The following is a 115,343-nucleotide window of genomic DNA, read 5'->3' as shown; positions in this document are numbered from 1 at the left end:
CCTGCATCAGGTAGATGCCGGACCCGGGCTCGAGCAGGGTGTGCAGCAGCATGCCTTGCTGCATCGGGCTCAAGGGCAAGACGTCGTCGACCTCTGTCCAGTCGAGGGCGAGCTCGTCCAGCGCGGCACGGTCGAGGCGAGCGAGCGGGAAATCGCCGGGCTCGACCGCGCGGAGCGGCGCGACGGCCGCCTGGGCCGCGAGCTCTTCGAGCTCGGCGCGCAGGTCCCGCCCGAGCGCGGCGACGGTCTCCTCGCGGTACAGCGCGCGCTGGTAGACCCACGACAGGCTCAGACGGTCGTCGACGAGCGCAGCCTCGAGGCTCAGCCACGCGCCCGGGGCGCCGGCGCTCACCGGCCCCGCCGCGAGAGCGCTCGGCCGGAGCAGCCCTTCCGGGGCGGTGTCGTGCTGGCGGAACGAGAAGGCCGCGCGCGGCCATGCGGCGTCCGCGATCCCGTCCGCCACGTCGCGCGCGGCCAGGTACTTCGAGACGCCGTAGCCGAGCCCGCTGCCGGGCACGCTGGCGAGCTGTTGCTTCACCCTCGTGACGCTGGACAGCCCGGCGGCGACGCCGTGCATCTCGGGCCGCAGGCGCACCGGGAAATGGCTCGACAGCCAGCCCACGCTGCGCCCGAGCTCGACGCCCTCGAAGGGGCGCGACGCGCGTTGACGCTCGAGCGTGACCACGATCGAGCTCTTGCGACCGTGGCGGCAGAGCACGCGCGCAAAGGCGGCGAGCAGCACGTGCTCCAGGCTGACCCGGCGCGGCTGGCAGACACGATCGAGCAAGGCCGCGAGCAGCGCGGCGTCGAGCTCCACGCTCACGCCCGCGAGCTCCGCCGAGTAGTCGGTGCCGCCGTGGTCGCGGGGGAAGGTCTCCGAGCGCGCGTCGAAGAGCTGGGCCCGCCAGTGGTCGAGCTCCGCCGCGAGCTCCGGGCTGGCGGCCTTTCGCGTCAGCGCCTCGGTCCAGCTCGCGAGCGGGCTCGATCGGCCGATCGAGCCGCTCCGGTCTCCCTCGCCGTCTCGGTACAGCGCCCCGAGGTCGTCGGCGAGCGCCTGCCAGGAGACGGGATCGACGACGAGGCGGTGCACGACGAGCACCAGCCGCTGGGCGCCGTCGAGCTCGACCAGCAGCGCGCCGAGCAGGCGCCCCTCCTCGAGGCGCAGGCGAGCGCGGGCGGCGTCGATGCGGGCCGGCAACGCGCCCAGGTCGTCGAGCGCGCAGCGCTCGAGCAGCGGGGCTCGGGCCCAGCGCTCGTGCAGCACGTCGACCGGCACGTGCGCCTGGCGCACGCTGCCGTCCTCGGCCCTGGCGAAGGACAGGCGCAGGGCGTCGTGTTGCTCGACGAGCTGGCGCAGGCAGCGCTCGAGCCGCTCGGGGTCGAGCCGCTCGCGCGGCTCGAAGATGCGCCACTGGCTCTGGGCGTCCGGCGCCGCGCCGTGCTCCCCGAAGAACCAGCGCTGCGCGGGCGAGAGCGGCAGCTCGGCGTCGAGCGACCCGCCGGCGGGGCCCACGAGGCGCTCCGCGGCGACGAACGCGGCGAGCGTCGCGACGGTGGGGTGCCCGAAGATGTCGCGCGCGGTGAGCTGGAAGCCTCGCTGGCGCGCGAGCGCCACGACCTGCAGCAGGACGATGGAGTCGCCGCCGAGCTTGAAGAAGTTGTCGTGCACGCCGACGCGCTCGACCCTGAGGATCTGCTGCCAGACGTCGGCCAGCCGCTGCTCGAGGTCGTCCCGGGGCGCCACGTGCTCGCTCGTCGCCTCGCGCGCGGGCTCCGGCAGCGCGGCGCGGTCGATCTTGCCGTTCGGGGTCTGCGGAAAGGCCGCGAGCGCCACCCAGTGCGCCGGCTGCATGAACTCCGGCAAGCGGCTCGACAGGTGCTCGCGCAGCCGCTCCTCGAGGCCGCGCCAGGCGTCCGCGTCGCTCGCCACGGGACGCGCCGCGGGCACCACGTACGCCACGAGCCTCCCCTGCCCCGGCAAGATCTCGCGCACGGCCACCGCCGCCTCCGCGACCTCGGCGTGCTCCAGGATGCGGGACTCGATCTCGCCGAGCTCGATGCGGTAGCCGCGCAGCTTGACCTGCTGATCGACGCGCCCGAAGAACTCGAGGGCGCCGTCGGGCCGGAAGCGCACGCTGTCGCCGGTGCGGTACATGCGCTCGCCCGGCTGACCGTGGGGGTCGGGCAGGAAGCGCTCCGCCGTCAGCGACGGGCGCCCGAAGTAGCCGCGCGCAACGCCCTGGCCGGCGATGAAGAGCTCTCCCGTCGCGCCGATCGGCGCGAGCTCCAGCGCTGGATCCAGCACGTAGGCGCGCGTCGTCTCGATCGGCCCCCCGATCGGCACCGGGCCGGCGTCGCCGGCGCGCAGCCGCCACGCCGTGCTCCACACGGTGCCCTCGGTCGGACCGTACTCGTTGACAAGGCGCACCTCCGGCAGCGCGTCGAAATGGCGCCGCGCGAGCGCGGCCGGGCACGCCTCGCCCGCGACGATCACGCCGCGCACGCGGCTCGATCCGAGCTCACCGAGCAGCTGCTCGTAGAACGACGGCAGCGTGAGCAGGTGCGTCACGCCGCGCCGCCGGATGAGCTCGGCGATCAAGGTCGCGTCCTTGTGCTCGCCGTCCTCGGGCAGGCACAGGCGCCCCCCGGACGCGAGGGTCCAGAAGATGCCGGCGACGGAGCTGTCGAACGACACCGACGAGAGCAGGAGGAAGCACTCGAGGTCCCAGTCGTAGAACCCGAAGCGAGCGCGGGTCGACGCCACGGCGTTCTCGTGGCTGACCATCACGCCCTTGGGTCTGCCCGTCGACCCCGAGGTGTAGATCATGTACGCGAGCCGGCTCGGCGAGCCCTCGGCGCGCAGCGCGCCGCTCGGCGCCCGCCACACCGGTGAGCCCTCCGCGAGGGAGATCGACGCGACGTCGCCGAGCTCCGGCGCCGCGCCCTCGGGGGCGAGCACGAGCACGCGCCGCACGCGCGCGTCCTCGACCATCCTGCGCAAGCGCTCGGCGGGATAGCTCGGATCGAGCGGCAAATACGCCGCGCCGGCCTGCAGGATGCCGATCAGCGCCACGATGAGCTCGCACGAGCGCCCGGCGTACACGGCCACGACCTCTTCCGGGCCGACCCCCTGCGCGAGCAGGTGATGCGCCACCTGCTGCGCGCGCCGCTCGAGCTCGCCGTAGGTGAGCTCGACGTCGCGGTGGACGATCGCCGGTCGCTCGGGGTACTTGCGCGCGGCCGCCTCGAACAGCTGGTGCAGGAAGCACGGCTCGCTCGTCGGGCGCGCGGGCCGTCCAGCGAGCTGCTCGAGGAGCCGGCGCCGCTCGGCCTCGCCGAGCAAGGGCGCGCTCCGCAAGGGCCGATCGAGATCCGCCCCGACCCCGCCCGCGAAGGTCGCGAGCTGCTCGGCCCAGATCTCCACCGTGGCGCGATCGAGGGCGCCCTCCCGGTACAGCAGGCGCACGACGGTCCCTTCCGCGTCGGCCACGAGCTCGAGCCGCAGCCGCTCCAGCTCGGCCGGGTCGAGCTCCACGCGCGTGCGCCGCCGCCCCCCCGCCGCGCCCCCGAGCTCGCGGTAGCTGAAGCCGAGCGCGTAGGACGGCAGCCCCGCGGCGTGCCCCCAGAGCGAGGACTCGACGAACGCCTCGCGCCAGGCGAGGCACTCTGCGAGGCCCACGTGCGCCGCCGTGAAGCCCTGACGAAGGCTCGCCGCCGGGTCGAGCGCGCAGGACACGGGGATGCGGCGGGCGAAGCGCCCGAGCGCGCCGTCCAGCTCCGCCTCCTGCTTGTCGGCCACGACCGCGATCGCCACGTCGTTCCGGCCGAACGCGCGCGCGGCGAACGCGGCCCAGAGGCAGAACAACGCGTCCCGCTGCGTCACGTCCAGCGCGCGGCCGAGCTGCGAGAGCGCAGGGCGCAGACGCTCGAAATCGAGCTCGACCGCGCCGACAGAAGACCCTGCCGCCGCGCTCCTCTCGAACGGCAGCGCGGCGGCGAGCGCGTCGGCCCGCTGCCGGCTCGCCCAGAAGCTCTGCGCCTGGCGGCCCCAGTCGCTCTGCAAGAGCTCGTGCTGCCACTCGGAGTAGTCGACGTACTGGAGCGGATCGCCGTCCGCCTCCTGGCCCTTCAAGGCGGCCTCGAGCTCCTCCAGCAGCGCCTCCATCGAGCTCTCGTCGAGGCGCGAGCCCGGCGCGACAACGCACACGTCGCTCCCCCGCTCGGCGCGGCGCACGGAGACCGACAGCACGGCGCCTGCGCCCGAGCCGGACGGAGCGGGCGCAGGCGCGCGCTCGGCGTCCTCGTCGAGGGCACCCTCGGTGAGCCGGTACGCCGGGGCCGCGTCGATGACCTGCAGCGGATGGCCGAGCCCCGCGACGTCGCGGAAGGCCGTGCGCAAGACCTCGTGCCGAGCGCACACGCGCTCCAGCGCGGCGGCGAGCCGTGGCAGCTCGACCGCGCCATCGAAGCGACGGGTGCCGCGCACCATGAGCGGGCGGCCCAGCCGCCGCTCGGCGTCCACGGCGTCGGCCTGCTGGCGCGAGAGGCGAAAACCCTCCGTATGCTGCTCTAGCTCGTTCATGACATTGTCCTGGAGAAAGTGCCGAAGTAAAGGTCCGCGCCTCAGCGGGCAGGGCGCTCCAGCTCAGCGCTCTTCTGCGGGCGCGCCATCGCCGTCAGCACGCGGCGCGGCCCCGTGAAGGAATTGCGCGCGTGCAACACAAGCATGTTGTCGAGCAGCACCACGTCCCCGGCCTGCCAGGGGAACTCCGTCATCACGTCGCGGTAGAGGTCCTGCAGATAGCGGATGACGTCCGGCTCGATCGGGCTGCCGTCGCCGTAAAACGTGTTCTGCGGCAGGTCCTGCTCGGAGAACTCCGCGAGCAGCCGGTCGCGCGCGCTCTCGGGCAGCGTCAGCGCGTGAAAGAACGTCGCGTGATTGAACCAGACGTCCTCCCGGGTCTGCGGGTGCTTGACGACCGCGGGCCCCACCACGCGCGTGCGCAGCCGATCGCCGGGCTTCCACTCCGGGGTGATGCCCACCTCGCGGCAGTAACGCTCCACCTCGGCCCGGTCGTCGGTCTGGAACACCGTCTGCCAGGGCAAGCCCATGCCGTCGCCGTAGTTGCGGACATACATGATGCCGCGCGAGACGAAGCGCTCGCGGACGTCGGGTCGGAGACGGCGCAAGAGGGCGCGCGTGTCCCCCAGCGGCGTCTCGCCGCCGGTCGCCGCCGGCACCTCGCAGTAGAAGTACAGCTGCAGCGGGAACACCGGCGAATACGAGTGTTCGTTGTGCGGGAAGATGCGCTCGTTCGCTGGGTAGTCCGTCGACGTGTAGACGTGGAAGCGGTCGTCCACCTGCGTGCGCGGCGACGCGCGGAAATTGTAGCGCACGGCGCCCCCCGACATGGCCTGCACGCAGGCGTCGAAATCGGAGACCCCCTTGACGTCGAAGCCGCGAAACAGGATGGCGCCGTGCCGCAGCAAGGTCGCCTCGATCTCCTCGCGGCGCGCCGCGCCCCAGCTGGCGAGGTTGACGCCCGGCAACCGCGGCTCGCACAGGGCCGGCAGCTGCGGGGCGCCGTTCGTCCCCACGAACCCGGCCAGCGCCGCCACGTCTCCCGTGAAGCCGCGCCGCTGCTGGCGCTCGATCTTCGGCCTGTTGTTCACTGGCTCCGTCATCGATGACCCTCTCAGCTCGCCGCCCCGCTCGCCGATCGCGAGAGGAGCTCTTTGCGCCACACCTTGTCCGTCATCACCATCAGCACCTGGCGCGCGCCGCGGAACGTCGACCGCGCGTGCGAGCACAGCATGTTGTCAATCCCCTGCTCGGGGTGTCGCGCGAACGCAGCCGCACCCCGTGTATCGGCGGCATCGAAGACGCGTCGTCCTCGCCGCCGTCGCGCCCGCGACACCAGCGCGCCAGGGACTGGCCTTCCGTTCAGCTCACCCGGTGGCCCGTGGCCCTACGGCTCACAACGGCGACTATAATGACTTTCATTTTCATTTGCAACGACAGAAATTCCTCGCATTTCGGCGAACATCGAGCCGAATGATTTCAACGTGTGTGTAACTCCGGTTGAGGTCGAGCTCTCTCCGGAGGTCTTCAGCCCGTCGGCGCAAGGCTCGTCACGCCGAAGTGCTCGGCGAGCGCCTGCTTCTCGATCTCGGTGCCGTGGGTGAAAATGTCCTGGCAGCGCCAGAGCCGCCAGATGCGGCGCCACTGCGCGTCGAGCTGGGAGGGCGCTGCCTCCTTCACCCGACGCATGAACGCCTGCACGGCTGCGAGCGACCATTTCGTGTGACCATCGGCATAGTTGTCGATGCTGTTGTGGAGCCGCGCCGCGAGCGCCTTGTAGTGCGAGCCGGGGCCCTCGGCGCGGGCCACCTTCCAGTTGTCCAGGTACTCGCCGCCGACGCCGGTGGCCTCGATCCCGAGGTTCAGCCCCAGGATCTCCGGCAGGAAGCGCTGGGTGTTCAGCGACACCGCGAGCGTCGCCACCGAGCCAACGCCGATCGCGAACAGGTCATAGAGCCGGCGATCCGTCTTTGGCAACATCACGTCGGGACCGAGCTCGGTGAGCGCCCGGCGGAAGATCAGGTCGTGATTCCATTCGAGCTCTCCGTCCCCGTGTTCGGAGGCGTAGATGCGAAACAGCCAGCCGTACTCCTCGTGCTCCGAGCGCCGCACGTCCGCGAAGCCCTGCAGCCAGCAACCATCGAAGATGGCGGCGATGGGGTTCGTCGGGCCGCCGCTGCCCGGTTGCCGCTCGGCCTCGGGCGCGACCTTGCTGCGTGAGCGCACGTTCTTCTCGTGCTGCTCGGCCACCATCTCGGCCGCGGCGCGCTCCGAGTACCGGGGCGGGTTCATCGAACCGAGCCGCGGGTCGTTGTCGAGCGCCTGACACAGACGCTCCAGCGCTCCGGCGACGAAGATCCGGCCGAACACGATGATCGCGGGGTGGAGGTCGGCGTTGGCGAAGCAGTAGTAGAGGTCGTTGTTGGAGAGCTCCCCGTAACGCTCGAGGGCGAAGCGCTCGAGGTCGCCCGGGTCCTGCGGCGGGGTATAGCGCCCGGCGAGCGGGACCGGCGCTTGTCGGGCGGACGGCGTCGGCTCACCGAGGCGCTCGATCCACTCGCGCAGGTCGAGCTTCTCGGCGGCGGTGAAGGCGTCGAACATCGGGCCATCGATGGTGATCGAGTGGTTGATGAAGGGGCTGTTGTCCGGGTCGCCGGGCTTGACGAGCCTGGAGGCGGCGAGCTTGTCGAGGAAGAGCTCGTGCGCGTCGCCCCCCTGGGCGAGCAGCTCGGCGACGCTGCACCTGGCGAGCCGGACGTCGCGGTGGTGCTCGATCGCGAAGCGCGCCTTGCGCCGGATGCCCTCGAGGACGAAGTCCCGAGGCGACAAGGGGACGTTGCGGCCGAGCATCGCGTCCTGCCAGCGGAGGTAGGAGGCGCGCGCGGCGGCGAGGCCGCGGGCGATGCGGCGGCGGCGAAGCGGCGTGTCGGACTCGGCGAGCGCGTGGACGATGGCCTCTCGCGCGAGGTCGGCGAGGGTGGAGCGCTCCGTCTGCTCGAGGTAGCGCAGGTTGGCTCCGCGCTGGCGCAGGCTCGGGGCGAGGGCGTCGAGCAGAGGGCAAGGGCCGACGGCGGCCATCCACAGGTTGAAGCCGAGCGTCTCGAGCGAGAACGACGAGGGGAAGAGGCCGAGGCAGAGCCCGAGCAGCGCGCGCTCGTAGGAGATGTCGGCGCAGGGGGCGGACTCGTCCCACTCCCAGCGCGTGATGCTCTCGGGGGGCGTGCCGAGGCTCCTGAGCAAGGCGGCGAAGCGGGCCGCGTGGCCCTCGCTGGTGCCGGGGTCGCCCAGGCGCAGCATCATCTGCCGCAGCATGCGCATGCCCACCTCGCTCTCGACCATGTTCACCTGCACGAAGCCGCGCAGCCACGCGCCGTCCGACAGGCCCAGGGGCGCGAGCTCGCGCACCACCCGCGCCGGCCAGCTCGTCGCGGGGCGGCCATCGAGCGGCGCGGCCGGAACACGGCCCGAGCGCTCCAGCCGTTCGGTGAACGCGCCCGCCGGCACGGCATCGGGAGCCGACGTCGCCAGGGTGAGCTCGGCGTCGAGCGGCGCGTGCTCCGGTGAGAGCAGCGATCGCGCGAGCTCGAACGCCGGCGCAAGGAAATGCACGGAGCGCTCGAGGTCGGCGAACAGCGCGCAGAAGAGCTCACGCGGCGTGCACGCAGCGTCGCGCCGCGCGACGCCTTCCCCGAACTCCGGTGTCGGTGCGTCACGCTCGCTCATTCGTTCCTCGCTTCCTGCAGGGTGGGGGTCGTGGCCGACGCCCACGCCGCAGCGAGCTTTCCGCGCAGGAAGCCGGGAGCCCAGCGCGCGGCCTGGCGCCACGTCAGCCACCACAGGTTGAGCCCGATGGAGAACTCGAGGGTCCTCACGTGGTGCACCCATCCGACAGGCAAGAACAGCGTCTCTCCGGGCCCGATGTCGAACTCGATCGGCGTCGCGTCGCGGTAGCGCGGAAAGCGCTCGTGGTCGGGCCGATCGAAATCGATCGGGCTGAAATGGTCCTTCGGCAGCGTGGACGGCACGTAGAGGAGCGGCTGTTGCTCGCGCGGGAAGATGACCCACCTCTTCCTGCCGTACAGCTGGATGTTGAAGTTGTGGGCCTTGTCGAAATGCAGACCGGAGGCGCAGCCGCGCGAGCCGATCCAGAGCAGCTCGGACGTGCCGGCGGCGCGGCACAGCACGCGGGACAGGTACGGTATCGGCCGGATGTCGCGCACGGCGTCCGGCAGGAGCGTACGGAGCGGCTGCTGCGCGGCATAGATGCTGCCATCGTCCCGGCGGCCAGCAAGATCGATGTACTCGGCGATCGTCATCGACCGGGTGACCATCGACTCGAGGTAGCTCGAGTTCTCGCCGGGCCGGCCGTTCTGCAGGAGCTCCACATCGAGCGTCACGTCGCCGAAGCGCTCTTGAAAGTAGGCCGGCGTCCAGCGCCGCGACGCGGGCCAGTCGTCGATCATCCGGGTCAGGATCACCGGAATTTCGGGCGCGACGAAGCGCGCGTGGAACTCGCGGACGCCGATGGCGCCGACTCGCTCGATTCCTTTCATGACGAGGACCTACGGCCTCCGGGCCTGTTCGACGCCACACGTTGGATGCGCTGGAGACGGTTCATGAGGCTCGTTCCCGGTGAGCTCGCGCCTTCAGGTGGGCGCCAGGCTGGTCACGTCGAGCAGCTCCGCGAGCGCGGCGCGCTCCGCCTCGCTGCCGTGCATGAGGATGTCCTGGCAACGCCAGGGCCTCCAGATGCGGCGCCACTGCCGCTCGACCTCCAGGGGGGCGACCTCCTGGACGCGGCGCATGTACGCTTGCACAGCGGCCAGCGACCACTTCGTGTGGCCGTCGGCGTGGTTGTCGATGCTGTTGTGCAGCCGATGGGCGAGAGCCTTCCAGTGCTCGCCGTTCTTCCTCGCGTTCTTCCACTGGTCGAGGTACATGCCGCCGACGCCGGTGGCCTCGATCGCCAGGTTCAGGCCCAGGATCTCGGGCAGGAAGCGCTGGGTGTTCATCGAGATGGCGAACGTCGCCAGCGAGGCGTGGCCTATCTCGAACAGGTCGTAGAAGCGGCGGTCCGTCTTCGGCAGCATCATGTCCGGCCCCGCTTCGGAGAACGCGCGCCGGAAGATCTGGCAATGGTTCCAGGCCAGGTCGCCGTCCCCGTGCTCGGAGGCATAGATGCGGAACAGCCAGCCGTACTCCTCGAGCTCCGAGCGCCGCACGTCCGCGAAGCCCTGCAGCCAGGAGCCGTCGAACACCTGCGTGATGCGCGGCTCCTCGGGCTCGCCCGTGGGGTTCGGTTCGGGGGCGCTCGCGCGCGAGCGCACGTTCTTCTGGTACTGCGCGGCCACCATCTCCGCCGCGGCGCGCTCCGAGTACGGAGGGTTGGTCATGGAGTTGAGGCGCGGGTCGCCGTCGAGCGCCTCGCCCAGGCGCTCGAAGATCTGCGCGACATACGCCCTGCCGAAGAGGAGGATCGCGGGGTGGAGGTCGGCGTTGGCGAAGCGGTGGTAGAGGTCGTTGTTGGAGAGCTCCCCGTAACGCCCGAAGGCGAAGCGCTCGAGATCGTCCGGGTCCTGCGGCGGGGTATAGCGCCCGGCGAGGGGGACCGGCGCTTGTCGGGGAGAGGGGGCCGGCTCACCGAGGCGCTCGATCCACTCGCGCAGGTCGAGCTTCTCGGCGGGGGTGAAGGCGTCGAACATCGGGCCATCGATGGTGATCGAGTGGCTGATGAAGCGGCTGTTGTCCGGGTCGCCGGGCTTGACGAGCTTCGAGGCGGCGAGCCTGTCGAGCAAGAGCTCGTGCGCGTCGCCGCCCTGGGCGAGCAGCTCGGCGACGCTGCACCTGGCGAGCCGGATGTCGCGGTGGTGCTCGATCGCGAAGCGCGCCTTGCGCCGGATGCCATCGAGGACGAAGTCCCGAGGCGAAAAGGGGATGTTGCGGCCGAGCATCGCGTCCTGCCAGCGGAGGTAGGAGGCGCGCGCGGCGGCGAGGCCGCGGGCGACGCGGCGGCGGCGAAGCGGCGTGTCGGACTCGGCGAGCGCGTGCGCGATGGCCTGGCGCGCGAGGTCGGCGAGGGTGGCGCGCTCCGTCTGCTCGAGGTAGCGCAGGTCGGCGCCGCGCTGGCGCAGGCCGGTCGCGAGGGCGTCGAGCAGCGGGCAAGGGCCGACGGCGGCCATCCACAGGTTGAAGCCGAGCGTCTCGAGCGAGAACGACGAGGGGAAGAAGCCGAGGCAGAGGCCGAGCAGCGCGTGCTCGTAGGAGATGTCGGCGCAGGGGGCGGACTCGTCCCATTCCCAGCGCGTGATGCTCTCGGGGGGCGTGCCGAGGCTCCTGAGCAAGGCGGCGAAGCGGGCCGCGTGGCCCTCGCTGGTGCCGGGGTCGCCCAGGCGCAGCATCATCTGCCGCAGCATGCGCATGCCCACCTCGTCCTCGATCGCGTTCGCCTGCACGAAGCCGCGCAGCCACGCGCCGTCCGACAGGCCCAGGGGCGCGAGCTCGCGCACCACCCGCGCCGCCCAGCTCGTCGCCGGGCGCGCCTCGAGCTCGGGCACCTCCACCGCGCCCATCGCCGTCAGCGCGTCCACGAGCTCGCCCGGGCCCGCGGCGTCCGGCACCGCCACGTCCAGCGCCAGCGCCGCCGTCGCGAGCTCGAACGCCGGCTTCAGGTAGTGCGCGTGCTCCTCCGGGTCCACGAACAGCGCCCGAAACAGCTCGGGCGCCGAGCAGGGCTCGGCGCGCAGCGCGACGTGCTCACCGAAGTCTGGCAGCGGCGCCGTGTCGAGCGTCTCAGCCGCGGCGCTCACGACGAGGACCTCGGAAGGCAGCACGGTGTCACGCTCCGCTTCGGTGCCCCCAGGCTCAAGACAGGTGCTGTGCGCATTCTCCGGATCACCTCGGCTGCTGGGAGACGCTCGACTCGGTCTCGAGCTCACGGGCGTTGGAAGCCTCCGGCGCGCGGGAAGACCGCTTCCCCTGCGCCGCGAACGTCCAGGACTTGTTCAACACGTAGCCCACGACGAGCACCACCGCGGTGCAGGCGATCTGTGCCAGGAGGTAATGCACCCCGTGCCCCGACACCAGGTAGCTCATGCCGAACCCGCTCAACGCCGTCGTGAGGCAAGCGACCAGGAGGTAGGCTCGCAGCGTGGAGCGATGGGGCGCGACGCTCACGAAGGTCAGGTGATAGTTCAGCTGGTAGTTGACGAACGCGCCGACGAGCGCGCCAAGGACGGTTGAGAGCGTCGGGCTCGCGCCGAAGAGCTCGACGCTGAGCGTGAGCACGGCGTAGTGGAAGAGCGTTCCGACACCGCCCGCGCCGATGTAACGCAAGAACGGGGCGCTCACGAGCTGGAGGATGCCGCTCCCCCGGCGAAGGCGGTACTCTTGCGCGATCATCGCCATCTCACCGATCGCGCGGACGAAGTCGGTGAGCTTGACGCGCGACTCGCCGACGTCGGTCCAGCGCCGCAGCGGGAGCTCGTAGATGCCGTCCTTTCGTCGCGACGCGGCGAGGTGTCGAGCGAAGATCTCGACGTCGAAGATCCACCGAGACCTGAACGGCCGTCTGAACAGCTCGTTCGTCATCGCGTTGGCGCGAAACAGCTTCGCGCCGCACTGTGTGTCATAGACGGGCACCCCGAGCACGAGGCTCGCGGCCGTGGCGAACACACGCCCTGCGTAGTGACGCGTCGCTCTACGGGTGATCTGGCGGCCCAGGAGCGCGACGCGCGCCCCCACCGCGATGTCGATCTTCGGAGCGGTGTCCAGCACCTCCATGAGCTCTCCGATGGCGTCGAGCGGCGTCGCGAGGTCGGCGTCGAAGTAGCCGACATAGAGGGCTTCCCGCGAGAGCGCGCGCTGCATTCCTGCGCGCACGGCTTGCGCCTTGCCCTGGTTCGGGTGCAGGTCGACGACCTCGACCTGGGAGGGATACGCGCTCTCGATGGAAGCGAGCACGCCGAGCGTGCCGTCGGTGCTGCCGTCGTTGACGAAGATGAACTCTACGCCTGGGTGCGCGCGGAGGTACGCCCCGAAGGCCGCCACGTCCAGCCGATGGGCTTCGTTGAAGCACGGCACGACGATCGAGACGTCCGGGGGGTGAGCGAGGGCGTGGTTCCGCACCGAGGTCCGCACATGATAATGAAAACCAGAATCGATTTCAAGTAGCCGGACGCCTTTCCCGGGAAACGCTGGAACGCCGAGCCCGACACCACCCGACGGCGGCCCTTCGGCACGCTTAGACACAGGTTTTCCACAGATCGATCTGTAGCCAAGCGTGGTCAGATGTGTGCTGGCCTCGGCGTTCTAATGAAAATAAAAATCACTTACAACTAGCTGGACGGCGTTCCTGGAAACGGGGTAGAAGCTCCGCCCGACGCTGCCCGGCGACGAGAACCCCGGGGCGTAGCGAGCGAAGATTCGAATGGTTTCCAGAGCCATCACCCCAGCGCCCGCTCCCGGTGGCGGCTGGATGGGCGCCCTTGGTCGACCGCTGCCGTATGGGCTCTTGCTGGCGTTGCTGCTCGTGGCGGGGCTGGCTCGATCCTGGATCACCACCTCGCGCGACAGCTTCCAGATCGACGAGGCGTGGCACGCGGCTGCAGGCGCTTCCTATGCGCGCACGGGGGATTTTCGCCTCAACCCGGAGCACCCGCCGCTGCTCAAGCTCTGGGTCGGCATGGCGCTGCCCGAAGCGCGCTTTGCCATGCCCGCGTTTCGTCCGATGGAGGACAAGGAGGCGGAGCGCGCGTTCATCAACGAGGCGGTCTACCGGCTCAACGATCCCGACGTCGTCCAGCGACGCGTGCGGATCGCCGTGCTGGCGCTGAGCGCGCTCATGCTGCTCGGCATGGCGCTCTCGGTGAGGCGCGTGTTCGGCGCAGCCGTGAGCCTGGCGGCCCTCGCGTTCCTGGTGCTCGACCCGAGCATCGTCGCCCATATGCCCGTCGTGCTCACGGACCTGCCGCTCGCGCTCCTGTCCAGCATCGTGTTCTTGCAGGCCATGGTGGCGCTCCGCACGTGGCGCGCCGGCGATCTCGCGCTCCTGTCGCTGTGTCTCGGGCTCACGCTGGCCAGCAAGCACTCGGGTCTCGTGCCCGCGCTCGGGCTCGCGCTGCTCGCCATACCGGCCATCTGGCTCGCGGAGCCGCGCGGCGGCGGGGCGCGGCTCGGCCGAGCGGGGCGCGTCGCAGCCGTGTTCGCCGGCGCCTACGTGATCCTGTGGGCCTTCTACGGCTTTCGCTTCCTCGAGTCGCCGGGCGTCGATGCCTCGGTCGTCACCTTCAACCGCCCGCTGGCGAGCAAGATCGCCGACCTCTCATCGCCGACCCACCGAGCCCTGCTCGGGCTCGCCGCGGAGGGGCACCTCTTGCCGCGCGCCTATATCTGGGGACTGGCAGATATCCTGCGGGCCGGCATCGACGGTCGGCACGACTCGCTGTTCGTCCTCGGCAAGCTGTTTCAGGGCACCACGCCCTGGTACACGTTCCCCGCCGTCCTGCTGGTGAAGATCCCGCTCGGCGTGCTCGCGCTGGCGATCGCGGGCGTCGTGCTCCTCGCGCGCCGCGGCGGCACCCCGGCGTGGCGCGGCGCGGGCCTCGTGTGGCTCGGCTGGGGCGCCTTCTACCTGTGCTTCTTGATGCGCGGCAACTCGGGGTACGCCGGCATCCGCCACGCCCTGCCGGTCGTCATCGTGGCCAGCGTGCTGGCGGCGCTCGCGGTGGTCCACGCGGCGAGCGGGGGCCCGAAGTGGTGGCGGGCGGGGGCCGCGGTCGCGTTGCTCGGAGCGCTCGTCTCGGCGTGGCCGCGCATGCGGCCCTGGGAGTACTACAACGAGCTCGTCGGTGGGAGCAGCGAGGCCTGGCGCTATTTCGCGGATGACGGCCTCGACAACAGCCAGCGCGCGCGGGAGCTCGCCGCCTACTACGACGAGCACGTCCGCGGAACAGGGCAGCGCGCGTACGACTACTACGGCGTCGCCGGGGAGGAGGCCGAGGCGCGCGGCCTGGTCTTCGACTCGCTGGAGGATCCGAGCGACTCGGATCGCTTGAGCGGAACGGTGTTCATGGTCACGCGCGAGATGTCGCCACGGCCGAGCTACGACAAGGCGGTGTTTCGCGACAGGGAGCCCGTCGCGCGCTTCGGCAACCTGATGGTCTTCCAGGGCGAGTTCCAGATCCCGTGGCTGAGGGCCGACCGCCGCTGGGTGCGCATCTCGGAGGCGCAGGCGGCGAACCCGCCGGATCTCGACACGGTGGCCGCGCTGCTGGAGGAGATCGCGGCCATCTATCCGCAAGACACGCGCGCTTCGTTCGAGCTCGGCAACCTGCTGCTCGAGCGTGGCTCGCCAGAGAAAGCGAGAGCCGCCTACCAGCGCGCGCTCGACTACACCCCCGCTGGCGACGTCATCGCCGACACGCTCAAGCGGCAGATCGAGCAGCTGTCGCGCGGCGAGATCGCGAGCGTCCGCCCGCTTCGCAACCCGTGGCTGGAGTAAGACATGGCCGCTCTCGAACCGTCCCCCCGCGCCGATATCGAGCCCTCCACCGTGAGCGCGGTGCCGCCCCGGCTGCTGCTCGGCATCTCGTTCTGCGGTGGCCTGCAGATCATGGCGCTGGAGATCTGCGGGCTGCGGATGCTCACGACCTACCTGGGGTCGTCCGTGTTCATCACCGGCACCCTGCTCACCCTGTACATGGTGCTGCTCTCGGCCGGGTATTACCTCGGCGGCAGGCTCAGCGCGCGCTGGGGGCAGGAGCCGCGCGGCCTGTTCGGGCTGTTGCTCACCGCGGCGCTGTACGCCGCGGTCGGCCACGGCCCATGGCTCGAGTCGCTGGGGAACCTGGGGCTCGATGTGCGCAACGCGTTGGAGGCCCAGCCGTTCCTGCAGCCGATCGTGCCGGCCGCGCTGCTCACATTGGTGCTGTACGGCCCTCCCGTGCTCGTCACCAGCATGATCTCGCCGTTCTTGATCCGGCTGCGCGCGGCGCGCTCGCCCGCCGCCGCCTCGCGCGGCGCCGGCGCCCGCGACGCCGGCGTCGAGGCGGGCTTCTTCATGTCGCTCTCCACCATCGGCAGCATCGCCGGCACCATGCTCAGCTCGTACGTGGCGGTGCCGCTGGTGGGCGTGCGCTGGACCGTCCTCGTGACGAGCGTCGTGTCCTTCGGGCTCGCCTCCGCGGCCTGGATCGCCAGCGATGCGCGCTCGTCCGGGGCGCGCCGGATGCGCGCCGCCGGGGTGCTGGGCGCCACGGCGGTGGCGATGTTCGTCTCTGGCTTCCGCTCACCGCCGGCCGATCCGAGCCTCGTGTACCGCGCCGAGTCGCACTACGGCGAGCTCGAGGTGTACCAGACCGAGGACGCCGCGGGCCGCCGTATGCTCACGTATCATCCGTCGCGCGTGTACATGCACTCGATGCTGTTCCCGGAGCAGCCGCTCTGGGATCTCGAGGGTGACATGTACTTCATCTCCGGGCTCGTGAAGCCGCCGGAGAAGGTGCTCGTGCTGGGGTCCGCGGCCGGCGGCGCGCTGCGCGGCCTCGAGCTCGCGTTCCCCGGGGCAGCGCTGACGGGCGTCGACCTCGATCCGAAGGTGCACGAGGTGGCCACGCGGGTGTTCGGCGTGAACCCGGGCGTGGCGCGGCTCGTGACGGCGGACGCGCGCGTCTTTCTCATGGAATCGGTCGAGACCTTCGACCTGATCATCGTCGATCTGTTCGCCGGCGAGTTCATCCCGAGCCACTGCATCACCCAGCAGTTCTTCGAGCTCGTCCGCCGCCGGCTCAGCCCGCGCGGCAGCGTGTTCATCAACACGAACATGAACGACGTACCGTTCGAGACCGGCAGCGCCGGTGAGCCGTTCCGCGCGATCCGCCACCTGCAGGCCACCTTGCGCGCCGCCGGCTTCGAGCAGCTGTTCGAGAACACGTTCTTCAACGCCATCTACACGTTCGCCGAGGACATGACGATCGAGCGGTTCAGGACCGAGCTCGAGCGAGAATGGCGTCACGGCAGCAGTCCAGCGCCGCTCAAGGCGGCCGCTGGGCTGGCCCTGTACAGCACCTTCGCCGTCGACCCCGGGAACGGGCGGTATCGGCCGTTCACCGACGCCTGGACGCCGGACTTCCTGATCGAGCTCAAGGGCAACGAGCGCGCCATCTACTCCGCCGTCGAGGAGGCCGGCGCGCAGGCCGCGCTCCCGCCGTCGGCGCTCTCGCGCGCGCCGCGCCCCGTGCTCGAGCGCTTGCTGGCGCGGCACCTCGCCGAGTGGCGGGAGACGGGCGACAAGGGCTTCCTGCACATGGGCCCGCTGACGGCGCTGCTCAGCGAGGTGTCGGACCCGCTCGGACCCGGCACGCTGGACGCGGCCGCGCGCTATTTGCAGTCCGCGCGCGAGCCTGACCTCGCCGATGTGGCGCCGCGCTCGCCGTGGGCGGAGCTCGCCGCGCTCTACGCGCGCATGCGCGCGCTCGGCCACGCCAATCAGCACGAGCCGCTGCTGGAGGTGCTGGAGGCCGTCCACGAGCGTCTGCCGGCGCCGTGAAATGTCCAGCGCGGCTGGGCCAGCGCTCCATCAGCAACGGCGCATCGATGGTCGAGATGGCTGGCTGAAACCTTGGCTACCCGAAAGGGCTTGGAGCATGAACGTGGGAGAAGGGCGGCCCAGCGGACGCCCAGCGAGCGCGAGCGTCCCTCGCAAGGGCCGCTCGATGCTCTGGCGCGTCGCATACGTCGCGTGTTTCTGGATCGGGTGCTCGAGCGGCGTGCCGCCCGCGGCGCCGCCGGCGCCCGACGCGCAGGCGAGCGCCGCGCTGCCGGCCGAGCGCCCGGCGCGGGCGTTCGCCGCCGGCATGCGCGGCGCCGTGAGCAGCGCCGAGGCCCGCGCGAGCGCCGTCGGCGAGTCGGTGCTCAGGCGCGGCGGCAACGCCGTGGACGCGGCCATCGCCGTCGCGTTCGCGCTCGGCGTGACGTACCCGTCGGCGGCCAACGTCGGAGGCGGGGGCTTCATGCTGGTGCGCTTGCCCGACGGACGCAGCAGCGCCATCGACTACCGCGAGGTCGCGCCGGGCGCGTCGCATCGCGACATGTTCCTCGACGCGAAGGGCGAGGTCACCGATGCGGGGCAGGTGGGGCCGCGCTCGGCGGGCATTCCGGGCGTCGTGGCGGGGCTCGCGCTGGCGCACGAGCGCTGGGGATCGCTGCCGTGGTCGGAGCTCGTGGCGCCCGCGATCGCGCTGGCGCGCCACGGTGTCCGGTTGGATGCGTTTCAGGTCCGCGACCTCGGTCACGGCACCGGCTTGATGCACGAGTACGCAAACCACCTGAAGGAGCTCCCGAGCGACGGCGCCGAGGCGCGCGCCCTCCGCGCAGCGCTGACGTCGACCCTCGCCACGTTCGAGAAGGCGCCCGGGACGAGCCATGCCGTCGGGGAGGTGTGGCGGCAGCCGGAGCTCGCCGACACGCTCGCCGCGATCGCCGAGGGCGGCGCTCGGGCGTTCTACACGGGCCCGCTCGCCCAGCGCATGGCCGAGGGGGTGCGGGCGATGGGCGGCATCTGGACGGCGAAGGATCTGGCGGACTACCGCGCCGTCGAGCGCGAGCCCGTGAGGTTCACGTACCACGGGCACGAGATCATCAGCATGCCGCCGCCGTCGAGCGGCGGCGTCGTGCTCGCGCAGATCTTGACGGCCGCCGATCGGCTGAACATGGGGCAGCTCGACTACGACTCCCCGAAGCGCATCCACCTGTACATCGAGGTGTTGCGGCGCACGTTCGCCGAGCGCAATCGCTGGGTCGGCGATCCCGATTTCGTCAGCATCCCGCGGGCGGAGCTGCTCGATCCAGAGCGCACGGCCCGCCGCGTCGCGGACATCGATCCCGAGCGCGCGACGCCCTCGCTCGAGATCCGGGGCGGCGCGGCCGTCGCCGAGCCGCGGCACACGACGCATTTCTCGATCGTCGATGCCACGGGCATGGCCGTGGCCAACACCTTCACGCTCAACGGCGACTTCGGAGCGCTGGTGCAGATCCCTGGCACGGGGGTGACGCTGAACAACGAGATGGATGATTTCGCGGCCAAGCCCGGCGCGGCCAACATGGCGGGCCTGGTGCAGGGGACGCCGAACGCCATCGAGCCCGGCAAGCGCATGGCGAGCAGCATGTCGCCCACCATCGTCGTGCGCGACGGGCAGCTCCGCGCGGTGCTCGGATCACCCGGTGGCCCCACCATCACGACCACCGTCGCGCAGCTCCTGATGCAGATCATCGATCACGGCAGGAGCTTGAAAGACGCCGTGGCCGCGCCGCGCATCCACAACCAGTGGCTGCCGGACGAGAGCTTCCACGAGGCGGGTGTGCCCGAGAGCACGCTCGCGGCGCTGCGAAGCAAGGGGCACCGCATGACGGTGGAGCCGAGCATCGGTCACGCGAATTGCATCGAGCGCGATCCAGCGAGCGGCGAGCTGCGAGCGGTCGCCGACGTCCCACGGGGCGGCGGCGGAGCGGTGGCCTATTGACCAGCGCGGACGCGGCCCAGGGGGTATCCCCTGGAACGACGAACACGTCGAGCGAGCGAGAAATGAACCGCCAAGACGCCAAGGACGCCAAGGACGCCAAGAAGAAGATGATGTCCTGGCGTCCCTGGCGTCTTGGCGGTTCGAAGTCCTGCTCGTTTCAGGCGGGATCAACCCGTTTGTTGCTCTAGGCTTGAACGGCCAGCTGCCGGGGGGCGGGGGCGCACGTGAGGCGCCATCCGGCCAGCACGAGCAGCAGCAGCATCGCGTTGGTCGCGCTGGCCGCCGTGACGACGCCGAAGAACGGGATCAGGAGGTAGGAGCTCGCCATCGTGCCGACGATGCTGCCGACCGTGGAGAGCGCCATGAAGAAGCCCGACTGCTGGCCGGCGTCGGCCCCGTCCTGGCCGCTGGCGACCGTCTGGAGGTGGGTCCAGTACGGCGAGATCATGCTGGTCAAGAACACGGGGGGTCCGTAGAGCAGCACCGAAAGCACGGCCGCGGGCACGCCGCCCTGCAGGAACGGATGCGCCCCGAACCATGCGCGGAGCGCGAGCCCGAGCGCGCTGATCGGCTCGAGCAGCAGGGAGGTGACGATCGCGGTGTAGAGCGCACCGACCGCCAGGATCCGGAACAGACCGCGGGCGGTCCCGAGCTTGCGGCTGAGCAAGCCGCCCGCGTAGTAGCCGGCGGAGAGCACGATCATGAACACGGTCAGCAGGGTGCCCGTGACGATCACGGATGAGCCGAGGTGCGTCTGCAGCACGCGGAAGCCGCACATCTCCAGCACCATGATCTGAAAGCCGCCCCAGAAGGATACGGCGTAGAGAAGCCAGCGGGGCACGGCATCTGACGTCGGCAAACGCGCCGTTCCGTTCTCGTTGTCGATCATTCGTTCCTCACTTCACCTCAGGGTGGCCGGGTCCAGCGCCGCCGGCGCGCACGAACGCACGGAGAGCAGCGTTCAGCGCGCCATCGGCCGCCGCATCAGCCGTGCGTCGAGCCCGATGGAAAACTGGAGCGAGCTCGCGTCATGCGCCCGCTCTGCCACACGGACCCACCGTCGATCAGCCCGGTTGGCTTGCCGGATCCATCCGGCAACCAGCTCAACCAGAGCAAGCACTTCGGCCAGTACGCGAGCGTCATGGCGACGATGACCGCAGATACGCTCAACATCATCACCCAGACGAGCAGGGCCATCGACGGGTGATCCGCGCCGAGGCTGGCCGCGAGCGACAGCAGCAGCGCGACGGCCCCGGCGCCCCGCAGCCGGCGCGCGACCGCAGCGGTGTGCGACGTCGCGCTCCGCACCTGCGCCCAGTGCGGCTTCATGGCGAGCGCGAGCCACGCCATGCCGCACACGGCGCACACGAAAGCGGCCGTCAGGAGCGCGAGATCAGACATGCGCCACCTCCACCGCTCGCGTCCGGGGCTCGGTCGGCGTCTCCTCGACCTCGCTCGCCTCGCGGCGCCGCAGCCGGCGCGCTGCGAGCAGGGCCACGGCCGCAGCGCCGAGCAGCGCCAGGTCGAGCCCTGCGACCGGCCAGTAGCCTCGCGCGATGGTGCGTCCAAGGTGGTCGCCGGTCGTGATCCAGTTGAGCACCACGGCGGTCGGCGCGAGACCGGCGATGGCGTAACATTGCTCCCGCCAGGCAGGAGCGAGCTGCGCGCGCTGGACCGGCGCCGAGCGCAGCGCGGCGTGAACGAACGTGAAGAGCCACGTCAGCCAGAACATGCGTTCCTCCCAGGCGCCACGGTCCTCGAGCTCGACCGGCAAGACGCGGTTCGCGACCAGGATCGCGAGCGTGGCGACGACCATGCCGGTGATCGACGTGATGGCCAGGGCGTCCACGACGCGCGCGCCGTGGATGCCTTGAGCGGCGTGCTTGTGCTTGCGCTTACCGACGAAGAACAAGAGACCCGTGGCGATGCAGACGCAGCCAGAGAGCCCGCCGAACACGTAGAGCCAGCGCAGCAGCCAGTGCTCGAAGTGCTGCAGGTGGAGCCCCGTCAGGAACTCGGCGGCGCCGGACACGGCGCTCGGCGGCGGCTCCTCCCGGATCACCCGGCCCGTCGCCGCCTCGAAGTGGACGGCTTGACCCACGAGGGCGACACGGTCGCTTCCGGCGCGATGGATGCTGACGTAGCCGTTTCGATCACCGACATGGTGCAGCTCCAGGAGACCGACCTCGCCGGGCATGTCGCGCAGAGCCCAGCGCTGCTTGGCCTCCGCCACCATCGCGTCCACCGACGAAAGCGGAGCCTCCACGCCCGCGGGGTCGTGAGGCAGCCGCTTGGCGGCCGCCGTGATCGCTTCATGCTTCTCGGCGAGCGGCTTCAGCGTCGTCTGCGAGACCGGAAAGTAGATGCCCGCGAAGATGATGAGCCCGGTGAGCGGGAACATGAAGTGGAACGGCAACGCCACCACGCCCGTCAGGTTGTGCAGGTCGAGCGTGCTCCGCTGCCTGTTCTTCTCGGGCCGGAAGGTGAAGAACTCTCGAAAGAGCTTCCTGTGCATCACGACGCCGCTGACGAGCGCCGCCAGCATGATCAGCGCAGCGAGCCCGACGATCCAGTACCCGATGTCCAGCCAGTGGAGGTGAAGGCTGATGTGCATGGGGTAGAAGAAGTCGCTCCCGATCTTGAGCCGGTCGTCGGACAGGCGCCTGCCGCTGCGCGGGTCGATCGTGACATGGCCGTGGACGTGATCGTCCGGGTCCTCCGGGTTGTTCTTCACGGCGAACTCGGCGTACATCGAGAGCACCGGATCGCGGTGCGTCGTGTAAGCGCTCCAGTAGAAGGGCGGCAGCTCGGGCTCGAGCGGACCGCCGACCCGGGCGCGAGCCGCGTCGAGCTCGTCTTTCTCTGGCTCGATCTGCTCGAAGATGGGGCGCAGCACGCGGTCGAACGACGGCATCACCTGCGGCTCGAAGCGCGTCTCCGGGATCGCCCAGCGGTCGATCTCGCGGTCGAACACCGACAGCGAGCCGAAGAAGAACACGACCATCAGCACGAACCCGAGCACGAGCCCGAACCACGTGTGGACCCAAGTCATCGCCTGTCGGAACGAGCTGAACATCAGGAGCACCTCGCCTAGATCATCGCGCGCGATGTGAGCCAGCCGAGCACGGACATCGCGGCTGCACCGGCCGCGAAGACGAGCCAAACGAGCAGTACGCTCCGAGCGGTGAACGCCCAGCAGAAGCAGGCCAGAAAGACCGGGAAGGCGACGAGAACCACGAGGGTCTGCGCTTCTTCGAAGGGCATCCCTGCCGCAACGCCCAGCACCGTCCCGAGGGTCACGAGCCCCCAGACGAAGCCGTAGCTCCCGAGCAGGCTGGCGCCGGTTCGAGAGACGATCCGGAGCGCGGTCGGGGTGCGAGCCCGCTCCGTTGTCATCGTATCTCTCCCGTCACCTTCACATAGAAGGCTCGCCCGGGCCGCTGCACGCCGATGTTGTCGAACACCTTGGCGTCGGCGAGGTTGTCGACCTCGAAGGTCGAGGTCACGCGCGCGAAGTCGCGGCTCGTGGTCCACGAGACGCCGGCGTTCTGCGTCACCTGGGAGTCCACGGTCAGCTTGTACCGCGGGCTGCCATGGCACTCCCACCCACGGAAGAACTCGTGCACGTAGCGGCCACCATAGAAGGGCTCGATGACGTCCCGTGAGCTCGGCACGCCCGCGAAGCGAAGGCGCGCGCCCCAGCTCCCGAACAGGTAAGGACGGTTCGGGATGCGGTCGCCCCTGCAGGCGGCGAAGGGGCCTTCGTCCGAGTCGTTGCGCACGTCTTGCCAGGTGAGCATGCCGTCGAGCCTCACGTAGCGCCCGGGCGAGGCCCAGCTGCTCGCGCTCTCGAGGCCCATGCCGCGGGCCTTGTAGACGTTGTAGTGGGTGAAGGAGCGCTCGTTGCCGAGCAGCACGATCAGCCGATCGCTGTCCCGCAGGAACGCGTTGATATCGAGCGTGAAGTCGCCGAACCTCGTGCGCCGGAGCTCGACGCGGGGGCCGAGGTTTGCGTTGTGGCTGACCTCGGGTTCGAGCTCGAGGTTGTCGCGGATGAGCAAGCCGTTCCCGAACACCTCGTCGGGACGCGGCAGGCGCGTCGCGTACTCGTAGGAGGCCTTGGCGTAGAGCCAGGGCGTGAAGCGAAAGCGCAGCGCGCCGCCGGCGCCCAGCGCGTGGCGCTCGGTATCGCGCTTGCGATAGACGTCGCTGCCGGCCGGTCGCTCTTCGCTCTTCGCGCTGTAATAGTAGTCCTTGACGAAGGCGACGCTCGAGAGGCGCTCCTTGAACAGGTTGAGCTCGTACTCGACGCCGCTCACGAGCGTGAACAGGTCACGCTGGGCCGTGAGCGCATCGCGCTCGCTGGGATCGGCCTGGATGCGCTCGTCGCCGGTCCGCGTCGCGAACGACGGCGCGAGCGACGCGCGCAGGGTGTGCTCGGGCGCGAGCGCCCACTTCACCAGCCCGCGACCGAAGGCGCTGTCTTTCCAGACCGTCTGATCGTGCGGGCGGCCCGCCTCGATCTCGCCCCGCCTGGGTCGTTCGTGGGTGCGCTGGCCGTACCAGTCGTAGACCCACTTGCTCTGGTCGTCAAAGTCGACGATGCGGTGCGCGTAGCTGCCGACCAGCTCGAGATCGATCTGGGGTTGCAGCTCGACCTCGTAGCGGGCAGTCGCGCCGTAGACGGTCTCGCCGTACGTGACTTCGCCGTAGGGTACCGTCATCACCGTGTCGTGCTGCAGCTCCTTGTCGTACGTGGAGTAGAAGCCGCTCAGCAGCAAGCGACGCGCCCACGGGCGGCCCACGACGCCGGCGTCGAAGGTCCCGCCGTAGGCACGGTAGCCGTCGTGAAAGCGCGGGACCGTGGCGGGATGGAGGCGCCCGGCGTCGTCGTTCACCTCGACGTCGACCCGGTAGTTGTTGCTCGTGATGTCGAAGAAGCCCGCAGCGCCGAGGACGAGGCCCGTCGGCTCGTGGTGATAGCGGCCGTCGGCGGTCACCCGGACCGTGCCGAAGGAGCCGACCTGATAGCTCGCGGCCGCGCGCGTCTCGTAGCGCTGGTCAGTGACCAGGTTCACCGCGCCTCCGAGCGCATCGGCGCCCAGCCGGATCGGGACCACGCCGCGATACACGTCGACCCGGTCGACCAGGTTGACCGGCACGTTCTCGATGCCGAAGGGATAGCCCGCGAGGTCGAGCGGCACGCCGTCCAGGAAGAAGCGGATCTGGTCGTCGTAGAGGCCGTTCAGCGAGAAGCGCGTGGTCGATCCGAGCCCGCCGTTGCGCCGCACCGCGACGCCCTGCGTGCGCGCGAGCACCTCACCGAGGTCGGCGGTCTGCTCTTTCGCCTTCCGCGTGTCGATGACGTTCACGGCCTCTGCAGATTGCTGGAGCTGCTCTGCTTCCGTGCGGCCGCCGGTGACGAGCACCTCGATCGGCTGCGCCTCTGGGACGGGTGGAGGAAGCTCGAGCTGGACCGAGACCTCGCTGGCCGGGAGAACCTCGATGCGCGCCGTGGCCTCGCGGCCGTTCTGGGCGACCTGAGCCGCGTACGTCCCCGGCGCCAGTCCCTCCAGGCGGAACGCACCGCCGGCGCCGCTGGTGGTCCGATGGACGAGCGCCTCGGGCGGGGCGACCAGCCCCTCGGGACCGGTGAGCGTGATCTCCGCCGCGCCGACCGCCGCGCCGCCGGCCGTGATCGTACCGCGGACCGCGCCGGGTGCGGGTGGCGGCGGCTCCTCGGGCGGCAGCTCGAAGTCGTATCGAAACAGGATGCGGGCAGCGACGGGCTGGCCCTGGCGCTCGGCAGGCCGGAAGCGGAAACGAAGGGCGGCTTCGCGTGCGGCCTCGTCGAAGCCGTGTCCAGCCGGCTCGGTCACCTCTGCCTCCGTGACGTTGCCGGCTGCGTCGACGAGGAGCCGCAGCACGACGGAGGCCTGGATTCGTGCCGCCCTGGCCTGCTCGGGATACGTCGCTTCGGCCTGCTCCAGGAGCTCGGGCGGCCGCGCTTCGTCGGGTGACGGCGGCGCTTCTGGAACAGGCTGAGGAGGCGCACCCGGTTCCGCCTGGCCCAGCGCCTCACCCGGCACCAGCAGCACCAGCAGCACGGCGATGAACATGTTGCTGCTCGGCTGCCAACCGCCTGAATCCATGGACTGCTCGTGGCTAGAGTCGCTCGCGGCCTTGCTGTGGATCGCCTGGCATGGACGAAGGCTCGACCGTTCCGGCTGGCAGCGGTGCCCCGGACGCCCGAAATCGCAATTGATTTTCGCTTTCATCTCACGCGATGGTTGCAAAGTCAACGGCGTGGGGGCGTTTTTCGCCCGCTCAGCGGCCGCTTCTGCGGCAAGGGCCCGCCACCTGCCGGCGTGAATGAGGCGGCCTCTGGTGCGCCGACGTCGTCGACCTCCCTGACGGGCAGCTCCGTCGGGGTGGCTTTCGCGGCGGCAGACGTCCCGCGCGTGCGGCCCGCGGATTCAGCTCCGGGTCCGCTCCGCGGCGCCTCCGTCATGGAGCAACGCCCCCAGCCGAGGGGTCACGTGTCCGCCGCGCCCCACGCCTCCGCGAGCGCGAGGATGCGGGCATGCTCCGGCACGGCTTCGAGGAAGCTCCGGCGCAGCGCGGGGGACTCGATGGTGTCCGCCTCGGCGCGCAGGATCTCCCGCGCGGCGGCCAGCGCTGCCCGGGCGGCGTCGCCCTCGCCGCAGGCGTGGAGCGCCTCGGCCCAGGTGAGGCGCACGAGCGCGTCATCCTCGTCGAGACCTCCGAGGCGCTCCACGCTCTCGAACGCCGCGCGCGCCGCTGCGAGCGCCTCGACGGCGCGCCCTTTTCGGAGCAGGATGCGCGCGAGCGTCGCCTGCGCGATCGGCTGCCGCGCGGGGTACGCCTGCACCTCGCCGAGCGCGGTGGTTGCCTGCGCGTGCGCCCGGGGGAGCTCTCCGAGCTCGAGCAGAGCTTGTGCGAGCAGGAGCTGGACCTCCCCCATCTGGTAGCGGTCGGAGAATGCTCGCGTCTCGACGACCATGGCCGCTGCCGTGCTGGCCTCGGCGCTCTGCCCTCGCGCCAGGCTGGTGCGCATCAGGTTGATGCTGGCTGTATTGGCCACATAGGTCAGGTCGAGCCTGACCGCGACGCGCCTCGCCTCGTGGAGCGTCGACTCTGCTGCTTCGTGAGCGCCGAGCCGAAGTTGCAGCACGCCGACATTCACGCGCGTCAGACATGCATCCCGTAGAGCGCCATCGCGCTCATACGCCTGGAATGCAGCCTCGGCGAGGCGAAGGGCGAGCTCGAGTCGGCGAGGCGGGTAGCACGCGGCAACGCACCTCGTCATGTAAATGTGCCCAGCCAGGCCAGGTTCCAGGTGCTCTGGCTGCGCCCCATTCATCACCTGCTCAAGGGCTTCGGCCGCGGCGCGGCGCCCGAGCTCCCGCAGCCACGTCGTGGTGCTGTACCAGGCGAGAAGAATACCCCTGTCGGGCGCCTCATCTTTCCGGTCGAGCCGCAGCGCTGACGCCACCACCTCGAGCTGCTCCGCGTTCCCGAGCGCCCCGCTCGCCCAGGCGAGCATCGCCAGCGCGGTGTGGGCAGCTCTGCTGCCGGCGGGCGCCAGGGCCATGGCGCTCTTCGCTGCGCGCTCGGCGTCGCCGGGCGCGCCCCGCCAGTTGTGCACGGTCGCCGCGAGCGCGTGGAGTCGTCCGGCAGCCTCGTCGCCCGGCGCGCAGGCGAGCGCTCGTTCCACCCGCGCGAGCGCGCCGTCGAGGTCGCTCGCCTCCAGCGCCTGCTCTGCCGCGCGCTCGTAGAAGCGGGCGGCCGCCCCGAGGGCCTCTCCGTGCTCGAAGTGCTCCGCCAGCACCAGCGCGTCGCGCTCGCCGGCCTCCTCCAGCCAAGCGCCAGCGAGCCGGTGACCGAGCCGTCGATCGACCTCGGTCAGCATGCTGTAGGCCGCCTCGCGCACGAGCCCGTGCCGGAAGGCGAACTCCACCTCGCGGGCGAACCGCGGCTCGAGCCGCCGCACGATCCACTCGTGCCGCTCCAGCGCCGCGAGCCGCGCGTCGAGCGCCGCGCCTCCCTCCTGTCCGAGACCCAAGAGCCGCGCCGCCGCGCCCTGCCAGAACACCTCTCCGAGCACGCTGCCGGCGCGCAGCAGCCGCCGCTCCTCGGCGTCGAGGTGCTTGAACCGCGCCTGCACCATGGCCAGGACCGTCTCCGGCGCCTCGCGCGTGTCGCGGCCCTCGACCGTCGCGCGCACGAGCTCCTCCACGAAGAACGGATTGCCCGCGGCGCGCCGGACGATCTCCTCGACATGACCTTCGTCGGGGCGCTCGCCCAGCGCCGCCCGCACCAGCCGCTCGCAGGCGCGGCGGGGCAGCTCGCCGAGCCCGAGCTCCATCGTGCCCCGTTCGGCCCAGAGCGCGGGGAAGGTCGCCCGCACCTCAGGTCGCGCCAGCGCGAGCACCATCAGCGGCCGCTCCGCGAGCAAGCGCAGCGCCGCGTCGATGCACTGCACGGTCGGGAGGTCCCCCCAGTGCAGGTTCTCCAGCACGACGAGCACCGGCCGCGCCCGGCACTCGGCGTCGACGAAGTCCACCCATGCGCGGCGGATCTGGTCGCCCATGAGCCGCGGATCGCGCCGCGCCGCGCGCAGCTGCACCCGCGCCTCGTCCGGGAACGGCGTGCCCACCATCTCCCCGAGGAACTCGGCCACCCGCTCCCGGTGGGCCGCGTCGACGTGCCGCGCCACGCGGGCGGCGAGCTGCTCCCGGCGGCGCTCGACGGGCTCGCCGTCGACGAGGCGCGCCGCGCGGCGCACCACCTGCCCGAGCAGCTCGAGGGGCGCCCCCGCGCGCGCCGGGTCCGCTTGCGCGATCCAGATCTCGGGCGCCTCGGCGCGCGCCCTGAGCCGCCGAACGAGCTCCAGGCGCAGCCGTGACTTGCCCATCCCCGCCGCCGCGATCACGAGCCCCGCCCGCGCGCAGGGCTCGCCGACGCACGCGTCGAACAGGTCCTCCAGGGCGCGCAGCTCCCTGTCGCGCCCGACGAACGGGGTGGGCTTGCCGAGCAGCGTGCGCGCCTCGTCGAAGGGCTCGCGCTCGCCCACGACCGCGGGGGCGCGAGCCCCAGACGTCATCTCGAACCGGGGCCCGAGGAGGCTGACGGTGATCGCATCCACGAGCACCGGGGCCTGCGTCTCCGGCGCGCTGCCGCCATCGCCGGGGGGCTCGGCGGCGTCGCCTTCGAGCAGCGCGGAGGCGCGGTCGATGACGGGACCGACGGGCTGGCCGCCGTCCAGCGCATCCCAGCCGGTCGCGACGGCCATGCGGGCGCCGGGCAAGATCCTCCGCAGCGCGAGGCCGCAGCGCACGGCGCGCGCAGCCAGGTCGGTGGGGGTATCGGCGCCCGCGAGCATCACGGCGACGGCGTCGTCCTGCAGCGGCTCGAGGCGGCCGCCGTGCTCGGCCGCCGCGCCGCGCAGGTCCGGCAGGAGCAGCGCCAGCCCTGTCGACACGGCGGCCTTCCCGCGCGCGTCGCGGGTGGTTGCCCCGGTGCGCGGCGCAGGGCCCGCGGCGGCCAGGAACGCCGGCTCCGCCCGGGCCAGGACCACGCTGACGAGTCCTCGCTCGCGGCGCGTCAGCGCGGGCGCGGGCAGCGCCGCGGCCGCGTCCTCCGGCGAGCGTGCCGCGAGCAGGCGGGCGGCTGCGGCGGCGTCGTCCGGCCGGCCTTCGCGGTCCTTCGCCATGAGCCGCGCCGTGAGCAGGTCGATGTTCTCGGGCAGCCCGGGCCGCAGCGCGCCCGGCCGCGGCGCGTCCTCGAACAGCACCTTGACGAGCACGGCAAGCGGGTGCTCGGCCCAGAAGGCGGGCTGGCCAGTGAGGCACTCGAAGAGGATGCAGCCGAGCGCGTACACATCCGCGCGCGCGTCGATGTCGAGCTCCCCGCGGACCTGTTCCGGCGCCATGTAGGACGGGGTGCCGAGGGCCACGCCCGGCTCGGTCAGCCCGCCGGTCGCGGTCACGTCGCGCGCGATCCCGAAGTCGAGGAGCTTGACCTGATCGAGCCGGCCGCCCGGCAAGAACAGGTTTGCCGGCTTGAGATCGCGGTGGATCACGCCGCGCGCGTGCACGAGCGACAGCGCCTCGGCCACGCGGTGGACGAGGGCGAGCCCGTCCTCGAGGCCGAGCGGCCCGCGGGCGAGCCTCTCGGCGAGGTCCTCGCCCTCGAGCCACTCCATGGCGAGGTAGCGCTGTCCCTGCTCCGCCACGCCGTGCGCCACGTGGCGCGCGATCGCCGGGTGCCGCAGCTCGGCGAGCAGCCGCGCCTCCCGGTCGAACCGCGCGACGAGCTGCGCCTCCGAGCTCCTCAGGAGCTTGAGCGCGACAAGCGCTCCGTCCTGCCGATCGCGCGCGCGGTAGACGTCGCCCATGCCGCCGCTGCCGGCGATCCGCTCGAGCTCGAACCGGCCGGCAAGGACTTGCGGCGAATCCGTCCTGTGCATGCCGTCATGGTACCGCTGTAGGAGGACAGCGGAGCTCGTCCGAGATGGATCTGCGCCGTGATCGGGCGACCGGGCGGGCCGAAGGGGCGGCGAGGGCAACGGGGAGCGCGACGCCGCGCTCGGCAGGTCAGGCCGTATCCCTCCACCGCAGGAGCGCGCCGCGCACGGCGCTCAGCCCTGCGGGCAAGGTGGCGTGGCGCGGGATCGCGTAGCGCTCACACACGACATCCACGTTGCCTTTCCGCCAGAACCCCTCTGGACAGACGACATGCATCTTCCCGGACCGCCCGAACAGGCCGAGCTCCAGCAGGCTGATCGGCGACCGCGAGCCCGGCGCGAAGTACATCAGGATGACGTCGGCCTCCTCGAGCCCGCGGAGCTCCCACTCGACCTGCTCCACGAAGCTCGGGTTGTCGAGGCGCTGCGCCCAGCCCGGCTCCCAGCGCTCGCGCCGCGGATTGAGGATCACCACGTCGAGATCGGCGAGCTCCTGCGCGACGCTCGCCTGCCAGGGCTCGGCCTGGCCGTTATCGATGGTTCCGGCCAGGAACAGCTTCGGTCCTGCCAATCCGTCGAACGGCCGTGGCGCCAGCACCTCGATCATCGGGAGATCCTCGCTTGTGAGAACACGTCAGCTTCGCCCTGCCCTCGCTTCGTCCCGCGCCCTCGCCCCGCCCCGCGCCCCGGCGCTTCCGCACGGCGCCTCACCCGCCCCCGCCCCCTGCGTCGCCCGCGCCGCCCGCGCCGGCCCCGCGGAGCCCCGCCTCGGTGACCGCCCGCTCCACCCGGTCGGGCGACCACGCGCCGGCGTGCCGCGTGAACAGCGTCCGCCCCTTGAACGCCCGCCCCGAGAGCGCCGCGGGCATGTCGGGCCAGCGCGCAACGAAGCTCCCCTTCTCTGCGCCCTTCCGCGCGGTCACCCACGAGGGGGCGCCGCCCTCGTTCGTGAACCAGTCGATCACGCGGTCCACGTCCTGGGCCGCCTCGAGGCGCCCGATGAGCTTCGTGCTCGTGTTGCCGAAGACGTTGTAGTCCACAGAGCGGGGGCTCTGCGTGCAGAGCAGGCAGCCCACGCCGTACTTCCTGCCCTGGGTGAACAGCCGGATGAGCGGCTGCTTCGCGGGCGGCTTGCCGCCGCCGGCCGGGATCCAGTCGCGCGCCTCGTCGATGTAGAAGAGCAGGTTCACCCCGCCGGAGCTCGCGTCGACGGTCGTGATCATCCAGCGGTAGAGCTCCGTCGCGAGGGCCGCGAGGAAGAAGTGCTTCTCGTCGTCGTTGCTGAGCGCGTTCAGGTAAACGATGTTGAGCGGGACGCGCCCGGGCCTCGAAGGCCGGAGCAGCTCGGTGAAGTCGAGGCGCGTCCCCCCCGTGAACAGCCGCGCGGAGGGGCCCTGCACGAACGTGTTGAGCCGGCGCGCGAGCCGCTCGCGCTCGGATTTGCGGATCAGGGTGTCCGCCTCGTCGATCCCGAGGTCCTCCGGGGCGCTGACCGCCGCCACGATGTCCCTGAGCCGGACCGGCGCCGCGCGCGGCAGGTGCCGCAGCACCTGATAAAGGAACGTGCGCTGCGACTCCTCCTCGCCGCCGCACGCGCACAGGCTGACCAGGTTGGCCGCCACGGCCACGAGCAAGCCCTCTTCCTCCTCGGCGCGCAGCGCGGGGTTCGCGATGTGCGAGAGCTCGCTCGCGCTCGGGAGCCGGAGCGGGTCGAGGCAGAGCCGGAGCCCGTGCGACGACCCGGGCGTGAGGATGCGCGGCTCCACGCGCTCCTGGAGCTCCTCCCAGGCGCGGAGCAGCGCCGGCGGCACGTCGGCGCGCGGGCGCGCCTCCATCATCTGGACGAGGTCGCCCTGGGGGTCGATCGCGAGGACGGGGACGCCGGCGCGCAGCGCCTCCTCGGCGATGACCTTGGCCATCCAGGTCTTGCCGCTCCCCGCCGCGCCGACGACGGAGACGTGCGTCCGCAGCACGGCGGGATCCATGCAGACGGGCACGCCGCCGTCGTCGAAGCCGAGGAGCATGCCGGCGGCGATCGCGGTCGGGGATGCAGGCGGCCTTGCGCCCGTGTCACGCGGCGCGGGTGTCGCGCGCTCATCGCCCGGCGGCGCCTCTTCCGGCTTCGAGCGCCCCGCGCCCGGCGGCGCCTTGGCCCCACGGCTCGACGGCCTGTCCGCCGGCTTCGAGGGCGCACCGCTCGGCGGCGCCACGACCGGCTTCGAGCGCCCGGCGTCCGCCGGCGCCTTGGCCCCTCGATCCGGCGCCGGCGCCGGCCTGGGGCGCTCGCCGGCCGGCTTCACGACCGCCAGCGCCTCCTCGATCTCCGGGTCATCCTCCACCAGCGGCTCGTCCGCCACCGGCTCGCCAGCGGCCGTCGCGTCCGCCGCCCGCGCGCCCGCCGCGGCCGGCGCGCGCTCCTCCAGCCCGTCGCCGCGGGTCGTCTCGAGCGCCTTCCAGCGCCGATCCCACGCGCCCTTGTCCTTGTGCCCGAGCTCCGCGACGCAGGCCCCGGAGCGCTCGTGCTTGCAGCCGCCGCAGTACGTGCGGTCGCCCGGCGGCGGCAGCCCCCCGGCGCCCAGCGCGTTGTCGGACCAGGCCACCATGCTGGCGATGAGCTCGTGGACCTTGCCGCGCTGGGCCTCGACCTCTTCCCAGCGCGCCTCCCGCACGCTGCGCGTCGGGTGCAGGTAGAACACCGCCACGTCCGGCCTCGTGCCGTGCTGGTGGTGGTGCATCAGCGCGTACGTGAAGACCTGGAACAGATCGCTGTTGGGCGAGCTCGCCGGCGTGAGCTTGTAGTCCACGATGCGGTGCTTCCCGAGCCGCGGATCGAAGTACACGTAGTCGATCGTCCCGGTCACGTGGACGTGGACGTCCTCCCCCACGTGGAACGTCACGTCGACCCGCTTGCGCGCGTCCCCGAAGAGCTGGCTCCTGAGCTCCGCCGCCGGCAGCCCGGCCGCCCTCGCGTGCACCGCGAGGCGCGCGAGCTCTTCCATGTAGACCTGGACCGCGGCGATGAAGCCCAGCCGCAGCGGCACCGGGCGCGCCGCGAGCGCGTCGAGATCGAGGCACGCGCCGTTGAACCAGCGCATCAGCGCCTGCTGGAGCCCCTCGGCGTCGCGGGCGCCCTCGAGCGCGGCGAGCACCTCGTCCGAGCTGCGCGCGGCGGCGTTGAAGCGCTCCACCGCGGTGTGGAACAGCGCGCCGCAGCCGGGCGTCTCCCCGCCCTTTCGCCAGATGCGGCTCACGACCTTCCGCCCGTCGTGCCGCGCGGCCGTGGCGCGCGTGTCGAACCAGTGAAGCCTCGGGCACGTCGCCGCGACGCGGAGCTGGGTCACGTTGACGTGGACGAGCCTCACCGCTTGCCCCGGAGCTGGACGAACAGGTCGTCGTCGGTCGCCGTCGCGTGGACGTGGCCCTCATCGTGGAGCGCCTGCGCGGTCTTCTTGATGTGCGCCCAGGCCTCGGGGAATCGCCTGTCCTGGAGCTTCTTGCGGGTCGCGAAGATCTGCGCGAGCTCCCTGGCCATCAGGCCGAGGCGCCACGACAGCTCGGCCATGATGTGCTCCCGCGTCTCTTGCGCATTCCACGCCGGGGGCGCCACCGAGTCCGTGCCGCCCTTCACGATCTCCTCGGTGAGCAGCTCGCGCAGGAGCGGGTGCGCGAGCAGCAGGCTCTGGCGCTGGAAGGACGCCAGCACCTCGGCCTCGGTCACCTTGCGGTACTGCCCGCGCGGGTGCTCGATCTCGAGGTCCTGGCTCCTCGCGGCGCCGAGGAGCCCCACGAGCGCGTCGAGCTCCGCGTGCCCGGCGAAGTCGAGGTGGAGGTGGAGGAAGCGCTGGCGCCCCAGCTTGCAGAGCGCGTCATAGGCGGCCTTTCCGGCGCCGCCGAGCCTGAGCGGCCGGCGCTCCTCGTCGGTGACGAGGATGCGCTTGTCGGTCGTCTTCGTGTCGTCCGCCATGCGCTGGAGCGGCATCCGCGCGCCGTGCCCGCTCGGCGCGCAGACGAACGACACGCCCGTCGTCACGACCACGCCGTCCGCGCGCTTTTCTCTGGCCAGGAGGTGATACGCCGGCGCCTTGCCCCGCTTCTTCGCGGTGAGGTGCTCGATGCCGAGGAGCGTCGCGCCGTTCTGGCCGGCGCACTTCGCGAGCAGGTGGTGCGTCAGGCTCGCGAGGTTGTCCTCGTCGGGCGGCAGCGACGCCTGCTGCAGCCGGCGGCGCATCTTGCCTTCCTCGAGCTTCTTCTTCACCTCGGCGTCGATGACGTCCTCGAGCTTCTGCGCGGGGGCCGGCGCTCGGCCGCCGTCCGGGCCGGCGCCGGGCCATTCCTTGAGCCAGCGCTTGCCGCCGACGGCGGCGAGCCGATCCTGCTGCGCCTCCCAGCGGTCGCGCGCCCAGAGGATCGCGTCGCGCGGCCGGAGCTCCTCCACGCCGTCGAGGCGCTGCTCGAGCCACGCGCTGCCGAGCGGGAACAGCCGATCGCGCTTGCGCGCGGCGATGACCTCCTCGATCTCCTTCTCCTCGAAGCCGGAGAGCGCCGCGTCGAGGCGCCCCTCGAGGATGGCGCGGGCCTCCTCCGGCGAGATCATGTGAAGCTCGAGGATCCGCTCGGCGATCCGGTCCCACGCGGCGGCCGGGATCACCTCGCCGGTGCGCAGGGAGAGCATGGATTGCTTCACGCCGGAGACGATGACGACGAGGTGTTTGGCCCGGTCGAGCAGCGCGTGCGCGTACGACATGAGGGCGCGCACGGCGTCCTGATCGAGGTTGTCGACCTGGTCGAGGCAGAGCACGAGCGGGAGCTCGGCGAGGGCGCACAGGTGCGCGAGGACGTGGAGGACGCGCTCCACCGCGGCGTCGTCCGGCAGGGCGAGGCCGTCGTCTGCGGTTCCGGCGGCCTGGTCGAGCAGGCGCGCGTTGTCGAGGAGGCGCGCCTCGTCGGGCCCGAGCGTCTCGCCGGAGAGCCAGAGCACGGCCGCGTGGGCGCGCTTCTCGGCGGCGGCGTCGCCGAGGCTCCCGTGCGACGTCCCGGTGAGGAACGCGTTGAGCACGGGGATGACGGCGTTGTGCGGGTCGATCCTGGCGCCGAGCCGGGCCAGCGCCTCCTTGCGCGCCTCGATCTCTCTGGGCCCCATCATGGTCTTGCGGTTCTTGAACGCGCCCGACCTGATGAGGGCTCGGTTGAGGATGGTGTAGAGGCGCGACTGCGTGGTTTCGCTCCCGCGGTGCCCCGCGAGGTCGCTGACGGTCGCGTGGAGCACGTACCGGAGCATCCGCTCGGGCGAGGCGAGGATGTTGTGCAGGTAGACGACGGTGGCCTTGTCTTCCCCGGCCCACTGGAACAGCCGCGCGAGCAGGTGGCTCTTGCCGACGCCGGGCGCGCCGATGAGCAGCGCGCCGATGCTGATCGGCTCCTTCGCGGCGTCCTGCACGACGCGCGTGAGCTTGGTGAAGGCGCTCTTGTGGATCGACTCGACCGTGGCCTCGCCGCCGCCGACGTCGGTGATGCGGTGGCTGCGGAACGGGTTGGTGCCGCGGACCGCCTGGAGGAAGCGCTCGAAGGTGGGCTCTTCGGTGCTCGTGCGCTCGCTGATCATGCGTCGTGCCTCCGCGCCACGTAGACGAGCAGGTTGCCGGCCTCGAGGATGCCGGCCTCGCGCTCGGCGTCGGCCATCTGGTGATGGCGGCCGTCGGAGGGGTCGAGCGAGTAGCGGCGCTGGCGCCGGAGGGCGGCGAGCTCGGCGTCGAAGACGGCGCGCGGGACGTCGGGGAGGGCCGCGCGGAGGTCGCGGAGGGTGACGTAGTTGAGGCCGCCGGAGGCGCGGTCGAGGGCGGAGAAGGCGGCGTCGAAGCGGGCGGCGAAGGGGGCGGGCGCGCTGGCGGCGGCCGGGGCGGCGGGGGTGCTCACGGCGGCGGGGGTGCTCGCGCCAGCGGCGGCGGGGGCGCTGGCAACGGGGGCGCCGTTGGACGGGGCGGCGGGGGCTGGCGCGGCGGGGGCGTCGAGGGCCGCGGGGCGGGCGCCGTTGGGCGCCGTGGGGCGGGGAGCGGCGTCGGTCGTGGGCGCGGTGGCGGTTGCAGCGGGGAGCGCCGGCGTGAGGGCGGCCGGGAGGACCGCATCGGCGAGGAAGAAGAACAGCGGCTTCTTGCCGCTCACGACGCCGATGGTCCGGGGAAGTCGGCGCTCGGCGATGCGCTGCTCGAGCGCCGCCTTGAACACGCGGCCCAGGGCGGGCACGAGGGCCCTGGGGAGCTGCGCCAGATCGACCGCCGGAGCGTCGGGCTTACGCGCCGACTGGAGCTGCACCTCCAGGAGCCGATCGGACTGCGCGACGGCCTCCAGGTCGTCCTTGAGCAGCACGAGCACGGTGCCTGGCGCTGGCTTCTTCTTGCCTCCCGCGGCGCGGGAGAGCAGCACGCACGCCTTCGCCTCCTTGAGATTCAGTGCCTTGCTCGTCACCGCGAGCGTTTCCCCGGTCAGCTCCGCGAGCCGCTCGAGCGTCGGCGGATACGACGCGCCGCCGAGCTGCTTCTGCGACTCGAGGACGCCGAGGAGCCTCGGCACCGGCGAGGGCGGCGGCTCCTTCTTGCGCGGCGCAGCCTTCTGCTTCGCGGGAGCCTTCTCGTTGGTCCCGGCGGCCTTCCGGGGCGCGGCAGCCTTCTTTGGCGTCTCGGCGCTGCTCTTCCTGGATGCCGTGGTCTTCGAGGTCGTCGCCCGCGCGCGCGGGCTCGATGCGCTGCTCTTGTTCGTGGCCCACCTCCCGAGCGTCCGAGATTACCCGGGCGTCCAGCCATGGGAAGAGGCTCCGTTCCATCGCCCCGGCGCGAAGGGCGAGCGTCTCGCGTGCCGCTGGCTCGCGCGAGCCGATCAGGTGTAAGGCCCTGGCGCACTCAGCGGCTGGCGCGGGCTCGTCCATAGAACCGTGACGGCTTTCGCGCAATGCAGGGCTCCCGTCCCTTGGCCGAGCGCGAGCCCTTGCGCCGCAGCGCGCCCCACGGTGTCTGCCCCGCCCCGGCGCTCGGCTGCTCGGCCCTCGACCGGAAGTCCGGCTCGGATCGAACGTTGGTCGTCGGTGGAAGAAGGGCTGGTCGAGGCTCGCGGGGTTGGAGTCAGGGCGCGGAGATGCCTGTGACCCATGGCGGTCATTCAAGGCGGCGCCGAGCCCGGACCGCTGCTCCTCGTAGCAGCGAGAGGTATCAAGGGCTTCGGCGCGAGCTTCGGCAAGGTCGACAACGCGCCTCACGACTCGCGGGCGGCCTACCGGTGCCCTGGCGAGCGACTCGCCTCGCGTGAGGCTCGCACCGCTCGTGCACCAGGAGCTCTCGATGCCGCTCGACAGCCACCTCGGCGCGCGCTGCCGAGCTGGCGAGACGAGCTGGGCCGGGGCTCGCTGGCCGGGAGGGTGGCTTCTCCACCGCGGAGATGGGTGCCGCCCATCTTTTCTTGGACGCACCTCCACCGGGAGATGGGCGCCTCCCATCTTTTCTTGGACGCACGTCCATCGCGGAGATGGGTGCCACCCATCTTTTCTTGGACGCACCTGTCAGGGACCGGCCTATTGGATCGCGACCGGGATGGCGAAACGGATCGGCCTCGGGTCGGCCAAGTGGATCGCAGCCGGGTCGGCCAAGTGGATCACGACAGGTAGGCGCCTGACGGCAGGGAGGGCGTTCGGAGAGAGAGAAATTGGGTCGAGCTTCCGGAATGCGTCGTACGCGCCGTCGGAGACGGCGACCGTAGGAGCGGGATCGGCGAAGCGGATCGCAGCCGGGTCGGCGAAGCGGATCGCGGCCGGGTCGGCCAAGTGGATCGCGGCCGGGTCGGCCAAGTGGATCACGGCCGAGACGGCGGAAGCGCCGGATCTCGGGCGTCAGACAGCGGTGAGGCATGTACACCCGAGCCTGATAGGGCCGGGCATGGCTCCCGGCTTCGAGGAGGCCGGGATGAGCGCGAGGAGGACGGAGATGCACAGGCTGCAGGAGCTCGTGCGCCTGCACCGCAGGGGCGAGGACTGCCGGGAAGTCGCGCGGCTGCTGGGGATGGGACCCAACACCGAGAGGCGGTATCGCACGGCGCTGTCGCAGGCTGGCCTGCTCGATGGCAGCGCGGAGCAGATCCCCGCGCTCGAGGTGCTGAAGGAAGCGGTAAGACAGCACGTGCCACCGAAGGTGGCGCCGCAGCAGCAGTCGAGCGTGGAGCGATGGCGAGCGTACATCGCGGCGCGCGTCGAGGAAGGGCTCAAGCCGGCAGCGATCTACGACCGGCTGCGGCTCGAAGAGCGCGACTTCAGCGGCAGCCGCTCCGCGGTCAAGCGCATGGTCGCGACGCTCCAGAGGGAGCAAGGGATCAGGCCGCAGGACGTCGCCATCGTCGTGGAGACCGATCCCGGGCACGTCGCGCAGGTCGACTTCGGGTACGCGGGGCGGCTGTGGGATCCTGAGACCAAGAGCCTGCGCAGGGCGTGGGTGTTCGTGATGGTGCTTGGCTACAGCCGGCATCTGTTCGCACAGATCGTGTTCGACCAGAAGACCGAGACGTGGCTGCGGCTGCACGAGGAAGCGTTCCGCGCCTTCGGTGGGGTGCCGTCGACGATGGTACCGGACAACCTCAAGGCGGCCGTGGTGCGGGCCGCCTTCGGCGTGGACGAGGACTCGGCGCTGAGCCGCAGCTACCGCGAGCTCGCGAGGCACTACGGCTTCACCGTGGACCCGACGCCGCCGCGAGCGCCGCAGAAGAAGGGCAAGGTCGAGGCGAGCGTGAAGTACGTCAAGCGCAACGCTCTGGCGGGTCGCGAGGGGCAGGACGTGGACGAGGTGCGCGCGGCGCTCGGTCGATGGATCGTCGAGATCGCGGGCACTCGGCAGCACGGCACCACGAAGCGGAAGCCGCTTGAGGTGTTCGAGGCCGAGGAGAAGAGCCGGCTTCAGCCGCTGCCGCTGCGCCCGTACGAGCTCGTGACCTGGAAGCGGGCGCGGGTGCATCGCGACTGCCACGTCGAGCTCGGAGGAAGGCTGTACTCGGTGCCCTGGCGGCTGGTGGAGCGCGAGGTGTGGCTGCGCGCGACGCCGTCGAGCGTGGTGGTGTATGCCGACGACGAGGCCGTGGCACGGCACGATCGGCGCGGCGCCGGCCTGCGCAGCACGCTCGAGCGGCACCTGCCCGAGGAGCGCGCGGCGCTGCGGCACCGGAGCCGCGCCTACTGGGAGCAGCGCGCCGACCAGATGGGCAAGGACGTGGGCAGGTTCGTCCGCGAGGTGTTCGACGCCGACGACGTGCTCTCGCAGCTGCGCAAGGTGCAGGCGATCGTCACGCACCTGGAGAAGTTCCCCCAGGAGCGCGCGCAGGCCGCGTGTCGCCGCGCGAGCCATTACGGCAACCTCAGCTACCAGGGCGTTCGCGACATCCTCCGGCGCGGGCTCGACTTCGAGCCGAGCCCACAGAGCGCTGCGCCGGCGGCGTGGTCGGATGCGCCTCCGCGGTTCGCGCGCGACCTCCGGCTGCTGGCGGCGTCGCGGCTGTCGTCGACAGGAGGGGACCATGGGCCTCACTGACGAGCTGGTGCCGGTGCTCAAGAAGCTGCGCCTGTCAGGCGTGCTGCAGTCGCTGGAGGTGCGCGTGCGGCAGGCCGTCGACGAGCAGCTCTCGCACGAGGAGTTCCTCGTGCGGCTGCTGTCCGACGAGGTGGATCGCCGTGACGGGCGGCAGTTCGATCAGCGCGTCCGCCGAGCGGGCTTCGACAGCCTCAAGACGCTGGAGGACTTCGACTTCCAGTTCAACCCGAGGGTGCCGAAGGCGAAGGTGATCGACCTGGCGACCTGCTCCTTCGTCGAGCGCCGGCAGAACGTGCTGCTGGTCGGCCAGGCGGGGGTCGGCAAGTCGCACATCGCTCAGGCGCTCGGTCACCGCGCCTGTCGCGCTGGCTACCAGGTGCTGTACGTGGGCGCCGGCGACATGCTCAAGCAGCTGCGCGCCGGCCGCGCCGACGGCAGCTACGATCGTCGGCTGGCGAGGCTCGTCGGCGTCGACCTGCTCGTCGTCGACGACCTCGGCCTCCGCTCGCTGACCGTGGAAGAGGCGGCCGATGTCTACGAGGTCATCCGGCTGCGTTACCAGCGCGGGGCGATGATCCTGACGTCCAATCGCGCCGTGGAGGAGTTCGGCGGCCTGTTCGGCGATCCGCTGCTCGCCAGCGCCGCCATGGACCGGCTGCTCCACGACGCCCACGTCCTCGTCCTCGAGGGCGACTCGTACCGCAACCCTCCCCCGGGCCGGCGACGCCGGGCGGCGGAGGCATCGAAGGAGAGCAAGACATGAGCATGTCGAGCGGGTGGCAGGATCCGCTTGGCCGACCCCGAGCGTCGATCGCCCGGGTCGTGATCGCGGCGCTGGCGGCGCTCGCGATCACAGGATCCGCTTGGCCGACCCAAGCGCGATCCATGAGGCCGAGCTATGACAACGCACCTCCACCGGGAGATGGGCGCCACCCATCTCCCGCGTGGACGACCCACCTCACCGGGACGGGTTCACGGCGTGCCGTCCGCCCCGGACCGGGGGCGCCGGGACGGCTTCGGGCTTCTTTTGGTGGGAGGGGCCAAGGACTCGGTCCGTCCGTCGCTTCCGTGTTCCGCCGCTGACACCGGCCCGGTCTGCCGCCGGCCTGCGCAACGCCACCAGGCCTGCCAGCGCATCGGGCCACGCGGCCTGTTGCGCGGCCGACGGCCCCTCCGCCGCCGCGCTCGTCAACGTGCCCACCGCCCCGGAGGCCACGCTCGTCGACCTGGTGCTCGGCATAGCCGGCGCCGCCTCGCGCGTGCTCGGCCTGCACGGCCTGTTGCACCTCGGGCGCCTGACCCCGCTCGCGCTCGCCCAGCGGACCGAGCTCTCGCTCCGCGACGCCGAGCGGCTGCTCGCCGCCCTCGAGCTCGGCCGCCGCCTCCACGCCGCGCGCACCCGCCGCCCGAGGCGCCTGCGCTCGCCGCGCGACGTCGCCCGCTTCTTCGAGCCCACGCTCGCCCATCTTGTCCACGAGGAGCTCTGGATGGCCGCCCTCGACGCCCACCGCGGCGTGCGCGCCGTCCGCATGCTCTCCCGCGGCGGGATCCTCGGCACCGTCGTCCACCAGACCGACGTGCTGCGCGCCGCCCTCGAGATGGCCGCCACCACGTTCGTGCTCTGCCACAACCCTCCGAGCGGCGACCCCGCGCACGGCGTCATGGAACGAGGCGCGGACGACGGCCTTCCGCCGCGCAAGGCAGCGTGATCGCCGCCCGCTCACCCGTCTGGGCGATGGTTCGTCCGAGCAACGGGCCGCCGGTGGGCGCCGCCGGTGCGACGCGAGCGCGACGAGGCCACCGACGCCTGGTGACGGGTGGCCAACCGCGGCGATCACGCGTCGTCGGTGGGCTGGCCAGGCGGCGGCCGTCTGCCGCCGCCATGGCGGAAACCGCCAGCGCCACCCGCCGCCCGCGCCAAGTGTTCGAATCCCTTCTCCTCCGCTGAGATCAGCGCGGCTTACTGCGCGGCCTTTGGATCCATCCACAGCACCTCCCAGTGGTGCCCGTCGAGGTCCTCGAAGCTCCGGCTGTACATGAACCCGTGGTCCTCCGGCGGCCCCGCCTCCTTGCTACCGCCGGCGAGCGCCTTCGCCACCAGCGCGTCCACCTCGGCGCGGCTCTCGCACGAGAGCCCGAAGGCCCCCTCCACGTGCGTCGCGGTGTCGCAGATCTCCTTGTTGGTGAACGTCTTGAAGAACGGCTCGACGAGCAGCATCGCGTCGGCGTGCTCGCCGATGAGCATGCAGGCGGCATTGTCGCCCGTGACTTTCGGGTTGATCGTGAAGCCGAGGGCATTGAAGAACGCCATGGTCCGCTCGAGGTTCTTGACGGGCAGGCTGACGAAGAGCTTGTGGGACATGGGGTTGGCCTCCTTTTGCTCCATCCCCCCCGCCCGCGGAGAGATCATCGGTCGCTCAGAAAAACCTCGCGCCCTACTCCGGCAGCTCCATGGGCAGGCCAAACGCCGGGAACAGAACCTCGCGAGGCTCATGCGCTCCCCCTCAAGAAACGTGATCCGTCGGGCACCGAGACCTTCGTGGGCGGACGCCACCAGCTCGAGCATCGTCCTCACCTGACGGATCGTCCGGACATCAAACAGCCCGCTCGGTAACAGGCGAGGACGCGGCCCTCATCGGACGCCGCGTAGCGTGCAGCCGCAGCTGGCCAGGGGAAAGACGCGGTCTGCGGAGCGGCCACCTCGTGAGGCTGTGACGGGATCGACGGCCAATCCTCTTGACACTCACCGGAAGAAGTTCTTCGAGTGGTCGTTCACGAAAAAGAGATTCCGCGTGGCATCGGCGTCACGCACCGCCTCGAAGCGAGACTCCATCTCCCGCCGGATCGCCTCCTTCTCCTGGTCCGTCTTGCCATGCAGTGAGTACATCGGCCCCGCCTCCAACGGATAACTCGGCGTCACCGCCACCGTATTGTCCTTCAGGTAAACCACGTAACGGACCCGAAGCTCCTTGGGCTCGAGATCCTTTACACTGCTGTGATAGGCCCGAAAAACCGCCGCGTGCCTCACGAAGAAATGCTGCCCCTGGTGCCTCAACATGACGCTTCCTCCGCTCGAGATGCGCCCGTCACTGAAGCGAGCCTCGGCGAGCGCGTGCACTTCAGCAACCCGCTTTCCTTCACAATAGTGACCGAAGTGGTAGACACTATAACAGGTGACCTTCCACAACGGCGTCGAAGCACTCGCGAGAGCACTGGCGCACGCCGCGAATGGATCATGCACCACACTGCGAACATCTACTTTCATGGTGACCCATCCTTGTTGTTGAGGGACGAAAACTCAATGAGCCAACATTGCCATCACACCTCGACAGCCCAGGAAAGCCGCATTCCCGAGCCAGGGCGTCGAGGGTCCGATAGCGCGCCATCCAGTCGTCGTAGGCATAGAGAATCAGGTCCGTGCAATGTCCTTCGAGCCAATCTCGAAAGCCGGCCGCGACCTGAGTGGAGACGTCGAGCAACCTGCCCGGCATGAGCAACACGACATCGAAGGCCCTGGCCTCGAGGGCGGGGTAACAAAAGAGATCGGCGGCGACGAAATTTCCCCGGCGACCGGGGAAAGTCTCTTTCGCGCGATCGATCTTTTCAGGGCCTAGATCCACGCCGAAGGGGGTGACAGTCGCCTCACACTCCGTGATTTTTCTCAACAGCTCACCGTTGCCACACCCCAGATCGAGGACCGTCGCTCCTTGCGAGAGCAGCGGCTCCAGAAAGCTCACGATTCTCGCGTGCTCCATCTCCATATGTCGGAATGAAGAGAAGCCGTTGTCTCTGAAGATCGAGGCGTCGATCATTGAATGCACCTGTACTCTGAAACGGTCGCGGACAAGGCATCTAAAAAAACCTCGCCCTCGGTGGTCAGACTGGCCTTCTCAAGCACCATTTTCAGGGTGGCATCGACCTGGCCGTATCGCTTCTTGTACAGGGGCATGATCTGGGCCGTCATCGATCCGTCGCGCTCGATCAGGCGCCGATAAAACTGCAGAACGTTCACGAACGCGTGAATCCCCAGCATCACGCCTCGCATGGGTCGTTTTACCCCGGGCATCCACGGGTGGTAGTACTCCTTCTCCGATTCCGCGTTGGTGAATAGGTCCTTGACGACGAGCAGCTGCTCGAGAACCTTATGGCTCGTCTCGTGGATCAGCCCCTCGGTGATTCGGAACTTGCTCTCCTCGATCAGCGGAAAGCAGAGGCAAATCATCTGATACCAATCCTTGACCGAGAGGCTGTTGTACCTAGCTTCCGTGGGCACGCAAAAGACCACGCGCCGAACTACCTTGCCGAACGCAGCGCGCTCTTCGTCGCTGAGCATCGCCAAGACGCCTTCGAAGCTCGAGAGCACTTGCGACGGCTCGGGGTGCCTATCGATCCCCATTCCGCGGATGAGTCGGGATGTATCGAGATCGCAACAGTCGTAGTGGGTGACCTCCAGGGCGTTGGTGAATCCCTCGACGAAAATGGCGTCCACGAGTTCGTCGCGGATGTTATGAGGTCCCCCCGCGGCTCCCTTGGGGTGAACCGAAACGTCGTGCTTGCCGATCACCAGCCGTTTGACCTCCGGACGAGGAGCCCGGCTCCTCAGAGGCGTGGCGATGACTCCGTAGAACCTCGGAAATGCCATGTCGCCAGAGAACTCGATTTGCTCTCTTCTGAGAATCTCGCAGAACAAGACCGGCATCGCGTAGAGCTGAGCTTTCAGGCCGAGGATCGCGTTCTCGGCGGGTGCCGTCAGACACTCGATCGTCTTGGAGACCCAGTGCCGAAACACGGGGCACTCCGTGGGAGAAGGCTGGTGTCGGAACATCTCGAAGATCCGTAGCAGACAGCCACGAAGCGGCTCCTCCACGTCCAGCAATCGATGGTTCACGAGCCCCTCCAGGATCTCCATCAGGCACGTGTCGTAGGCTCTGAGAAAGCTCAGCTGCTCGGCCTGCCGGCTGAAGCTCTCCAGCAAGGCGAACGGCCTCACGTCCTCGACTTCGATGCGGCTTCGAAGCAAGGCATCGAACTGGCTCTTCTCGACGATTGCGGATGACCTCACGGCATCCCCCAACAGGCGATTCGGCTCGCGGACTCCGCCAGCGTCGCCTCCAGGGCGCCTATGAAGTGACGGCCCTTCTCGTTCAAATCCGCGTGCTCATGGATGTAGGCAGCGACGTCTTTCACCTCCTGCATTCGCAAGCTCAGCTCGCTCTCTATCCGGGCATGATAGCGGGGCTCTCTCTCCAGCAGCTGCACGTAATAACTGACGACGTTCACGAAGGCGTGAAAACCCAGGAAGACGCCGCTCATCGGCCGCTTCTTCCCCGGCATCCAAGGATGGTGATACTCGACGACCCTGTCGTCGTTCGAATAAAGGTCGCTCAAAGCGAAGAGCTGATTGAGCAGCTGGTGGCTGCACTCGTGAACGAGCATGTTGGCACACTTGTAAACGTGCGCGGGCGAATGATAGGGAACACAGAGCGAGGAGATCTGAAATGTGTGCCGGTCGGTGCCGCTATTGTAGACGTTGTTTCCCGGGACGCAGACGAGAAAGCGCCTGAAGTTGGCGAGGATGGCCTCGCGATAACCTGGGTCGACCCCATCCAAGCCATCGATGAGATCCTGCAGGTGGACCAAGGCTTCCGTGAGCTCCTGCTCCGTGAGATCGGGAGTGACCCCGAGCCGGAGGGAATCCGTGTGCATGGTGGTTTGCGTATAAGGTAATACATCGATCTCACCACCGCAAATCGTCATATTGCGAGTCAAGATCACTTCCGAGAGTAGTTCGGGCTCGCCATTCCTGGTGATCTCCGTCCCTGGATCACCTACCTTGATCCACGTGACTTGTCCAACCTTGGCGAGGCTTCTGGCCTTGCCGCCGACAACACCGGCGAAAGGCGGAAGGAACGCGTACCCTTCGTAAGGAAGGTGATGCTCCGCCATCACCTTCGAGAAGACGAGGGGCATCGAATAAACGAGCCGCTGGAGGTTGAGGGTCGCGGTATTGATCGAACAGCGCATCAGACTGTTGGCGACCTGCGATATCCACTGGCGAAAAACCGGGCACTTAGAAGGTGGTGGTTCGCCCTTGAAGTGGTGCAAGAGGTCCGCGGCCATCTTCAGGGCCGCGGCATCCATCGGGATGATCTTCTGATTGACCAGCAGCTCTTCCAGGAGCGCCATCACCGCCCGATCATGGGATTCCAGAAAACGATCGATCTTCTCGCCGGGCGCGGAGCGGTGGACGAGGACGTAGTCGCCCACGTCGTACTCGAAGTCCTCGATGCTGGAACGCAGGTAGACCTTGAAATCGCGCTCATCTATCAAGTAACAGTTCATACGGCTGTTACTCCATAGATGTCTTGAGATATGGTTTTCCAGATATGGGAAAAGATGCCCAGAAGGTCCTCGCAGTAGACGGATGGGTTATTGTAACCGTTCTTACTGCTGTACCGGTGCATGATGTACCCGCCCGAGCACGCCTGGGTAAACCTGCACGCCTTGCACTTCGCGGGGAGATTGAGCCCGGCCTCATACGGAATCCTCCACGCCGGTTCATTCCACAGCTCGACGATGTCGTTGCTGGACACGTTGAGTTTGGTGTGGACCTGCTCTTGGCCGGCGATCCCGAACACGTCGTGCGGCTCGATGGCGCCATTGGGTTGAATGACGATGGTTCGGGTCGGCCTGGGCCCCGTGGAGTCAAGGGAAGTGTGCTTCTGGTTCAGCAACGCCTTGATCATGGACTCGAACAGCCGGACGCTCACCCCGCGCCTTGAGTAGTCCTGATACCAGAGGTCGAACATGTTCCGGTAGTACGCGCCTATGGACTTGACGACACCTTTCTCCACGTCGTCGTGATTGAAGTTCGGGATCAGGACATCGAACGTCTTCACGCCCAGCTCGTCGGCGAAGTACCTCATGATCTCCGTGCTCGACGTCTCGAGATCGGCGACGGAGAGAATGGCGAATTTGACGTCGTTTTTTTGCAGTCTTTCGATGGCGGCGACGACCTGGGCGTGGCTGCCCCGTCCCCTTCGATCCACCCGCGATTTGTCGTGGACTTCCCGCGGGCCATCGATGCTGACGGCCAGACCCATGTTGTTGTCTTTGAGAATGGCGCACCAGTCGTCGTCGATCAAAACCCCGTTCGTGGTCATCCCCATGAAGAGCGAGGTCTTCGTTCTCTCCGCGATGGCTCGCAGCCGACGAACCAGGGCCACGGTTCGCCCCTTTCCGTACAGCAGCGGCTCTCCGCCATGAAGGACGAGGCTGTAGCTGGAATGAAGGCCCGCTTCGAAAAGCCTTTCCAGCCGGTAAGCCATGTCGTCTTCCACCGACTGCGGCATCAGCTTCGGAAGCTTTTCGACGGCATCGTTGCGGAACCAATGGCAATACGTACAGTACAGATTGCAGTATGCGGCCACTTTTACAATGATGTCACTTCCAATGTCCATGGCCAGGCCCTCGGCTTCCTCGACCAGAGGAGCTCGGAGAGGACGCGTCCGAAGAAAAAAGTATGAACTTGCTTCCCGTGGGCGCGTCTCTTTCTCCGAACGGTTATGAACGATATCGGTCATAATCCATGAGGAGCGGCGCCCTCACGGTCCTTCATGATAGGTGTGGGTATCGTGATGGTTATGCTCGTGATAAGCAGATTCGGAGAATTGCGTGTCGCACGCCCCGAGGATCTTGCTGAGAACGGGATGGTCGGAATCCAGATTCCCCGCAACGGTCTTCACCTGATCGACGTTGGCGTTGGAAATTGCCGAGATGGCAAGACCCGCCCCCTCGAGAATCTTGGCAAGACTCTCTTTCGTGGTGTTGTTGTCTTTCTTCGTTGTTTCTTTTTTCTGCTGTTTCTCGTCCATTGGACTCTCCCTGGTGAAAGAGATGCGTTTCTCTACCCTGGCTGCTGTTTGTGGTTGCAAGCCATGTACCCGGCTCGAAGGTGAGAAGAAGGCGCCCTTCGGGTAAGCGTGCTCGCGAAGTTTGATGGGGTCCCGAGCACGAAAATTGAGGGAGGCGCGGCGTCATGGCCGTCGCGGCCTTGGGCATCGCCGGGCCGCGACGCCGGAATGGGCACGAGCACGAAGTTGGAGGGCCTTTGAGCGCGAGGATCGAGGGACGCTCGGCGTCATGAGCCGAGCGCGGGCGGGGTCGCCTCAAAAGGAGATGTCGTCGCCGGGCCGCTCGTCGCCGAGCGCCTGCGGGTGATCGGCAGGAAAGAAGGCGCGGTGGCTATTGAGCGCGGCGTGGAGCTCGCGGACGGGCATCGAAGATGCGGCGGGCGGCGCGCAGTAACCGCCCAGCCAACGCCATCGTGATCGTCCGTGCCGCGCCGGCTACCCGTCCCCATCGCGACGAAGGAGGAAGCGATGGCGACGAGAGCGGAGCGGGCCGAGCGGATCGCGCGGCCCGGCGCCGCCGCCGGGCCTGCGCGACACCAACCAAGGTCGGCCACCGCCGCCGTTGCACATATCACCTTGCCGACATCGAAGCCATCGCATCACGACAGTTGATGCCCTCACCGGCGTCAGGGTGCCCATACCCCACCGTCTTGGTGCTGGCATCGGTCTGCATCGCGCTCGCCACCCGCAAACCGACGAAAACATCACGCGATCGACAACGATTTCGACACGATTGGCTACCCATGCCGGTAAGCCCCTGTCGTCCATTGCGGCGACACGGTGAGGCTCGACGAAGAAAGCGCGACGCTGTGCAACGATTCATCCATTCGCCTCTTTCGTCGTTCTGAGGTGGCGCATCATGCGATGATGGATTAGGGTCGTCCTCCGATGCACAACCGCTCTGACCAGTTCGCGAAGAGCTTGCTGCGCGACGGGCTGAGCCTCGTCTCGGCCGCGCAAACAGAGGTCGAGGTCCTGGCGGCGACCCAGAAGATCGATGTCTTCAGCGTGCCTGATCCAGCCCGCCAGGCCGAGCGTGCCAGGATGGGCCTGCTCGGCGAGCTCGCCGCGGAGCCGAGCCTGTTCGAGCCGTTCCACGGCACGCCGAGCCTCCGTCAGGTCCGCCGCTGCCTGCGCAAGCAGCTCACATGGCACCACGAGCTCGAACGCCGCGCCCGCGCTGCCGCCGGCGCCGTCGCGCAGGAAGAGGACGCAGATGCGCCGCCGCAGCCGGCGGTGGACTTCCCTGCCCTCGTCGTCATCGGCCCGGGGCGTCCCGAGACGGTGCTCGACGCCTACCGGTGCGAGCCGGTGCAACCGGGCGTCTACCACGCCGTCCCGGGCCTGGTGCTGCGCGTCATCGTGCTCGCGGAGCTGCCCCGGACGCGCGCGACGCTGCTCTTGCGGCTGCTCGGCTCGGGCCGCGTCCTGCGCGACGCGCTGGCCGATCTGGCCGCGCTGCCCGACGACGCCTGGGAGAAGAGCGTCGCCAGGCCGCTGCTGGTACACTTCCGGCTCGGAGCCAGCGAGCCGAGCGACGAGGAGGACGAGGTGAGCGCAGAGATCCGGGCGTGGGTCGAGGAGTACGAGAACAGGCTTCGGGCCGAGGCGCGAACGGAGGGCCGCAAGGAAGGCCACAACGAGGGCCGCAAGGAAGGCCGCAACGAGGAGGCGGCGCGGGCCGTGCTGACCGCGCTCCGGGTCCGCGGCATCGCCGTGCCGGACGCCGCGCGCGAGCGCATCCTGGCCGAGAAGGATCCGGAGACGCTGGAACGGTGGCTCGAGCGGGCCATCGTCGCCGCGTCGCTCGCCGAGGTGCTCGACGGCCTGAGCTGAGCCACGCCGGCCAGCGACCGGCTGCCCGGCGCGCACGCTCCCGCAACGGGCTCGCATCCGCGGTTCTGCCGCCGTGCCGTCCGCCGGGAGCGGGACAAGCTGCATCCAGCGGTAGCTGGCACCAGAGCGCTGGCGAGAAGGCCTGCTCAGGGCTCGCAGGGTCGGGGGGTCTCTCCAACGCGGAGACGGGTGCCACCCATCTCCTGCCGGAGGCGCGTCCAGCTACCTGTCATGGCACAGGACACACCCAAACTCGTGCTCGTACACCCGATGGACGGGACAGAGCACCAGCTGCTTCGGGCGGTCGCCGTAGGACCAGACCGTCGCATCCACACCGCACGCATGCTCGACGACGAACGCCTCGATCATCGCCCGGAACCGATCCAGGCAGGGCTGGAGCGACTCCTCGCGCGGCCCGTACCCCAGCCGCTCCCAGCCCGTCCTGGCCTTCGCCGCCTCGATCACCCGGAGGATGAACTCGCGTTCGCGGGCGAAGGTGCTCGGGGACCAGGGCATCTCGCTGACGTCGAACCCCACGACCCCGAGCCCGAACATCCCCTGATCGTGCGAGGCGAACCACGCGGCGAGCTCGCGTTCCCCCTCGGTCTCGGCCAGCGCCGACGCGGCAAGGGCGAGCACGGAGATGAACACCGAGGTCAGCCCGTTGCTCATCTGGATGCGCGTGAGGCCGGGACCGGCCTCGTACGTGATGACGTTCGCCATACCTTCACCTCCGCGCGCCCGACATGATAGCGCTCACCCGCGGGACGTGATCCGCATCCGTCGGCATCCGTCGGCATCCACGGCGCGCGGCCTCGCGCGTGCTCGGCCTGCTGTGGCCGCTGCTGATGACGCGCTAGAGTGCGGCCCGGAATGAAGGACACCCTCACCGCCGCGGCGGCGCGGCGCATCGCCCTGGCGGCGCAAGGCTTCGGTGGACCGCGGCCGGGGCGCGACACGACGAGACGCCAGCTCACGCGGCTCATCGAGCGGCTGGGGGTCGTGCAGATCGACTCCGTGAACGTCGTCTCGCGCGCCCACTACCTGCCAGCCTTCTCGCGGCTGGGCGCCTATCCGCGCGCGATGCTCGAGGAGCTGGCCTGGGCCCGCAAGCGGCCGCTGTTCGAGTACTGGGCCCACGAGGCCTCGCTGCTGCCGCTCGGCATGCAGCCGCTGCTGCGCTGGCGGATGGCCGACGCCCGCGACGGGGTCGGCGTGTGGAAGGGCGTCGCCCGCTTCCTGCGCGAGCACCGGAAGGCGGTCGACAGCGCCCTCCAGCAGATCCGCGACCGGGGGCCCCTCGCCGCCTCCGAGCTGGAGGTCGGCGAGAAGGGCCGGGGCGGCTGGTGGGGCTGGAGCGACGCGAAGCGCGCCGCCGAGTGCCTGTTCTGGACCGGCCAGCTGACCACCGCCACCCGGCGCGGCGCCTTCGAGCGGGTCTACGGCCTGCCGGACAAGGTGCTGCCCAGCGCCGTCCTCCAGGCGCCGACGCCGGCGCGCGAGGACGCCCAGCGCGAGCTGGTCCGCATCGCCGCCCGGGCCATGGGGATCGCCACCGAGCGCGACCTGCGCGACTACTTCCGCATGGGCATGGCCGAGACGAGGGCCAGGGTGAGCGAGCTCGTGGACGCCGGCGAGCTGCTGCCGGTGAGCGTGACGGGCTGGCGCGAGGCCGCCTTCCTCGATTCCGCCGCGCGCCGGCCGCGCCGGGTCGAGGGCGACGCCCTTCTCTCGCCGTTCGACAACGTGATCTGGTTCCGCGAGCGGACGGAGCGGATGTTCGGCGTGCGGGTGCGGCTCGAGATCTACACCCCCGCGGCGAAGCGCACCCACGGCTACTACGTCCTGCCCTTCCTGCAGGGCGAGGCGATCACCGCGCGCGTCGACCTGAAGGCCGACCGCAAGGCCGGCGTGCTGCTCGTCCAGGCGAGCCACGCCGAGCCGTTGGCGGACGACGAGACGCCGGCGCGGCTGGCGGCGGAGCTCAAGCGGATGGCCGGCTGGCTCGGCCTGGAGACGGTGCGGGTGGAGCCGAAGGGGGACCTGGCCGCGCGCCTTGCAGGCGCCCTCCCCCGGGCCCGCCCCTCCGACGACGGCGCGCCCTGAGCGGCTTGGAACCAGCGCGCCGATCGACGCCGCGGAGGCCTCGGCCAGGGCTCGCGGGGCTGGAGGGCGGCCTCTCCATCGCGGAGACGGGTGTCACTCATCTTTTCCTGGACGGCACGTCCATCGGAAGACGGGTGCCACCCATCTCCCGCGTGGACGCGCCAGCTTCCCCGGATAGGTCCACGGCATGCCGTCCGCTCCGGGCGAGGGGCGCCGGGACGGCCTCGGGCCTCCTGGCGGAGCGCCTCCTGGCGGCGCCTCGCGGCGTCAGCCGCCCCGAGGCCCGCCCCTCAGTTCTTGACGAACCCGTTGAAGAGCCCGATGCACATCTCGTCGAGCGAGCTCTCGCCGAGGACGATGTCCCTCGGCGCGGTGAGGTTCTCCTCGAGGAGCGCCCTCTTCACGAAGGGGTTGTCCATGGTGTTGTCGTAGCGGCAACGCAACGTCATGACATCGCCGGTCTTCAGCACGGGGAGCTCCTCGATCGGCGCGTCGATCGTGTACGTCTGCTGCCAGTTGAAGTCCCACGCTGGCGTCTGGACCACGCACTCCTCGGCCGGATCGTCGCCCTCCGGGCTCGGGCGCTGGACGTCGACCTTCATGTCGGTCCCGACATAGTGCATGTGCGTCATCGCGCTGTAGAGCCGGATGCCGCCGACCAGCGACTCGCCCATGAACGTCTCGGGGAGCGTGATCTTCATGACCTCGGTGTGGTCCTTGGCCCCTGCCGGGACGAAGAACTCGACCCCTTCCCTGTCGTTGGGCCCCGGCTGGAGCCCCTCGCCGTTCGGCCATTGCTGCGGAAAGTTGCCGAACGCCACGAAGACGACCCTGTACTCCGGCGGCTCCGGGAGGAACCGGAGCTGGATCCTCGTCGCGTCCGGCTCGGCCTCCGCGCCCGCCGGGTGGTAATGGACCTGCATCACGAGCCGCGATCCCGCGGGGACGAGGAAGCCGGCGTTGGGGGGGAACTCGGTCGGTCGCCCGCCCGGCACCCACACGCCGAGGACCTGGGTGTCCTGGACGCCCGAGCTGCCAAAGCACTCGTAGCCGCCGTCGGCGTCAGCGAGGGCGTCGCTCTCCGCGTGCGGGTCGGTGAAGACAACGACGTGGTGGACGACCTTCGAGTTGCCCGGCACCACGTTCATGCCGTTCACGAACGTGTCCTGCGTGAGGTTGGGATCCATGACGAAGCAGCGGAACTGGTCCTCGTCGCCGCCCGTCACGTACGGCTTCGCGGGCTCGATGGTGGCGCTGACGCCCTCGAGGCCATGGATCCCCGACGGATCGAGCGCGGGAGGCGCTTCCGCGGGGTCGCCCTCGGGGGCCCCGGCGTCGTGCCATGCCTCGAGCGTCGCGAGCTCCGCGTCGGAGAGCCTGCTGTCGTCCTTCCAGCCGAAGCGCGGCGCGCACTCGTCCGTCTCCACGGCGCCCCAGGGCGGCATCGTCCGGTCCTGCGTCACCGCCACGATCCGGCTCGAGACCTGCTTCACGTCGGCGTAGTCGGTCAGGCTGAAGGGCGCGATCTCGCCGGGCGAGTGGCACCCCTGGCACCGCTTCTGCAGGATGGGCGCCACGTCCTTGTGGAACGTCGGCCCGGCCGCGGGGCCCTCGACCGGGGGCGTCGTGCTCTCGGGCTCGCTGGCGCAGCCCACGATGGGGAAGAGCGCGGCGAGAACGATGGTCCGGGCCCTGTTGTTCATGGTCATCATCTCCTCTCCTCACGCGTGCTTCCACGCGTGCTGAAGACCCGAATGAGCTCCCGCGGATCCGGCGTCAACAAGGAGGACCTGGATCACGCCGTACGGTGCCGCCCGGGGCCCGCCGCCGGACCCGCGCCATGAGCGACGCTGCCGGCAGTCTCCACCGCCACGCGCGGCGACCTGCCACCGCCGCGGAGGCCGCGCTCGTCGACCTGCGGCGCGGCCCCGGCTTGGCCTGGCGCTCATCGACCCGGATCGTCGAAACATCACGCGACCGGCAACGATTTCCACGCGGCCTGCTCCACCTGCCGGTAAGCGCTTGTTGTTCGAGCGGCGTTACGGCCATGACCTGTCGCCGATGATGCATTTAGCGACGGATCCAGCTCGCCATCATGCATCCTCTGCGGTGGACCATGTCGCCAGCGTCGCTCAGATTCGCCTCCGATGCACAACCGCTCTGACCAGTTCGCGAAGAGCTTGCTGCGCGACGGGCTGAGCCTCGTCTCGGCGGCGCAGACAGAGGTCGAGGTCCTGGCGGCGACCCAGAAGATCGACGTCTTCAGCGTGCCTGATCCAGCGCGGGACGCCGAGCGCGCCAGGATGGGCCTGCTCGGCGAGCTCGCCGCGGAGCCGAGCCTCTTCGAGCCGTTCCACGGAACGCCGAGCCTCCGCCAGGTGCGCCGGTGCCTGCGCAAGCAGCTCACGTGGCACCACGAGCTCGAACGCCGCGCCCGCGCTGCCGCCGGAGCCGTCGTGCCGGACGAGGACGCCGATGCACCGACGCAGCCTGTGGTGGACTTCCCTGCGCTTGTTGTTATTGGCCGGGGGCGTCCCGAGACGGTGCTCGACGCCTACCGGTGCGAGCCGGTGCAACCGGGCGTCTACCACGCCGTGCCGGGCCTCGTGATGCGCGTCATCGTGCTCGCGGAGCTGCCCCGGACGCGCGCGACGCTGCTCTTGCGGCTGCTCGGCTCGGGCCGCGTCCTGCGCGACGCGCTGGTCGATCTGGCCGCGCTGCCCGACGACGCCTGGGAGAAGGGCGTCGCCAGGCCGCTGCTGGTACACTTCCGGCTCGGAGCCAGCGAGCCGACGACCGATGAGGAGGACGAGGTGAGCGCAGAGATCCGGGCGTGGGTCGAGGAGTACGAGAAGAACCTTCGGGCCGAGGCGCGAACGGAGGGCCGCAGGGAGGGCCTCGACGAAGGCCGCAGGGAGGGCCTCAACGAGGGACGCAGGGAAGGGCGCGCCGCGGAGGCAGCGCGGGCCGTGCTGACCGCGCTCCGGGTCCGCGGCATCGCCGTGCCGGACGTCGCCAGAGAGCGCATCCTGGCCGAGAAGGATCCGGAGACGCTGGAACGATGGCTCGAGCGGGCCGTCATCGCCGCGTCGCTCGCCGAGGTGCTCGACGGATCGAGCTGAGCCATGCCGGCCAGCGTCCGGCTGCCCGTCGCGTAGGCTCCCGCAGCCGCCAGAACGGCGAGTCCCGCTCCTGGAAGACCGATCACGTTGATCGAGAGAGAAATGAACCGCCAAGGCGCCAAGGACGCCAAGACATCTTCTTTTTCTTGGCGCTCTTGGCGTCTTGGCGGTTGAAAATTCTGCTCGTTTCAGGCGGGTGCAACCCGCTTGTTGCTCTAGCTGGCTAGAGATGCCGGGTCTCCGCCGGCGGTCTCCCCCAGTCGTTGGCGCGACCGTCGGCGTATCGCACCGGAGCCTCGACGAGCTCACGAGGATCGACGTCGTCGAGCGCTCCAAGCTGAACAGCCACGTAATCGCCCCCGATCTCCGGGACATGGCCGCGGCCGAACGAGCGCACGCCGCAGTGCTTGCAGAACAGGTGATGACCGACCTTCCGGTTGAACTGATAGTCGCTCAGATCCTGCTCCCCCGCGAGGAGACGAAACGCGTCCGGGTGGATGATCACGTTCCAGTTCCTCGTCTTCGTACAGATGGAGCAGTTGCACTTGTTCGTGCCCCGGCTCAGATCGATGTCGGCCTCGAACCGAACCGCGCCACAATGACAGCTTCCTCGATAGGTCTTCAGCATGGGTGGGCCTCCGCAGGCGATGGCGTGACAGGTTCACGGACGTGCAGCAACCACCAGAACGAGCACGACGAACCGGCAGCGAGCCCAGGCGCTCGACGGGTCGGCCCGGCAGGACCATGTAGCAGGCCATCGCACACGAGGCGACGATGGCGGCGGGCCCCTCCGCGCCGGCGCCCGCGCGCCTCGCGAGCTCAGCCGCGGCGGCGATCCCGCGCGCGGCGCGGCACGGACGCGGCGCAGCGGCGCAGCGGCGCAACGGCGCAGCGGCGCAGCGGAGCGGCACGGGCGCGGCACGGTGGTGCGCGTCGCGCCCCCGAGGCGCCGCGGGCCTTCGTCAAGGCTGCATGATTGAGCCATCACCGGAGCGACTCCGCACCTCATGAAGGCCTGGCCAGCGGCACCGGCCGGGTCACAATGTCCCCATCCCAGGAGGCCAACGTGAAGCTTCAGAGCGTGCTCGTCCTGTCCAGCGTGGGACTCGTGTGGGCCTGCTCGGCGGCAGAGCCGGAGGCCCCTCCGGCGCTGGCCTGCCAGGCATCGCCGGACTGCGCCGCTGCGCCCGAGACGCCGCTGTGCGACGAGGCGCTCGGCGCGTGCGTCGCGCTCCCGCCCGGACACCCCATCGGCGTGAAGGACGGCAGTCCGGCGTCGGTCGCGCTCGTGCCCGTCTTCGAACCGGACAGAAAGCGGGAGCCGACGGACCTCGACTTCAACCCGGAGCGGCCGGACGAGCTGTGGGTCGTCAACCGCCGAGACGACAGCGTGACCATCATCACGAAGCCCGGCGCGCAGGACAGCCAGGCGGTCCGCCTCCGCGACCCCGCCGCCTCGCACTTCATGGACCGGCCGCCGGCGATCGCCTTCGGCAACGCGGGCACGTTCGGCGTCTGCGGCGACAGCGACAACGGCGGCAACTACTTCATGGGGCCGACGCTCTTCTCCTCGGACCTCGCGATCTTCGCGGAGGAGACGCCCGATGGCCTCGGGTCGCACCTCGACATGCTCCACTCGAGCCCCTTCTGCAAGGGCCTCGCCCACGAGCAGGGCAACGTCTACTGGGTCTTCAACGGGCACGATCGTTCCATCGACAGGTACGACTTCGCCACGGATCACGGCCCCGGGAACGACGATCACGCCGACGGCGAGATCTACCGCTACGTGCCGGGCCAGGTGCTCGGCATCGAGGAGGCGCCGAGCCACATCTTCTACAGCGCCGAGGACCGCCACCTCTACATCGCCGATACAGGCAACAAGCGGCTGCTCAAGCTGGATACCGGAAGCGGGCTGATCGGCAGCAGCTTCGACGGGAGCGAGCCGGTCGTTGCGCGCGTCCACGTCGACGAGCCCACGCTGTTCGAGCTCGTCCCCCCGGGGACGCTCGAGGCGCCGAGCGGCATCGAGGTCCACGAGGGCCTCGTCTACGTCACCGATCACGCGACAAGCCGGTTCCATGCCTTCGACCTCGATGGGCGGCCCGTCCGCACCCTGGATACAGGGCTTCCCGCCGGCTCGCTCGCCGGCTTCACCTTCGGGCCGGACGGCAAGATCTACTTCGTCGACCTGGTGTCGAGCCGGGTCTACCGGCTCGATCCCATCCTCTGAGGCGAATCCACCTCGTCGACCTGGTGTCGAGCCGGGTCTACCGGCTCGATCCCATCCTGTGAAGCGAAACGGCGGCGGCGCGGCCCGCGTGCGCCACCCGCCGCCGGCCGGCGAGCAGGCGCCGCGCGAGCGCCGCCGCCGCGACCCACGCGGGGACGACCTGGAGGACACCCGTGATCTCGAAGAGCGCGTTGTCCGGCACCTCGTAGAGCGGCGGCGGGAACAGGCGCACGAACGCCCGGGACCCGGGCGCGAGGAAGTACAGCGCGTCCTTCAGCACGTGATTGTAAAAGCCCTCGTAGACGCCTATCCAGGCGATCGGCACGACCGCCAGCGCGCACGCGGGCGCTCCGGCTGAGCGACGAGGGCCGCGCCTTCCTCGAGCGGTGCCAGCGCATCCTCGAGGAGCTGGAGGCGGCCAAGCGGTCGATCGCGCACGCCCGCGCGGTCCCCGAGGGGCGCCTCTGCGTGGAGGCGCCCGCGGTCCTCGGGCGGCTCGCGCTCGTGCCCGCGCTGCCGGGCTTCCTCTCGCAATACCCGGGCATCGAGCTCGACCTCCGCCTGCGCGACGCGGTGGTCGACCCGGCCGCGGAGGGCGTCGACGTCGGCCTGCGCATCGGGCACCTCCGGGACGCCGAGGTCGTGGCGAGGAGGCTCGGCGTCACGCGGATGCTCGTGTGCGCCTCGCCGGAGTACGTGCGCCGGAGCGGCGCGCCCGAGTCGCCCGAGGAGCTCCACCAGCACCGCTGCCTCGGCTTCGTCCGCGAGGGCCGCGTCGTGCCGTGGCGCTTCCGCGCCGGCGGCGAGACAGCCCATTTCGAGCCCGCCGGCCCGCTCCGCGTCAACGACGGCGACGCGCTCAAGGCGCTCGCCGTGGCCGGCGCCGGGCTCGCCTGGGTCTTCGACTTCATGATCGCCCGCGAGCTCGCGTCGGGCGCGCTCGTCACCGTGCTCGACGCGTTCGCCGCCGACGAGCGGCCGATCCACGCGCTTTATCAAAGCCCGCGGCACGTCATCCCCAGGGTGCGGGTGTTCCTGGACTTCGCCGCCACGCTGCTCGGCGCCCCGCCGCGCTAGAACAACGATCACGTTGATCGAGCGAGAAATGAACCGCCAAGACGCCGAGGACGCCAAGAAGACAAAGTCTTGGCGTCCTCGGCGTCTTGGCGGTTCGACGTTCTGCTCGTCTCAGGCGGGTTCGACCCGTTTGTCGCGCTAGGCAGCGCGGCGCCCCGGCGCCGCCCGCCAGAGCCCCGGCCCGGGGCGGCCGGACCGCCGCGCCGCGCCGCGGCGGCTCCGCGCGCGCGCCCGATCCCGAGCGGCCCCGCCCGCGCGCTTGACAATCCATAAGCGTTCGCTTATACGTCAGGGGTGCAGCGCGAGGCCGCAGCCGAGGACAAGATCTTCCAGGCGCTGGCCGACCCCAGCCGCCGGGCGATCTTCGAGTCGCTGACGCGCGGCGAAGCGGCCGTGAAGGACCTCACGGCGCGCTTCGACATCTCGCAGCCGGCGGTCTCGCAGCACCTGGCCACGTTGAAGGACGCCGGCCTGGTGAGCGCCCGGCGCGAGGGGCGCTGTGTCTACTACCGGGTGGAGCCGCGCGGGATGAAGCCGCTCATCGACTGGATCGCGCACTACCGCGCCTTCTGGACAGACCACATCGATCGTCTTGAACGACTGCTGGAGGACATGGACGAATGACACTCATGGACAAGACCGCACAATCGCAGACCGAGTCCCTCTCGTTCGAGTTCGATCTGCCGCATTCGCCGAAGAAGGTGTGGCGCGCGCTCACCGACCCCGCGCTTCTCTCGGAGTGGCTCCTGCCCGTGATCGGCCTCAAGCTCGAGCCGGGGGCGGCGTTCACGTTCAAGACCGACCCGTACCCCGGCTGGGACGGCACCGTGAATTGCCGGCTCGTCGAGATCGAGGAGCACCGGAAGCTCACCTACACGTGGAGCGTCCCCTTCCTGGACACCGTCGTGACGTTCACGCTCACGCCCACGGCGACGGGCACGCGCCTTTCCCTCGTGCAGTCGGGCTTCAAGGCGGACCAGAAGCAGGAGTTCGGCGGCGCGCGCTACGGCTGGAAGATGATGGGCGAGAAGCTCGTCGACCTGCTCGCGAGGACGCCGTGAGCGGGCCGAAGCCGAGCTGGGACAGGTGGATCCGGCAGACCCACCGCTGGCTGTCCCTCGTCTTCACGGCGGCCGTCATCGCCAACCTCGCCTCCTTCGGGCAGGAGGAGCCCGCCGTCTGGGTGGGCCTCCTGGCGCTGATCCCGCTCGTCCTGCTCCTGATCACCGGGCTGTACCTGTTCGTGCTGCCGTATGCCACAAGGCGACGCAGCGGGATCTCCTCACAAACCGTCGACACGCGATGACATGATGGCGCCCATGACCTCATCCAACCAGCACCCCGCAGACAGCCACGACCTGATCCGCGTCCAGGGCGCCCGGGAGAACAACCTGAAGGACGTCAGCGTCGAGATCCCCAAGCGGCGGCTGACCGTGTTCACCGGCGTCTCGGGCTCGGGCAAGTCGTCGCTCGTGTTCGGCACCATCGCCGCGGAGTCGCAGCGGCTGATCAACGAGACCTACAGCGCGTTCGTGCAGGGGTTCATGCCGACGCTGGCCCGGCCCGAGGTGGACGTCCTGCAAGGGCTGACCACCGCGATCATCATCGACCAGGAGCGGCTCGTCGGTAATCCGCGCTCGACGGTCGGCACGGTGACCGACGCGAACGCGATGCTCCGCGTGCTGTGGAGCCGCCTCGGCAAACCGCACATCGGCGGGCCCGGCGCCTTCGCCTTCAACGTCCCGTCGGTCCGCGCGGCCGGCTCGATCACGGTCGAGAAGGGAGAGAAGGGTGGGAAGAAGGCCGAGAACGTCGTCTTCACCCGCGCCGGCGGCATGTGCCCGCGGTGCGAGGGCCTGGGGTCGGTCAGCGACATCGACCTCACGCAGCTCTACGACGAGAGCAAGTCGATCAACGAGGGCGCGATCACGATCCCCGGCTACAGCATGGATGGCTGGTACGGCCGCATCTTCAACGGCTGCGGCTTCTTCGACGCGGACAAGCCGATCCGCAAGTTCACGAAGAAGGAGCTCCACGACCTGCTCCACAAGGAGCCGACGAAGATCAAGGTCGACGGCATCAACCTGACCTACGAGGGGCTGATCCCGAAGCTGCAGAAGTCGATGCTGTCCAAGGACCTCGACTCGCTGCAGCCGCACATCCGGGCGTTCGTGGAGCGCGTGGCCACCTTCACCGCCTGCCCCGACTGCGGCGGCACCCGGCTCAGCGAGGCCGCCCGGTCCTCCAAGATCAAGGGGATCAACATCGCCGACGCCTGCGCGATGCAGATCAGCGAGCTGGCCGCGTGGGTGCGCGATCTGAACCAGCCGTCGGTCGCGCCGCTGCTCACCGCGCTGCGGCACACGCTCGACTCGTTCGTGGAGATCGGCCTCGGCTACCTCAGCCTCGACCGGCCGACCGGCACGCTGTCGGGCGGCGAGGCGCAGCGCACGAAGATGATCCGCCACCTCGGGTCGTCGCTCACCGACGTGACCTACGTCTTCGACGAGCCGACGGTCGGGATGCACCCCCACGACATCCAGCGGATGAACGACCTGCTGCTGCGGCTCCGCGACAAGGGCAACACCGTCCTCGTCGTCGAGCACAAGCCGGAGGTGATCGCGATCGCCGACAACGTCGTCGACCTCGGCCCCGGGGCCGGCACCGCCGGCGGCGAGGTCGTCTTCCAGGGCACCGTCGACGGGCTGCGGGCGAGCGGCACGCTCACCGGGCGTCACCTGAGCGACAGGGCCTCGCTGAAGACGTCGGTGCGCAAGCCGTCGGGCGTGATGAAGGTGCGCGGCGCCCGCGCGCACAACCTGAAGAACGTCGACGTCGACATCCCGCTCGGCGTGCTCGTCGTGGTCACCGGGGTGGCGGGGTCGGGCAAGAGCTCGCTGATCCACGGCTCGGTGTCGAGCCGCGACGGGGTGGTCTCGGTCGACCAGACGCCGATCCGAGGCTCGCGGCGGAGCAACCCGGCGACGTACACAGGCCTGCTCGATCCGATCCGGAGCGCGTTCGCGAAGGCCAACGGGGTGAAGCCCGCCCTGTTCAGCGCCAACTCCGAGGGCGCCTGTCCGTCCTGCAACGGCGCCGGGGTGATCTACACCGACCTGGCGATGATGGCCGGCGTCACGACGGTCTGCGAGGACTGCGAGGGTCGGCGGTTCCAGGCGTCGGTGCTGGAGTACCGCCTGGGCGGGCGCAACATCGCCGAGGTGCTCGACATGCCCGTCGCCGAGGCGGCCGCCTTCTTCGGCGCCGGCAAGGCGCGCACGCCGGCCGCGCACGCGATCCTCGAGCGCATGGCCGACGTGGGGCTCGGCTACCTGCGGCTCGGCCAGCCGCTCACCACGCTGTCGGGCGGCGAGCGGCAGCGGCTCAAGCTCGCGACGCACATGGGCGCCGACGGCGGCGTCTTCGTGCTCGACGAGCCGACGACCGGGCTGCACCTGGCCGACCTCGAGCAGCTGCTCGGGCTCCTGGACCGGCTCGTCGACGCCGGCAAGTCGGTCATCGTGATCGAGCACAACCAGGCGGTGATGGCGCGCGCCGACTGGATCATCGATCTCGGGCCGGGCGCGGGCCACGACGGCGGGCGGATCGTGTTCGAAGGCACCCCGGCCGACCTCGTCGCGGCGAGGTCGACGCTGACCGGCGAGCACCTGGCGGCGTTCGTCGGCGGCGCCGTCAAGCAGAAGAACGCCCCGGCGCGAAGCAGCGGGCGTGCTCGTACGCAACACGCGTAGCCACCCGCGACGCGGCGAAGCGAGCTCGGGTGAACGGGAGGCGCCGCGACCGTCCTCGTCCGTGCGGGTCTCGGAGGGGGCGTGTCGACGGCTCGCAGGGTCCGGAAGAGCGCTGTCGGGTGCTCACACCATGTTCCCGACAGGCTCGGAGACGAGGCCTCGAGGCCCCCCGGCGCGCGAAGACGCAAGGACAGGGATTGCCCGCGTGGCGTGGCCTACCGTCGCCCTCGTCAGCCACAAATGGGCTGTCAGCTCCTGACCATTCCGTGATACCAGGAGCCAGGAGCCAGGAGGAACGTCTTCTCCGGCAGCCCCGTCCTCTCACCTTGTGCGCGTCTGCGCGCTCGCCGTCGGTCGGGGATCCGGCCGCGCCGAGGAAGGTCGCCGAGGGGTGCCGGGACAGCCATCATCCATGCAAGAGCAAGAAACTCCGCGTCCGGGGCTCGTCCTCATCGCAGATGACAGCTCGGACAACCTGGAGGTGCTCTCGAGCGCGCTCATCTCCGATGGACTGGAGGTCGCCGTCGCGTGCGACGGTGAAGAGGCCGTCGAGCTGGCCAACAAGGCGCAGCCGGACCTCATCTTGCTCGACGCGCTGATGCCCGTCCTCAGCGGGTTCGAGGCGTGCCGGCAGATCAAGGCCAATCCCGCGACGCAGAGCATCCCTGTCATGTTCATGACGGCGCTCGCCGAAGCGAAGTTCAGGGCGCGGGGCTTCCACGTGGGCGCGGTGGACTACGTGACAAAGCCGTTCGAGGAGACCGAGCTCCTCGCGCGGGTTCACACCCAGATATCGCTCCGGCGCGCGACGCGGGCCCTCGAGGAGCAGAACAGGCGGCTGTCGGAGGAGATCCGCGAGCGCGAGAGGGCCGAGGAGGCGCTCGCGGAGGCCGTGCAGCGGCTGCGCGAGGCGAACGCGCAGCTCTCGCAGGAGCTGACCGAGCGCGAGCGCGCCGAGGCGGCCAGGGGGGCGCTGCAGGACCAGATCATCGCGGTCCAGCGGGAGAGGCTGCTCGAGCTCGCCGCCCCGATCATCCCGATCCTCGACGGCATCCTCGTGATGCCCCTCGTCGGCACGATGGACGTCGAGCGCGCGACGCAAGCGGTCGAGACGGCGCTGTACCAGGCGGCCGAGCGCGGGGCCGACCGTCTCATCATCGACATCACCGGCGTGAAGGCGGTCGACGCGACCGTGGCGTCCATGCTCCTGCGCGCGGCGAGGGGGCTCTCTCTGCTCGGCACCCGCGCGATCGTCACCGGCGTCCGCGCCGACGTGGCGCAGACGCTCGTGGGGCTCGACCTGCACCTCGATGGCCTCGTGACCAAGGCCACCCTGCAGTCGGGCGTGGAGCACGCGCTGCGGACGCGCGGCCGCGGGCAGCACAGGAGCGAGCGTTGAGGGGCGGCTGAAGCGGCCGCTCGCCCGGCGTCTGCGCCGGGACCGAAGGGGGGATGACACAGGATGGAGCTGAGAGACTACGCGGTGCGCGAGGTGATGCACGAGGGGCGCGAGACCCGGGTGTGCCGCGCTGTCCACCGCCCCTCGGGCGACAGGGTGGTGATCAAGCTCCCGGCGGCGGACGCGCCGGGCCCGCGCGCGACGGGGCGCATGGTGCACGAGCACCGCATCCTGACGCAGCTCGGGGCGCTGCCCGGGATAGCGCGGGCGCGCGAGCTCGTGCAGCAGGGCGGCACGGTCGGGCTGGTGCTCGAGGACCCGGGCTTCGAGTCGCTGGATCGCCTGCTGGCCGAGCGGGGGCGCCTGCCGGTGGAGGCGGGGCTGAGGCTCGGAGCGCTGCTCGCGCGGGCGCTCGAGGCGGTGCACGCGGCGGGCGTGACGCACAGGGACGTCAAACCGCAAAACGTTCTGGTCGACGCGGCGTACGCGCAGGTCAAGCTGCTCGACTTCGGCATCGCCTCGTCGCTGCCGCTGGAGGCGACGGCGGCGAGCATCCCCGAGGGGATCGAGGGGACGCTCGCCTACGTGTCGCCGGAGCAGACGGGCCGCACGGCGCGCGCGGTCGACGCGCGCACCGACCTGTACTCGCTGGGCGTGACGCTCTTCGAGGCGCTGTCGGGGCGGCTGCCGTTCACCGAGCGCGACCCGCTCGCCCTCGTGCACGCGCACCTGGCCAAGGAGCCGCCTCCCCTCGACGAGGTCGCCCCCGACGTGCCCCCCGGCGTCTCGGCGATCACCGCACGGCTCCTCGCGAAGGACGCGGACCGGCGCTACCAGACGGCGCGGGGGGCAGCGGAGGACCTGGAGCGAGCGCTCGTCGCGTGGCGCGAGCGCGGCACGGTCGAGCGCTTCCCGCTCGGGAGCAAGGACTTCTCGCGCAAGCTGCGGCTGCCGGACGTGCTCGTCGGGCGAGACCGCGAGCGCGAGCTGCTCGGCGCCTCGTTCGCGCGCGCCGCCGAGGGCGCGGCGGAGCTCGTGCTCCTCGGCGGCCCGTCCGGCGTCGGCAAGACGGCGCTCGTGCGCACCGTCTACCGGGACATCGCCAAGGCAGGGCGCGGGCTGCTGATCTCGGGCAAGCACGACCAGCTCGCGCGATCGACGCCCTACGCGGCCATGGCGCAGGCGTTCGGGGCGCTCATGCAGCAGTGGCTGGCGAGCCCGGAGCCGGTGCTCCGGGCGTGGCAGGAGCAGATCGAGGCCGAGGTGGGCGACAACGCGCGGCTCATCGCCGACGTGGTGCCGGAGCTCGAGCGGGTCATGGGCCAGCTCGCGCCGGTGCCGCCGGTGCAAGGCGAGCAGGTGCTCGCCCGCCAGCGGCTGACCTGGCTCGACTTCGTGCGGGCGGTCGCGACGCCGAACGCGCCGCTCGTGATGTTCCTCGACGACATGCAGTGGGCCGACAGCGCCACGCTGGAGATCCTGAAGACGCTGCTCACGGACGCGGAGCGGCGGGATCTGCTGGTGATCGCGGCCTACCGCGACAACGAGGCGCCCCCCGAGCACCCGCTGTGGAAGCTCGTGGAGTCCGTGGGCGAGGGCGGGGCGACGGTGACGAGGTTGGCGGTCGGCCCCCTGTCGGAGGAGCACGCGCAGGCGTGGGCGGCGCGCGCGCTGAGCCGTGATCCGGCGCAGGTCGCGCCGCTCTCGCGGGCGCTGTGGCAGAAGACGCGCGGGAACCCGTTCTTCATGGAGCAGCTCCTGCTCTCCTGGCACCGGCAGGGCAAGGTGGTCAGGGACGCGGAGAGCGGCGCGTGGCGCTGGGACCAGGAGGAGCTGGAGCAGGCGCAGGTCACCGACAACGTCGTGGCGCTGCTGACGGACAAGGTGCACGAGATGCCCGAGGCGACCCAGCAGCTCCTCGGGCTCGCGGCGTGCGCGGGGCACACGTTCCACCTCCGCGACCTCGGGCGGCTCAGCGGATGGGATCGCGCCCGGGTGACCGGGGCGCTGTGGCCCGCGATGCAGGAGGAGCTGGTGGTGCCGACCGACGGCGCCTACCGGGCGGCGCAGGCGCTGGGACAGGCCGGGAGCGGAATCGAGGAAGAAGCGCTGGACGCCGAGTACCGCTTCTTGCACGACCGCGTGCAACAGGCGAGCTACGAGCGGATCGCGCCGGAGGAGCGCGCCCTGGCGCACCTGGAGATCGGCCGGCGCCTCTTTGCCCAGCGCCGGGCCGAGGGGGGCACGCCGCAGCAGCTCCTCGAGCTGGTGCGGCACCTGAACCTCGGCTCGGCGCGCATCGACGCCGCGGAGGAGCGCGAGGCGCTCGCGCGGCTGAACCTGGAGGCCGCGCGCGCCGCGAAGGCGGCGAGCTCGCACCGGCTCATGGCGAGCCTCGCGGACGCCGCCGAGGCCCTGCTGGACGGCGGCGCGCGGCGCGAGGACCCGGAGCTGCCCGCGCAGATCGCGCTGGAGCGGCTCGAGGCGGCCTTCTTGCTGCGGGAGTTCGACGACGTCGAGGCGCGGTGCGCGCGGCTGCTCGCGGCGCCCCTGCCCGCGCTCGCGAGGCTCTCGGCGCAGGAGATCCGCGTCCGCAGCCGCCAGGCGGCAGGCCAGTTCGCGCGCGGGGTGGAGCTCGGGCTCGCGGTGCTCGCGGAGCACGACATCGTGTTTCCGGCCGCGGACGAGGCGCGCCGGGCCGCGCTCCTCGAGGAGTCCGCCGCGCTGGATCGGTGGTTCGAGGGCGACCCGGGCGCGTTCGATCGTATGCCCCCCGATCCATCCCCGGAGCACGTGCTCGTCGACGCGCTGATGATGCACCTGATGGTGTGCGCGGCGATCGGCGGTCAGCCGGTGCTGGCCACGCTGGTGATCACCCGCGCCGTCCAGCGGGTGCGGCGGCACGGCACGCTCACGCCGGTCTCCCCCTTCATCATCGCCTGCTTCGCGAACGTCTGGTCGCTGACCACGGGGATGTACCGTCGATCCGGATCCTGGGTCGGCCCCGGCGTGCGCGCGGCCGAGCGCGTGGGATCGCCGTTCCTGGCAGAGTGTCTGTCCTTTCTTGGGCAGTACACGGCCTACGCGCGCCCGGCCGACGAGATGGGGCCCATCTTCGAGCGCACCTGCGCGACGGGCCTGAAGATCGGCTCGTTCCAGGGGACGAGCTGGGGGCTGGAGGGCGACCTGTTCTATCACCGGGTGTGGCGCGGCCAGCCGCTCGGGCAGATCGAGGCGCACCGGGCGGCCCGCTGGGGGCTGATGCAGCGCGCCGGGACCGCGCTCGGGCACCATTTCTTCGAGACGATCGCCTCGTGGTGCGGCCTGCTGATGACCGCGGGCCCCTCGGCGATGGTCCTGTCCGACGAGCCGTTCGCGCGGGGGTCGCGCTCCCTGCTGGCCGACGGGGACGAGATGGCCGCCGAGCTGGCCCGCATCCTGGAGGCGCACCTGTTCCTCGTCGCGGGCGCGTACCCGATGGCGCTCGCGCGGGCCCGGGAAGCCGAGCGACACCGCCTGTCGATCTTCGGCTTTCCCCCGGTGACCGACGTGCCGCTCTGGCTCGCGCTCGCCGCCGCGAAGTGCTGGCGGCAGGCCGCGGACGCGGAGGAGCAGGCCAGGCTGCGCGAGCACATCGAGCACGGCCTCGCGCGCCTCCGTTACTTCGCCGAGGGGTGCGCGGAGAGCTTCCTGCACAAGCTGCGCCTCCTCGAGGCCGAGGTCGCCCGCGTCGAGGGCAAGACGGACGAGGCGATGGCCCGGTACGACGAGGCCATCGCGCTGGCCCGCGCGCAGCGCTTCCTGCACATCGAGGCGCTCGCGGCGCAGCTCTCGGGCGAATTCCACCTCGAGGCGGGCAGGACCCGCATCGCGGCGCTGTACCTGCGCGAGGCCAGGGACGCCTATGCCCGCTGGGACGCGCACGCCGTCGTGGCCCACCTGGAGGCGAGGTGGCCCGCCCTCCTCGGCGCACAGGCCCAGCCCGCGACGCCCGCGATGACAGAGCGCCGCCTCGCGGCGAGCGTCACGACGCTCACCACGACGAACGCGACCGGCAGCGCCCAGCTCGACGTGAACACCGCGGTGCGCGCGGCGCGGGCGCTGTCGAGCGAGCTCGATCCGGAGCGGGTCGTCGGCCGGTTGATGGAGCTCGTGCTGGAGAGCGCGGGGGCGCAGCGCGGCGTCCTGATGCTCGTCGAGGGGGGCGAGCTCTCGGTGGTGGCGCGGCTCTCGGTGGAGGGCGGCCGCATCGAGACGGGCCTGTCCGAGCCGATGTCGCAGAGCGGCGAGGTGGCGAGGACGGTCGCGCACTACGTGGAGCGCACGAGCGAGCCGGTCGTTCTGGACGACGCCAGGGCCGACGCGCGGTTCGCGGCCGACCCGTACCTCGGGTCCCACGACGTCCTGTCGCTCCTGGCGATCCCCCTGTCGCACCGGGGGCGCCTGCTCGGCGTGCTCTACCTCGAGCACCGCGAGGTGCCCGGGGCGTTCCACGAGAAGCGGGTGGAGCTCCTGTCGGTGCTCGCCTCGCAGGCGGCCATCGCCGTGGAGAACGCCCTTCTGTACCGGGACCTGGAGGCCAGGATCAAGGAGCGCACCGCCGAGCTCCACGTCGCCAAGGAGGCGGCCGAGCGCGCCAACCAGGCCAAGAGCGATTTCCTCTCCAGCATGAGCCACGAGCTGCGCACGCCGCTCAACGGGATCATGGGGTATGCGCAGATCCTGGAGCGATCGCCGGATATCCCGCCGAGGTGGCGCGAGGTGCTGCACCTCATCCAGAAATCGAGCGACCACCTGCTCTCGCTCATCAATGACGTGCTCGATCTGGCCAAGATCGAGGCGGGCAAGGTGGACTCCGTCCTGAGGGAGGTCCAGCTCCCCGGCCTGGTGAGGACGGTGATCGGCCTGTGCCGGGTGCGCGCCGAGGAGAAGGGGATCTCCCTCACCCACGAGCTGCGCGGGCCCGCGCTGGAGGCCGTCCACGCCGACGAGAGGCGGCTGACGCAGGTGCTCCTGAACCTCCTCGGCAACGCCATCAAGTTCACCGCGCGGGGCGGCGTCTCGCTCCGCGTCGAGGCGCTGGAGGAGCGCGTCCCTGCGGGGCGGATGGTGCGCTTCCGCGTCGAGGACACGGGCTCCGGGATCGCCCCGGAGCACCTGTCGCGGATCTTCGAGCCGTTCGAGCAGGTGGGAGACCACCGCGCGAGGGGCGAGGGCACGGGGCTCGGCCTCGCCATCACGAAGAAGCTCGTGCAGCAGATGGGCGGGGCCATCGAGGTGGAGAGCGCGCCCGGCGTGGGCAGCACCTTCACCGTGACGCTCCCGCTCGCCGAGGCGCGCCCGGCGGCGAGCCCGGGCGGCGCCGCGGGGTGGGACACGATCGTTGGCTACCGGGGGGAGCGCCGCACGATCCTCGTCGTGGACGACAACCGCGACAACCGCGCCGTCGTGCGCGAGCTGCTGGGCCCACTCGGGTTCGACGTCCGCGAGGCGGACGGCGGCGAAGCGGCGCTCGGCGTGGCCGCCCAGTGCGCGCCGGCGCTCGTCCTGATGGACCTGTCCATGCCGGGCATGGATGGCCACGAGGCCACGCGCCGCCTCCGGCGGATGCCCGAGCTCGGGCGGGTCGTCATCGTCGCCTCGTCGGCGCGCACCTCCGAGGCCGAGCAGCAGGAGAGCGCCCGCGCCGGCTGCGATGGCTTCCTGGCCAAGCCGATCAAGGCGAGCGCGCTCCTCGATATGCTGTCGGGCTCGCTCGGCGTCGAGTGGCTCCGCCGCGATCAGCTGCCGGATCAGCGGGCGCCCGCGGAGGCGCCCGCGGGCAGCGGTCGCCTCGTGCCGCCTCCGGACGAGGAGCTGACCCTCCTGTCGGAGCTCGCGGACAAGGGGCTGCTCCGCAGGGTCGTGGAGGAGGCGGAGCGGATACGGCAGCTCGACCCGCGGCTCGGCCCCTGGGTCGACGAGCTCGTGACGCTCGCGCGCGGCTACCAGACGCGGAAGCTGCGGGAGCTCGTCCGCCCGCGCGGGCGAGGCGGCGCGGACCGCGCAGGCGACGACGCGGCTCCGGGAGGGTCGACGTAGCACCGCTGGGCCCGCGAGGACTTCCCGTGGAGCAACAGACGGGTTGAACCCGCCTGAAACGAGCAGAACTTCGAACCGCCATGACGCCGAGGCATTGTCTTCTTCTTGGCGTCCCTGGGCGTCCTGGCGGTTTATTTCTCGCTCGCTCGACGTGATTGTCGTTCTACCGGGGCTTCCTCGACGGGCCCTCCTCGACGCGGGTGCGCCGCCGGCGCGCGCGTGAAGGGGCGACGAGGGACGGCTGCGCGCGGAGCAGCTCGACGAAGCGCGCGAGCGGAAACCGCGCGGCCGCGTCGGCCCGGTAGACGGCCGCCCACCGCTCGGCGAGGCCCTCGCGGGTGAAGCGGCGCGCGACGACCTCGCCGCGCGCGACGCTCGGCGCCACGGCCCAGCGGGAGACGAGCCCGACGCCGAGGCCGTCCTTGACCAGCTCCACGAGCGCGTCGGTGAGCGGCACGCGCGCGGCGAGCGGCATCGGCGCGCGCTCGCTGGCGATGAGCTCGCGGAGGCGCTCGACGTCGCTCCGCGGGGCGTCGTGGGTGAAGAGCTTCTCGCGGCCGAGCTCGACCGCGGTGACGTACGGGCGCGCGGCGAGCGGGTGCGACGGCGCGACGATGACCGTCCACTCGTCGTCGAAGAGCGGCTCGACGACGAGCGCGCCGTCGCGCACCGGCGAGCTCACGACGGCGAGCTCGATCTCGCCGCGCAGGAGCGCGGCGACCGGCTCGCGCCGCGCCTCGAGCACGATGCGCGCGTCGACGTGCGGGTGGTCCTTCGCGAGGGCCGAGAGGACCGGCGGGAGCCAGTGGTACGTGGTGAAGCACTCGACGACGATGCGGAAGACCTCGTGCCGGCGCGCGCCGGCGTGCACGAGGTCCCGCTCGATCCGCGAAAGGTCGGCGAGCATGGTGCGCGCGGCGTCGAGCAGCCGCGCGCCGGCCGGGGTGAGCTTGAGCTGGCGCCGGACGCGCGTGAAGAGCGCGACGCCGAGGCGCCCCTCGAGCTCGGCGAGCTGGTGGCTCACGGCCGACTGCGTGAGGTGGAGGCGCGCCGCGGCGCGCGTCGGCCCGCCCTCTTCGGCGATCGCGCGGACGAGGCGGAGGTGGCGGATCTCGAGCATCTGGGACATGAGCTGCCCTCATGAATCCATGCGAAACATGAGTTTCTCACATGAAGAGCCGCCGTTCATAGTGGCTTCATGAACACGACGACCTTCCGCCCCCAGCAAGATCAGCCCTTCGAGACCGTCGCGCCCGGCATCCAGTTCAGCTTCCTGCGCCGCCACGACGGCGGCCGCGGGTTGACGGTGCTCGTTCGCATGGAGAAGGGCGCGCGCGCGCGGCACCACGACCACCCCGGCGGCGAGGAGACGTACCTCGTCTCGGGGAAGCTCCGGATCGGCGAGCGGGTGCTCTCGCCAGGCGACTACCTCTGGACAGCGCCGGGCGAGGGCCACGACGGATACGCCGAGGAGGAGAGCGTCTTCTTCGTCGTCCTCCCGGGCGGCCTCGACATCACCGGCGCGCGCTGAGCTCGCGCGGGGGTCGCGTGCCCGGCGCGACGCTCGCGAAGGGGCGCTCGCGGAAGCGCGGAGAACGGAGGTGCCCGACGGCCTGCGCGGCGGCGCGGCATCGGCCCCCGGGCGCGTGGCTCAGAACGAGCCCTCGCGCAGGTTGATGCCGTGCTCGAGGTACGCCTTCAGGCAGCACGCCATGTGCATCCAGCCCCCACAGTTGCCGTAGGAGGCCTGTAGTCCCTGCTCGGTCTCCTTCCAGCCCGACTCGGAGATCCGGACGAGCGTCGCGCTCGGGCCGAGGGCCTCGAAGTGCACCTCGACCCGCGTGTTGTACGGCAGCTCCTTCACCGTCTTCTCGCTCAGGTCGACGGGCTCGCTGGCCGCCCACTCGAAGGCGATGAGCTTGCCGGGGACGACCTGCTTGACGAAGACGGGGAACGGCTTGCCCTCGTCGAAATCGGCGAAGCTCCACATGACCGTCGTCCCCTCGTCGAGCGGCGCGCTCGCGCCGCCCGTCGTGAAGTACCCGCTGAGCTTCTTCGGGTTGTAGACCGCATCGAAGACCTCGTGGACGGGCTTCTGCACCTTCGTCTGCACCTGGAATCTGAGCTCCATGACGCCTCCTCCTCGCGGCAACGCCTTGACCGCGCACGGGCGCGCGGGCGCACGGGCGCGCCGACACGCCCGCGCCGGGGCGCACCGGCGCCCGGGCGCGTCGGGCGTACCGACCCACCTGCCCGCGACCATTGACCGCGGGTCCATCATGTTATATTCTTATAACATGTCAAGCGCCGATCCGGATGACCTCGTCTTCAAGGCGATGGCCGACGGTCGGCGGCGGGAGATCCTCGACCTGCTCAAGGACGGGCCGAAGACGACGGGCGAGCTCTGCGACCATTTCGCCGAATGGGATCGCTGCACGGTGATGCAGCACCTCGGCGTGCTGGAGAAGGCCGATCTGGTGATCGTCAAGCGCGAGGGGCGCCACCGCTGGAACTACCTGAACGCGATCCCCATCCGGCGGATCCACGACCGGTGGATCAGCCGCTACGCGTCCGCCGCCGTCGATCTCCTCGATCGGCTGAAGCGCGATCTGGAGACGTGAGGCGCGTCGGCTCCCCGCGAGCGGGTCGCCGATCTCCCGGCAGCGCTGCCGGCGGCCGGCTCCTCGACATCGGACCGGGCGCCACGCGTCGTGCGTGCTCGTACGCAGCGCCTATCGGCAGTCGGCGCTGGTGTGCAGCCCGCTCGCGCGGAGGTCGTCGGTCGCGGGCTCTCCGAACGAGGTGATCGTGACGTTCACACCGACGTCGCACGCGGCCAGGCCGGAGTCATCGGTCGACCACCAGAGGATCCCGGTGGCGCCGGTCGCGCGCGTGCGTATGCCAAGGCGGGGCGCCTCGGGGCTATCGCAGTCGGCCGCGCGGTTGGTGATCTCCACGTCGGCGAGGACCCATCCCTCCGGGACCGACACGTCGAAGCGCGGCTCGGTCGCGGGCGGCCCGAGGACATGGAGCTTCACGCACCAATCCGCCTCCCGGTCGGCCTTGACCACGAGGAGATCGCCGGGCCCCGGCCAGGGGTACGCGGCGTAGTCGGCGGCGGGCGGCGTCCCGTCCGGGCCGTCGCCCGGCCTGATGCCCGGGGACAGGGGCAAGACGGCTTCCCCGCAGCCGGCGAGGAGGAGGCCAAGGAGAAGCGAAAGAGCGCTGGCGCTGTGCATGAGGCGATGGTGCCTCACCGGTCGGTGCTGACAAGGGCGTCGCACGGTCGGCGTACGGGCCCCCGCCTGGAGCAACGCTCACGTCGAGCGAGCGAGAAATGAACCGCCAAGACGCCAAGGACGCCAAGAAGAAGACGATGTCTTGGCGTCATGGCGGTTCGAAGCTCTGCTCGCTTCAGGCCGGTTCAACCCGTCTGTTGCTCCAGAACATCAACGTGCGCTCTTCAAGTGAGACTCCCTCCGCCTGTCACGGCCTGGTGACCTCGAAGGAGGCGACGTTCACGGAGCCGCCCAGGGACTGCGTGGCGTAGTTGAAGATGCCGAAGCGATACCCGAGGAAGTACTGCCAGTCCTTTGTCATGTTGAGCGTGTTGCCCAGGGAAGTGAACTGGGTGCCGTCCGTGCTGTAGGAGAAGCGCGCCTGGGCGCCGCCGTTGTCCGTGCGGACGTTGGCTTCCACGCGCAGCCAGATCTTGTTGCCGGACACGTCGGCGCCAGCCACCTCGGTCCCCGTGCTCGTCGTGGTCCAGGAGGTGTTCATGTTGACCCCGTTGGTCATCACGACGCGCGTCGCCCCGTTGACCTTCTTGACCCCGATCCACGCCGACACGTCGCGCAGGGCGGCGAGCCCGGCCACGTCGCCGTTCTGCATCTTGCTGTGGTCGAGCTCGATGGTCCCGATCGAGACGGGCCCCTCGATGCGACGGGTCAGCGTGTTCCGAGCGGCGTAGAGATCGTTGGTCACCGTCGCCGTCTGCAGGGTCAGCCCGGCCCCGGAGGACCACTTGCTGTTGTCGGGGTTGTGGTTCCACTCCCACTCATGGCTCAGGGTCTCCTCCGCGAAGGTCTCCCTGCTCGCGGGCGGCTTCACGCGGTTCGACCCGCAAGGCAGGTTCGGGAAGGGGTACGTGCCTCCCCACTTGCCGTCCACCAGCGTGACCGAGGGCCAGCCGTCGGTCCACGTCATCGGGGCCATGACCGGCAGGCGGCCGGCCGGGAACGAGTCGTTGAAGGCGATGTAGTACCAGTCGCCGTTCTGCGTCTCGACGATGCCGCCTTGGTGCGGGCTCCCACCGGAGCCCGGAGCGCCGGCGTAGGGCAGCTTGACCGCGAAGGGCCGCAGCTCGTAGGGACCGAACGGCCCGTTCGTCGAGCGCAGCACGTACTCACCGTTCGCGTATTGCGTGACGAAGATGTAGTAGTCCCCATCGCGCTTGAAGAAGCGAGAGCCCTCCAGCGGTCCGGAGACGGTGGCCGGCGTCTGGAACACGACCTGGTTCTTGACCTGGCTGAAGCCGTCGGCGCTGAGCTGGGCCACGCTGATCGTGTTGTTCCCGTAGGCCACGTACATGGTGTCGTCGTCGTCGATCAACAGCCCCATGTCGTAATAGCAACCGCCCCTGTGCTTCTCCCACGGACCTTCAGGGGACTTGGCCGTGAAGACCCAGCCGCCGCCCGCGTCGTGCATGCAGCCCATCCAGTAGAAGGTCTCGTTGCTCTTCCGGTACTGGAGCGTGGACGCCCAGATGCCGTTCACATAGGAGTTTCCCCCTCTCAGGTCGTACGACGCGTCGAAGTCGAGAACGGGCACGGAGTGCGAGACGTATTCCCAGTGGACCAGATCGTAGGAGCGGAGCAGGGGCGCTCCGGGCGAATGGTGGAACGTGGACGCCGTGTAGTAGTAGGCGTCGTCGACGCGAATGACCTCCACGTCGGGGAGGTCTTCCCAGATGAGAGGATTGGAGTAGGTCTCCGGGCAGACGGCAGGGGCGCTGCCACCCGAGCCGCCGTCGCCGCCGCCGCCGCCGGTGCCAGGGGCGCCGCCTCCGGACGCCGCCGATCCTCCGCCGGGGCCCGTCGAGCCGGCGCTCGCCGCTTGCCCATCGCTCCCGCCCGAGCCGCTGCTCGTCGAACCGCTCGTCCCAGGACCGGTCGTCGTACCCGCCGTGTCGTCCTCGCCCACCGGCGACTCCCCGCTGCAGCTCGCGAGGAGCGCGAGGAGAACGGCGGCAGACGCCGCGCCGCCTGGTCGTCGGGTGCGAGAGCGGGTGTGCGTGAAATGGAAAGAGAAGTGCATGGTCGTGTCCTGGTGAGAGGTGTCAGCGAGAGCGCTCGGCGCGCGGCTGGCAGAAGCAGAAGATGAATCCGTCACGGGTGCTGGCCTGGCCTCGGCTGCGGCCGAGCTGCCCCCGGCGTCGCCCCGCGCTGTCCGAGGTGACCTCCTCCTCCGCCCGGCCTCGTCCCTCCGCCCGGCCTCCTCCTGCCCGAGGGTTCCGGAACATATTGTGAACGTTCACATTGTGGCGTCAACCCAAATTCGCCTGCGCGCGGCCCCTCTCGCCTTCGTCGGTTTGCGGCGCCACAGCGCGCCGGCGCTCTGCACCCGCGGCTCTCGCCGCCGCCATCGAAAATGTTAACGTTCACAAATCGCGTTCCCCGGTGGAGGTGCGGCCCGCGGCGGCCGCCCCCGCCCGTCGCCCTCCCGGTGGTCCACGCCGGAGCCGCAGCGGTGGTCCTCGTTCCCGCGCGCGTGCGGGCTCATACCTGGGTCCGGACATCGGTCCACGAGGAGGACGCCATGAAGCGACGATGGGAGAGAGCAGGCATCGAGACGAGCGCGCTGGGCCTTGGGTGCTGGGCCATCGCGGGGAAGTGGAAGGACCCGGGCGCGAGCTGGGAGTGGCACGGCACCGACGACGCGGAGTCGATCCGGGCGCTCCGCGCCGGCATCGACGCCGGCGTCACGCTGCTCGACACCGCCGACGTGTACGGGTCGGGGCACAGCGAGGTCCTCGTCGCGAAGGCCATCGAGGGGATCCGCGACCGGGTCACCCTGGCCACGAAGTTCGGTCACGTCTTCGACGAGGAGAAGCACGCCAACCTGGGAAAGACCGACGCCAGCCCGGCGTACATCCGGCGCGCCGTGGAGGGGAGCCTGCGGCGGCTGGGGACCGATCGCATCGACCTCTACCAGCTCCACATCTGGGAGCACCCGCCGGAGAAGGCCGGCGAGGTGGTGGAGGTGCTCGAGCAGCTCGTGAACGAGGGGAAGATCCGCACGTACGGCTGGAGCACCGACGTGAAGGCCTCGGTCGAGGCGTTCGCCCGCGGCCCGCATTGCGGCGCGGCGCAGATCCTCCTCAACGTGTTCGAGGGGAACGACCGGCTGATCGCCTACGGCGAGGGCAAGGGGCTGGCGCTGCTGTGCCGGAGCCCGCTGGCCATGGGCATGCTCTCGGGCCGGTACACGAAGGGCGAGACGTTGCCCCGCGGCGACGTGCGGACGAGCAACTTCGCGTGGATCAGCTGGTTCAAGGACGGCAAGGTGAACCCCAACTACGCCCGCCGCCTGGAGGCCGCCCGCGAGATCCTGACCAGCAACGGCCGGACCCTCGTGCAGGGGGCGCTGGCGTGGATCTGGGCGAAGAGCCCGAGCGCGATCCCCATCCCCGGCTTCAAGACCGCGGCCCAGGCCGTGGAGAACGCGCGCGCCATGGAGAAGGGCCCGCTCACCGCCGAGCAGGCCCGCCAGGTGGCGGAGCTGGTGGCGTACGAGGACCGGAACCTGTAGCGCCGCCGGTCGACTCCGCCTGTCCCGAGCGCGCGGTCGCCTTCGCGGCGGTCACGCGCTCAGGGCGAGCGGATCTCACGATCTGCGTGCCGCTCGACGAGGGCTCCGAGCCGCTCGAGCCCCTCGTCGAGCTTCTCGTCCGCCACGTTGCCATAGCCGATCACGAGCGCGTCGCTCGCCGTCGACGGCTCGGCCCTGAACTCGTCCTCTGTCGAGATCCGCAGCCCCTCCGCGCTGCAGGCGTCGGCGAAGCGCGGGCCGAAGCGCCGCCCGCCGAAGCGCACGTGCAGGTGAAACCCGGTGTCGCCGCCGCCGGTGCGGACCTCATCGCCGTACCGGGCCGCGAGGAAGGCGAGGATCGCCTCCAGCCGGGCGCGGTAGCGCCGCTTCATGGCGAAGATGTGGCGCTCGAGGTGGCCCTCCTCGATGAAGCGGGCGAGCGCGCGCTGGTGCGGGATGGAGCCGCGGAGGTTCGTGCGCCGCACGAGGTCCGCGATCGCCCCGACGAGGTGGGAAGGGGCGATGAGGTACCCGACGCGCACGAAGGGCGCGAGGCACTTCGAGAAGGTCCCCAGGTAGACGACGCGCTCGGCGTCGAGCGAGGCGAGCGGCGGGACCGGGCTGCCGCGGAAGCGGAACTCGGAGTCGTAGTCGTCCTCGAGCACCAGCCCTTCGGCCGGGGCGGCGAGCTCCAGGAACTCGACCCGCCGCCTGAGCGGCAGGAGCGCGCCGGTCGGGAACTGGTGCGAGGGCGTCAGGTAGAAGAGCGCGCCGCGGGGCACGTCGCCGAGACCGGACGGGAGCGCGCCGGCGTCGTCGACGTGCACCGGGCGGCAGCGGAACCCGGCCGAGGCGAAGACGTCGCGCGCGAAGGTGAGCCCGGGCTCCTCGCAGAAGAGGGTCGTGGCGGGGAGGAGCCGCGAGAGGAGCGACAGGGAGTGCGAGGTGCCGGAGGTGACGCAGATCTGCGCCGGATCCGCGGCCAGCCCGCGGAACCGGTACAGGTAGTCGGAGATGGCCTGGCGCAGCCGGACATCGCCGAGCGGCGGGCCGTAGGAGAGATCGGCGGCGAGCGCGAGCGAGATCGCGTCGTCGGCGGCGCGGCGCCACGCCTGCCGCGGGAAGCTGGCGAGATCGGGGATCCCGGGGGTGAAGTCGAAGCGGATGGGGGTCCGGTGCCGCCGGGGGGCGGCCGCCCCCGCGACGCTCGCGTGCGGCGCCCGCACGGGCAGCGCGGCGGCGTAGGTCCCGTGGCCCGCGCGGGTCTCGAAGTAGCCCTCGCCGGTGAGCTGCTCGTAGGCGTCCGTCACGAGCCGCCGGGAGATGCCCAGCTCCGCCGCGAGCAGGCGCGACGGTGGGAGCCTCGCGCCGGGCGCGAGCTCGCCGGCGATGACCGCCTTGCGCAGCCCGTCCGCGAGCTGGAGCGCCAGCGAGCGCCGCGAGGCGCGATCGAGCACGATGCCGAACACGGAACGCAGGATAGTGCCTCGACCCGCGAGCAGACCAGCTTCGCACCGCACACAGTGACAACCGGAGGACGACAGTGACAACCGTTGGTTGACACATCGGGCCTCCGGGCCTCGTCCGCGCCGAGGCCGCGCGCGAAGCCGTCCCCAGAGTGGCATTCACGTGGTACCCTGCGAGCCCCAAGGAGGCTTATCGTGCAATCCCACTTACATCGGTTTCTGGTCCCCACGCTCCTCTCGTGTGCGGTGCTCGCCGCGTGCTCCGGCGACGACGAGAGCGGCGCCGGCTCGGGCGGCGCGGGCGCCGCGTCCGGCTCCGGCGCCGCCGGCCCGGCCACGAGCGGGTCCGGCGGCGGCGGCCCGGCCACGAGCGGATCCGGCGGCTCAGGCGGGTCTCCCGTGGACCCGTCGGCGGCGCTCAGCGAGCTCATCGTGGTGGACCAGTTCGGGTACCTGCCGGACGCGGAGAAGATCGCTGTCCTGCGAGATCCCGAGACCGGCTTCGACGCCGACGTGTCGTTCACGCCCGGCGCGACGATCGCGCTCGTGAACGCCGCGACGGGAGAGCACGTCCTCACGGCGGCGCCGGTGCCCTGGCGCGACGGCGCCACCGACGCGTCTTCCGGAGACAGGGCGTGGTGGTTCGACTTCTCGTCGATCACCGCGCCTGGCCGCTACCACGTGCTCGACGTCGAGAACAGCGTCCGCTCCGCCGAGTTCGAGATCGGCGATGCGGTCTATCGCGAGGTGTTGAAGCAGGCGGTGCGCACCTTCTTCTACCAGCGCGCCGGGCAGCAGAAGGACGCGGCCCTCGCCGGCGAGGCGTGGGCGGACGAGGCGAGCCACGTGGGCCCGCTGCAGGACAGGAACGCCCGCCTGTACAGCGCGCCCGACGACGCGTCGACCGAGCGAGACGTCTCCGGCGGGTGGTACGACGCGGGCGATTACAACAAGTACACGAGCTGGACAGCGAATTACGTCGTGACGCTGCTCCGCGCCTACGCCGAGAACCCGTCGGTCTGGACCGACGATTACGACATTCCCGAGTCGGGCAACGGCGTCCCCGACATCCTCGACGAGGCGAAGTGGGGAATGGACTGGCTCGTCCGCATGCAGAGCGCCGACGGCTCGGTGCTCAGCATCGTGGGGCTCTCGCACGCGAGCCCGCCGTCGGCCGCGACGGGGCCGAGCCTTTATGGCAGCGCGAGCACGAGCGCCACGCTCGCCACGGCGGCGGCGTTCGCGTACGGCGCGAAGGTGCTGAAGGGCGCCGCCGGCGGCGCGCTCGCGAGCTACGCGGACGCGCTGCTCCCGCGCGCCGAGAGCGCCTGGGCATGGGCGGACGCGAACCCCGCCGTGATCTTCAGGAACAACGACGCCGAGGCCGGCACGTCCGGGCTGGGCGCCGGGCAGCAGGAGACGGACGATTACGGCCGCCTGAGCCTGAAGGTCGAGGCCGCCAGCTATCTGTTCGACGCGACGGGAGACGCGGTGTACCGCGACGTCGTCGACGCGAACTACGAGAAGATCCACCTGATGGAGTGGTCCTTCGCGTACCCGTTCGAGGTGCAGCAGCAGGCGGCGCTCCTCCATTACAGCAGCGTGCCTGGCGCGACGGAGGCGGTGGCCGACGCGATCCGGAGCACCTACCGCGCGGCCATGGATGGCGACGACAACCTCGCGGCGTTCCGCGCCGGCGTCGATCCCTATCTCGCGCACCTCAAGGACTACACGTGGGGGAGCAACGCCATCAAGGCGCACCAGGGCAACATGTTCCACGACCTGGTGACCCACGAGCTCGACGCCGCCGTGAGCGCGGACGCCGTGCGGGCCGCCGCGCGCTACGTGCATTACATCCACGGGGTGAACCCGCTCGGGCTCGTGTACCTGTCGAACATGGGCGCGTACGGCGCCGAGCGGTCGGTGAACGAGTTCTATCACACGTGGTTTCAGGACGGCAGCGAGCGCTGGGATCGCGTCGGGGTCTCGACCCACGGCCCGGCTCCCGGTTTCCTCGTCGGCGGGCCGAACCCGAGCTACGACAAGGACGGCTGCTGCCCTGACGGCTGCGGCAGCCCCGAGAACAACGCGCGCTGCGACGCCGAGCCGGTCTCGCCCCCGAAGGATCAGCCGGCGCAGAAGTCCTACAAGGATTTCAACACGAGCTGGCCGCTCAACTCGTGGGCGGTGACCGAGAACAGCAACGGGTACCAGGTGTCGTACATCCGGCTGCTCTCGAAGCTCGTCCGGTAGCGCGTCCGCAATCCCTCACGGGAGCTCTGACCCACGGACTGGTTCTGGGCTGGACGATCGATGCGGTACAGGCTGCCGTGGCGGTCCTTGAGGGCGAGCTCCACGCCGTCGCAGGAGATGGAGGACCGCGGCGGCATGATGACCCAGCCCGGCGCCGGCGAGCTCGCCACGATCGGCTCCAGCGCACGGCACTGCGCCTGGCCTCGGCTGGCGTAGAACGCCTCGAGGAGCTTGATGCGGCGGTTCCACTCGACCACTTCCCGATCGGCGTAAGGGTGTGACTTCCAGTCCGCAAAGGTCGCCACCGGCGCGTTGAGGCGCAGGTGCGACCATTTGAAGGTCGACGGCGCGACGACCACGTCCGTCGCCGAGCCGCGGCGCTGCGCTTCGCGGGCGAGGGCGATACCCCGGTCCTCGTGGTCGCTCATGCGATCGAGCCCTTCGCTCACGGCTGCTCCCACGGCGACCACCCCCACGACGCCCACGGCGCCGGGGATGACGCGGGGCAGACGGCGCGTGAGGCGCCCGAAGAGCGCCGCGCACAGCACAGCGGTGGAGAGCGGGATCAACCAGGTGGAGATCCGCCACGGGAAAGCGAGCCTGAGCGAATACAGCTTTGGAAAGCCGATCGCCGCGAGCGTTCCGAGCACGACGAAGCCCGCGAACACGCCGAGGCGCTCCTTGCCCGAGCGGGTCGCGGCCACGATCGCGAGCACGACGACGAGCGCGCGGGCGCCGTCTGCGAGCGCGAGGAAGCGCCGCGGATCCGAGTGGTGGGGGATGCGGGAGTCGGCGAGGATCCTCTGCGCCTTCTGGAATGTCTCGGCGTCCGAGGGGGCGAACTGCGTCGCTGCCCAGAGCAGCGGAGGCATGAGCAACACCCCGGCGAGCGCGGCCGCGAGCGCCTTGCGCCGCGCGGGCGTCTCGCGATCCAGCAAGAGCTCCGCGCCCACGAGGAGCAGCACGGAAGGCACGTACGTCGGGTGCAGGATGGCCGAAAGCGAGGCGACCGCCGCGCCCGCGCACCGGCGGCCGCGGAGCGACAATGCCAGTCCGCACAGGAGGAGCACACCGGCGTTCGACGGCTGCAGGTAGCCGCGGAAGAGGGACTGGCCAGCGGTGCCCTCGAAGACCATGTCGGGGAGCGCGAGCCCCGCGGACCCGAGCGCGCAAGCGATCACCCAGCGCGGGGCGCGCGGCGCGTCGGCGGGCAGAAGCGACTCGGCCGCAAGCACGATCGCCGCCATGCACAAGCTGCCGAAGACCGCGTTCAACACCGGCAGGGTGAACAGGCCGAGCGCCAGCAGCGGGGTCATGAGCCACGAGAAGAACAGCGTCGGCTCACGGGTATGCGCGAACCAGTCCGCCGCGAGCTGCGGGTAGTCCCCGGAGCGCAGCGCGGCGTGCGCGAAATACGTGTTCTGGTTGCTCACGAAGGGGCGCCACATGGACGCCACAGCCCCGAACACGAGGCAGGGCACGACCCACGACCACCGGGCCCACGCGCGATACCGATCTGTCCGGGCATCGCGGCTCGCGTCGGGCGTGGAGCGCTCGTCGTCGGGGTTGAGTTGCTCGTCGTCGGGAGCGGGCTGCACCGCGGCGACGCTAGCACGCCCGCGTCGACGAGCGAAGTCTCGCCTTCGAGTCTCCCTCGAAGGGTCCATTGGCCGCGAGGCGCGGCGTCAATGCGTCGTCACGCCGCCGAGCGTGGGAACCGGCTCGTCGCCGTGGGCCGCGGACGCGGCCGCCGCCGTCGCTGGTGAGCACGTGTTCCCGTCCGCGTGCGCCGCGAGGAAAGCCTTGAGGATGCCGTCGCGGTGCGGGAGGAACGAATGGGTGAGCGCCTGCGAGAGCTCCCCGTCCTCCCTGACGTGGACGAACCGGAACTCCTGCTCGTCCACGGGCTTCTCGGGCTCTTTCCTGGGCCACGTCACGCCGTTGCCGAGCGACGCGCCGTCGCTCAGCTGATGGCACCCGGCGCACGACTGGGTCGTGGCGCGCGCGGCCACGTCCACGGGCGAGAAGAGGGTGTCCCGCCCGAGGCGCACGAGCTCGGCCTGGATGCGGTCGCGCAGCTCGATGTTCGGCGGGAAGTTGAACGGCGGATCCAGCTGGAGCGCGTAGTCGTTGTCGCTCCTGACGATGCTCTCGCCCGCGTTGTAGAGGTCCTGCGTCGACCCCTTGAGCTGGATGTCGTTGATGTCGGGGCTGAGGGTCGTCAGCTTGTCCACCGACTCGATGAAGTCGTCCATGAACGACGCTCCGCGGGGATCGTCGGGATCGAAGTTCGTGCCGAACAGCTCGGCGAAGGGGTTCTCCTTCACCGGGACCGGCTTGATGTAGAGCCGCGGCTCCCCGCTCGGTCCGACGGTCTTCGCGAGCTTGAAGTCGTGGAGCTGCCAGTCCTGGCCGGCCTGGACCTGGTCGGGAGCGCCGGGGTTGCCCATGAACTGGTTGGTGCGGATCTGGCCCGTGCCGCGCCGGCCCGCGGGGCCGTGGACCGCGTCGGCGAAGTTGTCCGGGTGGAGCACCGGACCGAAGCCGGCCTCGACGAGGCCGACGGTGAAGAACCTCTCGAGCTCCTCTGCGCGCTGGGCCGCGTCCAGGGTCGGGAGGCGCGCCCAGAGCTCGGCGACAGGCAGGCACGCGGCGACGCCGCACTCGGGGTGGGGATTCTGGAGCTGGGCCTCGAAGATGATCAGGTTGCGGTCGGCCTGGCCGGCCGACTTCTTGCCATAGACGATCCGGTACTCGCCGCAGTGCGCGCCGTCCTGCGGCGCGAGATCGAGGCGGTTCACGACGGCGAGCGGCTCCATGAAATCCGGCGAATCCGGGTCGAACGGGTCGCTCGTGGCAAGGCGCCCTTCCCTCCGGGGGCACGCGATCCTGAAGCCGTTGAGCGTGCGGAAGCCGTCGCTGCCGGTCTGGTCGTCGCAATGAACGGCGTCGGGGAACTGGGCCGTGGAGGAGAGGTTGTAGAAGTCCCACCAGCGCCTGTAGAGATCGAGGGCTGTCTGTTGCGCCCCGGTCCCCGCCCTCAGGATGAGCTGATCGAGGACGCGCTGGAGCGGCAACCGGCTCATGACCAGCGGGTCCGTGGCCTTCGTGAGGATCAGCGAGCGCTGCGTATCGATGTCCAGCGGGGCGGACAGCGCCTGCGCGCCCTCCGCGGCGAGCTCCTCGGCGTCGTCGGCGGGGAGCTCGCCGGGCGCGCTCGCGTCGCCGCACGCGGCCAGAGAGGCGGAGGCAGCGAGGCACATGACCGCCGCGGCGAGGGGGGATCTGGATAGATGAAGAGGCATGATCGCTCCTGCGCAGGACGGTCGCGTCGGCGGCGTCGCGTGACGCTGCCCCTCGGGCGATCTGCCTGCTGCTCGGTGGATGCCGGCTCGCCAGGAGGCCCTTCGCGAGAAGCGGTCGAAGCACCGTGGATTTCCTGCTGCGCTCGCGGGGGGACGCGCTGTTCGCCGCGGGCGTCGACCGGGGTTGGGCCGCGGGGCCGCGCGCGCGAGCAGCGCCGCCTGGGCCTCTGATCAAAGGCTGCTCACGGGCGGCGGCCGCGGCCGGCCCGCACCGGGTCGGTCGCCGGCAGCTCCCCGAGCAGGTGGTCGACGCAGGTCCGGACGGCGGCCGTCAGCGCGCGATGCGCGCGATACAGGAGGCTGACGCCTCCGGCCTCGGCTTCGTGGCCATCGAGGACGCGGACGAGGCGCTTCGCGGCCACGTCCTCGGCGCAGAACACCTCCGGGAGCAGCGCGATGCCGATGCCCGCGAGCGTCGCGCGGTGGGCGGCGGAGGACTCGCTCACGTAGAAGCGGGGCTCGAACACGATGCGCCGCCTCCGGCGCCCTTGGCCGAGCGTCCACGTGGCCATGCCCTCCGTCGCGTGCACCGCGATGCAATCGTGGCGCGCGAGGTCCTCGACCCGGCGGGGGACGCCCCGCGCCTCGAGGTAGCGCGGGCTCGCGTACAGCAGCTTCCGCGTCGCCCGCCAGAGCTCTCGCGCCACGAAGTCGGTCGTGTCGTCCACGCGGCCCGGGACGATCGCGATATCGAACCTCCCGGCCAGGAGATCGACCGGCCGCGAGTCGATCTCGAGGTCGACCGACACGCGGGGGTGCTTCGCGAGGTAGGCGCAGACGACGCGCGCCACCGTGGCGCCGAGGGCGATCGGCGCCACGACCCGGACGCGCCCGCGCGGCTCGCTCTGGAGCTCGCGGACGAGATGCGTGCCTTGCGCGAGGTCGTCGATCGCCCGCTCGGCGTGGCCGAAGTACGCGCGCCCGGCGTCGGTCAGCTGCAGCCGCCGCGTCGTCCGCTCGAGGAGCCGGACGCCGAGCGCGGCCTCGAGGCGCGCGATGCGCCGGCTCACCGTGGAGACCGGCACCCCGCGCTCGCGGGCGGCGGCCGAGAAGCTGCGCGTCCGGACGACGCGCACGAGGAGCGCGGCGTCGTTCAGGTCCAGATCGATCTGTGCGTCCACGGCAACAGTCCCTTCCCTCCGGGCACACTAATGCGCTCCGGCGGCAGGAGCTAGGCTCGGTTGCAGCAGGAGGTGTTCATGATCATCGTCACGGGAGCCAACGGTCAGCTCGGCCGAGCCATCACGGAGCGGCTCCTCCAGCGCGTGCCCGCCGCCCGGATCGGCGTCAGCGTTCGCGACCCGGAGCAGGCCAGCGCGCTCGCCGAGCGCGGCGTCCGCGTGCGTCGGGGGACCTTCGAGGACGCCGCGAGCCTGCGCCACGCGTTCGAGGGCGCGTCGCGCGTGCTGATCGTCTCCGTCGACAGCGCGGGCGAGGCCGCGGTTCGCCAGCATGAAGCCGCGCTCGAAGCGGCTCGCGCGGCGGGCGCCCGCCGCGTCCTCTACACGAGCCACATGGGCTCGAGCCCCGCGTCCCCCTTCGCGCCCATGCGCGACCACGCAGCCACCGAGGCCTCGCTGCAGAGGTCGGGGGTCGCGTTCACCTCGCTCCGCAACGGGTTCTATGCCGCCTCCGCGTTCATGTTCCTCGAGCGGGCGCTCGCGACGGGCAAGCTCGTCGCGCCAGAGGACGGCCCTGTCTCGTGGACCGACCACGGCGATCTGGCCGACGCGGCGGCGATCGCGCTGACCGACGAGGCGCGCCTCGATGGGCCGACACCGCCGCTCACCGCCCCCGCGGCCCTCGACCTCGCGGACGTCGCCGCGACCGCCTCGGAGCTCGTCGGGCGCTCGATCGCGCGGGTGACCGTCAGCGATCGAGCGTTCCGGGACGACATGGTGTCTCACGGCGTCCCCGAACACCGGGCGGACCTGCTCGTCGGCCTCTTCGCGGCGAGCCGCCAGCGCGCGTTCGCCGCCGTGGATCCGACGCTGGAGCGCTTGCTCGGCCGGGCGCCGATGTCCATGCGCCAGTACCTGGCGACGCGCCTGTCGCGCTGAGACACGCCCGTCGACCCGCCGCCGGAGCCGCTCCGCTCGCCGGGACGACGCTCCCTCCCGCCGCGCGATGAATATTCACTTGCGTATATATACACCGACGCGTATGTTTCGAGCATGCCCGGTTCGGAATTGTTCGGAGCGCTGGCCGACCCGACGCGTCGTCTCCTCGTGGAGGCGCTGCTCGACGGCGAGCGCACGGTCGGTGAGCTCGTCGAGCTCGTCTCCATTCAGCAGTCCGGCGTCTCGCGCCACCTGCGTATCCTCGGGGAGGCCGGGTTCGTGGAGGTGCGGGCGGAAGGCACGAGGCGGCTCTACTCGCTGCGCCCGGAGCCTTTCCGACAGCTCGACGACTGGGTGGGGCGCTATCGAACGCTCTGGGAGAAGCGCCTGGATCGGTTCGGCGATGCGCTCGAAGCGAGACGAACGGCGCGCAATGGCGGGCCCAGGAAAGGACGGAGTGAATGAACGCTACAAGTGAAAAAGCCAGCTTCCTCGTCGAGCGGACCTACCCGGCCGCGGTCTCCGAGCTCTGGGAGCTCTGGGCGACAAAGGACGGTTTCGAGTCCTGGTGGGGTCCGGAGGGCTTCCGGGTCGAGGTGCACGCGCTCGAGCCGAAGGAGAACGGGCTCCTCCATTACTCGATGATCGCCGACGCTCCGGAGATGATCGAGGCCATGAAGCGCGGCGGCCAGCCGACGTCCCACGAGGTGCGCGCCCGCTTCAGCGCCTTCTCGCCGCAGAAGGCCCTCACCATCACGAGCGTCATCGACTTCCTCCCGGGTGTCGAGGCCTACGAGAGCCGCATCGACGTCCTCTTCACCCCGCTCTCGCACGGCGCGCACATGGCGGTGACGCTCCACGCGATGCACGACCCGCACTTCACGGAGATGCAGAAGACCGGCTTCACGAGCCAGCTCCGGAAGCTCGACAAGCGCTACACGAAATAGCGGTCCCCTCGCGGGACGCTCTCCGGCTCGGGCGGCCCACCGCGTGCGGTGGGCCGCGACCGCCGTCGAGGTCAGCCGGCGTGCGCAACGGCGCGGATCTCGATCAGCTGGTGAGGGAACGCCAGACCCGACACGCCGATGAGCGTGCCTGCCGGACGATGTTGCCCCACATACTCCTTGTACAGGGCGACGCACCGCTCGAAATGCTCCCTCGGGTTCGTGAGGTAAATCACCAGCTCGGCGAGGTTGGCTCTCGTGACGTTGAACCCCGCCAGCACGCGATCGAGGTTCTCGAGCGTCTGCCGGGCCTGTGCCTCGAAGTCGCCCTCACCGACGAACGCGCCCTGCATGTCGTGGGAGAACTGGCCCGAGATGTAGATCGTGCCGTTCACGCAGTGGCCTTGCGTGACGCCGAAGCTGTCTTCCCACGGAACACCGTGGTTGTAGGTGGTGGCCTTGCTGGTCATGCTCGTTTCCTTCCTGTCTGAGGTCCCCCGCCGCGACCTCGACGGGGCGTCGAGAACCGTAGCCAGCCGATTGGCGAACGGATTTCACCACAGACGCGAACGGTTTTCTTGATACGTTCTGCACGACCTGTTCAGCCCGGCGCCGGGGCGGGCGGATCTGCACGATGCTGCGCGCGAACCTGAACGAGATCCTCGTCTTCATGGCCGTCGTCGACGAAGGGAGCTTCATCGCCGGGGGGCAGGCGATGGGCCTGACCCGATCGGCGGCGGGCAAGGCCGTGAGCCGCCTGGAAGACAGGCTGGGCGTGCGCCTCCTGAACCGCACGACGAGGGCGCTGAGCCTCACCGACGAAGGGCGGGTGTTCTACGACCGGGGCTTGCAGATCCTCGCGGCGGTCGATGAGGCCGAGGCGAGCGTGGCGGGGCGCCACGGCACGCCGAGGGGCGTTCTGCGGCTCACCGTCCCCGATGCCTTCGGGCGGCTCGTGGTTCTCCCGCTGCTGAAGCGGTATCTCGAGGCCTGGCCCGACATCCAGGTGGAGGTGAGCTTCACCGATCGCCGGGCGGACATCGTCGAGGAGGGCTTCGATCTGGCCGTGCGGATCGGAGACGCGCCCGCGGACACGCGGCTGGTCTCCCGGGTGGTCGCCAGGTACAGGGCCATGCTCTGCGCCGCTCCGTCCTACGTCGCCCGGCGCGGCGAGCCGCTGGACGTCGATCAGCTCGCAGCACACGACTGCTTGTTCTTCAGCAGCCGCAATCGAAGGCAGAGCTGGCGCTTTCTCGGCGACGATGGATCCTGGGTCAAGGCGCAGGGCCGGAGCCGCTTGCGGCTGGACAGCGGAGAAGCCCTCAGGAACGCCGCCGTCGCAGGGCTCGGCATCGCGTTCCTCCCGGACTTCCTGGTGGCCGACGACCTGGCTGCCGGCCGCCTCCAGCAGGTGCTACCCGACCTCGAGGCGGAGGACGTGAAGATCGTTGCGATCTACCCGACCCAGCGTCTCCTGGAGCCCCGCGTCAGGCGCTTCATCGACCTGATGATCCAGGAGCTCGCGCCGGGCGCCGCTGCCACATCGAGGACGCGGCGCACGCGGTGACGCCGCACGCGGGCCAGGGCGCCTCGCCGGCGATGTAGGACCGGGTGCTCCTCGCGCGGCGCCTGCAGCGCGCTGCGACAGCACCCGCCCGCCGGCGGCTTGTGAGCGATGTGAGCGATGTGAGCGATGTGGACTGGAGATCCCGTATGGGGCTTCCATGCCCCTCGATTTCTGTGCCATCATGCTCGATGCTGGCGGTGTTGGATGTCGAGTCACCGCCCGCGAGATTCGCTGGGTGCGAGCAGCGTGTTACCTGACCGCGAGAGGTGTTCCAATGAATCGAGAGTCGTCGTCGTGGCGTCTGTCCAGGAGCCGGATCGGGTGCTCCCTGTCTGTCCTTCTCTGTGCGCTCGTGCTCGCCGGCTGCGGCGGCATGGATCCCTCCACGTCCTCCGAGGATGACGGGTCCGCGCCGAGCGACGATACCGAGTTGAGCTGGGAGGAGTTCCAGGCGAACGCCCACCGCGACCCGGTACGCGGGGTCTACGTCATCGACGGCGACAACCGGGAGCTCAGCGCCGCGGAGCTGCGCGTCGTGTACGAGCGCTACATCCAGACCGGCGCGCTCATCGTGGACCGCTAGAGCAACAAGCGGGTCAGCCCGCCGGCTGGAACCGGCGCAGCCGCAGGGAGCTGAGCAGCACCGAGACGCTCGACAGGCTCATGGCCGCGCTCGCGAGGACCGGTGACAGGAGCCAGCCGGTCAGCGGGTAGAGCGCGCCGGCGGCGATCGGGATACCGACCACGTTGTAGATGAACGCCCAGAAGAGGTTCTGGCGGATGGTCCGCAGCGTCGCGCGCGACAGCGCGAGCGCCGCAGGCAGGGCGGCGATGCCGCCGCGGAGCAGCGCCACGTCGGCCGCGGCGACCGCGATGTCGGTGCCGCTCGCGACGGCGATGCCCACGTGGGCGCCGGCGAGCGCGGGCGCGTCGTTGATGCCATCGCCGACCATCGCGACGATGCGCCCGCGCTCCCGCTCCTCGCGCACGATGCGCGCCTTGTCCTCGGGCCGCACCTCGGCGAACACCTCGTCGATCCCGAGCTGCCGCGCCACGGCGCGCGCCGTGGCGTCGCGGTCGCCCGTCACCATCGCCACGCGCACGCCGAGCCGGTGCAGCGCGTCAACGGCCTCCCGGGCCTCCGCGGTCGGCAGGTCGGCGACAGCGACGAGCCCGGCGAGCCGGCCGTCGACGGCGACGAACGACGGGGTGTTCCCGTGCCCGGCGAGGCCCTGGGCGAGCTCCTCGAGCGGCGCGGCGTCGATCCCGAGCTCGGCGAGGTAGCGGGCCGTGCCGATGCGCACCTCGCGCCCGCCCACGCGGGCGACAACGCCGCGGCCGGCGTCGGCGCGGAAGCCCTCGGGCGCGGACAGCGGGAGATCGCGGGCGCGCGCGCCCTCCACGAGCGCCCTCGCGACCGGGTGCTCGCTGCCGAGCTCCGCCGACCCGACGAGGCGCAGCAGCTCGTCCTCGGACAGGCCCGCCGCGGCCTCCACCGCGGCGAGCTGCGGGCGCCCGGCCGTGAGCGTGCCCGTCTTGTCGACGAGGACGGTATCGACGCGGCTCGCGGCCTCGAGCGCCGCGCCGCCCTTCACGAGCACGCCGAGCTCGGCGCCCCGGCCGGTGCCCACGGCCACGGCGGCGGGCGTCGCGAGGCCCAGGGCGCAGGGGCAGGCGATCACGAGCACGGCGACGAACCGCTCGACCGCGGCGGCGAGGCCCGCGGCGCTCGGATCCACAGCGACCCAGGCGACGAACGCGAGCGCCGCGATGCCGAGCACCACCGGGACGAAGACGCCGCTCACCGTGTCGGCGAGGCGCGCGATCGGCGCCCTCGTGCCCTGGGCCTGCTCGACGGCCTCGACGATGCGGGCGAGCGCCGTGTCGGCGCCGGTCTTCGTGATGCGCACGGTGAGCTGGCCGCTCTGGTTGAGCGTGCCGCCGAACACGGCGGCTCCGGCGCCCTTGTCGACCGGGAGGCCCTCGCCGGTGAGCATCGACTCGTCGACCGCCGAGGCGCCGGAGACGACCTCGCCGTCGCTCGGCATCCGCTCTCCCGGGCGGACGCGGACGAGATCGCCGGGCGCGAGGGCGGCGGCCGGGATCTCCTCCTCGAGGTCGCCGCGCAGGCGCCGCGCCGTCCTCGGCTGGAGGGCGACGAGCCCGCGCACGGCGTCGGTGAGCCGCTTGCGGGCGCGCGTCTCGAGGAGCTTGCCGAGCAGGACGAAGCTGATGATGGCGCCGGCGGCCTCGAAGTAGACGTGCGGCCGCGCGCCGTGCTCGGCGTGCGGGAAGAGCTGCGGCGCGACGACCGCGACCGTGGAGTAGACCCACGCGGCGCCCGTCCCGAGGGCGATCAGGGTGTTCATGTCGGCCGCGCGGTGCCGGAGCGCGGCCCAGGCGAGCCGGAAGAAGCGGCGGCCGGGGCCGAAGACGACGCCGGTCGCGAGCGCGAGCTGGACGAGGCGGCCGATGGCGCCGTCCGCGCCCGGGATGCGGCCGTGCGACATGCCGAGCACGAGCAGCGGGATCGAGAGGGCGAGCGAGATCGCGAGATCGCGCCGGAGGGCGCGCCGCTCGCCGTCGAGGCTCTCGTCGGCGGCGGCCGCCCGGTCGGCCGGAGCGGCGAGGCCGCCCGGCACGGCGGTGCCCGGCGCGGCGGTGCCCGGCGCGGCGGTGCCCGGCGCGGCGGTGCCCGGCGCGGCGCGGCGCTCCGGGACGCTGTAGCCCGCGTCCTCGATGGCCGCGACGAGCGCGTCGGCGGACGCGGCGGCCGGGTCGAAGGTGACCGTGGCCGAGCGGGTCACAAGGTTGACCTTCGCGTCGCGGACGCCGCCTGTCGCGAGCAGGGCCCGCTCGATGCGCCGGACGCAGGCGGCGCAGGTCATGCCCTCGACGGGCAGGTCGATGCGACGGGCGGCGACCTCCTGGGCGTCCTGGGGTGCGGGAAGGGGAACGGTCCGTGTCGACATGATCACCTCGCTGTCGACGTAGCAGACGCACAGGCCCCCCGCGGATTACGGTGAGCGCGCTGGAGCGCGTCGATCGGCCGGCGGCGAGGCGGGCCGGTCCGGGGCAGCGGGGTCGCTCGGGGCGTCGGACGGACGCCGCGGCGGTCGGGGGACGGACGCGGCGGCGGCCGGGGCAACGGTGAGGGGTCCAAGGGTGTAATGAGGCGAGGCGGCTGCGTCTTCACGGGTGAGCGGCCCATCGGTCGCCGGAAGGAAGACGCAATGAAAGAGACCATCCTCCAGGTCGACGGGATGAGCTGCCCGTCCTGCATTCGCCACATCGACAGCGCGCTCCGCGCGCTCGACGGCATCGCGAAGGTCGACGTGCGCCTGCGCGAGGGCACCGTCGTCGTGCGGCACGATCCCGCGAACGCGCCCGTGGACGCGCTCGTCGAGGCCGTGCGCGGCGCCGGCTACGACGTGCGCCCCCGCGCCGCCTGAGCGCGCGCGGCGCCCGGGGCTCGTGGCCCGACGCAGATCAGGTCGTGCGCTCCGGCGCGCCTCCCCCCCTCCAGACCTCAGGAGACGCCATGAACCAGCTCGATCCCGACAAAGCGCGCACCGCCCTCACGTACTCCGCCGCCGCGGATCACTTCGACGACCCGCCGCTCGCCTTCTGGGCCCGCATCGGCGAGCGCACCGTCGAGCGCATTGGCCTCGAGCGCGGCCACCGCGTCCTCGACGTCTGCTCCGGCACCGGCTCGTCCGCCATCCCCGCCGCTCGATCCGTCGGCCCCACGGGGTCCGTGCTCGCCGTGGACCTCGCCGACGCGTTGCTCGACCGCGGGCGCGCCAAGGCCCGCGCCCTCGGGCTATCGAACATCGACCTCCGCTGCGCCGACGTCGAGGGCCTCGACCTGCCGCCCGAGGGCTTCGACGCCGTCGTCTGCGTCTTCGGCATCTTCTTCATGCCGGACATGCCCGCCGCCGTGCGCCGGCTCTGGCGATGGCTCAAGCCCGGCGGCGCGCTCGCCATCACGACCTGGGGCGAGCGCGTGCTCGAGCCCGGCAACACCGCGTTCTGGGGCGCGATCCAGGCCCACCGTCCTGACCTCTACAAGACCTTCCGGCCGTGGGAGCGCATCAACACCCCGGACGCCCTCCGCTCCATGCTCGCCGAAGCCGGCGTCGCGACGTGCGCCGTCGATGCCGAGCGCTCCAGCCAGCCCCTCACCTCGCCGGACGACTGGTGGGTCATCGCCCTCGGGTCGGGCTACCGCGGCACGATCGACAAGCTCGATCCCGGCGCGCAGGAGGCCGTCCGGCGCGACACCCTCGCCGCGCTCCGCGCGCGGAGCGCCCTCGCCGCCGAGACCAACGCGCTGTACGCGATCGCCAGGAAGCAGCGCGACGCCGGGCGCTGAGGCGCGCGGCTCGCTCGTTCCGCCCCGGGACGCCGGCGCGCTTCAGGCGGGCGACGCGCTCCCATGGCCCTCACGTCGAGCGGATCGGTATCTGGCCAGGCCACCTGAGCACGACGCCTGTGACCGCTACAGTCACGATCTGCGGAGCTGTCCGGCGCGCTCAGGAGGCCCCGGCGGAGAGCGCTTGATCACGAGAGGGCGGACAGCATGGTTATCCTGGAACTTCGTCGGCTCTGCTCCTCCGGATTCTCGTGCGATGGCCAGCCATGGGCCCTCACCACGGCGGGGCGTGAGCGCTAGGATGAGCTCACCCCGTATGCCCGTCCACGCCATCCGAATTGAAGCGCGCCTCTGGTCGAGCGCGTCGCCGCTCCGAAGGCAGGAGTGGCGCACGATCACGACCGATATGGTCTCTGGCGACCCGCCCTGGCCCTCGCGCGAGCCGTGCACGCTGATCGCCGGCCATGACGAAGGACACCTCCACTTCATCTTCTCCGGAGGCTCCCGCCCGGATGACGCCCTCGCCGTCGCGCGGGCGGACATCGCGCCGCTCGTGAGCGAATACGCCGACCTCATCAAGAGGCTCTCCGGCGGCGATCTCCAGGCCGCCCACATCGAGGCCCTCGATATGGCCAAGCGCGTCGTCCACGACGCGGGCGCGAGGCAGATCGGCGCCCTCCTCCCCGACCTGAGCCCGAGCTTCGAGACGCGCCGCCGCTTCTTCTCGCTCGTCGTCTCGCTCATCGTCGACACGACGCGGCTCGGCCCGCTCCCGGCGCACCTGCACGACGCAAGGCGCGCGTGGTGACAGGGGCCCGGGCGCCGCCCGCGCTGTCCTGGGCGCGCGCCAGGCGCTCGGCCGACGCGCGGCCGAACCTGAAGAAGACGGCCGGCGTGACGACGATGTCGAGCAGCGTCGACGAGAGCAGGCCGCCGAGGATCACGACCGCCACGGGCTGCAGGATCTCCTTGCCCGGCTGCCCCTTCGACAGCGCGATCGGCACGAGCGCCAGGGCGGCCGTGAGCGCCGTCATCAGCACCGGGACGAGGCGCTCCAGCGAGCCGCGGACGATCATCGCCTCGCCGAACGACTCCCCCTCTTCCTTCATGAGGTGGATGTAGTGCGAGATCATCATGATGCCGTTGCGCGCGGCGATGCCGCAGAGCGTGATGAACCCGACGAGGGTCGCGACCGAGAGCACCCCGCCCGTCAGGACCACCGCGAGCACCGAGCCGACGAGCGCGAGCGGGATGTTCAGCAGGATCTGGAGGGCCACCGTCCATGAGCGGAACTGCGCGTAGAGGACCACGAGCATCCCGGCGAGGCTCGCGATCGAGAGGAGCCCGATGAGCCGCGACGCCGAGCGCTGGCTCTCGAACTGCCCGCCGTACGTCGCGTAGTAGCCCGGCGGCTTCGGGATGGCGTCCACCGCGCGCTGGATGTTGCTCACGACCTGCTCCAGATCGCGCCCGGCCACGTTGGCCGAGACCACGATGCGCCGCTGCGTGTCGTCCCGGCTGATCTGGTTCGGGCCCACGCTCTCCGTCACGTCGGCGAGGTCGGAGAGCGGGACCTTCGCGCCGCTCGGCGTATCGACGAGCGTGCGCCGCAGGGCGTCGATGTCCTCGCGGAGCTCCGGCGGGTACCGCAGCACCACGTCGATGGTCCGCTGCCCCTCCAGGATCTGCGTGACCGTGCGGCCCGCGAGCGCGAGCTCCAGGAGCTCGGAGAGCTCTCCCGCGTTGACGCCGAGCTGCGCCGCGCGCTCCCGGTTCACCCTGATCGCGATCTGCGGGATGAGCGCCTGCTGCTCGATCTGGAGGTCCTTCACCCCCTCGATGGACTGCATGGCGCCGTGCGCCGCCTTCCCGAGGCGCCGCAGCTCGCCGAGATCCTCGCCGAAGATCTTCACCGCGACCTGCGCGCGCACGCCCGAGAGCAGGTGGTCGAGCCGGTGCGAGATCGGCTGCCCCACGTTGACCGCCACGCCGGGGATCTTGCCGAGCCGCTCGCGGATGTCGCCGAGGATCACCTCGCGGTCCCGCCCGGACGCCCGGAGGTCGACGTCGATCTCCGAGTAGTGGACCCCCTCGGCGTGCTCGTCGAGCTCGGCCCGGCCGGTCCGCCGCCCGGTCGAGACCACCTCCGGGACCTCGTGGAGCAGCGCCTCGGCGAGGGTGCCGAGGCGGCTCGACTCCGCGAGCGACGTGCCCGGCCTGGCGATGACGTTCACGGTGAGCGTCCCCTCGTTGAACGGCGGGAGGAACTCGCCCCCGAGGAACGGCACCGCCGCCGCGGCGGCGAGGACCAGCGCGCCCGCCGCCGCCATGACGGCCCCGGGGCGCCGCAGCGACACGGCGAGCACGCGGCGGTCCGCGGCCTTGAGCTTGCGCACCAGCCAGCCGTCCTCGTGGCTCATCCGCTTCATGGACGGCAACAGATACGAACAGAGCGCGGGTGTGACCGTCAGGGATACAACCAGCGACGCGAGGATCGACACGATGTAGGCGATGCCGAGCGGGGCGAAGAGCCGCCCCTCGATGCCGCTCATGGCGAAGAGCGGGACGAAGACCAGGACCACGAGGAGGGTCGCGAAGACGATCGAGCCGCGGACCTCGCTCGACGCGTCGCGGATGACGTCGATCGCCGGCCGCGGGGACGCGAGCGCCCGGTTCTCGCGCAGGCGCCGGAACACGTTCTCCACGTCGACGATGGCGTCGTCGACGAGCTCGCCGATCGCCACGGCGAGCCCGCCCAGCGTCATCGTGTTGACCGACAGGCCGAAGGCCCGGAACACGAGCGCGCTCACGATGAACGAGAGCGGGATGGCGGTCAGCGTGATCGCGGTCGTCCGGAGATTGAGCAGGAACAGGAACAGGACGATCGCGACGAGGATCGCGCCGTCGCGCAGCGCCTCGACCACGTTGTGGACCGCGCTCTGGATGAAGGTCGCCTGCCGGAAGAGGTCCGGGTTGATGGTGACGCCCGCGGGCATCGACCGCTGCAGCTCGGCCACGGCCCTGTCGATGCTCGCGGTGAGCGCGACGGTGTCGGCGCCCGGCTGCTTCTGCACCGAGAGGATCACGGCGGGCCTGCCGTCGATCGACCCGTCGCCGCGCTTGACGCGCGCGGCCTCCTCCACCGTGGCGACCTGCGCCAGGGTCACCGGCGTGCCGTTCCGCAGGGCGACGACGGTGGCGGCGATGTCCGCCTCGGTCCGGGCGCGGCCGAGCGTCCGCACGAGGAACTCCATCCCCCGCCGGTCGACGTACCCGCCGGTCGCGTTGGCGTTCGCTCCCCGGAGGGCGCGCGCGATGTCGTCGAGCGACACCGCCGCCGCCGCGAGCCTCGCCGGATCGGCCGTCACCTGGATCTGCCGGACCTCGCCGCCGATGGGGATCACCTGCGCGACCCCCGGGATCGTGAGCAGCCGCGGCCGGATCACCCAGTCGGCCTGGGTCCGCAGGGTCATGGGCGAGGCGCCCTCGCCCTGCACCCCGATCAGCAGGATCTCCCCCATGATCGAGGCGACCGGCCCCATCTGCGGCGTGATGCCGTCCGGGAGCTGCTCGGTCACCGTGGCGAGGCGCTCGGCGACGAGCTGCCGGTCGCGGTAGATGTCGGTCGACCAGTCGAACTCGACGTACACGACGCTGAGGCCGACGCCCGAGGTGGAGCGCACGCGCTCGACGCCGGGGGCGCCGTTCATCGCCCGCTCGAGGGGCACCGTGACCAGCGTCTCCACCTCCTCGGGCGCCAGCCCGGGCGCCTCGGTCATGACGGTGACCGTCGGCCGGTTCAGATCGGGAAAGACGTCGATCGGCAGCTTCAGCAGCGAGTACGTCCCGTAGGCGAGCACGAGCGCCGCCGCCGCGACGACGAACAGGCGGTTCCTCAGCGAAAAGCGGATCAGGTGATCGAACATCGCCCCTAGCTAGCCCCCGGCGGCGAGGAGGACGGCCATGGCGCCGTCGACGACCACGCGCTCTCCCGCCGCCACGCCCGCGGTGATCCCGATCGCGCCGGCGGACTTCGGCCCGACCGCCACCCCGCGCAGCTCGAACGTCTCGGGGCCGGTCTTCACGACGACCGTCGGCGCGCCGCCGCGGTCGAGCAGCGCCGACGCCGGGACGACGACGCTCTCGACGGGCGCGCTCCCCGCCAGGCCGACGTGGACGAGCGCGCCGACCCGCGCGCGCCGGTCGCTGTTGTCGAGCTCGAACAGCGCCTGGACGGTGCGGGTCGCCGGATCGACGAGCGACGCGACGGCGAGGCGCCTCGCCTCGAAGCGCGCCGCGGGGTCCGTGACGAGCGTCACCTCGGCGCGGTCGCCCACGAGGCGCGCCGCGTCCGCCTCGGGGACGCGCACCTCGACCCAGAGCGTCGCGAGGTCGACGATGCGCCAGAGCTCGGTCCCCTCCGCGACCTGGGCGCCCGGGCTCACGCGGCCGGAGACCACCGTCCCGTCGATCGTCGCGCTGAGCCGCTGCGCGCCCGCCCCGCCCGCGAGCACCCCGACGTCCGCGCGGGCGCGCGCGACCTCGGCCCGGGCGATCTCCACCTCGGCCCCGGCGGCCTCGACGTCCTTCTCGGCGACGATGCCCTCGAGCTCGCGCCGCCGCGCGAGCTCGCGCTCCGCCAGCGCCAGCCGCGCCTCGGCCGCGGCGACCCGGGACGCGGCGTCGCTGCGCGACAGCCCGAGCTGCGCGCTCTCCGCGCCGCCCAGGCTCGGCCGGAGCGTCCCGAGGAGCTGGCCCTTCTTCACCTCGTCGCCGAGCCGGAGGAACCCGCCCTCGGGCGGGAAGAGGCGGCCGGACGTCGGCGCCACGACGGCGAGCTCGCCCGCGGGGCGCGCGACCACCGTGCCGATCTGCCCGAGGCGCGCGGCGAGCGCGCCGCGCCGCGCGCGCTCGGTGCGCAGCCCGAGCAGGAACTGCGTCTCGATCGGCACCCGGGCCACGTTCGGGTCCGCCGCGGCGCTGGCCGCGGCCCTCGCGGGCGCGCCGTGGTCCTCGCCGCCGTGCGCGCCGGCGCGCTCCGCGAGGCCCGCGACCGCGAGGGCCGAGGCGATCGCGAGCGCGGCGGTGGTGACGCCGGCGGTGAGCGGGCGAGCGCGGCTCACGAGGCCCCCTGCGGCAGCGCGGAGCGGTCCTCGGGGGGCCCGGGGGGCGCGGGCGGCTTCCGCCGCGAGCGCCGCCCGAGCGCATACCCGATCCCGCCGCTGAGCACGGCGAGCGCTCCCGCGGCCGCCGCCAGGCCGCCGAGGGGCACCTCCCGCTCCGGCGTCATCCCGGGCGGCGCCGGCGCGGCCTCGACGGCGCCGAAGCGGAGGTCCCCGACGAGCACGAGGTCGAAGTCGCCCCCGGCCTCGACCGAGACGACCCCGTTGGCCGTGGCGCCCTCCGCGGCCGCGGGGAGCGCGACCTCGTAGACCCCGGCGGCCGCCGTCTTCGCCGCGTCCGCGGCGAAGGTCAGCCCCCCCTTCAGCTCGAGCCGCACGCGCGCGTCCGCGACCGGCGCGCTGGAGTCGGCCCGGGCGACGTAGACGCGCGCGGGCAGCGGCCCCTCCGCCTTCCTCGCGGGGTACTTGATCACCACCGAGAACATCGCGGTCTCCCCGGACACGACGTGCTCCGTCGCGGTGCTCGCGGCGCTCGGCGCGGCGGGCGCCGCGTGGTCCTCGCCGCCGTGCGCGGCGGCGCGCGGGACCGACGCGTGGATCGCGAGCGCCGCGGCCCAGGCGAGGAGTCTCCTGTGCGTCATGGTCCTCCTCCGAGCGCGCGGGACGGCGCGGGCGCGAGCGTCAGCGCGGCGGCGAGCGCGGCGACCATCGCGCGCCCGCTCCGGTGCGGCCGCCGGGTCGTCATCTCAGTGCCCCTCGTGCCCCGTGTGGCCGTCGTGCCCGTGACCGTCGTGCCCGTGGCCGTCGTGGCCCTTGTGGGCGTCGTGCCCCGCCGCATGGCCCTCGAGGTGGAACGCGAACCGGATCGACGTCGCGGTCCCGCCGGCCGGCGTGATGCTGAGCACCCCGTCCAGGTGGTCCTGCTTGACCGGATCGATCTTGCCCCGCAGGACATCGGCCTTCTCGTCGTGGGCGAGCTGGACCTCCTTCGACCCCGCGACGACGGGGCGCAGGCTCGCCTTGACGCCCTTCGCGGAGCGGGGCTTCTCGGCCGCGTCCAGCATCCAGACCGTGATGTCGCCGGTCTTCTCGAGCTTCACCTCGACATGGCCGTCCGCGAGCGACTGGACGACGCCGCCGTGGGGCGAGCCGTGGGCGTGGTCGCCGGCCGGGTGCGCGGCCGGCGCGTCGGCGAGGGACGCCGTGCCCCCGGCCGTGCTCGCGGGGTTGTCGTGGGCCGCAGGGGCGGGCGTCGGCGCCGCCACCGGGGCCTGCGTCGGCGTGGCCACGGCGTGGTCGTGGCTCTGGGCCTTCTTGTTGGAGCAGGCCACGAGCGGGATCGAGACGAGCAGAGAGAGAAGGATTTGACGCATCGTGCTTTCCTGAAGCCGGGGTTCTTGCCCTGGAGACCAGGGCCATGAGCAATGAGCGCGCCAGGCTGCCGCGCGGCTGCCGCCCGCGCGATCCCGGGCTCCTGCGCGGCGGCTGACCCTCGCGGTGACCTTGAGGGTCACGATCGTGTGACCGCCTCGGTCACAACCCGCCCCTCCCGGGGGTCGGGGATCGCGACGCCCGCGCCTGTTCGGCGGCTCGCCGGCCCCTTTGCGGCCCCGGTACGCGGCTTGCGAGGATGCCCCCGGCCATGGCCCCGCCTCCCGCTCCGCAGCGCCTCTATCGGCTCCGCCGCCGGCTGCTCCTGGTCATCAGCCTCCTCGTCGCCCTGGTCGTCGCGAGCGGCATCGCCACGGTGCTCACGGGGCTCGCGTCCCGCCGGGCGATCCTGGAGGCGCACGGCCTCCAGGTGGCCTCCCGCCAGGCCGCGCTGCTCAGCGTCACCGCGCGCGAGCAGTACATCCACGAGGCGCACACGATCATCCTGCGCGACCGCTCGCACGTCGAGCACCACGACGCCTGGGTGAGCGAGCTCGGCGCGAAGCTCGCCGAGCTGCGGCCCGGCCTCGACGCCGAGGCGGCCACGAAGCTCGACGACATCGGCGAGGCGAGCCGCGAGCTCAGCCACCTCTTCTCCACGGCGATCCTCCCCGCCATCGGTCGGCAGGACTCGCACGAGGTCCACCACGCGCACGACCGCGCCAACGCGCTCGTCGACCGGATGACCGAGCACGCCGACAGCCTGGCGCGCCACTTCGACGAGCGGGCCCTCGCCGCGGAGCGCCGGGCCGAGCGGTTCATCCGGTTCGCGCTGATCCTCGCGACGGCCGTGTGCGCCCTCGCCGCGGCGCTCGCCCTGATCGCCGGGCGCGAGCTCTGGCGCTCCTTCTCCACCCCGCTCGCCTCGCTCGAGCGCGTCGCCGAGCGCGTCACGGCGGGCGATCGGAGCGCCCGGGTCGAGCCGGTCGCGGCCGTGGAGCTCGCGGCGGTCGCCGACGGGTTCAACCGCATGCTCGACGCCCTGTCGCGCGCCGAGGCCGACCTTGTCGCCTCGGAGCGGCTCGCCGCGATCGGCCGCGTCGCGGCGGGCGTGGCGCACGAGATCAACAACCCCATCGCCGTGATCCGCGGCTACGTGAAGACGATGGCGAAGGAGGCGGAGCGGCCCGAGCTCCGCGAGGAGCTCTCGATCCTCGACGAGGAGGCGGCGGCCTGCCAGCGCATCGCGGAGGAGCTGCTCATGTACGCGCGCTCGCCCGTCCTCTCGCCGCGCCCCGCGCAGGCGGAGGAGCTCCTCAGGGACGCGGCCTCGCACTGCGACGGCGGGCCGGGGCGGCACGACCAGCTCCTGCTCGTGGACGCCGAGCCCGCCTTCATCAACGTGGACCCGCTCCGGATCCGGCAGGTCATCGTCAACCTCGTGGCCAACGCCCGCGAGGCGACCGCCGGGATGTCGGAGGGCGACGAGATCATCGTGCGCGGGAGGCGACAGGACGACGGCTACCGGATCGAGGTCCTCGACCGCGGCCCCGGCATTCTCGAGGAGGCGCGCGAGCGCCTGTTCGAGCCGTTCTTCACGACCCGCCGCGACGGCACCGGACTCGGCCTCGCGGTCTGCTATGGTCTGGTGACCGCGCACGGCGGGGCCATCCGGGCGGAGCCCAGGCCGGGGGGCGGGTCGCGGTTCGTGATCGACCTGCCGGGCGTCCTCATCGACGAGGGAAGGGAGAGCCAGGAGCGCGCATGAAGCCGACAGTGCTCGTCGTCGACGACAAGGCGAACATGCTGGCGCTGCTCTCCAAGGTGCTCGGCAAGAGCGCGAGGGTCCTGACGGCGCGGGGCGTGCGGACGGCGCTCCAGGTGCTTGAGACCGAGCCGGTCACAACCGTCGTCTGCGACCTGCGCATGAACGACGGAGACGGGCTCGAGGTGCTCCGCGCCGTCCGCGCGCGCTGGCCCGGCGTGCCGTTCATCCTGATGACCGCCTATGCGTCGGTCCCGACCGCCGTCCAGGCCATGCGCGAGGGCGCCTACGACTACGTGACGAAGCCGTTCGATCCGGACGAGCTGCGCGCGCTGGTCGAGCGGGCCATGGCGCAGGCCGCGGTGCTGAAGGGCGGGCACGACGCGCCGGAGGCGCAGGGCTTCGCTGGCATGACGGGGCGCTCGCCCGCGATGCGGGCGCTCTACCAGCTCATCGAGCGCGTGGCGCCGACGGACGCGACGGTGCTCATCCTCGGCGAGACGGGCACGGGGAAGGAGCTCGTCGCGCGCGCCATCCACGAGCACTCGTCCCGCGCGTCGCACCGCCCCATCGCGGTGAACTGCGCGGCCATCCCCCGCTCGCTCCTCGAGAGCGAGCTCTTCGGGCACGCGCGCGGCTCGTTCACGGGCGCGGCCGTCGATCGCGCAGGGCTCTTCGAGGAGGCGCACGGGAGCACGCTGTTCCTCGACGAGATCGGCGAGCTCAGGCCCACGGTGCAGGCGAAGCTCACGCGCGTGCTCGAGGAGCGGGCGGTGCGGCGCATCGGCGAGTCGCGCGAGCGCAAGGTCGACGTGCGGCTCGTCAGCGCGACGCACCGCGACCTCCGGGCCATGGTCAAGACGGGCGCCTTCCGCGAAGATCTGTGGTTCCGGCTCAACGTGTGCGTGGTCGAGCTGCCCCCGCTGCGCGAGCGGCCGGAGGACATCCCGCTGCTGGCGCAGCGGTTCCTCGCCGAGCGAGCGCCGCAGGCGCGCTCGTCCGCGGCGGCCTTCTCGGCGGCGGCGATGAGCGCGCTCCAGACGTACCGGTGGCCTGGCAACGTGCGCGAGCTCAGGAGCGCCGTCGAGCGGGCGCTCGTCATCGAGACGACGGGCGAGATCCGCCTCGAGTCGCTGCCGTCCGAGGTCCAGGGGGCGAGCCCGCTGCGGCTGACGAGCTCGAGCGACGTGGACCTCGCCCAGCTCTCCTACCGCGATGCGGTCGACGCGTCGCGCGAGGAGATGAACCGGCGCTACCTGGAGGCCGTGATGCGCCGCTTCCGCGGCGACGTGCTGAAGGCCGCCGCGCACGCGGGCGTCGAGCGGGAGAGCTTCTACCGCCTCCTCCGCCGCTGCGGCCTGTCCGCCGACGACTTCCGCGAGGAGCGCCGGGGCGCGGACGGATCAAAGAACTGAGCTGGCATTCACCGGCTGGGCCCGGCGCGACGAGGGGCGCGACGCGGCGTGCGATAAAAGGACCCCGAGGCGACCGAGGACATGGAGTACACGTACCGCCTCCGTTGCAAGGTCGGTGAGGTCTACTCCCCCCAGCGGTCGACGACCACCATCGTGGCCCGCTTCGACGAGCCCGGTCACTGGATGTACCACTGCCACATCCTCGAGCACGCCGAGCGCGGGATGATGGGCGAGATCCTCGTCAGCCACTGAGCTCGGCCGCCGGCGTCAGCGAGGAGGCGTCTCGCCCTCTCTGGACAACGGCCGCGATCGCGGGATCACACGAGCTCGACCGTACAGGCGTGAAGGAGCCTTCGGCCCGCCGCTCCCCCGACTGTCGGAGCTCGCGGACATGTCCCGGCGCTTCTGGGTGAGCGCCCCGCTGAGCCTCGTCGTCCTCGTGCTGGGGATGTCCGAGATGATCCCGGGCCAGCCGGTGCAGCACCTCCTCGGCCGCTGGCTCCTCTGGATCGAGCTCGCCCTCACGACGCCCGTGGTGCTCTGGTGCGGCGCCCCGTTCTTCGAGCGCGGCTGGGCCTCGATCAGGAGCCGGCACCTCAACATGTTCACCCTGATCGCCATCGGCACGGGCGCCGCGTAGGCGTACAGCGTCGTGGCGACGCTGGCGCCGGGGCTCCTCCCCCACGCGCTGCGCCGCGGCGACGCGGTCCCTGTCTATTTCGAGGCGGCCAGCGTCATCGTCTCGCTCGTGCTGCTCGGCCAGGTCCTCGAGCGCCGGGATCACGCTCGTGCGCGGCGATCTCCGCGGCCTCCTGCGCGCCCGGCGGCTCAGCCGGGCGACGATGCGCAACATCCGGCAAAACCTCTTCTTCGCGTTCGTCTACAACGCGCTCGGCGTGCCGATCGCGGCGGGCGTCCTCTATCCCGTCCTCGGGCTGCTGCTCAGCCCCATGATCGCCAGCGCGGCGATGAGCCTGAGCTCGGTGTCGGTCATCGGCAACGCCCTCCGGCTGCGCCGGGTCGAGCTCTGATCGAACCGCCGGCCGGAGTGGACATCACGTCTCCACGCACGAGATGCCCGCCGCGAGTCGCCCCTCCCAGGAGAGGCGGCGCCGGATGGCGCGAACAGGTCAACGTTGGAACGGCAGGGCCAGCACCCGCCAGAACTGCTGCGACGACGGATAGCCCGCGGCGCTGTCGACGCCCAGGCGGCGCGGGGCCGCGTGCGGCCGGTACAGGAACGTCCCGAAGACCAGATCCCACAGCGGAAGGACGGTCCCGAAGTTCCGGGCCTCGTCGACGTCGGCGCTGTGATGATAGCGGTGCAGCTCGGTGCCGATGAACACGTAATTCAGGAATCCGGCGCGGATGTCGACGTTGAAGTGCGAGATCATCGTCTGCAGATCGATGAGCAAGATCGCCGCGAAGACGGCCTCCGGCGACAGCCCCAGGAGCAGCAGGGTCGACTGGATCAGCACCGCCGAGATGAGCGCGTTGAGGGGGTGAAACACGCCGTGCATCACCACGTACACGCGATCCGGGAGGTGATGCGCCAGGTGCATCTTCCACAAGAAGCGCCCCAGGGCTCCGTTGCCCTCGTGGCTGAGGCGATGGAACCAGTACTGCAGCAGCTCGAAGACCACGAGGAAGATCACCACGCTGAGGAGCACGGGGGCACCGGCGAGCGGGCCTTGATGCCGCTCGCTGAGCCACAGGGCCAGGGTGCCGAAGCCGGTCCGCACCACGGCGATGGTGGCGCCCGAGGCCAGCAGGTACTTGAGGTCGCGCCAGAAGCTCTGGCGGGTCATGCCCCAGTCCGGCGACAGCGGCAGCAGGCGCTCGACGGTGATGAGCAAGACGATCAGGCCGAAGAGGTAGCCCCACAGGGTGCGACTCAGGTCCCAGCCCTGCGTCACGGCGGCGTAGATGATGTACAAGGTCACCGCCAGCAGCAGCGGGTACAGCAGGCGGCTCGTCATCCAGATCAGCGTTCCTCGCATGCGATGGATGCTGAGCTCGGGCGCCTCTTCCACCTAGCGACACGGACCGCGGATTGAACGTTAATGAACAAGAGCTCGAAAAAGTCCGGAAACGAGGGCAGGGACAGGGGCGGCGACAGGACGCGGGCCGCCGGCAAGATCGCGGACCGGCGCGTGCAGAAGACCCGGAAGCTGCTCTCGGACGCCCTGGCCTCGCTGATCCTGGAGAAGGGCTATGACGAGGTGTCCATCCAGGACATCATCGATCGAGCCAACGTCGGGCGGTCCACGTTCTACGCGCACTACGAGAACAAGGAGCAGCTGCTGCTGTTCGGACACGAGCACCTGCGGGCGCTGTCCCTGCGGGATGCGGGGCGTCCGCTCGACTTCCTGCCGTTTTACCGCCACCTCGCCGAGATGCACGAGCTGGCGCGCAAGCTCCTGTCCGCGGAGAAGAGCGAGCGGGTGGTGACGCGCTCCCTGGAGGACATCCTGCAGGGCAGCATCTGCCGCCTGTACGCTCCGCGGATGGCGCCGGAGGAGGGGGGCCTGTTCGTGCTCCGCTCCGAGGCGGCGGCGGCGGCGCTGGTGCGGCTGATGACGAGCTGGGTCCACAAGGGAATGCCGTGCTCCCCGGAGCGGATGGCCGAGGAGAGCACGGCGCTGCTGCAGCGGGTCCTCGCGGACGAGCGGGCCGCGGCGAGCGGACGGACGCGGAGCGAGTGAGGCGCAACCGCGCCGAGGAGCACGCCCAGGCACCGCGGGAGGGGAGCGGAGTTCCCGGCACGGCATCCGGGTGCCCAACGAGATGGACGGCGTGATGGCCGTGCAGGCGCCGATCGCGCCCGGCGGGACGTTCACGTACCAGCCCACGCCGGTCGCGCCTGGTCTTCGGCTCGAAGGAGCTGAAGGCGAAGATGACGAAGACGGCCGTGTCGATGGCTTCGCCCTCCGGGACCCCAGAGAGCTGTCGAAGCCGCGCGGCGTCGGGCCTCTCGGCGCCCTGTAATGTCCGGCGACCGGCGACGTCTCCACGTACGAGACGGGGCAGCGCGACTCGATGAAAGAACAACGATGTCGACTGTCCCCGGGGGATGCTCGCCCTGAGCGCGCAACCTCCATGGGTATGCCCACACAACCGGACTGACGAAGGGGTGATGACCATGTGCAGCGGTGCATGCAATTGCGATCATGGCACGGAAATGAACATCCAGAGCGGCGGCCAGCGGGTTCAGGCGCTCCTCGACGCCGTCGAGGGTCGGGCCGGGGCGCAGCCCGACGCCCCTCCGGTCGAGGTGGGGTCTCGCGTGGACTGGCACCTCAGGGGAGAGTGGTTTGACATCTGTAGCTGCTCGTTGCCCTGCCCATGCACGTTCGCGCAGCCCCCCACGCACGGGGATTGCCTCTTCACGCTCGTCTGGCAGATCCACGAGGGCCACCACGCAGGTGTCGACCTCTCGGGGCTCGCGGTCGTCAGCATCGGCGAGTTCAAGGGGAACATGTGGGTCGGCGACCCGAACGCCACGATGAAGCTGATGTTCTACATCGACGCCGAGGCCGACTCCGACCAGCGGCGGGCGCTGGAACGCATCTTCATCGGCAAGGAGGGCGGCTGGCCCGGGAAGTTCGGCGCCCTGATCAGCGAGGTGCGCAGCGTCGAGCACGCGCCCATCACGTTCGAGGCCGCCGCCGATCTGGCGCACTGGAGGGCCGAGATCCCGGGGCGGGTCAAGGTGGGGGCGCGCGCGCTCACCGGACCGACCGCGGATCCTGGCCGACGGGTGCAGCTCATCAATGCTCCCGGCGCCGAGGTCGGCCCCGGCCAGGTGGCCACCTGGGGCGTGGTGGAGGACGACCTCGCCGTCGGATTCGACTTCTCCCACCCCTACAAGGGCGGTTCCAGCAAGCACTTCCCCTTCGACTGGCGTCCGGAGTGACGCCTGCGAGCGTGCCTGAGCTCGGTCGGGCCCCTCGGCGGTGCGCCTGCGCAGCCCGGTCCAGCGCTCCGAGCAGCGGATCAGCGTTTACCAGGGACGTGGTACCCGGAGGAGTAGCGGCCGCGGCGGCGGGGTTGTGACCTCCACGGTCACACGGCGTGGCCGGCCGGAACCGGCGACGCCAGGCGGGACGGGCGCCTGGCTCGCGGAGGCGTGACGGGGGCGATGAAGGCCTCGGCGCCTCTGGTATCCTGCGGCCATGAGCGCCGCGCCCCGCCGAAGCATGACCCGCTGGATCACGGAGACGCGAGCTCCTGCGGCGGCTGCGTTGATCCGCCTCGCGGTGGGCAGCGTCTTTCTGTCCGAGGGGATCCAGAAGTTCCTCTTCCCGGCCGAGCTCGGCGCCGGCCGCTTCGCCAAGATCGGCCTCCCCTCGCCGGAGATCCTCGGACCCTTCGTCGGCGCCTTCGAGATCGTCTGCGGATCGCTCGTGCTCCTCGGCCTCGCGACGCGCCTCGCGGCCGTGCCGCTGATCACCATCATGCTCGTCGCGATCGCGTCGACGAAGGTCCCCATCCTGGTGAAGCGCGGGCTCTGGGCGATGGCGCACGAGTCGCGCACGGACTGGGCGATGCTGCTCGGGGCGCTGTTCCTGCTGCTCGTCGGCGCGGGCCCCCTCTCGCTCGACGCGCGGCTCGCCCGGCGGGAGGCCTCGCGACCCCCGCGGTAAGGCCGGCCGCGCGGCGCGGCCCTGCCGCGATCACCCCCGGAGGGCGCGCCTCGCCCCGCGCCCGCTCGCCGCGTGCCCGGCGGGCGGCGCCGGCGCGCGGCTCACTCCCCGCCCGCGGGCGCGCTGGCCTCCGGACGGCCGAGCAGCGCGTCGAGCTCGGCCTCGCCCCGGTCCTCCCCTGCCCTGCGCCTCCGGCGGCGGAGCCACTCGGCCGCGTCGTCGAAGAGCGAGTAGGCCACAGGCACCGCGAGCAGCGTGAGCACGAGGGAGAGCGACTGCCCGCCGAGCACGATCGCCCCCGTCGTGCGGTTCTGGCCCGAGCCGACGCCGTGCGAAACGACGAGCGGGATCATGCCGGCCACGAAGGCGATCGTCGTCATGAGGATCGGCCGCAGCCGGTCCTTGTTCGCCTGCAGGATCGCCTGGAGCCGCGGCATCCCCTCCGCCCGCAGGTGGTTCGTGTGGTCGATCTGCAGGATCGCGTTCTTCTTCACCACGCCGAAGAGGACGAGCAGGCCGAGCCCCGAGAACAGGTTCAGCGACTGGCCGAAGAGCTTGAGCGATAGCAGCGCGAACGGGACCGTGAGCGGCAGCGAGAGGAGGATGGTGACCGGGTGCAGCCACGACTCGAACTGCGCCGCCAGGATCAGGTACATGAACACGAACGCGAGGCCGATGACCACGGCGAAGCTCGTCGCCGTGTCCGCCGTGCTCTTGGAGCTCCCCACCGCCTGGGCCGAGTAGCCCGCCGGCATCCGCTGCTCGGCGATGATCCTGTCGAGCGCCGCCTGCACCGCCGTGTCGCCCACGCCGGGGGCGGCGTTCGCGCTGATCGTGATCTGCCGGCGCCGGTCGAGGCGGCCGATCGACGACGGCCCGCTGTCGGGCTCCAGCGTGACCACGCTGTGGAGCGGGACGGCGCCGTGCCTCGACGAAGGCACCGTGAGGAACGACAGGCTCTCCGCGTCGGCGCGGTACCTCGCGTCGGCGCGCATGCGGATGTCGTACTGCTCGCCCCCCTCCGAGTACGTCGAGACCTTGAGCCCGCCGACGAAGAGCTGGAGCGCGCCGGCCACGTCGGCCACCTGGACGCCGAGATCCGCGGCGCGGTCGCGATCGATGGCGGCGCGGAGCTCGGGCTTGCCGACGACGAGGCTGTTGTCGACGTCCACGGCGCCGGGCACCTTCCGCAGCTCCTCGGTGATGCGCGCCGCGTACTGCGCCAGGCGGTCGAGATCCGGCCCCTGGAGCGCCACCTGGATCCTCCCGGTCGACTGGCCGCCCGACGAGATCGCCTGCACCTCGCCGGCCGTGACGCGCAGCTCGGGCGGCAGCTTCGCGAGGATCTCCTCGCGCACCTTCTGCATGAGCTGGAGCTGCCCGAGCGCGCGCTGCTCCGGGTCGACGAGCATCACGTAGATCTTGGCGACGTTCGAGGCCTGCTGCTCCCCCTCGCCCACGGTCAGCAGCGTGCTGGTGACGCCCGGGATCCGGCGCACGTCGCCGGCGATCCGCTCGGCGATGAGGCGCGTCGAGGTGAGGCTCGTCCCCTCCGGCGCCCGCATGCTGATCTCGAACTGCGCCTGGTCGTCCTCCGGGAGGAAGCCGGCGGGAAGCGTCCCGGCGATGGGGGCGCACGAGCCGAGCGCGACCGCGGAGGCGACGACGACGACCCAGCGGCGCCGCATCACCCACGCGAGCGCGGCCATGTAGGCGCGCTCGATCGGCCGGTAAAAGACGTCGACGGCGCGCTCGAGCGCCGGGGGGCGCTCGCGCTCGCCGCGGGGCCGGTGCCCCGAGAGCCAGCGCGCCGCGAGCGAGGGCGTGAGCGAGAAGCTGACGATCAGCGAGACGCCGATGGCGAACGCCATCGTGAGGCCGAAGCTCTTGAGGAAGCGCCCCACCATGCCGGGCATGAACGCGACCGGGATGAAGACCGCCATGAGCGAGAGCGTCGTCGCGAGCACCGCCATGCCGATCTCCCGCGTCGCCAGCACGGCGGCCGGGAACGGCTTCATGCCCTTCTCGTCGATGTAACGGACGATGTTCTCGAGGACGACGATGGCGTCGTCGATCACGATGCCCACCGCGAGCGCGAGCGCGAGGAGCGTGAGGAAGTTGAGCGTGAAGCCGGCGAGCCACATCACCGCGAACGTCCCGACGACCGAGATCGGGATCGCGAGCGCGGCGATGAGCGTGCTGCGGGCGTTGCCGAGGAAGAGCAGCACCACCGCCGCGGCGAGCAGGCCGCCGAGGACGAGGTGCTCCTTCACGGCGGCGATGCCCGTGCGGATGACCCGCGAGCCGTTGCGCACGACCTCGATCTTCGTCCCCTCGGGCAGCGAGCGCTGCACCTCGGCGAGGCGCGAGCGCACGGCGTCGACGACGGCGACGGTGTTCTGGCCCGACTGCTTGACCACCGACAAAAGCACGGCGCGCCGCTCGTCGAGCTGGGCCCACGTCTTCTCGTCGGCGCGGCCGTCCTCGACGCGGGCGACGTCCGAGAGGCGCACGGCGTGCCCGTCCCGCTCCCGGAGCACGACGCGGCCGAGGGCCTCGGGCGAGTCGACCCGCCCCATCACGCGGAGCGTGAGGTCCTCGGGGCCGGTCTCGACGCTGCCGCCCGGCGTCATCAGGTTCTGCGCCGCGATGGCGCGCTGGACCTCGGCCGCGGTGATCCCCTGCGCCCGCAGGGCGATCGGGTCGAGCCAGACGTTGAGCTGCCGGCCCTGCGCGCCGATCAGGTTGACCTGACCGACGCCGGAGATGCCCTCGATCTGCCGGCGCACCTGCTTGTCGGCGATCTCGCTGAGCTCGCGGATCGGCCGGTCGGACTCCACGGACACGAGCAGGACCGGGGCGGCGCCGAGGTCGATCCTGCTCACGATCGGCGGGTCGATGCCCTTGGGCAGGCTGGGCAGGACGGCGTTGATCTTGTCGCGCACCTCCTGGGCCGCCACGTCGGCGTCCTTCTCCAGCGTGAAGCCGACGACGACCTGGCTGACGCCCTGGGTCGACGTCGAGCGGAGCTCCTCGATGCCGCTGATGGTGTTCACGGCGCCCTCGATCCGGTCGGAGATCTCGGCCTCGACCTCCTCGGGCGCCGCGCCGTCGAGGCGCGTCGTGACGACGACGTAAGGGACGTCGATGTCGGGGAACTGGTCGAGGCCGAGCCGGGTGTACCCGGCGGCGCCGACGACGACGATGATCAGCATGAGGACCGACGCGAAGACCGGCCTCTTGACGCAGACGCGGGCGAGCCACTGCATGACGACCTCACTCCACGGCGAGGCCGTTCTGGAGCGCCTCGGACGGGTTGATCACGACCGCTTCGCCGGCGCGGACGCCGCGGAGGACGGCGACGGCGTCGCCCTTCTCCGCGCCGGTCTGCACCACGCGCTCCTCGAGCCGGCGATCGACGACGGCGAACAGGTGCGCGCGCCCCTCCCTCGGGACGACGGCGGACCTCGGCACGACGAGGCTGGGGGCCTCGCCGGTCGCGAGCGCGACGGACGCGAACATGCCGGGCCGCAGCGCGCCGTCGGGGTCCTCGACCTCGGCCTCGGCGACGAGGTCGCGCGTGGCCTCGCGGACGGCGCCGCCGATCCAGCGCACGGCGCCCGTGAACGAGCGCCCCGGGTACGCCGGCACGGTGAAGGTCAGCGCGCCGCCGGGCCTGACGGCCGCGAGGCTCGCCTCCGGCACGGTGAACTGGAGGCGCGGCGCGCCCTTCGAGACGAGCGCGACCACCCTGGAGTCGTGGCGGACGTACTCGCCGACGTCGACGAAGCGCTCGGTGATGGTCCCGTCGAACGGGGCGCGGATCTGGCCGTCGCCGACGCTCTGCGAGGCGGCGCGGGCGCGGGCGGCGGCGGCCTCGACCGAGAGCGGGGCGCTCCGGCACTGGTCGGCGATCCTGTCGTGCTCGGCCCGCGAGATGGCGCCGCCCTCGAACAGCGCCCTGTGGCGCTCGCACTCGCGCCTCGCCGTCTCTTCCTGCGCGCGGGTGAGCGCGGCGTTCGCCCGCGCCTCCGCGGCGGTGAGCGCCGCGGCGCGGACGTCGAGGCGCGCGAGCAGGTCGCCCTTCTTCACCTCCGCGCCGCGCTCGACGAAGGTCTCGAGCACGCGGCCGACCGCGTTGGCGGCGAGGTCGGTCTCCCGGTCCCCGCGCAGCGTGCCGGTGAGCGCGAGGCTGCGCGGCATGGGCGCCTCGCGCACCACCGCGGTCTCGACGCGCACCGGCGTCGCGGCCGCCTGGGCCGCGCCGGGGGCGTCGGAGGCGCTTGCCTTTGTGGCGCACCCCGCCGCGGAGGCGGCGAGCGCGAGGAGGAGGAGGCTTCCGGCGCGGCTGGACGTCGTTGTGGTGCTCAAGGGTCCCTCGGGGCGGTGTCGGTCACGGGGCGGCCTGGTCCGGGCGAAGCGCGGCGTCGCGCGCGGCGCGCGGTGGACGCGCGGCAGGCGCGCCGTCGGCGCGTCCGCCGCCCCTCCACGGCTCGTTCATCGCGGGCCGCCGCGGGTCACCGCGGCTCCCAGAACGCCCGGCGTTCGGCCCCGCCTGTGGGGCGCGCGGGCACCTCGGCCATCGCAACCGATAGTTGCAATCGGATATAACACGCCCGGAGGTGACCGCAACAGGTAGTTGCGGTCATCGCCACAAAGAGGTGCGATAGCGCCCGCGTCGCGCAATTGCGCTGGCGTGTGCCGCGTGACGGGACTTCAATGACGGCCGATGCAGGCGACGACGGCGAAACGGACGGCGAAGCGAGGGTCCGCGAAGAAGCGCGCGCTCGTGCGCGGCGAGCCGGTCGTGCGCGGCATCCTCGCCGCGGCGCTGGAGGAGCTCGCGAGCGCGGGCTACCGCGCGCTGCGGATCGAGGACGTGGCGGCGCGCGCGGGGGTGAACAAGACCACCGTCTACCGGCGCTGGCCGACGAAGGAGGACCTGGTGCGCGCCGCGCTCCTGTCGGTCACGGACGAGAAGGTCGTCCCGCCGAACACCGGCTCGCTCCGCGGGGACCTGCTGGCGCTGGGGCGCGCGATCGTCGAGATCCAGACGTCACCGGTGGGGCAGAGCCTGTTCCACGTGTTCCTCGCGGAGGGGCCCGACTCGGAGCTCATGGCCATCGCCCGCTCGCTCCGCGCCGTCCAGGAGGCGGGGGTGCGGGCGATCGTCGAGAGCGCCGTCGCGCGCGGCGAGCTCGCGCCGGGCGCGGACCCGATGCTCCCGTGCGAGCTCCTCGGCGCCTACCTCAAGCACAAGCTGATCGCGGATCGCGCGAGCGTCGACGAGGCGCAGCTCGCCCGCGTCGTCGACGTGATCCTCCTCGGCGTGCTGCACCCGGACCGGCGAGGGGCGGTGTGAGCCGCCGCGGCGCCGGGCCGCGCGTCCGGTCGGCTCACACGGCGAGCGTCTTCCAGCGGCCGCGCGCGTAGGCGGCGGCGAGGAGGGCGCTGCGGCAGATCCAGTCGGCGGTGCTGCCCACCCAGACGCCGACGAGCCCGTGGCCGAGGGTCACCGCGAGCAGCCAGGTGCCCCCGAGCCGCATGAGGAGCGACGAGATCAGCGTCACGGCGAGCACCGTCCGGGTGTCGCCGGCGCCCCGGAGCCCCATGCCCATGACCGTGGCGAACGCCATGAACGGCTGCGCCACGGCGGCCACGGGGAGCGCGCGCGCCCCGAGGGCGAGGAGCTCGGGGTCGCTCGAGAACGCGCGAAGGAGCGGGCGCGGGGCGAGCGCGAACAGGACGCCGAACGCGGAGAGGGCGACGATCGCCATGAGCGCCGCGACGAGCGCGACGCGCGCGGCGTCGCGCGGCCTCGCTGCGCCGAGGTGCTGCGCCATGAGCGCGCCGGCCGCGATGCCGAACCCCTCCGCGGACAGGAAGCAGACGGACTCGATGGCGATGAGCGCCTGGTTCGCGGCCATCGCCGTGGCGCCGAGCAGCCCGATGATGGCGACGAAGCCCATGTAGCCGGCGTGGTAGGCCGAGCGCTCGGCGAAGGCGGGCGCGGCGACCCGCAGGACGCGGGCGAGCGCGGCGGCGGTGGCCCGCCCGGCGGCGCGGGGGTCGCCCGGCGACGCGGAGGCGGCGGAGGCGGCGGAGGCGTGCGGCGGCGCCGCGCGGGCCGCTGGCGCCGCCCGGAGGGGCAGCGGGCTCGAGCGCGACAGCAGCGCCGCGGTGAGCAGCAGCGCCTCGGTCGCCATGGTGCACGCGACGCCGACGGCCGCGCCGCGCACGCCGAGCGCTGGCAGCCCGAGGTGGCCGAAGATCAGCACGGCGCTCACCGCCACGTTGACGAGGTTGCCGATCGTGGCGACAGCGAGCGGCGTCTTCGTGTCGCCGACGCCCTGGAGCGCCGACGCGGCGACCGCCTCGACGAACGCGAGCGGCAGGGCCGGCAGCACGATCCCGAGGTACGCGGCGGCCTGCTCGACCACCTCCGCGCCGGCCTGCGGGAAGAGCGCGCGGAGCAGCGGGCCGCAGGCGGCGAGCAGCGGCAGCGAGACCGCCGCGCCGAGCAAGAGCGCGAAGACGAGCGAGACGCGCACCGCCGCGGCGGCGCCCGCGCGGTCGCCCGCGCCGACGCTGCGCGCGACGACGGCGAGCGTGCCGGTGGAGGTGGCGCTGAAGAGCGAGACGATCGTCCAGGTGAGCGTCCCGCAGATCTGCATCGAGGCGAGCGCCGTCGTGGAGTAGCGCCCGACCATGCCGCGGCCGACGAGGAAGACGAGGGTCAGCAGCAGCATGTGCGCGATCGCGGGCCAGGCGAGCCGCCACACCTGCCGGGCGAGCGCCGCCGCTTCGCGCAGCGCAGGGGTGGCGGGGTGGATCATGCGGGGGCGATGCTGTCATGCGGGCGCCGCCGGGCCAGGCGAGTGGAGAGGGGGTCGAGGGTGCGGTGACGGAACGGCGCGGCGAGGCTCGGGCCGCGCGGCCGGTCCGCGCGGAGAGCCTCGGGCCGCGCGTCGGTCGGCGCGGCGGGCGCGGCGCTGCCCTCGTGGCGGCGCCGCAGGATCAGCGCGTGCGCGTCACGGCCTGGCGGCGGGATCGCACGCGGACCGCGAGGACCGCCGCGGGCCGCGGCGGCGGCACAGCCGGACCGCCGCCACCGCAGCGCCGAGCAGGAGGGAGAGCGGCCCCGTGTCGCGCTCGCCGGAGCCGCCGACGACGCTGCACGAGCACGACGGGGCCTGCGGCGCGTCGATGGGCGGGACGCACTCGCCGGCGAGGTTGCATACGTTGCCGTCAACGCAGTCGCTCACCGAGGTGCACGGCCTTGCGCAGGCCTTGCCGCCCGGCGGGCAGGCGTACGGGGCGCAGCCCTCATCGCCGTCGCCGACGACAAGGAGCGTCCTGTCGCCGTCGCAGCTCGGCCCCACCTCCCTCAGGTCGGCGCAAGCGCCGTCGAGGCAGACGAAGTCCTCGATGCAGTCGTCGCTGGAGTCGCAGGAGGTCTCGCAGGAGCTCTCGTCCTTGCACCGGAACCCGCCGTTCTCGCCGCCGCAGCGCTCGACCTCGGGCTCCTGCTCCTGGCCACTTCCATCGCAGAAGAAGCGCGTGAGCATCGCGGGCCCGACAGCGCAATCCCCGTCCGGGCAGGTGCACGTGGAGGCCCTTGCTGTCGCGCCCTCCACGGGGAACATGCACAGGGCGTCGGTGGCGCCGCCGCAGTAGCCGGCGCACGCGCCCTCGCCGGGGCAAGCCTCGCGGCGGAAAGAGCCGCCGGTGTTGGGGTGCGGGGCCTCGCGGAGCTCGTCCGTGCCGACCGGCGTGCACCGGCCGATGTTGTTCACCACGTCGCAGGCCTGACACGGGCCGTCGCACCGGTAATCGCAGCAGAAGCCGTCGACGCAGTTGCCCGAGACGCACTGGCGATCGCGGGTGCACTCGGCGCCGTTGGCGAGCCGATCGAGGCACAGGCCCGCCCCGGGCCGAGGGCCCTCGCCGCCGCCGGCCCCGACCGAAGCGCCAGTCCCCGCGGCGGCGCCGCCGCCGGAGCCGGCCGTGGCGCCGTCGGTGCCCGTCGAGCCGCCGTCGGTCCCGGTCGAGCCGCCGTCGCCGCCCGCGCCGCCGCCCGTTCCGGCCGCGCCGCCGCCCGTTCCGGCCGCGCCGCCGCCCGTTCCGGCCGCGCCGCCGCTCGCGTCGCCGCCTCCGGTGGACACGCCGCCGGCGCCCGCCGTACCGCCGTCGCCGCCCGCGCCGCCCCCCCCGGCGCCGGCCGTCGCGCCGCCGGCGCCGGCCGTCGCGCCGCCGGCGCCGTCGGACCGGGAGCAGGCGTCCAGATCGCCCACGCCGACCTCGCACCAGCCGCTCTCGTCGCAATCGCAGTCGTCCAGGCACTCGAAGACGCACCTGTCGTCCTCGCCGCAGCGCCCCGGTTTGCAGTCCCTCGTGGACTCGTGCGCCACAGCGTGCCCCAGGCCGTCACAGCGGTTGTGCACCTCGATCTGCTGGACGCACACGATCGGGAGCTCCGTGTCCCGCTTCGCGGGACCACAGGTGCCGTCGTTCCCCGTCCCCTTGCCCGACGCCGTGCACGAGAAGCACTCCTCGTCGCACGCCTCGTTGCAGCAGACGTGCTCGCGGTCGGAGCAGTGCCCCGAGGCGCATTCCTGGTCGCTCGCGCAGGGATCCCCGTTCGGCTTCACGAGCAGCTGGGCGCTCGGCAGCACCTGCGCGCTCGACGCCCCGAGCCCCCCCGCGACGAGCACCGCCCGCCCCGCGTCGATGTCGGCGCCCGCGTTGACGAGGACCGCCGTGTGCTCCCGCCGGGCGTCCTGGGCAGGCGAGCCGCTCGCGAAGGTCAGGCGGCTGAAGAGCCTTGCCGCCGGATCGTAAGCCTCGGTCGTGGAGAGCGTCGCCGTGCCGTTGTAGCCGCCGACGACGAGGATGTTGCCGCTGGGCAGGAGGGTCGCTGTGTGCTCGGCGCGCACGTCCCGCATCGAGATCGGCGTGCGCTGCACCTCGAAGCCCCGCCGGGTCGGGTCCGTCACGCCGTCGTGGTAGATGTCGATGGTGCCGACGTAGGCGCCCCCCGTGACCCGCGTCGTGCCGCCGATGAGGACCACCTCGCCCGAGTCGAGCGACGTCGCCTCATGGCCGATCAGCGCCCCCGCGCGGTCGATCAGCGTCGCCGTGTGGAAGCCGCGAAGGGAGCCCATCTGCGCCGACATGGACCGCCCGGGCGGCGACACGGCGGAGATCGCCTGGAACGTGCGGGTTCCCTCGTCGAAGATCTCGGCCGAGGCGAGCGCGGGGCCCGAGAGGACGAAGCCGCCGGCGATCAGCACGTCGCCGGACTTCAGCCGGACGGCCGTGTGCGCGTGGCGCGACGTCGCCATGCTGCCGACGGCGACGAGCGCGCTCGTGACGGGCGCGCCGCCGCCCGGTCCGAAGGAGCTGAAGGTGTAGACGGAGGCGGTGCTCGTCGGCTGGTTGAGCGGATCCGCGAGGCCGCCCGCGAGCAGGATCACGCCCGGGTCGAGGAGGGTGGCCGTATGGTTGAACCGGCCCAGCGAGGACT

The 115,343-nt window shown here is 71.3% G+C and carries 85 protein-coding genes and 1 pseudogene (2 of these 86 cut by a window edge); 39 read left to right on the top strand and 47 right to left on the bottom strand.

Annotated elements, in window-relative coordinates; genetic code table 11:
• The 6 genes from WMF24_RS43250 to WMF24_RS43225 all read right to left on the bottom strand — a co-directional run.
• A protein-coding gene (locus WMF24_RS43250) for an amino acid adenylation domain-containing protein (RefSeq protein WP_437733322.1) crosses the window boundary here: on the bottom strand, positions 1–4,582 show its 5' portion. 3,104 nt of this gene lie to the left of the window's left edge; only the first 4,582 of its 7,686 coding nucleotides appear in the window; its start codon is at positions 4,580–4,582; its stop codon lies beyond the left edge, outside the window.
• Positions 4,583–4,623: 41 nt separating this feature from the next.
• The gene (locus tag WMF24_RS43245) at positions 4,624–5,685 is read right to left on the bottom strand and encodes a TauD/TfdA family dioxygenase (protein WP_437733321.1); all 1,062 of its coding nucleotides are present in this window, start codon (positions 5,683–5,685) and stop codon (positions 4,624–4,626) included.
• Between the two features lie 424 nt (positions 5,686–6,109).
• Positions 6,110–8,305 (bottom strand): iron-containing redox enzyme family protein, encoded by a 2,196-nt coding sequence (locus tag WMF24_RS43240; protein ID WP_437733320.1) that lies wholly within the window; start codon positions 8,303–8,305, stop codon positions 6,110–6,112.
• A complete protein-coding gene (locus WMF24_RS43235; RefSeq protein WP_437733319.1) occupies positions 8,302–9,135 on the bottom strand; it encodes a cupin-like domain-containing protein in 834 nt (277 codons plus the stop codon). The genes WMF24_RS43240 and WMF24_RS43235 overlap by 4 nt, the downstream gene beginning before the upstream one ends.
• Positions 9,136–9,228: 93 nt before the next feature.
• Positions 9,229–11,412 carry an iron-containing redox enzyme family protein gene (locus WMF24_RS43230; RefSeq protein WP_437733318.1) on the bottom strand — a complete coding sequence of 728 codons (2,184 nt, stop codon included), beginning with the start codon at positions 11,410–11,412 and terminating at the stop codon, positions 9,229–9,231.
• Between the two features lie 61 nt (positions 11,413–11,473).
• Positions 11,474–12,706 (bottom strand): glycosyltransferase, encoded by a 1,233-nt coding sequence (locus tag WMF24_RS43225; RefSeq protein ID WP_437733317.1) that lies wholly within the window; start codon positions 12,704–12,706, stop codon positions 11,474–11,476.
• Positions 12,707–13,055: 349 nt separating this feature from the next.
• Between WMF24_RS43225 and WMF24_RS43220 the strand changes: the two genes are divergently transcribed.
• From WMF24_RS43220 to ggt, 3 genes are all read left to right on the top strand, one after another.
• Entirely contained in the window at positions 13,056–15,080 is a 2,025-nt protein-coding gene (locus tag WMF24_RS43220) for a tetratricopeptide repeat protein (protein ID WP_437733316.1), read from the top strand.
• Positions 15,081–15,083: 3 nt separating this feature from the next.
• Complete coding sequence (locus WMF24_RS43215; RefSeq protein WP_437733315.1) at positions 15,084–17,126, top strand: fused MFS/spermidine synthase; 2,043 nt, start codon at positions 15,084–15,086, stop codon at positions 17,124–17,126.
• Positions 17,127–17,292: 166 nt separating this feature from the next.
• On the top strand, positions 17,293–19,098 hold the full coding sequence (gene ggt / locus WMF24_RS43210) for a gamma-glutamyltransferase (RefSeq protein WP_437733314.1): 1,806 nt from the start codon (positions 17,293–17,295) through the stop codon (positions 19,096–19,098).
• Between the two features lie 184 nt (positions 19,099–19,282).
• Here the strand turns inward: ggt and WMF24_RS43205 are convergent, their stop codons facing one another.
• From WMF24_RS43205 to WMF24_RS43160, 10 genes are all read right to left on the bottom strand, one after another.
• Positions 19,283–19,987: a fused MFS/spermidine synthase gene (locus WMF24_RS43205; protein ID WP_437733313.1), complete on the bottom strand. Its 705-nt coding sequence runs from the start codon at positions 19,985–19,987 to the stop codon at positions 19,283–19,285.
• A gap of 95 nt (positions 19,988–20,082) precedes the next feature.
• The gene (locus WMF24_RS43200; protein ID WP_437733312.1) at positions 20,083–20,499 is read right to left on the bottom strand and encodes a DUF3325 domain-containing protein; all 417 of its coding nucleotides are present in this window, start codon (positions 20,497–20,499) and stop codon (positions 20,083–20,085) included.
• Positions 20,492–22,174 carry a PepSY-associated TM helix domain-containing protein gene (locus WMF24_RS43195; protein WP_437733311.1) on the bottom strand — a complete coding sequence of 561 codons (1,683 nt, stop codon included), beginning with the start codon at positions 22,172–22,174 and terminating at the stop codon, positions 20,492–20,494. The genes WMF24_RS43200 and WMF24_RS43195 overlap by 8 nt, the downstream gene beginning before the upstream one ends.
• Positions 22,175–22,188: 14 nt before the next feature.
• Entirely contained in the window at positions 22,189–22,494 is a 306-nt protein-coding gene (locus WMF24_RS43190) for an iron uptake protein (protein WP_437733310.1), read from the bottom strand.
• Positions 22,491–25,376, bottom strand: coding sequence for a TonB-dependent siderophore myxochelin receptor MxcH (gene mxcH / locus WMF24_RS43185; RefSeq protein ID WP_437733309.1), 2,886 nt, complete (start codon positions 25,374–25,376; stop codon positions 22,491–22,493). Before mxcH ends, WMF24_RS43190 begins: the two co-directional genes overlap by 4 nt.
• 257 nt (positions 25,377–25,633) lie before the next feature.
• Positions 25,634–29,590: a protein kinase domain-containing protein gene (locus WMF24_RS43180; RefSeq protein WP_437733308.1), complete on the bottom strand. Its 3,957-nt coding sequence runs from the start codon at positions 29,588–29,590 to the stop codon at positions 25,634–25,636.
• A gap of 127 nt (positions 29,591–29,717) precedes the next feature.
• Positions 29,718–30,194, bottom strand: a complete 477-nt coding sequence (locus WMF24_RS43175; protein ID WP_437733307.1) for a nucleoside 2-deoxyribosyltransferase domain-containing protein — start codon at positions 30,192–30,194, stop codon at positions 29,718–29,720.
• A 100-nt stretch (positions 30,195–30,294) separates the two neighbouring features.
• Entirely contained in the window at positions 30,295–32,949 is a 2,655-nt protein-coding gene (locus tag WMF24_RS43170) for a helicase HerA-like domain-containing protein (protein WP_437733306.1), read from the bottom strand.
• Positions 32,946–35,189, bottom strand: a complete 2,244-nt coding sequence (locus WMF24_RS43165; RefSeq protein ID WP_437733305.1) for an ATP-binding protein — start codon at positions 35,187–35,189, stop codon at positions 32,946–32,948. Before WMF24_RS43165 ends, WMF24_RS43170 begins: the two co-directional genes overlap by 4 nt.
• Positions 35,186–36,154, bottom strand: a complete 969-nt coding sequence (locus tag WMF24_RS43160; RefSeq protein WP_437733304.1) for a hypothetical protein — start codon at positions 36,152–36,154, stop codon at positions 35,186–35,188. The genes WMF24_RS43165 and WMF24_RS43160 overlap by 4 nt, the downstream gene beginning before the upstream one ends.
• A 61-nt stretch (positions 36,155–36,215) precedes the next feature.
• Between WMF24_RS43160 and WMF24_RS43155 the strand changes: the two genes are divergently transcribed.
• Positions 36,216–36,467, top strand: coding sequence for a hypothetical protein (locus tag WMF24_RS43155; RefSeq protein ID WP_437733303.1), 252 nt, complete (start codon positions 36,216–36,218; stop codon positions 36,465–36,467).
• A gap of 678 nt (positions 36,468–37,145) precedes the next feature.
• On the opposite strand, the gene WMF24_RS43150 is transcribed toward WMF24_RS43155, so the two are convergent.
• The gene (locus WMF24_RS43150) at positions 37,146–37,427 is read right to left on the bottom strand and encodes a hypothetical protein (RefSeq protein WP_437731452.1); all 282 of its coding nucleotides are present in this window, start codon (positions 37,425–37,427) and stop codon (positions 37,146–37,148) included.
• A gap of 106 nt (positions 37,428–37,533) precedes the next feature.
• On the opposite strand from WMF24_RS43150, the gene istA reads away from it, so the two are divergent.
• The 3 genes from istA (at position 37,534) to WMF24_RS43135 (ending at position 40,850) form a co-directional block, all read left to right on the top strand.
• Complete coding sequence (istA, locus tag WMF24_RS43145; RefSeq protein ID WP_437731453.1) at positions 37,534–39,141, top strand: IS21 family transposase; 1,608 nt, start codon at positions 37,534–37,536, stop codon at positions 39,139–39,141.
• Complete coding sequence (gene istB / locus WMF24_RS43140; RefSeq protein WP_437731454.1) at positions 39,128–39,904, top strand: IS21-like element helper ATPase IstB; 777 nt, start codon at positions 39,128–39,130, stop codon at positions 39,902–39,904. The genes istA and istB overlap by 14 nt, the downstream gene beginning before the upstream one ends.
• A 430-nt stretch (positions 39,905–40,334) precedes the next feature.
• A complete protein-coding gene (locus tag WMF24_RS43135) occupies positions 40,335–40,850 on the top strand; it encodes a JAB domain-containing protein (RefSeq protein ID WP_437733302.1) in 516 nt (171 codons plus the stop codon).
• Positions 40,851–41,101: 251 nt separating this feature from the next.
• On the opposite strand, the gene WMF24_RS43130 is transcribed toward WMF24_RS43135, so the two are convergent.
• The 7 genes from WMF24_RS43130 to WMF24_RS43100 all read right to left on the bottom strand — a co-directional run bounded on the left by WMF24_RS43130 (position 41,102) and on the right by WMF24_RS43100 (position 47,015).
• Entirely contained in the window at positions 41,102–41,503 is a 402-nt protein-coding gene (locus WMF24_RS43130) for a VOC family protein (protein WP_437733301.1), read from the bottom strand.
• Between the two features lie 381 nt (positions 41,504–41,884).
• Positions 41,885–42,406, bottom strand: a complete 522-nt coding sequence (locus tag WMF24_RS43125) for a hypothetical protein (protein ID WP_437733300.1) — start codon at positions 42,404–42,406, stop codon at positions 41,885–41,887.
• Complete coding sequence (locus WMF24_RS43120) at positions 42,375–42,953, bottom strand: class I SAM-dependent methyltransferase (protein ID WP_437733299.1); 579 nt, start codon at positions 42,951–42,953, stop codon at positions 42,375–42,377. Before WMF24_RS43120 ends, WMF24_RS43125 begins: the two co-directional genes overlap by 32 nt.
• Complete coding sequence (locus tag WMF24_RS43115; protein ID WP_437733298.1) at positions 42,950–44,203, bottom strand: aKG-HExxH-type peptide beta-hydroxylase; 1,254 nt, start codon at positions 44,201–44,203, stop codon at positions 42,950–42,952. Before WMF24_RS43115 ends, WMF24_RS43120 begins: the two co-directional genes overlap by 4 nt.
• A complete protein-coding gene (locus tag WMF24_RS43110; protein WP_437733297.1) occupies positions 44,200–45,483 on the bottom strand; it encodes an aKG-HExxH-type peptide beta-hydroxylase in 1,284 nt (427 codons plus the stop codon). Before WMF24_RS43110 ends, WMF24_RS43115 begins: the two co-directional genes overlap by 4 nt.
• Positions 45,480–46,601, bottom strand: coding sequence for a radical SAM protein (locus tag WMF24_RS43105; RefSeq protein ID WP_437733296.1), 1,122 nt, complete (start codon positions 46,599–46,601; stop codon positions 45,480–45,482). Before WMF24_RS43105 ends, WMF24_RS43110 begins: the two co-directional genes overlap by 4 nt.
• A 144-nt stretch (positions 46,602–46,745) precedes the next feature.
• A complete protein-coding gene (locus WMF24_RS43100) occupies positions 46,746–47,015 on the bottom strand; it encodes a hypothetical protein (protein ID WP_437733295.1) in 270 nt (89 codons plus the stop codon).
• Between the two features lie 927 nt (positions 47,016–47,942).
• On the opposite strand from WMF24_RS43100, the gene WMF24_RS43095 reads away from it, so the two are divergent.
• The gene (locus tag WMF24_RS43095; RefSeq protein ID WP_437733294.1) at positions 47,943–48,890 is read left to right on the top strand and encodes a hypothetical protein; all 948 of its coding nucleotides are present in this window, start codon (positions 47,943–47,945) and stop codon (positions 48,888–48,890) included.
• 222 nt (positions 48,891–49,112) lie between these two features.
• Here WMF24_RS43095 and WMF24_RS43090 read toward each other — a convergent pair whose 3' ends face one another.
• Positions 49,113–49,613, bottom strand: coding sequence for a hypothetical protein (locus tag WMF24_RS43090; protein ID WP_437733293.1), 501 nt, complete (start codon positions 49,611–49,613; stop codon positions 49,113–49,115).
• A 150-nt stretch (positions 49,614–49,763) separates the two neighbouring features.
• Between WMF24_RS43090 and WMF24_RS43085 the strand changes: the two genes are divergently transcribed.
• Entirely contained in the window at positions 49,764–50,996 is a 1,233-nt protein-coding gene (locus tag WMF24_RS43085; protein ID WP_437733292.1) for a winged helix-turn-helix domain-containing protein, read from the top strand.
• 290 nt (positions 50,997–51,286) lie between these two features.
• Here WMF24_RS43085 and WMF24_RS43080 read toward each other — a convergent pair whose 3' ends face one another.
• Positions 51,287–52,699: a hypothetical protein gene (locus tag WMF24_RS43080; protein ID WP_437733291.1), complete on the bottom strand. Its 1,413-nt coding sequence runs from the start codon at positions 52,697–52,699 to the stop codon at positions 51,287–51,289.
• Positions 52,700–53,143: 444 nt separating this feature from the next.
• Here WMF24_RS43080 and WMF24_RS43075 point away from each other — a divergent pair, with 444 nt between their 5' ends.
• The gene (locus WMF24_RS43075) at positions 53,144–54,118 is read left to right on the top strand and encodes a hypothetical protein (protein ID WP_437733290.1); all 975 of its coding nucleotides are present in this window, start codon (positions 53,144–53,146) and stop codon (positions 54,116–54,118) included.
• Positions 54,119–54,341: 223 nt separating this feature from the next.
• Here WMF24_RS43075 and WMF24_RS43070 read toward each other — a convergent pair whose 3' ends face one another.
• A complete protein-coding gene (locus tag WMF24_RS43070; RefSeq protein ID WP_437733289.1) occupies positions 54,342–54,746 on the bottom strand; it encodes a GFA family protein in 405 nt (134 codons plus the stop codon).
• Between the two features lie 438 nt (positions 54,747–55,184).
• Here WMF24_RS43070 and WMF24_RS43065 point away from each other — a divergent pair, with 438 nt between their 5' ends.
• Entirely contained in the window at positions 55,185–56,348 is a 1,164-nt protein-coding gene (locus WMF24_RS43065) for a hypothetical protein (RefSeq protein WP_437733288.1), read from the top strand.
• Positions 56,349–56,385: 37 nt separating this feature from the next.
• Here WMF24_RS43065 and WMF24_RS43060 read toward each other — a convergent pair whose 3' ends face one another.
• Positions 56,386–56,673 carry a hypothetical protein gene (locus WMF24_RS43060; RefSeq protein WP_437733287.1) on the bottom strand — a complete coding sequence of 96 codons (288 nt, stop codon included), beginning with the start codon at positions 56,671–56,673 and terminating at the stop codon, positions 56,386–56,388.
• A gap of 29 nt (positions 56,674–56,702) precedes the next feature.
• On the opposite strand from WMF24_RS43060, the gene WMF24_RS43055 reads away from it, so the two are divergent.
• From WMF24_RS43055 to WMF24_RS43025, 7 genes are all read left to right on the top strand, one after another.
• Complete coding sequence (locus WMF24_RS43055; protein WP_437738922.1) at positions 56,703–57,425, top strand: substrate binding domain-containing protein; 723 nt, start codon at positions 56,703–56,705, stop codon at positions 57,423–57,425.
• Between the two features lie 294 nt (positions 57,426–57,719).
• A complete protein-coding gene (locus tag WMF24_RS43050; protein ID WP_437733286.1) occupies positions 57,720–58,049 on the top strand; it encodes an ArsR/SmtB family transcription factor in 330 nt (109 codons plus the stop codon).
• Positions 58,046–58,486, top strand: coding sequence for an SRPBCC family protein (locus WMF24_RS43045; protein ID WP_437733285.1), 441 nt, complete (start codon positions 58,046–58,048; stop codon positions 58,484–58,486). Before WMF24_RS43050 ends, WMF24_RS43045 begins: the two co-directional genes overlap by 4 nt.
• Positions 58,483–58,731, top strand: coding sequence for a hypothetical protein (locus tag WMF24_RS43040; RefSeq protein WP_437733284.1), 249 nt, complete (start codon positions 58,483–58,485; stop codon positions 58,729–58,731). The genes WMF24_RS43045 and WMF24_RS43040 overlap by 4 nt, the downstream gene beginning before the upstream one ends.
• 13 nt (positions 58,732–58,744) lie before the next feature.
• Positions 58,745–61,177, top strand: coding sequence for an ATP-binding cassette domain-containing protein (locus WMF24_RS43035; protein WP_437733283.1), 2,433 nt, complete (start codon positions 58,745–58,747; stop codon positions 61,175–61,177).
• A gap of 412 nt (positions 61,178–61,589) precedes the next feature.
• Complete coding sequence (locus WMF24_RS43030; protein WP_437733282.1) at positions 61,590–62,576, top strand: response regulator; 987 nt, start codon at positions 61,590–61,592, stop codon at positions 62,574–62,576.
• 63 nt (positions 62,577–62,639) lie between these two features.
• A complete protein-coding gene (locus tag WMF24_RS43025; protein WP_437733281.1) occupies positions 62,640–68,657 on the top strand; it encodes an AAA family ATPase in 6,018 nt (2,005 codons plus the stop codon).
• A gap of 163 nt (positions 68,658–68,820) precedes the next feature.
• On the opposite strand, the gene WMF24_RS43020 is transcribed toward WMF24_RS43025, so the two are convergent.
• The gene (locus WMF24_RS43020) at positions 68,821–69,786 is read right to left on the bottom strand and encodes a LysR family transcriptional regulator (RefSeq protein ID WP_437733280.1); all 966 of its coding nucleotides are present in this window, start codon (positions 69,784–69,786) and stop codon (positions 68,821–68,823) included.
• Positions 69,787–69,855: 69 nt separating this feature from the next.
• Here WMF24_RS43020 and WMF24_RS43015 point away from each other — a divergent pair, with 69 nt between their 5' ends.
• A complete protein-coding gene (locus tag WMF24_RS43015) occupies positions 69,856–70,188 on the top strand; it encodes a cupin domain-containing protein (protein ID WP_437733279.1) in 333 nt (110 codons plus the stop codon).
• 120 nt (positions 70,189–70,308) lie between these two features.
• On the opposite strand, the gene WMF24_RS43010 is transcribed toward WMF24_RS43015, so the two are convergent.
• Entirely contained in the window at positions 70,309–70,788 is a 480-nt protein-coding gene (locus WMF24_RS43010; RefSeq protein WP_437733278.1) for an SRPBCC domain-containing protein, read from the bottom strand.
• Between the two features lie 166 nt (positions 70,789–70,954).
• Between WMF24_RS43010 and WMF24_RS43005 the strand changes: the two genes are divergently transcribed.
• Positions 70,955–71,278, top strand: coding sequence for an ArsR/SmtB family transcription factor (locus WMF24_RS43005; protein ID WP_437733277.1), 324 nt, complete (start codon positions 70,955–70,957; stop codon positions 71,276–71,278).
• A 111-nt stretch (positions 71,279–71,389) separates the two neighbouring features.
• Here the strand turns inward: WMF24_RS43005 and WMF24_RS43000 are convergent, their stop codons facing one another.
• Together WMF24_RS43000 and WMF24_RS42995 are read right to left on the bottom strand one after the other, a co-directional pair.
• On the bottom strand, positions 71,390–71,830 hold the full coding sequence (locus tag WMF24_RS43000; RefSeq protein ID WP_437733276.1) for a hypothetical protein: 441 nt from the start codon (positions 71,828–71,830) through the stop codon (positions 71,390–71,392).
• Between the two features lie 313 nt (positions 71,831–72,143).
• Positions 72,144–73,973, bottom strand: a complete 1,830-nt coding sequence (locus tag WMF24_RS42995) for a glycoside hydrolase family 43 protein (protein WP_437733275.1) — start codon at positions 73,971–73,973, stop codon at positions 72,144–72,146.
• A gap of 501 nt (positions 73,974–74,474) precedes the next feature.
• On the opposite strand from WMF24_RS42995, the gene WMF24_RS42990 reads away from it, so the two are divergent.
• Positions 74,475–75,467, top strand: coding sequence for an aldo/keto reductase (locus WMF24_RS42990; RefSeq protein ID WP_437733274.1), 993 nt, complete (start codon positions 74,475–74,477; stop codon positions 75,465–75,467).
• A gap of 59 nt (positions 75,468–75,526) precedes the next feature.
• Here WMF24_RS42990 and WMF24_RS42985 read toward each other — a convergent pair whose 3' ends face one another.
• Positions 75,527–76,936 carry a PLP-dependent aminotransferase family protein gene (locus tag WMF24_RS42985; RefSeq protein WP_437733273.1) on the bottom strand — a complete coding sequence of 470 codons (1,410 nt, stop codon included), beginning with the start codon at positions 76,934–76,936 and terminating at the stop codon, positions 75,527–75,529.
• Between the two features lie 192 nt (positions 76,937–77,128).
• On the opposite strand from WMF24_RS42985, the gene WMF24_RS42980 reads away from it, so the two are divergent.
• Complete coding sequence (locus WMF24_RS42980) at positions 77,129–79,186, top strand: glycoside hydrolase family 9 protein (protein WP_437733272.1); 2,058 nt, start codon at positions 77,129–77,131, stop codon at positions 79,184–79,186.
• On the opposite strand, the gene WMF24_RS42975 is transcribed toward WMF24_RS42980, so the two are convergent.
• The 3 genes from WMF24_RS42975 to WMF24_RS42965 form a co-directional block, all read right to left on the bottom strand.
• Complete coding sequence (locus WMF24_RS42975) at positions 79,078–80,784, bottom strand: DUF6798 domain-containing protein (protein WP_437733271.1); 1,707 nt, start codon at positions 80,782–80,784, stop codon at positions 79,078–79,080. The two genes, WMF24_RS42980 and WMF24_RS42975, sit on opposite strands and share 109 nt — an antisense overlap.
• Before the next feature lie 87 nt (positions 80,785–80,871).
• Positions 80,872–82,491 carry a hypothetical protein gene (locus WMF24_RS42970; RefSeq protein ID WP_437733270.1) on the bottom strand — a complete coding sequence of 540 codons (1,620 nt, stop codon included), beginning with the start codon at positions 82,489–82,491 and terminating at the stop codon, positions 80,872–80,874.
• A 242-nt stretch (positions 82,492–82,733) separates the two neighbouring features.
• Positions 82,734–83,672: a LysR family transcriptional regulator gene (locus tag WMF24_RS42965; protein ID WP_437733269.1), complete on the bottom strand. Its 939-nt coding sequence runs from the start codon at positions 83,670–83,672 to the stop codon at positions 82,734–82,736.
• Between the two features lie 78 nt (positions 83,673–83,750).
• On the opposite strand from WMF24_RS42965, the gene WMF24_RS42960 reads away from it, so the two are divergent.
• From WMF24_RS42960 to WMF24_RS42950, 3 genes are all read left to right on the top strand, one after another.
• Positions 83,751–84,611 carry an NAD(P)H-binding protein gene (locus WMF24_RS42960; RefSeq protein ID WP_437733268.1) on the top strand — a complete coding sequence of 287 codons (861 nt, stop codon included), beginning with the start codon at positions 83,751–83,753 and terminating at the stop codon, positions 84,609–84,611.
• A gap of 114 nt (positions 84,612–84,725) precedes the next feature.
• Positions 84,726–85,076 carry an ArsR/SmtB family transcription factor gene (locus WMF24_RS42955; RefSeq protein WP_437733267.1) on the top strand — a complete coding sequence of 117 codons (351 nt, stop codon included), beginning with the start codon at positions 84,726–84,728 and terminating at the stop codon, positions 85,074–85,076.
• Entirely contained in the window at positions 85,073–85,558 is a 486-nt protein-coding gene (locus WMF24_RS42950) for an SRPBCC family protein (RefSeq protein ID WP_437733266.1), read from the top strand. Before WMF24_RS42955 ends, WMF24_RS42950 begins: the two co-directional genes overlap by 4 nt.
• A 71-nt stretch (positions 85,559–85,629) precedes the next feature.
• On the opposite strand, the gene WMF24_RS42945 is transcribed toward WMF24_RS42950, so the two are convergent.
• Entirely contained in the window at positions 85,630–86,025 is a 396-nt protein-coding gene (locus tag WMF24_RS42945) for a RidA family protein (protein ID WP_437733265.1), read from the bottom strand.
• Positions 86,026–86,189: 164 nt separating this feature from the next.
• Here WMF24_RS42945 and WMF24_RS42940 point away from each other — a divergent pair, with 164 nt between their 5' ends.
• Together WMF24_RS42940 and WMF24_RS42935 are read left to right on the top strand one after the other, a co-directional pair.
• Entirely contained in the window at positions 86,190–87,122 is a 933-nt protein-coding gene (locus WMF24_RS42940; RefSeq protein ID WP_437733264.1) for a LysR family transcriptional regulator, read from the top strand.
• A 274-nt stretch (positions 87,123–87,396) separates the two neighbouring features.
• Complete coding sequence (locus tag WMF24_RS42935; RefSeq protein WP_437733263.1) at positions 87,397–87,705, top strand: hypothetical protein; 309 nt, start codon at positions 87,397–87,399, stop codon at positions 87,703–87,705.
• A 13-nt stretch (positions 87,706–87,718) separates the two neighbouring features.
• Here the strand turns inward: WMF24_RS42935 and WMF24_RS42930 are convergent, their stop codons facing one another.
• Positions 87,719–90,094 (bottom strand): heavy metal translocating P-type ATPase, encoded by a 2,376-nt coding sequence (locus WMF24_RS42930; RefSeq protein WP_437733262.1) that lies wholly within the window; start codon positions 90,092–90,094, stop codon positions 87,719–87,721.
• A 261-nt stretch (positions 90,095–90,355) separates the two neighbouring features.
• On the opposite strand from WMF24_RS42930, the gene WMF24_RS42925 reads away from it, so the two are divergent.
• The 3 genes from WMF24_RS42925 to WMF24_RS42915 all read left to right on the top strand — a co-directional run bounded on the left by WMF24_RS42925 (position 90,356) and on the right by WMF24_RS42915 (position 92,305).
• On the top strand, positions 90,356–90,574 hold the full coding sequence (locus tag WMF24_RS42925; protein ID WP_437733261.1) for a heavy-metal-associated domain-containing protein: 219 nt from the start codon (positions 90,356–90,358) through the stop codon (positions 90,572–90,574).
• An 89-nt stretch (positions 90,575–90,663) separates the two neighbouring features.
• Positions 90,664–91,497: a class I SAM-dependent methyltransferase gene (locus WMF24_RS42920; protein WP_437733260.1), complete on the top strand. Its 834-nt coding sequence runs from the start codon at positions 90,664–90,666 to the stop codon at positions 91,495–91,497.
• A gap of 301 nt (positions 91,498–91,798) precedes the next feature.
• A complete protein-coding gene (locus WMF24_RS42915; RefSeq protein ID WP_437733259.1) occupies positions 91,799–92,305 on the top strand; it encodes a UPF0262 family protein in 507 nt (168 codons plus the stop codon).
• Here WMF24_RS42915 and WMF24_RS42910 read toward each other — a convergent pair.
• The 4 genes from WMF24_RS42910 to WMF24_RS42895 all read right to left on the bottom strand — a co-directional run bounded on the left by WMF24_RS42910 (position 92,238) and on the right by WMF24_RS42895 (position 97,993).
• Positions 92,238–95,423 (bottom strand): efflux RND transporter permease subunit, encoded by a 3,186-nt coding sequence (locus WMF24_RS42910; RefSeq protein WP_437733258.1) that lies wholly within the window; start codon positions 95,421–95,423, stop codon positions 92,238–92,240. The genes WMF24_RS42915 and WMF24_RS42910 overlap by 68 nt on opposite strands.
• A gap of 9 nt (positions 95,424–95,432) precedes the next feature.
• A complete protein-coding gene (locus tag WMF24_RS42905) occupies positions 95,433–96,620 on the bottom strand; it encodes an efflux RND transporter periplasmic adaptor subunit (RefSeq protein ID WP_437733257.1) in 1,188 nt (395 codons plus the stop codon).
• Positions 96,617–97,261 (bottom strand): hypothetical protein, encoded by a 645-nt coding sequence (locus tag WMF24_RS42900; protein WP_437733256.1) that lies wholly within the window; start codon positions 97,259–97,261, stop codon positions 96,617–96,619. Before WMF24_RS42900 ends, WMF24_RS42905 begins: the two co-directional genes overlap by 4 nt.
• Before the next feature lie 105 nt (positions 97,262–97,366).
• Positions 97,367–97,993 (bottom strand): hypothetical protein, encoded by a 627-nt coding sequence (locus WMF24_RS42895; RefSeq protein ID WP_437733255.1) that lies wholly within the window; start codon positions 97,991–97,993, stop codon positions 97,367–97,369.
• A 269-nt stretch (positions 97,994–98,262) separates the two neighbouring features.
• On the opposite strand from WMF24_RS42895, the gene WMF24_RS42890 reads away from it, so the two are divergent.
• From WMF24_RS42890 to WMF24_RS42870, 5 genes and pseudogenes are all read left to right on the top strand, one after another.
• Positions 98,263–99,759 carry a sensor histidine kinase gene (locus WMF24_RS42890; RefSeq protein ID WP_437733254.1) on the top strand — a complete coding sequence of 499 codons (1,497 nt, stop codon included), beginning with the start codon at positions 98,263–98,265 and terminating at the stop codon, positions 99,757–99,759.
• Positions 99,756–101,171, top strand: a complete 1,416-nt coding sequence (locus tag WMF24_RS42885) for a sigma-54-dependent transcriptional regulator (protein ID WP_437733253.1) — start codon at positions 99,756–99,758, stop codon at positions 101,169–101,171. Before WMF24_RS42890 ends, WMF24_RS42885 begins: the two co-directional genes overlap by 4 nt.
• A gap of 81 nt (positions 101,172–101,252) precedes the next feature.
• A complete protein-coding gene (locus WMF24_RS42880) occupies positions 101,253–101,423 on the top strand; it encodes a multicopper oxidase domain-containing protein (protein WP_437733252.1) in 171 nt (56 codons plus the stop codon).
• Between the two features lie 139 nt (positions 101,424–101,562).
• Positions 101,563–101,811, top strand: coding sequence for a hypothetical protein (locus WMF24_RS42875; protein ID WP_437733251.1), 249 nt, complete (start codon positions 101,563–101,565; stop codon positions 101,809–101,811).
• A 130-nt stretch (positions 101,812–101,941) separates the two neighbouring features.
• Positions 101,942–102,202 (top strand): annotated as a pseudogene (locus tag WMF24_RS42870) (copper-transporting ATPase); the annotation flags it as partial.
• 99 nt (positions 102,203–102,301) lie between these two features.
• On the opposite strand, the gene WMF24_RS42865 reads toward WMF24_RS42870, so the two are convergent.
• Positions 102,302–103,204 carry a sterol desaturase family protein gene (locus WMF24_RS42865; RefSeq protein ID WP_437733250.1) on the bottom strand — a complete coding sequence of 301 codons (903 nt, stop codon included), beginning with the start codon at positions 103,202–103,204 and terminating at the stop codon, positions 102,302–102,304.
• A gap of 30 nt (positions 103,205–103,234) precedes the next feature.
• On the opposite strand from WMF24_RS42865, the gene WMF24_RS42860 reads away from it, so the two are divergent.
• The 3 genes from WMF24_RS42860 (at position 103,235) to WMF24_RS42850 (ending at position 105,817) form a co-directional block, all read left to right on the top strand.
• Positions 103,235–103,876, top strand: a complete 642-nt coding sequence (locus tag WMF24_RS42860; protein WP_437733249.1) for a TetR/AcrR family transcriptional regulator — start codon at positions 103,235–103,237, stop codon at positions 103,874–103,876.
• A gap of 476 nt (positions 103,877–104,352) precedes the next feature.
• Positions 104,353–105,087 carry a DUF1326 domain-containing protein gene (locus WMF24_RS42855; protein WP_437733248.1) on the top strand — a complete coding sequence of 245 codons (735 nt, stop codon included), beginning with the start codon at positions 104,353–104,355 and terminating at the stop codon, positions 105,085–105,087.
• Positions 105,088–105,346: 259 nt separating this feature from the next.
• Positions 105,347–105,817, top strand: a complete 471-nt coding sequence (locus WMF24_RS42850) for a DoxX family protein (protein WP_437733247.1) — start codon at positions 105,347–105,349, stop codon at positions 105,815–105,817.
• 101 nt (positions 105,818–105,918) lie between these two features.
• Here WMF24_RS42850 and WMF24_RS42845 read toward each other — a convergent pair whose 3' ends face one another.
• Together WMF24_RS42845 and WMF24_RS42840 are read right to left on the bottom strand one after the other, a co-directional pair.
• Positions 105,919–109,086 (bottom strand): efflux RND transporter permease subunit, encoded by a 3,168-nt coding sequence (locus WMF24_RS42845; protein WP_437733246.1) that lies wholly within the window; start codon positions 109,084–109,086, stop codon positions 105,919–105,921.
• A 7-nt stretch (positions 109,087–109,093) separates the two neighbouring features.
• A complete protein-coding gene (locus WMF24_RS42840) occupies positions 109,094–110,188 on the bottom strand; it encodes an efflux RND transporter periplasmic adaptor subunit (protein WP_437733245.1) in 1,095 nt (364 codons plus the stop codon).
• Positions 110,189–110,546: 358 nt separating this feature from the next.
• Here WMF24_RS42840 and WMF24_RS42835 point away from each other — a divergent pair, with 358 nt between their 5' ends.
• A complete protein-coding gene (locus tag WMF24_RS42835) occupies positions 110,547–111,179 on the top strand; it encodes a TetR/AcrR family transcriptional regulator (protein WP_437733244.1) in 633 nt (210 codons plus the stop codon).
• 34 nt (positions 111,180–111,213) lie between these two features.
• Here the strand turns inward: WMF24_RS42835 and WMF24_RS42830 are convergent, their stop codons facing one another.
• A complete protein-coding gene (locus WMF24_RS42830) occupies positions 111,214–112,653 on the bottom strand; it encodes an MATE family efflux transporter (protein WP_437733243.1) in 1,440 nt (479 codons plus the stop codon).
• A gap of 195 nt (positions 112,654–112,848) precedes the next feature.
• On the bottom strand, positions 112,849–115,343 hold the 3' portion of the coding sequence (locus tag WMF24_RS42825) for a kelch repeat-containing protein (RefSeq protein ID WP_437733242.1). Its footprint extends 1,186 nt past the window's final position; the window shows 2,495 of its 3,681 coding nt (coding positions 1,187–3,681); its start codon lies off the right edge, out of view; it ends in the stop codon at positions 112,849–112,851.

Origin of the sequence: Sorangium sp. So ce1335 (assembly GCF_051521615.1) — a bacterium.
Taxonomy (GTDB): domain Bacteria; phylum Myxococcota_A; class Polyangia; order Polyangiales; family Polyangiaceae; genus Sorangium.
The sequence above is the reverse complement of the archived record's forward strand: the minus strand, read 5'-3'. Positions and strand labels throughout refer to the sequence as shown.

Excerpts from the sequence above, each read along its gene's own strand:
- WMF24_RS43245 (WP_437733321.1), bottom strand. The coding sequence starts at position 5,685 with ATGACGGAGCCAGTGAACAACAGGCCGAAGATCGAGCGCCAGCAGCGG.
- WMF24_RS43240 (WP_437733320.1), bottom strand. The coding sequence starts at position 8,305 with ATGAGCGAGCGTGACGCACCGACACCGGAGTTCGGGGAAGGCGTCGCG.
- WMF24_RS43235 (WP_437733319.1), bottom strand. The coding sequence starts at position 9,135 with ATGAAAGGAATCGAGCGAGTCGGCGCCATCGGCGTCCGCGAGTTCCAC.
- WMF24_RS43220 (WP_437733316.1), top strand. The coding sequence starts at position 13,056 with ATGGGCGCCCTTGGTCGACCGCTGCCGTATGGGCTCTTGCTGGCGTTG.
- WMF24_RS43215 (WP_437733315.1), top strand. The coding sequence starts at position 15,084 with ATGGCCGCTCTCGAACCGTCCCCCCGCGCCGATATCGAGCCCTCCACC.
- ggt (WP_437733314.1), top strand. The coding sequence starts at position 17,293 with ATGCTCTGGCGCGTCGCATACGTCGCGTGTTTCTGGATCGGGTGCTCG.
- WMF24_RS43205 (WP_437733313.1), bottom strand. The coding sequence starts at position 19,987 with ATGATCGACAACGAGAACGGAACGGCGCGTTTGCCGACGTCAGATGCC.
- WMF24_RS43200 (WP_437733312.1), bottom strand. The coding sequence starts at position 20,499 with ATGTCTGATCTCGCGCTCCTGACGGCCGCTTTCGTGTGCGCCGTGTGC.
- WMF24_RS43195 (WP_437733311.1), bottom strand. The coding sequence starts at position 22,174 with ATGTTCAGCTCGTTCCGACAGGCGATGACTTGGGTCCACACGTGGTTC.
- WMF24_RS43190 (WP_437733310.1), bottom strand. The coding sequence starts at position 22,494 with ATGACAACGGAGCGGGCTCGCACCCCGACCGCGCTCCGGATCGTCTCT.
- mxcH (WP_437733309.1), bottom strand. The coding sequence starts at position 25,376 with ATGAAAGCGAAAATCAATTGCGATTTCGGGCGTCCGGGGCACCGCTGC.
- WMF24_RS43180 (WP_437733308.1), bottom strand. The coding sequence starts at position 29,590 with ATGCACAGGACGGATTCGCCGCAAGTCCTTGCCGGCCGGTTCGAGCTC.
- WMF24_RS43175 (WP_437733307.1), bottom strand. The coding sequence starts at position 30,194 with ATGATCGAGGTGCTGGCGCCACGGCCGTTCGACGGATTGGCAGGACCG.
- WMF24_RS43165 (WP_437733305.1), bottom strand. The coding sequence starts at position 35,189 with ATGATCAGCGAGCGCACGAGCACCGAAGAGCCCACCTTCGAGCGCTTC.
- istA (WP_437731453.1), top strand. The coding sequence starts at position 37,534 with ATGAGCGCGAGGAGGACGGAGATGCACAGGCTGCAGGAGCTCGTGCGC.
- istB (WP_437731454.1), top strand. The coding sequence starts at position 39,128 with ATGGGCCTCACTGACGAGCTGGTGCCGGTGCTCAAGAAGCTGCGCCTG.
- WMF24_RS43130 (WP_437733301.1), bottom strand. The coding sequence starts at position 41,503 with ATGTCCCACAAGCTCTTCGTCAGCCTGCCCGTCAAGAACCTCGAGCGG.
- WMF24_RS43125 (WP_437733300.1), bottom strand. The coding sequence starts at position 42,406 with ATGAAAGTAGATGTTCGCAGTGTGGTGCATGATCCATTCGCGGCGTGC.
- WMF24_RS43120 (WP_437733299.1), bottom strand. The coding sequence starts at position 42,953 with ATGATCGACGCCTCGATCTTCAGAGACAACGGCTTCTCTTCATTCCGA.
- WMF24_RS43110 (WP_437733297.1), bottom strand. The coding sequence starts at position 45,483 with ATGAACTGTTACTTGATAGATGAGCGCGATTTCAAGGTCTACCTGCGT.
- WMF24_RS43105 (WP_437733296.1), bottom strand. The coding sequence starts at position 46,601 with ATGGACATTGGAAGTGACATCATTGTAAAAGTGGCCGCATACTGCAAT.
- WMF24_RS43100 (WP_437733295.1), bottom strand. The coding sequence starts at position 47,015 with ATGGACGAGAAACAGCAGAAAAAAGAAACAACGAAGAAAGACAACAAC.
- WMF24_RS43095 (WP_437733294.1), top strand. The coding sequence starts at position 47,943 with ATGCACAACCGCTCTGACCAGTTCGCGAAGAGCTTGCTGCGCGACGGG.
- WMF24_RS43090 (WP_437733293.1), bottom strand. The coding sequence starts at position 49,613 with ATGGCGAACGTCATCACGTACGAGGCCGGTCCCGGCCTCACGCGCATC.
- WMF24_RS43085 (WP_437733292.1), top strand. The coding sequence starts at position 49,764 with ATGAAGGACACCCTCACCGCCGCGGCGGCGCGGCGCATCGCCCTGGCG.
- WMF24_RS43080 (WP_437733291.1), bottom strand. The coding sequence starts at position 52,699 with ATGAACAACAGGGCCCGGACCATCGTTCTCGCCGCGCTCTTCCCCATC.
- WMF24_RS43075 (WP_437733290.1), top strand. The coding sequence starts at position 53,144 with ATGCACAACCGCTCTGACCAGTTCGCGAAGAGCTTGCTGCGCGACGGG.
- WMF24_RS43070 (WP_437733289.1), bottom strand. The coding sequence starts at position 54,746 with ATGCTGAAGACCTATCGAGGAAGCTGTCATTGTGGCGCGGTTCGGTTC.
- WMF24_RS43045 (WP_437733285.1), top strand. The coding sequence starts at position 58,046 with ATGACACTCATGGACAAGACCGCACAATCGCAGACCGAGTCCCTCTCG.
- WMF24_RS43035 (WP_437733283.1), top strand. The coding sequence starts at position 58,745 with ATGACCTCATCCAACCAGCACCCCGCAGACAGCCACGACCTGATCCGC.
- WMF24_RS43030 (WP_437733282.1), top strand. The coding sequence starts at position 61,590 with ATGCAAGAGCAAGAAACTCCGCGTCCGGGGCTCGTCCTCATCGCAGAT.
- WMF24_RS43025 (WP_437733281.1), top strand. The coding sequence starts at position 62,640 with ATGGAGCTGAGAGACTACGCGGTGCGCGAGGTGATGCACGAGGGGCGC.
- WMF24_RS43020 (WP_437733280.1), bottom strand. The coding sequence starts at position 69,786 with ATGTCCCAGATGCTCGAGATCCGCCACCTCCGCCTCGTCCGCGCGATC.
- WMF24_RS43015 (WP_437733279.1), top strand. The coding sequence starts at position 69,856 with ATGAACACGACGACCTTCCGCCCCCAGCAAGATCAGCCCTTCGAGACC.
- WMF24_RS43010 (WP_437733278.1), bottom strand. The coding sequence starts at position 70,788 with ATGGAGCTCAGATTCCAGGTGCAGACGAAGGTGCAGAAGCCCGTCCAC.
- WMF24_RS43005 (WP_437733277.1), top strand. The coding sequence starts at position 70,955 with ATGTCAAGCGCCGATCCGGATGACCTCGTCTTCAAGGCGATGGCCGAC.
- WMF24_RS42995 (WP_437733275.1), bottom strand. The coding sequence starts at position 73,973 with ATGCACTTCTCTTTCCATTTCACGCACACCCGCTCTCGCACCCGACGA.
- WMF24_RS42990 (WP_437733274.1), top strand. The coding sequence starts at position 74,475 with ATGAAGCGACGATGGGAGAGAGCAGGCATCGAGACGAGCGCGCTGGGC.
- WMF24_RS42970 (WP_437733270.1), bottom strand. The coding sequence starts at position 82,491 with ATGCCTCTTCATCTATCCAGATCCCCCCTCGCCGCGGCGGTCATGTGC.
- WMF24_RS42960 (WP_437733268.1), top strand. The coding sequence starts at position 83,751 with ATGATCATCGTCACGGGAGCCAACGGTCAGCTCGGCCGAGCCATCACG.
- WMF24_RS42955 (WP_437733267.1), top strand. The coding sequence starts at position 84,726 with ATGCCCGGTTCGGAATTGTTCGGAGCGCTGGCCGACCCGACGCGTCGT.
- WMF24_RS42950 (WP_437733266.1), top strand. The coding sequence starts at position 85,073 with ATGAACGCTACAAGTGAAAAAGCCAGCTTCCTCGTCGAGCGGACCTAC.
- WMF24_RS42945 (WP_437733265.1), bottom strand. The coding sequence starts at position 86,025 with ATGACCAGCAAGGCCACCACCTACAACCACGGTGTTCCGTGGGAAGAC.
- WMF24_RS42940 (WP_437733264.1), top strand. The coding sequence starts at position 86,190 with ATGCTGCGCGCGAACCTGAACGAGATCCTCGTCTTCATGGCCGTCGTC.
- WMF24_RS42935 (WP_437733263.1), top strand. The coding sequence starts at position 87,397 with ATGAATCGAGAGTCGTCGTCGTGGCGTCTGTCCAGGAGCCGGATCGGG.
- WMF24_RS42930 (WP_437733262.1), bottom strand. The coding sequence starts at position 90,094 with ATGTCGACACGGACCGTTCCCCTTCCCGCACCCCAGGACGCCCAGGAG.
- WMF24_RS42925 (WP_437733261.1), top strand. The coding sequence starts at position 90,356 with ATGAAAGAGACCATCCTCCAGGTCGACGGGATGAGCTGCCCGTCCTGC.
- WMF24_RS42920 (WP_437733260.1), top strand. The coding sequence starts at position 90,664 with ATGAACCAGCTCGATCCCGACAAAGCGCGCACCGCCCTCACGTACTCC.
- WMF24_RS42915 (WP_437733259.1), top strand. The coding sequence starts at position 91,799 with ATGAGCTCACCCCGTATGCCCGTCCACGCCATCCGAATTGAAGCGCGC.
- WMF24_RS42910 (WP_437733258.1), bottom strand. The coding sequence starts at position 95,423 with ATGTTCGATCACCTGATCCGCTTTTCGCTGAGGAACCGCCTGTTCGTC.
- WMF24_RS42900 (WP_437733256.1), bottom strand. The coding sequence starts at position 97,261 with ATGACGCACAGGAGACTCCTCGCCTGGGCCGCGGCGCTCGCGATCCAC.
- WMF24_RS42895 (WP_437733255.1), bottom strand. The coding sequence starts at position 97,993 with ATGCGTCAAATCCTTCTCTCTCTGCTCGTCTCGATCCCGCTCGTGGCC.
- WMF24_RS42890 (WP_437733254.1), top strand. The coding sequence starts at position 98,263 with ATGGCCCCGCCTCCCGCTCCGCAGCGCCTCTATCGGCTCCGCCGCCGG.
- WMF24_RS42885 (WP_437733253.1), top strand. The coding sequence starts at position 99,756 with ATGAAGCCGACAGTGCTCGTCGTCGACGACAAGGCGAACATGCTGGCG.
- WMF24_RS42880 (WP_437733252.1), top strand. The coding sequence starts at position 101,253 with ATGGAGTACACGTACCGCCTCCGTTGCAAGGTCGGTGAGGTCTACTCC.
- WMF24_RS42875 (WP_437733251.1), top strand. The coding sequence starts at position 101,563 with ATGTCCCGGCGCTTCTGGGTGAGCGCCCCGCTGAGCCTCGTCGTCCTC.
- WMF24_RS42860 (WP_437733249.1), top strand. The coding sequence starts at position 103,235 with ATGAACAAGAGCTCGAAAAAGTCCGGAAACGAGGGCAGGGACAGGGGC.
- WMF24_RS42855 (WP_437733248.1), top strand. The coding sequence starts at position 104,353 with ATGAACATCCAGAGCGGCGGCCAGCGGGTTCAGGCGCTCCTCGACGCC.
- WMF24_RS42850 (WP_437733247.1), top strand. The coding sequence starts at position 105,347 with ATGAGCGCCGCGCCCCGCCGAAGCATGACCCGCTGGATCACGGAGACG.
- WMF24_RS42845 (WP_437733246.1), bottom strand. The coding sequence starts at position 109,086 with ATGCAGTGGCTCGCCCGCGTCTGCGTCAAGAGGCCGGTCTTCGCGTCG.
- WMF24_RS42835 (WP_437733244.1), top strand. The coding sequence starts at position 110,547 with ATGCAGGCGACGACGGCGAAACGGACGGCGAAGCGAGGGTCCGCGAAG.
- WMF24_RS42830 (WP_437733243.1), bottom strand. The coding sequence starts at position 112,653 with ATGATCCACCCCGCCACCCCTGCGCTGCGCGAAGCGGCGGCGCTCGCC.